A 115,343-nucleotide genomic window follows, 5' to 3' on the forward strand; every position below is an offset into this window, starting at 1 on the left:
ATCCATAGAGCAAAAACAGCCCGAATTCCGGTAATTGTGGCCACACAAATGATGGAAACGATGATTACCAGCTTAACGCCAACGCGTGCTGAAGTAAACGACGTAGCGAACTCAGTAATGGACGGAGCAGATGCCGTAATGTTATCTGCCGAAACTTCTGTAGGTAATTATCCTGTTGAAGTAATTGAAACGATGACAAGAATTATTGAAAGTGTAGAAGATTCGCCACTTATCAAAATGCCTTTGACACAACCTATGATTAAAAACAAACGTTATATTACTAAAACTATTTGTTATCACGCGGCCTTAATGGCTGATACAATTAATGCAAAAGCGATTACAACTTTAACGAATTCTGGTTATACAGCTTTTCAAATTTCGGCATGGCGCCCAAAATCTCATATTTTAGTATTTACTTCTAATAAAAGAATTTTAACCCAATTAAACCTTTTATGGGGAGTTAGAGCTTATTTTTACGACAAATTAGTAAGTACAGATGACACTATTGAAGACATAAACCTTATTTGTAAGAATAAAAATTATGTAACTAAAGGTGATATGGTGGTTAATTTAGCTGCAATGCCCGTAATTGAAAAAGGAATGGTAAACACATTGCGAGTTTCTGAAATTGAATAATTTTAACAACTATATAAATTGCAAAGCTGCCCGAAAAGGCGGCTTTTTTTTTAAAATTCAAATTTTAATTGTACCGAAATACTCTTTTGTAGCAATTTTAGATTAGAATTCTCTTCATTATTCAAATTATGAACAGATATCCCCAACAATCGAACAGAATTTCTCAATCTTTCTTGGTATAATAAATCTCTTGCAGCATCAGCAATAATAGCCTTGTCACATATAAAATAAGGCAACGTTTTACTTCGTGTTTGTAGTGTAAAATCTGAATATTTAAGTTTTAAAGTAATGGTTTTTCCAGAAATTTTACTTTTTTTGAGTCGTTTTTCTAATTCATTTGCGATATTTAAAATGCGTTCTTCTAAGTAAATTTCGGAAGATAAGTTTTCATTAAACGTTCGTTCAGCTCCTACAGATTTAACTTTTCGATTGGGTTTTACTTCACTATTATGAATTCCTCTAGAAATTTGGTAATAATGCAAACCACTATTCCCAAAATGCTTTTCTAAATATTCTTGTGATCTTTGCTTCAAGTCGAAACCAGAAAATATTCCCAATTGGTACATTTTTTCGGCCGTAACTTTTCCTACACCATAAAACTTTTTGACATCTAATTTCTCTAAAAAAGATTCGATTTCATCTGGATTTACTGTTTTTTGACCATTTGGTTTATTAAAATCTGATGCTATTTTGGCTACGAATTTATTAGCGGAAATTCCGGCTGATGCAGTTAATCCCACTTCTTCAAAAATGCGTTTTCTAATTTCTTGAGCAATTAATGTAGCACTTGGATTACCTTTTTTATTTTCGGTTACATCTAAATAAGCTTCATCTAACGAAAGTGGTTCCACTAAATCGGTATAATCAAAAAATATCTTACGAATTTGTTTTGAAATTTCTTTGTAACGATCAAAACGTGGCGGAACAAAAATTAAATCGGGACATAAATTTTTGGCCAACATTCCACTAATGGCACTTCTAACACCAAATTTTCGTGCTTCATAACTTGCTGCAGCCACAACACCTCGTAATTCACTGCCACCAACAGCAAGCGGTTTTCCTATTAATTCAGGATTGTCCAATTGTTCTACCGATGCATAAAACGCATCCATATCGATATGAATTATTTTACGGTAGTTTTCGTTCATAAATTATTCGGTAGGAAAAAAGAAACTCATAGGTTTTTTAAAAAACCGTTGCTTAATTGAAGTTATAATTGGTCGTAATTCGCTTAGTGGAATATTCCTAGAACGGAAAGCTAACCCTAATGACAAACTAAAACTTACTAAGAAGTTGACTAAACCAATCATTCCAACACCAAAAATTCCCCAAAACAACAAACTGTTTTCAACTTGAAACTTCGCACCATAAAGTGCTAAAGCTAAATTTCCACTAGCAAAAGTGATGTGACGAATGTCTAAATTTAAGCCTAAGAATATACCCACAGAAGCGGTACTTCCAAGGAATACTCCAAACCAAAAATTAGAAATTAATCCGGCCCATTTCTTGTTGTACCAATTGGCAAATCGTTTTGTTTTAACTTTTCCAAAGGTCATTTTTAACCACGGATGTTCTTCTATTCTATATTTTACATCAAAGTGTTTGTCTCTGTTTGAGATACTTCCTGAGATAATTCCAGATAAAAACAGGAAAAATCCAGCTATAGCTGCGTGAAAAAGCAATAAAGATCCAATCGGATTTAAATCGACAAGAAACTTATTCCAATTTGAAGTTGCTATATTGTTTCCGAAAATAGTATCAATTGCCCATATTCCGACTAAAGCAACGGGAAAGGCCATTACGACATTTCCTACGAAAGCGATAAACTGTGAACGAAACAATCTCGCAAATAAAATAGCAAACGTTTTGTGCTTTTCGTTGTCATTTCCTTGTTTTTTTAGACCATCTTCAAGCGCCGTAATCAAAGCCGCAGCCGTCATTGCGGGTTGTTTGGTCGCTAAAGTAAAACCTAGTAAATAAATTATGATAAAGCCAAAAGAATAATTTAAACTGTAGAAAAAAGCGTGACCGAAATCACTTGTTTCCATCTTGGAGAGCAATAATTTGAAAATACATAAAAAACCAACTACTAAACCTCCACCTAGCGCAGCATAAAGCATTTTAAAGTACTCCGTTTTAGATTCCGTGATATAATTTTCGCCTGTTTTTGCCGAATGCTGAGTAATTTCATACGACAACAATTGCGTACTTTCACTCACCAATTTCCTCACATTTGTTTTTTGACAATTGTATTTAATTAATTTTATGGCTAATTCAATTGTTTTGGCTCTTTTATCTTCTGGTTTGTCCACTATTAAAATAGGTAACAAGACACCAATTCGATGTAATTGCTGTTTTATTCGCAGTAAATTTTGATTCACACGCAGTGAAATTCCATATTTAGAAGAGTTTTGAAAAGCTTTCTCAATAAAATCATTGCATTGCTTAAACAACACCAGTAATTGGCGGTAATTGATGTCTTCTGAAGTGATGTAACTATCTGTCTTTTTTGATGTGATGGTCGTTTGAATGGCATCTAATTCCTTTTCAAAAGCTTCAAATGGACTTTCAAATTTATCATATTCCGGCACCATTTTTAATACTTCACTTTCTAATGCTTTTCCACTACTTCGCTGTGAAAGTAAATTCATCGCCTGCAACACTTCATACATAGGAGAATTTACTTCGGTATCTTTATAGATTGTACCTAGTTCTAGTATATCGAATAAAGTTTCTAATTCACTTATTGGAATTTTATTAATCCAAATAGGATCAGATACCAAGTAGAAAATTTGATTTAAAACATATTGTAAAGACTCTTTTGGTGCTTGATAAGGTAAAAATTTAGCGAAAATTCGTTTTTTTACTTCATAAAAGAAATCGGTATCTTGAAGAATTCCGGCATCCGTAAGAATAGTATCAAAACTCTTTTTGTCTAAAAGCAAATGTAAATAATTGATGAAATGTGCTTTTTCACTCGGATTTTCAATAAAAAAATATAAGACCTTCTTTAGAGAAACTGATTTAACTTCTTTAGGTTTCTTTGGTCGAATAGTGTTAACTAATGCGACTAAAATATCGATAGCATCCTCATTTTCCCTCCAAAGCTGTAAATCGTTAAAGTTTCTTTTACAAATTTCATCAAACGACTCTAAACTTGTCTTTTTAAATATATTCATTTTTATTATTTTCAAAACGTTGTAAATATACGAAGAGAAACATTTTTTCCTTACTTTCGTTACCTAAATAAATATTAAATTTTGGAAGAAATAGAACGCAAATTTTTGGTTACATCAATTGATTTTATTGCACAAAGCAACAACCAAAATCGTATTGTTCAAGGTTATTTAAATTCAAATCCTTCTAGAACTGTTAGAGTTAGAATAAAAGGTGAAAAAGGTTTTTTGACCATTAAAGGAAAAGGAAATGCTTCTGGAACTACTCGCTTTGAATGGGAAACAGAAATTGCTGTTGCGGAAGCCGAATTATTGCTTCAATTGTGCGAAAAAGGAATTATTGATAAAATTCGTTATGAGATTCTGGTCGGAAAACATACGTTTGAAGTAGATGTTTTTTCCGGAGAAAATCAAGGCTTAATTATGGCTGAAGTAGAACTTTCTGAAGAAAATGAATTTTTTGAAAAACCCAAATGGCTCGGAATTGAAGTTACTGGTGACAAACGTTTTTTCAACTCATATTTGAGTGAAAATCCATTTACAACTTGGGAATAATTATTGAATTACTTCAATATTTACGCGGAGCAACCCTCTGCCCCTGTTGTGAGAAATGTCTAAAAATGGTTTTTTAGCGATATCTATTTCTCTGTTTTTAGTAAAAGGTCCTCTGTCTGTAATGGTGACAACAACACTTTTATTATTAACAATATTTGTTATTTTTACCTTTGTTCCAAATTTCAATGTTTTGTGTGCTGCCGTATAATTGTTGTTGTTAAACACTTTTCCACTAGCCGTTCTTCTGCCGTTTAGTTTGTCGGAATAATGCGAAGCTTCGACATTCTTTTTGAACAAACGCGTTTCTAAATTCGCAATAGAATCGGCAAATTTTATAGAATCAATTGCTTTTATAGAATCTAATGTGATGGAATCTTTTTTCTTTATGGTGTCTAAAAAAGAAGCTTTTCTCTCAAAATTCAGATGATTTTTGTGAGAAAAGCTTAGTAACATTGTAATAAGCAACGCAAACGATAATGTTAAGATATTCTTGTTCATATATTGTTTTTTGTGGTTCTTATTACCAAATTTTGTGCCGAAAATTAATTTAACCAGCTACTCCAAGGTAAACGTAATAAAATTAATAGCAAGCCTAATGTATAGAAAATGGCAATTTTCTTGAATTTACCATTATTACTTTCTTCTTTTTTATGTTTTGACCACCCGATTGTAATTAATGCTAATGCAATAATATTAATTAGTGGATGCTCTAACATTGTTAATCTTAATTCCGGATTTTTCATCGCTCCTTCAATTGCAAAAGCTTGAAATCCTTTTTCAGAAACAAAATAAACAATTAAACCTACCAATAATTGGGTGTGACAAACGATTAATGTAAACAATGACAATCTCAAATCTTTGTCTTTAAAGAACTTTTTAGAGGTTAAGCCTACAATTGCATTAATTGAAGCTAAAACTAACAGTATTAATGCTGCATAAGCCAAATACGAGTGAACATTAAGTAGAGCCTGATTCATAGTTTTTAGTTATTAGTTAATTACAAATATAAGAAATAAAAAACCTCTTAATCAAAAAAAATGACTGAGAGGTTTTTTAAGATATTTTAACTCGATTTAGAAATTATAACGAATTGTGAAATTCCAAGTTCTTCCGAAACCGAAGTAACCTTGATTTTTAACGTCAATTCCTTTATAAGTTGTTGACGTGTTAGTTGTTGGGAAAACACCGTCAACATTTCCAGAAGCGAATGATTGTCCAATTTCAGATAAATAAACTTCGCCAAAAACGTTATTCATATTAAATCTGAAATTCACAGAATTTAGTTTGTCTTTTCCTACTAACATTTTATATGAAATACCAGCATCTACTAAATCATAACTTGGCAATTCTAAGTTCTCTTTAGTAGCCACATTTGCATAAAGTTTATCGTAAGTTCTCCAATCAGCATCAATTGAGAAACGAGGTAAAAATTCATATTTAGCACCTAATCCCCAAGTAATTTGAGCAGCATCTCCAACTTTACCACCGTCAAGATCTTTAACAGTTACAAGTAATGGATTTAAACTTTCATTTCTTACCGTACTGACTGCGTCACCTTCATACTCCCAATTCCCGACAGAAGCAAAACCTCTAAAATCTAGATTAGTCGCTGGTTTTACTACAAAATCTAGTTCCAAACCTCTATGCACTTGTTTTACACCTTGGTTTTCTGTAAAAATCACATCTCCTGCAGAAACAGGTGTGGTTCCGATTACGCCGTTTGCCGCTACAACTCCTGAATTAGTAACTACTCGATCTTCCCAAGTTGTTCTATATGCATTTACACTTGCCGAGAATAATTTAGATTTAAAGTTATAACCTGCTTCCAAACCTAAAACTTTTTCGTTTTCCGTTAATGGATTTACTTGGTTAGTATAGTTTAAATAAATATTATCGTGGTATGGTTGACGTGAATAATAACCTGAATTTACATAAACCGAATGTTGATCTGCAATAATATAACTTCCTCCTGCTTTCACGTTATAGCCAATATTATCAACTTTTTCTGAATTTTCAAAAGCAGACTGATAGTCATAATGATCAAATCTTTGGTGTGATTGATTTGAAACAGCTCCCTGGAAAAATGCAGACAAATTATCTTTTGAATATTCTAACTGACCAAACAAACCACCATAAGAAATAGTTTCGCTGTAGTCATAATCTATTTTCTGACCATTGCTTGCAGTATTAAAGAAAGCGTCCCACGGATTTATACTGTAAGATTGATTGACCGTATTTGTACCTATAGGTAAAGTATTAGGATTTGGAATTACGTGGTTATTATCTCTCAATGGTCTCGTTTCTGTCCAGCCATTTAATCCTAAAAAGTTACTTACTTGACGGTAATGATCGCCGTTATATGTTCTTAAATCTAAACCAAAATTTAAATTCAAATTGTCATTCAATTCTTTTTTGAAATTCGATACTAAACCATACCAAGCATGGTTATTCATTGAAGCTCTAATAACATAATTATTATTTCTGTTTGGATCAGTACTTTCTGCTGAACCTATTCCATCAGCATCTGCCGTATTATTAGCGTAAATCGCATCAAAATCTATATATCCTTCTGCAGTAGTTCTTTTCCCTCTTCCATAATTACCTGTTCCTCCACCACGTCCCCAAGATGCGTATAAAACCGTTGACAATGAAGTTGTATTATTGATTTCGTAATCCCAGTTTAAATTCGCCACTGGTTTGTGATAAAAATTAGTTCGTTCTGAAATATAATTTCCATTTAAGTAACCAAAGTTATTGTTGTATTTTCGACCATACTGTAAATATGAACTAATAGCTTTTGAAAAATTTTGATCATGAGATTGTGGTGCACCTGTCAACAAGAAGTTGAAATTATGTTTTTCATTAGGTTTGTATCCGAAAGAAATGAAATAATTTTGTCCTTCTCCTTTTGTTCCTTGGTTGTAACCATCACCTTGCCAATGCGACAACATAATACTCATACCAAATCCTTTAGCATTCATACCTGTATTATAACCCGCTACAGTTTTGAAATAATCGCTATTTGCAACACCCATAGAAGCGAAACCACCTTCTTTTTTATCCGTAGCCTTAGTCACAAAGTTAACCGTTCCACCAACAGAAGAAATAGCTAATTTAGAAGAACCTAAACCTCTTTGAACTTGAATAAAATTAGCAATATCGGACATTCCAGACCAGTTTGACCAATAGATTTTACCATCTTCCATTCCATTAATTGGTTGTCCATTTAATAAAAATGCCGTGTTATCTTGTTGAAAACCACGAACTGTAATTCTTGAATCTCCATAACCTCCAGCTTGACCAGCTACATAAACCGATGGTGTGTTTACCATAGCTTGCGTAACATCCGAAGTACCTACTTTAGCTTGAATATCAGCTGCTCTAATTGTTGAAACTGCAATAGGAGTTTTACGCTCTTTAGCAACATCAATAATTCCTTTACCTACTAAAACAACTTCTTCAAGCTGATTAGCATCTGGTGATATGGCAATGTTTCCTAAATTTACTGCATTACCGCTGATTGTAAATTTAACTGTTTTTGATTCAAAGCCTAAATAAGTAATAACAACTTCACCAGACTTAGAAGATGAAGTAATTTCAAATTTTCCATCAAAGTCTGTTGCTGTTCCTGTAGTTGTACCTTTTACAATAACACTTGCTCCAGCTAATGGTTGATTCAGCTCTTGATCAATTACAATTCCTGTAATTTTTGATTGTGAAAATACCGTTAGGGTTGATAAAAATAAAAACCCATAAAGCAATGCATTTTTAAAAATCTTCATTTGTTGTGTTTTAAAATGTTTTTGCAAATTTCTTACAAGATTTCAATTCAAATGTTAAGCCAATGTTAACAAAATTGTTTAATACATTAAAAAACAATCATTTGATGTTTTACCGCCATTATATTGTAATTCATCGATGAATATGAAATAAAAAAAGAAAATCCTCAATTATTTAGTTAAGGATTTTGATTTTTGTAAAGATGATGTAACTTAAACAAAGTATTTTTTTAATAAAAAAGAAGTTGAGCTATTATGAATGCCCACTTTTTTGGTTTCTATTTCTTCTAAAATGGTGCTTGCAGATTGCTTTCCAAGCTCAACGCCCCATTGGTCAAAACTAAAAATATTCCAAATTATGCCTTGTACAAAAATTTTATGTTCGTATAGCGCTATTAGTGAACCCAAGGATTCAGGAGTAAGTTTCTCAATCAAAAGCGTATTTGTTGGTTTGTTTCCTGCAAAAATTTTGAAAGGTGCTAAAAATTCAATTTTTTCAGGTGAAATACCTAATTTATTTAAATCAGCTACAACTTGTGTAACCGTTTTCCCTATTAATAATGACTCCGTTTGTGCGAAAAAGTTAGACATCAGTTTATCGTGATGTTCTTTATTTCCGTACAATGCTTCCTTAAAACCTATGAAATCGGTAGGAATTAATTTTGTTCCTTGATGAATTAACTGAAAAAAAGCGTGTTGTGAGTTGGAACCAGGTTCACCCCAAATTATAGTTCCCGTTTGATAAGCTATAGACTTACCGTCTCTTCCAATACTTTTCCCATTACTTTCCATAATTCCTTGTTGCAAATAAGGCACCAATTTATTCAAATATTGCGTGTAAGGAATAATTGCTTCGCTTTCGGCACCAAAAAAATTATTGTACCAAATACTTAAAAATGCTAAAACAACAGGTATATTTTTATCGAATGATTCATTTTTAAAATGCTCATCCATTCGATTTGCTCCTTTTAATAAAGAATCAAAATGATCAAATCCAACGGCTAAACTAATAGACAATCCTACAGCACTCCAAAGTGAAAAACGACCCCCGACCCAGTCCCACATTGGAAATAGAACCTCAGCATCGATTCCAAAGTCGGCCACTTTTTGACTATTGGAAGAAACGGCTACAAAATGCTTGGCTACATCTGACTGTGTTCCTGTTTTTAAAAACCAATTTTTAATAGTAGTGGCGTTTGAAATGGTTTCTTGCGTTGTAAAAGTTTTTGATACTATTACAAAAAGTGTCGTTTCAGGATTTAATTGTTTTAAAACTTCACTAATGTGATCGCCATCAATATTTGAAACAAAATGAATTTTCAAATGATTTTTATAAAACTGCAAAGCTTCGACAGCCATAGCCGGCCCTAAATCTGAACCGCCAATTCCAATATTTACAATATCCGTAAAGTGTTTTCCTGAAAATCCTTTTCTTTTACCTAAAATAACTTCCTCTGAAAACTTTTTAATTTTATTTTTTACTGAATAAATTTCTGGAATTATATTTTCACCAGCTACTAGAATGGAAGTATTTTCAGATGCTCGCAATGCGGTATGTAGCACACTTCTGTTCTCGGTTTGATTGATTAAATCGCCATCAAAATATTTTGAAATAGCTTCCTTCAACTGTACTTCGTTTGCTAAATCAAGAAAAAGTTTTATAGTTTCATCGGTAACAATATTTTTAGAATAATCGACCAGAAAATCACACCATTCAATGTGCATTTTTTCTGCCCTCAACTTATCATTCGCAAACAAATCTTGCATTTGAACATTTTTCATTGTTTCAAAATGCGATTGAAGTTTTTTCCAAGCAACAGTTTGTGTTGGATTTACTGTTTGAAGTGCCATTACTCTTTAAATTTTACTTCAGTTATACTGTCCAATTCTCTTTTAAGTGGCTCAATATGTTTTAAATATTTTACTTTGTCATTGCTTCCCATTGGTTCTGTATTAGGAAGTTTCAATCGTAGCGGATCTACTTGAACGCCGTTTTTCCAAAAACGATAACAAACGTGTGGACCTGTAGCTAATCCAGTACTTCCCACTTTTCCAATGACTTGGCCTTGCGAAACACTTTGTCCATTTCGAACTAGAATTTTTGACATATGTAAATATTGTGTTGAATACGTAGCGCTATGTCTGACCTTAACAAAATTTCCATTTCCTGCGGTATAACCTGTTCGTTCTACAACACCTGAAGCAGTCGTTTTAATTGGTGTTCCATGTGGCGCAGCATAATCAGTTCCATTATGTGCTTTGAAGCGCATTTGAACCGGATGAAATCTTTTCCCTGAGAAGCGCGACGATATTCTAAAATAGTCTAAAGGTGCTTTTAGGAACATACTTTTTAAACCCTTTCCATTTTCATCGTAAAAATCTCCGGTTTTTTGGTCTTCACGTAATTTATAAGGAAAAGCAAATATTTTTTTTCCTCGATGTTCAAAATAAGATGCTTCAATACTTTCGACACCAACATAAACCGAATCATCTATATATTTTTCATTTAAGATAACTGCAAATTTATCTCCTTTTTGAATTTTAAAAAAGTCAATAGTGTAAGCGTAAACGCTTGCTAATTTTGGCGCTAACGACGCGCTTACGCCTGCATTACTTAAAGTTTCTGACAAAGAACCATTGATCTCTGTTGCAACAATTCTCCTTTTAACAGACGTAGGTTTTTGAATGTTACTAATTGTAAGCGAATCCCTAAAATCGACAACCGTGTAATTAATTCGATCTTCAATATAAACCAAAGCTTGCAAGGTGTGTGGCTTTTTTTTGTCTAAGAAAAAAAGATACGGCTTTCCTGCTTTAATCCTTCTGACATTGAAAGTTTCTCTTATCTTTTCTATCACATTATGAACTTTTAAACTATCTTTTAATGGATATTTAGATAAAATGGCACTAAAAGTATCACCCGATTTAATGGTGTCTTTCACGACATCATAATCATTAAAAGTAAAACCATACTCTTTGATAATTGGTTCAACTTTTTCTATTGGTTTCTTATCTTGATTATCTTTTTTATCTCCCTTTGAATTACAAGATGTAAAAAAGGTGATACAAATGATTGTTATAATTAAATATCTCAATGTAATTTTGTTTATTTCAAATGCTATTATTCTCCCCAGTGCTCTAATTCTTCTTCACTCCACAACTCTGGAAAAAAGATTCTTTTTTGATATTTTGGCAACATGTATTTTTTCCAATCACTACCACCTGTAGCTTCATGATTTCCTGGAACACTTTCAATGTACTTTTTAGCTGCGTTAAAATGACCCATTACCCAAGTGATATTTACAGTTCTATCGTAGTGACGCATTGCCGCAACCAATTCTGGATTTTTTTGATCAGCTTCAGGTAATTGTTTAAACTTTCTGAGAAGATTTATGGTATTATACTCTTCCATATATTCGAGAAATTGTTTTTTATACCTTTTCTCAAACTCTAACAAAAGATATGATTTCTTCCCTGTGTGATAATCTTTCCCTGCTGCTTGCCAATACAAATGTTCAAAAGCATGCTCGTATGGCGTATTTCTATCTATAGTTGCCCTAAAGCGAAGATCAATTAGATTAATTAAGTCTGTGGATGAAAATTCAATCAAGCGATACTGTGCCGACTGAAAACCACTTGCAGGTGTTAATGTATTTCTAAATTTCAGATACTGTTCAGGCTCCATTCCGTCTTTCATAATGTCGAACGAGGTGGTTAGCATGTCAAAGTATCGACTAATTCTTCCTAATTTTTCAGTAAAAAAGACTGTTGATGGTTTTTCGGTATGACAAAGTTGTCCCATTTCCCAAAGAATCATTTTAAACAACAATTCATTCACTTGATGATACATAATGAAAACCATTTCATCAGGAAGTGTTGTTCGTTGTGTTTGTATATTTAACAGCGCATCCGTTTGGATATAATCCCAGTAGGTAATTGGTTTCGCCCAAAGCAATCCTTCTAAATGCGTTGAAGTATTTTGATTAATCCCTTCGAACTTATCATTCAACTGATTTAATTGTTCTTGAATTTGTGGCGTAATTTCCATTATTTTTTTGCTTTAATTTTAAACGAATTCTTCAAACCTCTAAAAGCATCAATATCTGCTTTTATTGATCCGACAGCTAAATTAGCTTTTAATCGAATAGGGATTTTGTTGTCATCGTCTGATATCCAAACTGTTAAACTTTCCTCTTCTTTAAAAACCCTTCCTGCTTGAACGTAAGGACGGAATATCAAACAGGAAACTTTACCAAATTTAGTATTTATATCTTCTCTACCTAAAAATTTTAACTTAAATTTCGTCGTTTCCTCATCAAAAAACATATCGATAGAAATAGACTCGCCTATATTTAGTTTGTCAATTTTTGGATGATTTCTTAAATAATAAAAGGATGACATAATGTCTTGCACTTCTCCGGGAACATTGAACGTTTTTTCCGTATTGTGTTTATAGTCTTTTACCAAAACGCTATTTTTTGTTTGATCAAAAAATCCTTCTTGATTTTTAAAGTGTCCACCTTCATCAATTTTTCTCACAAATTGATAGGGTCTTCCGGTTTCTTTATCAAAATAGCTTTCGTAATTATCTTCTACTTTGAAAAAGAACTTCGTCATGCCTACGGTCCAACCTTTTCCTACAACGTGATGTACTTTCTTATTGTTTTTTACGGCATCTTTAATTTCTAAAGTTGCATAGCCTGCATTTACAAGTCCGTAGTGAATTCTTAGTTTCACATATTCCCCTGTTATGAATGCATCTTCTCTTTGAACAAATGAATTTGTCAAGACAAATAAACTTAGAAGTAATATAAACTTTTTCATAATATATCTTTTTTAGAAATTAAAATGCAATTTCCGTTCCAAAAATACAAAACAAAAAAACCCAGTCAAAGATGTGACTGAGTTTTTATGCTATTAACCAACCAAAAAACTATAAATTATGAAATTTATACAAAACAAAGCAAACTACCTCTCTGTTTTGCGAGTGCAAAGGTATGTTGAATTTTGAATTATTCGTAATGAAAAACAAACTTTAACATATTTTTATCAAAATACACATTCCTACAACCTCAAAGCTTAATGAATTGTTAAATATTTATAATTTTTATAGCGTTCCTCTCAAAGCCTGTTCTCTTTCAATGGATTCGAAAAGCGCTTTAAAATTTCCTGCTCCAAATCCTCTAGCACCCATTCTTTGAATAATTTCGAAAAAAAGCGTTGGTCTGTCTTCAATTGGTTTGGTGAAAATTTGCAATAAATAACCTTCTTCGTCCGCATCAATCATAATTCCTAATTTTTGAAGTTCGGTGATATCTTCCTTAAAATTAGACATGTGATCTTTTAAACGCTCTGGAATAGCGTCATAATATGTTTTTGGAGGCGTACTTAAGAATTCAATTCCTCTAGCGCGCATTTCTGCAACTGTTTTAAGAATGTCATCTGTTGCAACGGCAATATGTTGCACACCAGCACCTTCATAAAAATCTAAATATTCTTCAATTTGAGATTTTTTCTTTCCTTCTGCTGGTTCGTTGATTGGGAATTTAATTCTTCCGTTTCCGTTACTCATTACTTTTGACATCAAAGCCGAATATTCTGTAGTAATTTGCTTGTCATCAAACGATAGGAAATTCACAAATCCCATAACATCTTCATACCATTTTACCCAAACATTCATTTCGTTCCATCCCACATTTCCAACCATGTGGTCAATGTATTTTAATCCAACCGATGTAGGCTTATAATCTGATTTCCATTCTTTATACCCTGGCAAGAAAATTCCTTTGTAGTTTTTACGCTCTACAAACATGTGAACAGTTTCTCCATAAGTATAAATTCCGGCTCTTACTACTTCACCGTGCTCGTCAGTTTCTACCGTTGGTTCCATGTATGATTTCGCACCACGCTTGATGGTTTCTTCGTAAGCCGAACGTGCATCTTCTACCCATAAAGCAACGATTTTAACACCATCACCATGTTTTTTTACGTGTTCTCCAATTGGCGAATCACTATTTAAAGCGGTAGTTAAAACCAAACGGATTTTATCTTGTTTTAAAACATAAGAAGCTCGGTCTCTAACGCCCGTTTCTAAACCTGAATAAGCTAATGATTCAAATCCAAATGCAGTTTTGTAAAAATGTGCCGCTTGTTTTGCATTTCCAACATAGAACTCTACATAATCAGTTCCTAATAAGGGAAGAAAGTCTTGTGCTCCTTCGAAAATTTTCTCTAATCCGTATTCTACGTTTTTAATTTCTTGTGACATAATTTATTGTATTATTTAAAAGTGTTGTTATGTATTTTTTAAAAGCTGAAACAATTCAACTTGCTAATTTATTTATTTTTTATTTTTCTAACCAAGATTGATAGTAGGTATCATCGGCAATTTTCATCGCTTCTTCCGTAACCATTAAAGGTTTGAATGTATCAACCATTACTGCTAATTCTAACGTTTCTTTTTTACCAATGCTTCTTTCCGCAGCACCCGGATGTGGTCCGTGAGGAATTCCCGCTGGATGCAGTGAAATGTTTCCTGGCTTCACATCATTTCTACTCATGAAATCGCCATCGACATAATATAAAACCTCATCGGCATCAATATTACTATGGTTATACGGAGCAGGAATCGATAAAGGATGATAATCATATAGTCGAGGGACAAACGAACAAATTACGAATGCGCTAGATTCAAATGTTTGATGAATTGGTGGCGGTAAATGAATTCTACCTGTGATCGGTTCAAAGTCGTGAATAGAAAAAGCATACGGATAATTGTAACCATCATATCCAACTACATCAAAAGGATGAGACGCGTAAACGATTTCAAAAATTTCATCTTTCTTTTTTACTTTTACTACAAATTCGCCACTTTCATTATACGTTTCTAATTCTTCCGGACGGCGAATATCTCTTTCGCAAAAAGGCGAATGTTCTAACAATTGTCCAAACCAGTTTCTGTATTGTTTTGGGGTATAAACAGGAGAATGCGATTCTACAATAAACAAGCGATTATCTTCATCATCAAAATCCATTTTATAAATCATTCCGCGAGGTACAACTAAATAATCGCCATACTGAAAATCTAAATTTCCAAGCATAGTTCTTAGTTTTCCAGTTCCTTTGTGAATGAAAATAACTTCATCAGAATCGGTATTTTTGTAGAAATAATCCGTCATCGATTTTCTAGGCGACGCTAAAACGATATGACAATCTGAATTGGTCAAAACAATTTTTCGACTTTCTAAATAATCATCTTGCGGCGCCACTTCAAAACCTCTAAGCTTATAAGACTTAATGTTGTTTTGAATTGCGATTTTTGGCGCAACACTATATTGACTTCTTATTTCTTTGACTTGAGTTGGTCTTTGCTCGTGATATGCATTGGTTGACATTCCGTCGAAACCGACAGTTCCAATCAATTGCTCATAATACAAATCGCCGTTTGGTTTGCGGAATTGTGTATGACGTTTGCGAGGAATTTCTCCTAATTTATGATATATTGGCATATTCTTTTGTTTTTTAAAGTTTAAAAGCTTCTCCTTGTTGCAAGAAACTCTAAGTATTAATCAAAAACAAATTAAACTCACTCAGGATTTCTCTTGATGAGGAATTTTAAATGGGCTAATAATTCGTTCCAATTTTTCATTACTACAAATATCGTAATTTTTTTTTAAAATAACATTAAAACCAAAAACCAACTGAAAACCAAGTATAATGATCTTTTGTTTCAGGCGACCAAGAATGTTTTACTTCAATAGGGCCAACAATTGTTTCCATTCCATAACCAAAAGAATAACCCGTATAAGAAGGTTTACTTAACCAGCGTTCCGTTTTTTCAAATATTCGATCACCAGCATTAGCAAAATTAGCCGTAAAGTTCAAATGGTGCTTTTTATAAAATTCGTAATCGGCAGTTAGTCCAGCTTTTACATAACTATCGCCTGAAATACTTAAAAAATCATAGCCTAAAAAAGGTCTTAAGTTATTGACGGTTTGAAAACCATAACCACCTAAAATGAAATCAAAGAATGAAACACCACGTTCGCCAAAAGCAAATCCGCCTTCGGTTTGAAATTTTAAAGTAACCGTTTTATAAAATGTTTGTGCAATTCCAAAATCTGCTTTTGCGACCGAAAAACGTTCAAATGTATTAGTATGGTTAGTGGAATATAGGAATGATTTCAATTCGCCGGTAAAATACAATCCTTTTCTTGGGAAATATTTCTGATCAAATGAATCAAATTTCAAATAACCATAAGTTGAAAAATAGCCGCTATTATCAAAAACAGGCTCTGTATTTTCAATTGTTTGCGATTGAATTTTTAAATGTTTGTATTCTATACCAACACCTAATGACATTTTTTGAGCAAAAACAGTCTGAAAATAAGCTTGATTATTTAGATCTAAAAAATCTACATTTACTGAATTAATTCCTAAAACGCCGAACAAATCACCACTTCCAAAATCAGTTGAAACATTTTTATTAAAAGAAACTAATCGGGAACTAAAACCAAAACTCCAATAAAAACCATTGTCGATATAATAATCGAAGTTATAGCGTGTATTGTCTCCTAAAATAAGATCTAGAGAAAGCACATCGTTTTTTGTAAGTACTTTTTTCTTGGTATAATTTAATAAAATACCACTCTTATATAAATCATTATAGTGCAAACCAAATTTTAAATAAGTGGTGTTTTTATTTTCGCGTAATTCTAAGACTAATTTTTCACCATCTTCCAGTTTTTCGAACGAATAATTTAAGAAACTAAAATTTTGAGTCGCATTAAGATTCAATATTCCTTTTTGAAATTGTTGAAAAGAAACCTTAGTATTTCTTTTAAATTTTAATTTTCCAATAATATAAGATCTTGTATAATTGTCTAATTTATTGAATCCAATTTCCTTTATATAAATTGAATCTTGTTCTTTTATGTAAGGTCGGTTTATTTTTTCTTTTTGAGCTAATGGAAGTAACTCGTTTATAAATGTTATCGCTTTTTCTTCGCCCTTTTTAATTATACCCGTTCCTTTTTGAAAATCTACAACCGTAAATCCTTTTATTTCAGGTTTAATATATATGGTTGTTAGAGAACGTTTACCTTCCATCTTCTCAATCATCGAAAAATTATTGATTTGTGCCAAAACGGAAGTAACGTTTCTTAATTCATCCCTTGACTTTAAGTCGTCTTGTACATCCACACCGATAATAAAATCAATATTTCTACTTTTCAACTCTTCAATTGGATAATTGTCTACAACACCGCCATCAATCAACATTTTTCCATCAATTACAACTGGACTATATAACGTAGGAAGTGCACCACTTGCAAGCATAGCCTGCGCTAAAACACCTTTACTTAAAACCACTTTTTCACCTGTTTCTACATTTGTTGCAATGCATAAAAAAGGAATGGGAAGTTTTGAAAAATCTCTTTCATTACTTACGTGATGGGTTAATTTGGACAACAAATTAAAATTATATAATCCTTTTGATAAACCTGAAGGCAAACCTAATTTAAAATTGTTAAAAGGTAGCGCTAGTGCGTAAATTTCGTCATTTCGTTTCTCGTAAAATGTTTTTGATTCACGAGGCGTGTAATCTTGTAGCAAAGCGTCAACATCGATTTGAGAAAAAATAGAATCCAATTGATTGGCATTATAACCCGAAGCATATAAACCCCCAATAATAGCGCCCATACTAGTTCCGGTAACATAATCGATTTTAATTCCTAAAGAATCTATTACTTTTAATACCCCAATATGTGCTAATCCTTTAGCACCTCCACCACTCAAAACAAGTCCTATTTTAGGGCGCGGCTTTTCTTGCCCAAAACTAATTTGAACTAGAAATAACACAGACAAAAGCAAGAGAGTTTTTTTCATTATTTATTTTCAGATGTGTTTGCTTTGTAAAAGTCGGTAATTTTTTTGGCTTTTGAAACTCCTACTACTTCTATAATTTCTTTTTCATCTGCGCTTTGCATTCTTTTAACGCTTTTGAAATGTTTCATTAACGTGATCATCGTTTTTTCACCAATTCCAGGTATACTTTCTAAGCTATTTGCTAATGCAGCTTTACTTCTTTTATCGCGATGGTGCGTAATTCCAAAGCGATGTGCTTCATTTCGTAAAAACTGAATAATCTTCAATGTTTCCGATTTTTTATCCAAATATAATGGTGCCGAATCGCCTGGATAAAATAATTCTTCTAATCGTTTTGCGATACCCACAATAGCAATTTTTCCCCGCAAACCTAAATCGTCTAAACTCTTTAATGCCGAAGACAATTGTCCTTTTCCTCCATCAATAATAATTAATTGTGGCAAAGGCTGATTTTCATCTAACATCCGTTTGTATCTCCTATAAACCACTTCTTCCATAGAAGCAAAATCATTTGGACCTTCAACAGTTTTAATGTTAAAATGGCGATAGTCTTTCTTGCTTGGCTTTCCGTCTTTAAAAACCACACAGGCCGCAACCGGGTTGGTTCCTTGAATATTTGAGTTATCAAAACATTCAATATGTCTTGGCTCCACTGAAAGACGTAAATCCTTCTTCATTTGCGCCATAATACGATTCGTATGACGTTCTGGATCCACAATTTGAATTTGCTTCAAGTGATCCATTCTATAAAACTTAGCATTTCTTTCAGAAAGTTCTAAAATTTGCTTTTTATCGCCTAACTGTGGCACCGTAATTTTAATGTTTTCGCCTAATTCTATTGGAAATGGCACAATAACTTCTCTTGCATTCAAATGAAAACGCTCGCGCAATTCTACAACGGCTAATTCTAGCAATTCTTCGTCAGTTTCGTCTAATTTTTTCTTTAATTCTAACGTATGCGAACGCACAATAGCTCCGTGCGAAATTTGCAAGAAATTCACATAAGCCATCGCTTCATCTGAAACAATTGAAAACACATCGATATTGGTAATTTTCGGATTTAAAATCGTAGAACGCGACTGATAATTTTCTAAAACTTGAATTTTATCTTTGATTTTTTGTGCTTCTTCAAACTTCATTTCGGAGGCTAAATCGTTCATTAATTTTTTGAAATCTTTCAAACTTTCTTTGAAATTTCCTTTCAAAATCTGACGAATTTTCTCAATCTGGTTTTGGTAATTTTCTAACGACTCAAATCCTTCACAAGGTCCTTTACAATTGCCAATATGATATTCCAAACAGACCTTAAATTTTCCTGAATCTATATTTGTTTTAGACAAATCATAATTACAAGTTCGCAATGGATACAACTCTTTGATTAAATCTAAAATAGTATAAACAGTTTTAAAACTGGTATAAGGTCCGAAATATTCAGAACCATCTTTTATCATTTTTCGCGTCGAAAAAACTCTTGAAAAACGTTCGTTTTTAATACAAATCCAAGGATATGTTTTATCGTCACGCAACAAAACATTATAGCGAGGTTGTAATGTTTTAATCAGATTGTTTTCTAATAATAAAGCATCTGTTTCCGTAGGAACCACAATATGTTTTATGGAAACAATTTTCTTGACTAAGACCGAAGTTTTGTAATTGTCGTGATTTTTGGTAAAATAAGATTGAACGCGTTTTTTTAAATTTTTTGCTTTTCCTACATATAGAATTTTTCCTTCTTTATCATAATATTGATAAACGCCCGGATTATCGGGTAACGTTTGAATTTGAAGCTCTAATGGTGTTTGCATTGGTGTTAAAAAAAGTGGAAAGAACAAAGATAAGAGATTTGTTTTTGAAATCTTGAAGTTTTAACCATAAAGGCAAGAAGAAGACGAAGGGTTAGTAAAGATATTTTCCAATTTCTGAAATTTTTCTAATGTGAATTGCTCCAATGTTATATGTTTTTGTAATTTTAACACATTAAGATCTAAGAAATGAAATTTCCAAAACCACTTGTAATTTTAAAAGAAACCATTTTAGCCGGCGAAAGCAAAACCCTTAATATGGAAATTGCGAAGCTTCACACTATGACAAAATTAAAAATTCCTGTAATAATTGAACGTTCAAAAATTGATGGGCCGACGATTTTACTAACAGCGTGTTTGCACGGAGACGAAATCAATGGCACCGAAATTATACGACAATTGATTGTACAAAAAATTAACAAACCCAAACGAGGTACCATTATTTGCATTCCAATTGTAAATATTTTTGGATTTATAAATAAAAGTCGTGAATTCCCTGATGGTCGTGATTTAAACAGAGTATTTCCGGGAAGCAAAACAGGTTCTTTAGCGAGTCGGTTTGCGAGTAATCTAGTTACAGAAATTCTACCTCACGTTGATTATGCAATTGATTATCACGCAGGAGGTGCCAGCAGATTTAACGCACCACAAATAAGAATTGTTCCTGATAATCTAGAGTTAAAAAAATTATCCGCAGTTTTTAATGCTCCTTTTACTTTATTGTCTGCCAATATTCACGGGACATTTCGGAATTCTTGCGATAAATTAGGCGTAAAAATGTTACTTTTTGAAGGTGGTAAATCTTTGGACTTAAACAATGTAATCACAAACGAAGGCGTTGAAGGAACCAAGCGATTTTTAAATCACTTCGGAATGTTAAATAGGACAGAAAGGGCAACTTCGGCAGCACAAGAAACCTTTTGTATTGAAAGTTCTAATTGGTTGCGAGCGAAGTATTCAGGTATGTTTCACGGAATAGCAGCTGTGGGTTGCTTCGTGGTTAAAGGCGATATTTTAGCTACAATTTCTGATCCGTACGGAAAAGTAGAGCATACTATAAAAGCACCTCACGATGGCTATTTAATAAATGTCAACGACGCTCCTTTTGTGTATGCAGGCGATGCAATTTATCATATTTCTACAAATGGAAAATAGAAAACCTAACAATTATCATATTTTGTTTCGATTAGTTACCCTAATTTAGCCAAAATTAATTGGTATGCAATTCTGGAAGAAATTAACACAAGAAGAAAGAAAACAACGAATACAAGCGGCATTGAGCGAAAATGTAAACTTTGCCAAAGACGCTTCATTAGGTTATCCTGCTTCAAAATTAGATGGTCGAGTATTTTATGATGATGCCCCTTTTTTGAAAGACGCGCCAACTTTACAAACTTATGTAGCCAATCCAAACAATATTGGATGTCACACTTTCGGCACTTCTGAAAAAGCATTTTCGGGCACACAAGAAATTGAGCGCGAAGTATTAAATGCCATTGCAATTGACATGTTCAAAGCCAAAGAAAATGAATTTGACGGCTACATCGCACCAGGAGGAACTGAAGCGAATATTCAGGCGATTTGGGTTTTTAGAAACGAGTTTTTACACAATTACAATGCTAGATTAGAGGAAATTGTAATTTTAACTTCAGAAGACACGCATTATTCTATTCCTAAAGCTTCTAATTTATTGCAAATTGATTGGTTGAAAATTCCGGTTGGATTCGAAAATCGTGAAATCGATATAGTTGCATTGGACCAAATTATTAAAAAAGCACTTTCAAACGGAAAGAAATACTTCATCGCTATTTCAAATATGGGAACAACAATGTTTGGTTCTGTTGACAATCCGGATGACTACACCTCTACTTTAGAACAAAATAATGCAATATATCGATTACATATTGATGCGGCTTATGGTGGATTTGTCTATCCTTTTAGCAATCAAAACTCTACCATAAATTTCAGTAATCCAAAAATAAGCTCCATTACTATTGATGCACATAAAATGCTTCAAGCGCCTTATGGAACGGGTATTTTCGTTTGCAGAAAAGGACTCATTGAGAATGTACTTACCAAAGAAGCCGAATATGTTGAAGGAATGGACTTAACCCTTTGTGGAAGCCGATCGGGAGCAAATGCGGTTGCTGTTTGGATGATTTTATTTACTTATGGTGCGAACGGTTGGTTTGAAAAGGTCAGTATATTACAAATGCGTACACAATATTTATGCAATGAATTAGATAAATTAAATATTAAATACTTCCGTGAACCACATATGAATATAGTAACTATTCAAGCTGCATCTATTCCACACGAAATAGCTGAAAAGTATGATTTAGTACCACAGCAACACAATGAAAAGAACAGATGGTATAAAATTGTTTTAATGGACCACGTAGAAGTAGAACATTTGACTAAGTTTTTAGCTGAATTAAAGGTTTTTAGCTCTTTGTAAGTAAATTAGCACTTAAAATTCTGAATGTAAAATTCTGAATGTTAACAACTTAAATGTTGGAAAAATTTATATGATTTTGTAATTTTGCAACCTAAATATATTTTATATGAAAAAGATTTTAATGGTGTTATTTATTCTTTTATTTAACCTCTCTCATTCGCAAGAAGATAAAGATTTTGATGGAATTAAGATAAAAACTTCAATTAAGGTTGAAGACGGAGATTCTAAAACTAAATTGGTTTTAAACGGAGCTGGTATTCGTGAAAAAATGTGGGTTAACCTATATGTTCAAGCATTATACTTACCAGAACAATCAAATGACGCTGAAAAAATCCTAGAATCAGATGCAACTATCGCCACTAGACTTCACATCACCTCATCATTAGTGACCAAAAAGAAACTAATTCAAGCTATGGAAGATGGAATTTCAAAATCATACAAAGGAGACATCAATTTAATTAAAGAACGTCTTGATACTTTTATGTCATTTTTCGAAACTCAATTAGATAAAGAAGGCTATGCAGATATGGTTTATTCTGCTAATAAAGAAAAAACTGCTGTGTATCTAAACAGAAAATTCATAGGAGATGTCCCTGGTAAAGATTTCAGAAAAGCTTTGTTTGGAATTTGGCTGGAAGATAATTGTGTTGACAAAACACTAAGAAAAAGATTATTAGGAATGTAGTATAAATAAAAACCAGAATTAAATTCTGGTTTTTTTATGTCTTTTATTTCTACTATGATATAAGAACGTTTTTTTTAGTAAATTTATTAACTAATAAACAACTGCTATAAATGGATAAGAAAGAACTACGCAAAAAATACAAAACCTTAAGACAAACCCTTTCTGAAAAGGAAATTGAAGATAAAAGTTTAGCGATTGCCAACCAATTGATTCAAATAAAGATTTGGGATAAATTGTATTATCATTTGTTTTTAACCATTGCCGAACAAAAAGAAATAGACACCGAATTTATTCTTCAAGTTTTAGCAGGAAAAGACAAAGAGATTGTGATTTCGAAGTGTGAGTTTTCTACTTTGGGAATGATTCATTATTTATTGACCGATAATACCAAAATTAAGAAAAACAGTTATAATGTTCCGGAACCGATTGATGGAATAGAAGTTCCTGATGCTAAAATTGACGTTGTCTTTGTACCACTTTTAGCATATGATAAAGAAGGTAATCGCGTTGGATATGGAAAAGGCTTTTATGATAATTTTCTAAGCAAATGCAAACCAGATACTATAAAAATCGGCTTATCATTCTTTCCGCCTGAAGAAATTATCAATGGAATTTCGGAAAACGATGTGAAATTGGATTATTGTGTTACACCTGAAATGGTACTTCAATTTTAGTTACTCGCTACAGTTTCGTCTTTTTCTTCCACTAGAAAGGCTCTTTTATTGAATACTATCAATATTCCAACTCCAGTTGAAATAGCTACATCAGCAACGTTGAAAATAGCATTAAAGAATGTGAAGTGTTTTCCACCCCAAAACGGTAACCAAGACGGTAGAAATCCTTCCCACATAGGAAAATAGAACATATCAACTACTTCACCGTGAAACCAAGTTCCGTATGGATTTTCAGAAAATGCAGTAGCTACTTGATGATAACTGTCGTTGAAAATTACACCATAAAAAACAGAATCTATAATATTCCCTAAAGCTCCTGTAAAAATTAAAGCAATAGCTACAATTAAGTAATTTGAACTATTTTTTCTTACAGAATCCCACAACCACCAAGCAATTCCGCCAACAGCTATGATTCTAAAGATTGTTAAAATTAATTTACCATATTCACCAGGAATTTCTGCTCCCCAAGCCATTCCTTCGTTTTCAATAAAATGTATGCGAAACCAGTCAAAAACTTTTACTTCTTCGTTAATGAAAAAATTCGTTTTGATATATATTTTTGATATTTGATCAATTAGCAAGATGCTAATTATTAACAAATAGGCTTTCTTTAAAGACATTGACAATTAATTTTTGCAAAAATAGCAATTTATCCAACAATTTACGCTCTAAAGTAAGCGTTTATGAAATTTTGTAAAAACATTAACTTTATAAATGAATTTTAGTTAAAATCTGACGCAAACTTATGGCTATATAATTAACTACAAACACGCTTCAAACTAAAATAAATTCTTAAACTGATTTAATAAAATGTTTCAGAAATAATTAACGTAGCGTAGAAAAAACTTGTTTTATATTTTTGTAATTAAAGACGGAAAAATAAAACATACTGATTAAAATAACTATCCAACAATAGAGAATTTTAACCCGTGTAATATCATAAATCAAATAATATAATAAAACAGTGACAAGAGTACCTAAGAAAATTGTTAAGCCAAAAGTTACTATTAAAATATTAAGCTGACTTCTAAAAAGCGAAATATTAAACTTTCTTAAATAGCCCGTCAGTACCAACAGGAAAACCTGAGTGTACATAGCAATAGCAAATAAAACAAGTAACATTTTGTCTTGCATTGTATTGATTTGTTCTTCGTATCCAAAGAAAAGATTAAAATTGAATTCCATTATAAGCTTTTTGATTTTCTGAAATAGGAAATAATGATTTACTAGAATAACCTAATGTTTTTGCAACTATCAAATTTGGAAATTCTTGAATTCCAATGTTATATAAATTAACGCTATCATTGAAAAACTCTCTTCGATCTGCAATTTTATCTTCCAAGACAGAAACTCTTTTCTGCAATTCTACAAAATTATTATTTGAAGACAAAACAGGATAACTTTCTGAAACAGCGAACAAAGACTTAATAGCTTTAGAAAATTCAATGGAATTATTGATTTTTTCATCGATAGAACTCGCATTTAAAAAATCGGTTCTCAATTTAGTTAAATCCGTTAATAGTGAAGTTTCGTGTTCTAAAAAACGTTGAGCAACTTTGACAATATTAGGAATTTCTTCTGCACGTTGCATCAAAATTACATCGATATTACCAAAAGCTTTTTCATAATTATTCTTAAGGTTTACTAATTTGTTAAAAATCCCTATTAGATAATTACCGAAAATCAGCACTAATAAAACGCCTACGATTAAAACTATATTTGAAGTTGACATAATAAATTAATTTAGTAAAATGAATAGTAATAGTAAAGTTGTTATAAATAACGTTATTAAAAACGAATTCAGCAAAGGCATCCCTTTATTATAATTTTCGATATTGACTGGATTGGCAATTATAAAAATATTTTTTCCTTCTTTTTGAATAATTGTTTTTCCCTCATCAGAACTAGCATATCCCATTAACATCATATAATCATCCTGCAGTAAATAACCTTCGGAATGACGTGTTTTACCACCTTCTACACGGTCAGCACTTTTGCTATAAAATTCTAAATCGGCTCCTAAAACTTTCACAAAACCAGTTTCATCCAGCAAATTAAAATCACCAATATTTTGTTCATAATGAACAGTATGATATGTTGTATGGCCGTCTTTATCTGGCTTACTTTTCTCTTCAATCCGATAAAAATAGCCTATACAAGATTTACTAAAGTAAGGAGAAATCAATGGTTCTATTTCTTCTAAATCTCCAACTATTTCGACCATTCCCATTGCTACTGAATTCGCTTTGGAAGAAGGCAAAATCGCTTGCATTTTTAGAAACTTCGACTTTTCACTTGGGAAAAATATTCTTTTAACAATTATTCCAATTGGTATTATTAAAAACAACAATTTCCAGACACCATATTCCATAATATAATAGAAGGATGAAAAGAACAGAATTACAAACACAACGCCCAATATTTTTAAATACAAAGGCGTTTCTTTAATAACAGTGGAATTTTTCCGGCCCATAATTAAAAGTTTATCGAAATTTTTGAAAATTCTTTCCTTAATCTAACTTTATTGGCTACACTTATCGGATTATTTTTCAAATATAAATTTTGTAATTTAGTTAAACGCTTAATTTCAAGCGGAATATCAGTAATGCTATTCTGACTAAGTTCCAAATGCTGAATATTCGGCATTGTTAAAACTTCAATCGGAAACTCAGTTAAATTGCTGGCTTTTAAATCTAATCTAGTAACAATTTCAGGCTTTTTGAGTGCTTTTTTTAAATCATAAAAAGTACTCGCATCTTTCCCTTGTTTTTCCATCAGAGGAAGTGATAACAAAATAAAGGTCAAAACAGCTGTAAAGAAAACACAAAGAAATCCAGCCCACAATACAAAATCTGGTTCTTGATTAGTAAAGATGATCTTGTACACATAATAAAGCATTCCAAAATACAAAATACAAAAAAGAACAAGGAAAATTGCAAACAAAGCATATTTTAGAATCGTTAAAATAACACTCCAAAAACTTTTTGTTTTATTACTAATTTTAGCGACAAAGTAAAATCCTATGAGTAAAACCCATGCAGAAGCAATTCCTATTTTAACTGGTTGTGAACCACTTTCATAAAAACTTATAGAAAACAGAACCGGAAACATCAGTATAAAAAAGACAATAACGGAAGTAAACCCAATAGACAAGCAACCCGGTTTTTTGTCTGTATCCCTTTTGAGCCATTTATAGGCAATATAAAAAGAGAGCAGTAATAAACCGAAAACAGCATATCCTGCTGGTGTAATTGATAGAAGAATTATCATTTTTAATTACAAAAAAACACCTAATAAATTAGGTGTTTTTTGTTTTAACGTTGCATATTCTTTGCTTCGATACTCATCGTCGCGTGAGGCACGATTTTTAATCTTTCTTTGTTTATTAGTTTACCGGTAACTTTACAAATCCCGTAAGTTTTGTTTTCGATACGCACTAAAGCATTTCTTAGATCTCTCATAAACTTTTCTTGACGAATTGCTAATTGCGAATTCGCTTCTTTGCTCATTGTTTCGCTACCTTCTTCAAATGCCTTAAACGTTGGAGACGTATCGTCTGTTCCGTTATTTAAATCATTCATATATGCGCTCTTGATAAGCTCTAAATCGTTTTTTGCTTTTTCTAATTTAGCATTAATTAATGTTTTGAATTCAGCTAAATCAGCGTCTGAATACCTTAATTGTTCTTCTACCATAATTCCTTTATTTTGAAATTAATATACTTGTTTTTATCTCATCAAACTCAATTTCCGTACCATTTTCTATACTTTCTTCAAAAAGTAACGTTTCAGTTAATGTTTCGGACTTAATATACGACAAATTCGCGGCAACTGCAACTTCTAATTGCTCGTTTTTCATCATCTTAACAACAATCTTATCGGTAACTTCAAAACCAGAATCTTTTCTAATGTTTTGGATACGGTTTACCAATTCTCTTGCAATTCCTTCTCTTTTCAATTCTTCCGAGATGGTAATGTCTAAAGCGACAGTGATTCCGTTTGAATTTGCTACTAACCACCCTTCGATATCTTGAGAAGAAATCTCAACATCTTCTAGTGTTAAAGATATACTTTTTCCAGACAAATCAATATTTAACGTTCCATTCTGCTCTAAAGCAGCAATTTGTTCTTGCGAAAAACCTTGTATCTCTTTGGCAATCAACCCCATATCCTTTCCGAAACGAGGTCCGAGCGCTTTGAAATTAGGCTTAATTTGCTTCACTAAAATGCCTGATGCATCGTCTAAAAGTTCAATTTCTTTTACGTTTACTTCTGCCATAATTAGGTCAGAAACTGCTTCAATTTCAGCACGTTGATTCGCGTCAAGCACAGGAATCATTACCTTTTGTAACGGCTGACGCACTTTTATCATCTCCTTTTTACGAAGCGATAAAACTAACGAAGAAACCGTTTGTGCTTTCATCATTCTGCTTTCTAGCGATTTATCAACAAAGTTTTCAACCATTACTGGGAACTCCGCCAAATGTACACTTTCAAACGACTCAGCACCTGTTGTTTGTGTTAAATCTCTGTAAAGTTTATCCATAAAGAATGGAGCAATAGGCGCAGAAAGCTTCGCAACCGTCACTAAACACGTATAAAGCGTTTGATAAGCTGCAATTTTATCTTGAGCATATTCGCCTTTCCAGAATCTTCTTCTGCACAAACGAACATACCAGTTACTTAAATTTTCCTGTACGAATTCTGAAATGGCACGACTCGCTTTTGTAGGTTCGTAATCAGCATAAGCTTCATCAACAAATTTAATTAACGAATGTAATTCTGATAAAATCCAACGGTCAATTTCAGGTCTTTCGTTTAACGGAATTTCCGCTTCCGCATAAGTAAATCCGTCAATATTTGCATACAGAGAGAAGAACGAATACGTGTTATATAAAGTGCCAAAGAATTTTCTTCTTACCTCAGCAACTCCTTCAATGTCAAATTTTAAGTTATCCCAAGGATTCGCATTGGAAATCATATACCAACGCGTTGCATCTGGACCATATTCTGCTAAAGTAGTAAAGGGATCCACTGCATTTCCTAAACGTTTAGACATTTTTTGTCCGTCTTTATCTAAAACTAATCCGTTTGAAACTACATTTTTGTAGGCTACTTTATCAAAAACTAATGTTGCGATGGCGTGTAATGTATAAAACCAGCCACGCGTCTGATCAACTCCTTCTGCAATAAAATCAGCTGGAAAGTCTTCGTTGCTGTCAATTTTTTCTTTGTTTTCGAAAGGATAATGCCATTGTGCATAAGGCATCGAACCCGAATCAAACCAAACGTCGATTAAATCTGATTCACGCTTCATTGGTTTTCCAGTTGGTGAAACTAAGACTATTGCATCGACAACATTTTTATGTAAATCAACCAAATCATAATTTGATTCTGCCATATTTCCTATTTCGAACCCTTTAAAAGGATTTTCTGATTGGAAACCAGCTGCGATTGATTTTTCGATTTCATTGTAAAGTTCTTCCACAGAACCCACTAATATTTCTTCTGTTCCTTCCTCATTTCTCCAAATTGGCAATGGAATTCCCCAATATCTTGAACGCGAAAGATTCCAGTCGTTAGCATTTTTTAACCAATTTCCGAAACGTCCTTCACCGGTTGATTTTGGCTTCCAGTTGATGGTTTCGTTCAAGTCGAACATTCTATCTTTTACTTCAGTTACTTTGATGAACCAAGAATCTAATGGATAATATAAAATCGGCTTGTCTGTTCTCCAACAATGTGGATAACTGTGCACATATTTTTCGACCTTAAAGGCTTTATTTTCTTCTTTTAACTGAATAGCAATTTCCACATCGGCAGAACGTTCTGGTGCTTCTCCGTCGTTGTAATATTCGTTTTTAACGTATTTTCCAGAATAATCGCCTAAACCTTGAATGAATTTTCCTTGTAAATCTACTAAAGGAACTAAATTATCATTTGCGTCTAAAACCAACATTGGTGGCACTTCTGGCGAAGCTTCTTTGGCTACTTTAGCATCATCTGCTCCAAATGTTGGTGCGGTATGAACAATTCCAGTTCCATCTTCTGTAGTTACGAAATCACCTGAAATTACTCTAAAAGCATTTTCTGCATTTTCATTTGGCAACGCTAATTTCATTAGTTGTTCGTAGCGAATTCCAACTAAATCAGCTCCTTTAAATTCTTTTAAAACTTGAAAAGGAATTTTCTTATCGCCTTCTTTGAAGTTTTCGAAATCTGATGGTTCAGAACTTTCAAAAAACCCTTTAGTAAATTGTTTTCCAACTAAATTTTTGGCTAAAATTACTTTTGTTGGACGAAATGTATATTGATTAAACGTGTCAACCAAAACATAATCGATTTTTGGTCCAACCGTTAACGCTGTGTTCGAAGGCAAAGTCCAAGGAGTTGTTGTCCAAGCTAAAATATGAATGTCTCCAAAACCAGTTAAGAATTCTGGTAAAGATTCATTTATGGCTTTAAATTGAGCTACAACAGTTGTGTCTGTAACATCGCGATAACTTCCTGGTTGATTTACTTCGTGCGAAGACAAACCTGTTCCTGCTTTTGGAGAATAGGGCTGAATGGTGTAGCCTTTGTACAGCAAATCTTTGTTGTAAATTTGCTTTAACAACCACCAAACGGTTTCCATATATTTCGACTTATACGTCACATACGGATCTTCCATATCTACCCAATAGCCCATTTTTTCAGTTAAATCATTCCACACATCGGTGTAACGCATTACTGTTTTTTTACAAGCTTCGTTATATTCGGTCACGGAAATCGTTTTTCCGATATCTTCTTTAGTAATTCCTAATTCTTTCTCCGTTCCTAATTCTACTGGCAAACCGTGTGTATCCCAACCCGCTTTACGCTTTACTTGGAATCCTTTTTGAGTTTTGTAACGACAAAAAATATCTTTAATCGCACGTGCCATTACGTGGTGAATTCCCGGCAAACCATTCGCTGATGGCGGTCCTTCGAAAAACACGTAAGGTTGGTTCCCTTCACGAGAAGTTACCGATTGTTCAAATATGTTGTTTTTTTTCCAGAAATCAAGTACTTCTGACGCAACTGTGGGCAAGTCAAGTCCTTTGTATTCAGTAAATTTTGTGTTCATTTTGTCGCTTTCTTAAATCAATGTGCGAAAGTACTAAATACTTTTCAGTTTTTAGATTTCAGTTTTCAGTTTTTGCAGTTGTTTTGAAAAGAAAACGGATTTATTTATATTTAAGAAAAAACCTCCTTCAAAACTTCCAAAGATTTTGGTTTTTTGAAGCCATCGAGATGAATCGTATAATAGTCTAATAAGATTTTTAGTAGAATTTGGCGTTCAATTCCTGCAAAAACCTTCTGATTGGCATCAAACTTCAGTTCAATTAGCTTTTTTAATAAATGTGTTTCGTGTTCGGTTAAAGAATTCACACTTTGGAACGCCGTAAAAAAACCTTCTTTGGCATCAAAAAACGAAAACTCAATTTCAGTGGTATCGGGATAAAAGCCTAAATACTTGGTAACTTCAAGCATTAGGATTAAGTGAAAGTTAGAAGTTTCCTGATGTGCGTCTAACCATAAAAGCGCCGTTTCTAAAAAAGAAAATAACTGCTCGTTTTTCTCTTCTTCTTTAATAGCGTGATACAAAATTTCGGACAGAAAAATTACAATCGTACTTTTAAAAATATCGGTATTTATGGAATGATAACTGTGTGCTAATCGAATTTCTTTAAAATGTTCTAAAGTGCCTTTGTTTTTATGATTTGCTTCAATTTCTATCATTGTCAAAGGTTGAAAATACGCAATTTTCTGATTCGCTTTTTTGTTGGAATATGCGTTTTGTACGAAATAACTCTTCAGTCCATCGGATTCGGTGAAGCATTTCACAATCAAGCTTTTCTCTTGAAATTTTAAAGTAGAAAGCACGATGGCCTTGGTTTTTACCAACATTTTAAATTGAAATTTTTAGTCGGAATTACCTGATTATCATTACTTTTTTAACCGTAGTATCTGTTCCATCTTGTGATGCTACAAAAATCATATAAACGCCCGAAGCTACTTTATATTTGCCAAAAGCTTTAGTATCCCACTCAATAGTTCCACCCGAAGTTGTAGTTTCATGTACTAAATTCCCTTCAATATCGGTGATCTTTACATTGGCTTTATCGGTTAAGCCGCTAATCTTTACGGTTCCGAAAAATTCTGGTCGCACAGGGTTAGGATAAACATAAACATTTGCTAAATCATCACTTGGTTTTGTAGAAGTTCCTAAAAAAGAAACCATACCTTTATCGGTAGCAAAGAAAACTTCACCTGAAACACCATCAATTTCAATATCATTAATGTTATCACTTGGTAAAGGAGAATTCTTTTTAGTGAATTGATAAATCGTTTGTTGGCCATTAGGCGAAACTAAAAACACGCCTCCATCTGCAATAGAAACCCATTTTCTATTCGCGCCATCGACAGCGATATCTAAAATAGTTTGTTGATAAAATAATTCTTGAGCCAAATCGCCTTCCTGAATAATTATTGCATTTGAAGTTAATTCAGTTTCCGAAATAAAGCGATCAACACTTGGAAGAACTCTCAAACCTGCATAAGTTCCTATCCATAGCTGATTTCTGTTGTCAATGGCAACACATCGCACGTCATTGTCTGGTAAATTTCCAGTGGTTGAATTTATTACTATAAATTTATTACTATAATTTTCATTAAAGGCTAACAAGCCTTCATTCAGTGTAGGAATCCACTTGGTGCTGTTTTTATCAATTGCCATTGGTCCATAACGACCAAAAGTATCGCTTAGTACATCTTGCACACTATAAGATTGCCATTGGCCGTCTGCCCGTAATTTCTTTATCGCCTTAAACCCGCCAGATGTGGAAACATTTGTCATCCATAAATTACCTTCTTTGTCAAAAGCTGGGCTATTTATTCGGATATCTTTATTGGTTGTTATAGAAAGTGATTCTAACCCATTTGGACCTGTATTTAAATCATTAAAAAGGGTTATATCTAAACCTTCTATCTTTAGCAGACCTGAAAAATAGGAGGTTGCAAATATTTGATTTTGTTTTTTTGGATTGAATACGATATCACTTATTGACTTCGCACCGAGTAAATCTTCATAAGGAATTGCTTCCCACCCCGCATCGGTTGAAAATTTACTAATTCCATATTCATCTAGTGGAAATGGATTATAAGTACGAGTATAATCACCATAAACAGCCCATAAAAAATTAGTTGCTTTTTTTATTCTAAAAATATAATTGCGAAGAGGTCCATTTGGAGATATATTTTCAAAAATAATGGGATTTGCCAGAGGTGTAGCAAACAATCCATTTTCTTCAGTTCCTATATAAATATAATCATCGACAACTGTAGCAGCGGTAAAATTAGCCGTGTAATCTGGAATTGTTGTAATATTTGCTAATTGGGAAAAAGTTTCGCTTAGCACGTAAACGTGATTTCTAGTAGTTACTATAAGTGTTGCTTCACTTGATTTAAGTTTTAGACCTGGTTGAAAATGATTTAAAACTTCTTGAAAAATTGCGCCAGTATAGCGATATGTCTTGGCGTTTGTGTTAGTCGCAACGATTTGATTATTGAATGTTACGATTCCAGCCCAAAAACCTGCATCGAATGTTTGCCACTGACTAAAATCATACAAATTAGGATTAATTAAACTCCCCTTTCTAATCCCAAAGTTTCTTGTTACAGCATATATATCGTCGCCTAGAACTGTTGTTTGTAAAACGGCAGTTTCCTCGCCAGAAGTTCCAATAAAATAGGTGCTTATAAATTCTGAAGTTGCTAAATCTAAAACTGAAATTCCATAATCTGTTGCAATATATAATCGCCCATTATGCTCATAAAAATCATTAATTTTCTTTTTATTGGGAGGAACAGGAACGTCTTCAATAATATCCACTTTTGTGCTAATTGAACCATCAGCATTTACAATTAAAATTAGTCCATTTATATTTCCTGCAATTGTTTTATTAAATGTATCTGAATGATGTATTGTAGTAATGGATTCAGGCTTAAAACCATTTATAGAATTATAAATATTTAAATCTGAAGCATTTAAAGCTTTTGAAAAAATACCATTTTGAGTTGCTGCAAAAACTTCCTCCGCCCCATTTTCTACATCCACAATTTCATTATACGAAAAGTATCCTTTCCACAATTGGTTGTTTTGTTGCGATAAAAGCAAGTGACTACTAAAAAGAACAAGGATGTAAATTAACTTTTTCATTGCTGTTATTTGATACAAATATAGTATAAACGTATTAAATCTAGTTTTGATATATTTAGAAACAAAAAAAAGCTCTTTCACACAAATGAAAGAGCTTTTTAAAATTTTATATTTTATTAAACTACTCCTTGCGCAATCATCGCATCAGCAACTTTTACGAAACCGGCAATATTTGCACCTTTAACATAGTTAATGTATCCATCTTCATCCGAACCATATTTTTTACATTGGTTGTGAATTCCTACCATAATTTCTTTCAAACGCATATCTACTTCATCACTAGTCCAATTTAAACGGATTGAGTTTTGTGTCATTTCTAATCCAGATGCCGCAACACCACCGGCATTAGCAGCTTTTCCCGGGGCAAATAAAATTTTCGCATCTAAAAATAATTTTATAGCTTCTAAAGTACAAGGCATATTTGCAGCTTCTGTTACACAGAAAACTCCATTCGCAATCAATTTCTTGGCATCTTCTTCGTCAAGTTCGTTTTGTGTGGCAGCAGGAATAGCGATATCTACCTTAGTTTCCCACGGTCTTTTTCCTTTATGAAAAACGGCGCTAGGAAATTTTTCAGCAAAAGCTTCGACTCTGTTGTCTCCACTCATTCTCATATCAACCATAAAGTCAATTTTTTCGCCTGAAATTCCATCTGCGTCATAAACATAACCATCAGGACCTGAAATTGCAACCAATTTTCCGCCTAATTCATTTACTTTTAATGCAACTCCCCAAGCTACGTTTCCAAAACCTGAAATAGCGACTGTTTTACCAGCAATTTTTTCTCCTTTTGTTTTTAACATTTGCTCTGTGAAGTAAACTACTCCATATCCTGTTGCTTCTGGACGAATTAAAGAACCTCCATAAGCTAAACCTTTTCCAGTTAAAACTCCGGTAAATTCGTTTCTAATTCTTTTATATTGACCAAACATATAACCAATTTCACGTGGACCAACACCGATATCGCCTGCTGGAACGTCTAAATCTGGACCAATATGACGGCATAATTCTGTCATAAAAGATTGACAAAAACGCATAATTTCACCATCAGTTTTACCTTGTGGGTCAAAGTCTGCTCCACCTTTACCACCACCCATAGGAAGCGTCGTTAAACTATTTTTAAAAACCTGTTCGAAAGCCAAGAATTTTAAAACAGATAAATTAACTGTTGGATGGAAACGAATTCCACCTTTGTAAGGCCCAATTGCTGAATTCATCTGAATACGAAATCCTCTGTTAACTTGAATCTCTCCTTTATCGTCTACCCACGGCACTCTAAAAATTATTGAGCGCTCTGGTTCTGAAACTCTTAATAATAAATTTTTACCGTCATATTTTTTTTGCTCAGCTATAAAAGGAATAACTGTTTCTGCAAATTCTTTTACAGCTTGTAAAAATTCTGGCTCATTTGGATTTTTGGCTGCAACTAGCGCCATAAAATCATTAATTTTTTGTTCCATCATGTATTAAATCAATTATAAAAAAATTAACTTTATTTTTAAATTTATTTTATTTGAGTATGAATTTATCAATTCAGCAAAGATACATTTTTAATGTTACTAGCTATATCTTTAATTAAACTTTATATCATTTAAATGCCATCATTAATTGTATAAAAAGCCTCGAAACTTCTTTTAAGAAAGAAAATTTACGTTTTTTATATATGCGTCTACTTTGTTTTTATATATTTGTCAGATAATGGAAATTTTTATCCAATGACAATAAGAATAAAATACCTGCTAATTATGCTCTTAGGAGCAAATTTTTCTATGTTAGCCCAGTTTGGGTTTTCTCATGAAGTTGGTGCATTTGTAGGTGGCGTAGCAATGCAATCTGATTTTGGTGTGAGAAGCGATTTTCAAACAAATAGCGGAAATACAGGGTTTGCTGTTGGATTAGTACATTATATGAATTTTGCATACAGAGCAGAATGTAACTGCTATACGCCTGAAACTTATTTTAATGATCACTTTAAAGTACGGTCTGAGTTGTCCTACAACAGCACGCAGTTGCAACATTTTGGGAAATATGCAGATAAAAACTCTTTAACAGGTAATCAATTAAAAGCCATGCGAGGTGAGACTAAAGTAACTGATATTGGAATGCAATTAGAATACTTTCCTTTTAGTATTCGTCAATTTACTGCTACCGATGGTGCTTTTGCTCCATTTATTGGTTTAGGCGCACATTATACTTTTTATCAAAATGGAACTTATTCACAATTAGGCGCTATGGATACACCAATTTCAACACCGCTTAAGTACTACGGTGCTTGGTCTGATGAAGGCGGAAGTACTTGGTCTGTAGTTTCTAGTGTAGGAACGAGATACAAATTAACAGAATTATCCGATTTATTTGTAGAATTAAGATGGCAATATTATTTCTCTGACTGGGTGGATGGTTTAAGACCAGATCCTGAAATATATACTGAAAACAAAGCAAATGACTGGAATTTATGGTTAAATTTCGGATACATCTACTACTTAAATTAATATCAAAGTACAATATATAAAAAAATCCCGATTCTTGGTGAATCGGGATTTTCTGTTTTATTAATCATTTTGTTATTTTAAAGCTTGTTCAATATCCAACAGCAAATCTTCAATATCTTCAATTCCTACACTTAAACGCACTAAATCATCAGTAATACCAACTTCTTTTCGTTTATCTTCCGGAATAGAAGCATGCGTCATTAAAGCCGGATGATTTGCCAATGATTCAACACCTCCTAAAGATTCTGCTAAAGTGAAGACTTTTAAATTTTCTAAGAATTTTATTGCATCTTCTTTTTTACCCGATTTAAACGTAAAAGTTACCATTCCGCCAAAACCGCTCATTTGCTTTTTAGCAATTTCGTGATACGGATGCGAAGCTAAACCCGGATAATAAACGCGCTCCACCAAAGGGTGATTGTCTAAAAATTCCGCAACTTTTCCACCATTTTCACAATGACGTTGCACGCGTAAATGCAATGTTTTAATTCCTCTTAAAACCAAAAATGAATCTAGTGGGCCTAAAGTTGCTCCAGTTGCGAATTGTTTGAAATGCAATTCTTCACCCAAAGCTTTATCTTTAATAATTAAAGCGCCAGCAATAACATCTGAATGACCGCCTAAATATTTAGTAGCGGAATGCATTACGATATCTGCTCCTAAGTCTAAAGGTTTTTGCAAATAAGGCGTTGCAAATGTATTATCTACCGCAAAAAGGATATTATGTTTCTTTGTGATTTTTGCAATTTCAGCAATATCTGCTAATTTCATCAATGGATTTGTTGGCGTTTCCACCCAAACTAATTTTGTATTTCCGTTGATTAACGATTGGAATTTCTCCATATCATTCATATCTACGAAATGAAATATGATACCACTATCTTTATATAATCTTGTGAATAAACGATATGTTCCTCCATATAAATCGTCCATTGCAATGATTTCATCACCGGCTTTAAACATACGCAACAAACAATCTGTTGCTGCTAAACCTGAAGAAAAAGCTAAACCTCTTGCACCATTTTCAATGCTCGCTAAAGATTCTTCTAAAGCCGTTCTTGTTGGATTTGCCGCTCTACTATATTCATAATCGCCAATTGGTTGTCCTGGACTACTTTGAACATAAGTTGATGTTAAAAAAACCGGAGGCATTACTGCTCCTGTTACTTCTTCGTGATGTTGTCCTCCGTGTATTGTTTTCGTGTTGAATTTCATTGTTCTAGGTTTTAAAACGCAAAGATAAATAAAAGTTATTTGATGCTCGTTTTTGAATCGTTAACAATTATTTAAATATCCCTGATTTTGACCTATAATCCCCAAAAAAATCATCTACAAATTATTTTTTATAAAAATTACTGAATTTTAGAATCCAAAAGGCTGTATTTTTGCCCTTGAAAATTTTAATCCTTACAAAATGAACAAAATATACTATATGGCGTCGTGTGATACTTGTAGAAAGATCATCAAAACCCTACCAAATTCGGACAAATTAACGTTTATAGATATTCGTCAAAATCCATTATCTGAAAGCGATTTGGATGAAATGTATCAACTTGCTGGAAGTTATGAAGCACTTTTCAGTAAGAAAGCGCAACTATATAAATCGTTAGGTTTGAAGGACAAAAATTTAACTGAAGCCGATTTTAAAAAATATCTCTTAGAACATTATACCTTCTTAAGTAGACCTGTATTTATCATCGACGGAAAAATTTACATTGGGAACGGACAAAAAAACATCATTGAAGTAATAAATGCTTTGAAATAATGTCAAAAAGAACTTGGGCTCTACTAGCCGCTACTCTAGTTTCCATAATTTATGGTGTCACATTCACTATTGCAAAAGATGTGATGCCCAAATATATTGATGCTTATGGATTTATTGTCCTTCGCGTTGGTGGATCGGTAATTTTATTCTGGCTAATTTCATTCTTCGGTCCGAAAGAAACAATTGCTAAAGCAGATTTCCCTCGAATAATTGCCGCCGCTTTTTTTGGCGTAGCTTTTAATATGTTAACTTTTTTTAAAGGATTAAGTTATACTTCTCCAATTATGGGAGCCGTTTTGATGGTAACTACGCCTATGATTGTGCTTGTTTTATCAGCAATTATGATGAAAGAGCGTATGGAAAATCGCAAGATTTTAGGCATATTCTTAGGTCTAGCCGGAACGGTTGCTTTAATTTTATACGGGAAATCTTTAGTAAATGCTACCAACGCCACTTTGGGGAATATTTTGGTTTTTGTGAATGCAATTTCCTATGGATTTTATCTGATTATTGTGAAGAAATTAATGGATAAGTATAATGCGTTTACCTTTGTAAAATGGATTTACACTTTTGGTTTTATAATGGTTTTACCTTTTGGATGGAACGAATTTCAAGCAGTTAGTTTCGCAACTTTACCAATTGATATTGTCTATAAAGTAGTATTTGTAGTCTTGTTCTCAACTTTCTTAACTTATTTGTTGAATTTGATTTCAATGCGCGAATTAAAACCAACAACAGTAGCTGTTTTTATCTACCTTCAGCCTTTATTTGCAACAATTTTTGCTATTAGTTTAGGAAAGGACGATTTGAGTTTGGTGAAAATACTTTCTGCCGTCTTGATATTTATTGGGGTTTACTTAGTCACACATAAGAAGAGCATTCAACGACAGTAATCCGTATTTCAGTAACTCCGCACTTTTTATTATCTTTGAAGACATTTATATAATTATATGATACAATCGATGACAGGTTTTGGTAAAGCTTCTTTGCAATTACCAACCAAAAAAATTACCGTAGAAATAAAATCGCTAAACAGTAAAGGTTTAGATTTAAATACGCGTATGCCTTCTGTTTTTCGTGAAATGGAATTGGGTTTACGCAATCAAATTTCGCAACGACTAGAACGTGGAAAAGTTGATTTTTCACTTTATATCGAAGTGACTGGCGAAGAAACCACTTCTAAAATAAATGTGCCGATTGTAAAAGGGTACATCAACCAAATGAAAGCGGTGATTCCAAATGCAGATGAAACGGAATTGATGAAAATGGCGGTTCGTATGCCCGATGCTTTAAAAACAGAACGCGATGAAATTGATCCGAACGAATGGAAGCAAATTCAAACCGTAATTGATGAAGCTTTAAACAATATTGCTACTTTTAGAAAAGACGAGGGTGCTTCTTTAGACAAGGAATTTCAATTGCGAATTGCGAATATCGAACGATTGATGAATGAAGCCGTTTCTTATGATGCAGAACGTGTTGAAACTGTGAAAACAAAACTTCGCACCGCTTTAGACGAATTAAAAGTGAATGTAGATGAAAATCGTTTTGAACAAGAATTGATTTTTTATCTAGAAAAATATGATATTACCGAAGAGAAAGTACGTTTAGGAAATCACTTGAACTATTTCATTGAAACCGTTAGCGGAAACGAAGCAAATGGTAGAAAATTAGGTTTTATTACCCAAGAAATGGGGAGAGAAATTAATACGATGGGTTCTAAATCAAATCATACCGAGATGCAAAAATTGGTGGTGATGATGAAAGATGAATTGGAAAAGATTAAGGAACAAGTACTGAACGTATTGTAAATTGTTGACTAACAATTTATAATTTTAGAATTTATAAAATGCAAAAAGGAAAATTACTAGTGTTCTCAGCGCCTTCAGGTTCAGGAAAAACTACAATAGTTAAACATTTATTAGCCCAACCCGATTTAAATTTAGAATTCTCCATTTCGTGCACAACACGCGAAGCTAGAGGCGAAGAAGAACACGGAAAAGATTATTATTTCATTTCTTGGGAAGAATTTAAAAAGCACATTAAAGCGGAAGAATTTGTGGAATGGGAGGAGGTTTATACCGATAATTTTTACGGAACATTAAACGCAGAAGTGGAACGCATTTGGGCTTTAGGAAAACACGTTATTTTCGATATCGATGTTGCTGGAGGATTGCGAATTAAAAGTAAATTCCCTAACGAAACCTTAGCTGTTTTTGTAAAACCGCCCAGTGTGGACGAATTAAAACGCCGCTTAAAACAACGTTCTACCGAAAGTGAAGACAAAATCAATATGCGCATTGCAAAAGCTTCCGTTGAATTAGCCACAGCACCACAATTTGACACCATCATCAAAAACTATGATTTGGATGTTGCCAAAGAAGACGCCTATCAATTGGTGAAAGATTTTATAAATAAATAATTATAGCGATGCGATTCATCGCGCCTTTATTATAAATTAATAATATGAAAATCGGATTGTATTTTGGAACCTTTAATCCCATTCACATTGGCCATTTAATTATCGCCAATCATTTGGCCGAACATTCCGATTTGGATCAAATATGGATGGTCGTAACGCCGCACAATCCGCACAAGAAAAAAAGCACGTTGCTAGATGATTACCATCGCCTTGAAATGGTTCATTTGGCAACAGAGAATTATCCTAAAATTCAGCCTTCCGACATTGAATTTAAATTACCTCAACCCAATTATACCGTGAATACGTTGGCGCATTTACAAGAGAAATTTCAGAGTCACGAATTTTCATTAATTATGGGTGAAGACAATTTAAATTCACTCCACAAATGGAAAAACTATGATGTAATTCTTCAAAATCATAATATTATTATTTATCCAAGATTACATTCGGGCGAAATTGATGCCCAATTTGTAAATCTTCCGGAATTTCGAGATAAAATTCAAAAAATTGAGGCACCTATTATTGAATTATCGTCAACTTTTATTCGCGAAAGCATAAAAAATGGCAAAAATGTAATTCCGATGTTGCCCAATAACGTATGGCAATATGTGGAGCACAATTTGTTTTATAAGAAATAAAAATGCCGATTTCTCAATCGACATTTTTTATATAAAACAGTTACTTAAAAAATTTTTGATCGCCGAACAGTAATCAAACAATATTTTATTTTTTATTAGCTCTAATTTCATTGATTACCTCAGAGGCTTGGTTTCCCAACTCATAACCGTTAAAAAAAACAGCTGCTAAAATATTTTCAACGTTTTTATCTTTATCCAAACTTGTTCCAGAAAGTATGCTTTGAAAAACAATAGGCACCACTTTTGTTTTCATTAACAATAATTCTTCTCTTAAATAAAATTTTGTTTCTGGATTTATTCCACCAAAAGTGTAATATTCTCCAATTAATATGTTTTTAACATCTAGCACTTTATATGAAAAATTATCTTTTCCTAAAGCATCTTTTTCAACCGATCTCGCTATTGAACCAACTCTCACATTGTTGCAAAAAATATTTCCAGCTTTATCCACAGCGGTTTTCTTGCTAACATATAACTCACGCGCTTGTCTAATTTTTTCAACAATATCCAATTCTTTTTGCTCCATTTTTACAGAAATTCTCTCACTTTTATCGGAAAGAAATGTATTAAGAACGGTTTCATTAACTCCATCAAGACTTAACAATGGTAAATTCTCTTTTAAAAGATTTCCAATTATATTCTTTTCGAAAGCTAATCCAGAAAAAATTAAATCAAATGGAATTTCATTCGTGTTTTGATTATTTATGTCCGAAATTAGTACCCAAGTTGAAGTTGAACCATCAGAGAATCTTTTTGACTTCACTTCAGCAGTAAATTTTGGTTCGTCATTTAGAGTGGAAACTGTATAAATTCTTTTCTTATCGTCGATCTTAGCAATTGCTTTTTCATCTACAAGGATTTGGTTTTTCTTTACTTTAATTTTCTGTGCCTGACTAAAAACACTCATTAAGACAAGTGCAACCGTAAACAATTGATTTTTCATTTTATATATAAATTTGTCCATTAAATTATTTTGTAATTTTCTACTTACAAATAATAATTAGACGCAAATGTAAACTAATTCTATATTTAATTTTGTAACTAAATTAAAAAAGAGAGGTTTTAACGCAATATTAAACTCCTCAATTCATTCTTCACATCTTCTAAAATCGAATTTAAAGTATCGTTTTTTCGAGCTAACAAATAAATTTCAGTTTCAGGCATTTTTGAACTGTTCCACACCAATTGAATTTTATTTTCTTGTAATAATTGCTTGGCATTAATATCCCAAACTACGGAAACTCCGGAATTATCAGCTAAAGCGTTAAGCATTTCTGATTCAGACGGAATAATATAATTCGACACAATAGAGGGTCTTTTTTTGTCGAAGACATACAACCAAAATAACTTCACGTGCGGAATTCCCGCATCATAATTATACCATTTTTGGTGGTTTAACCAAAGTTCTACATTGGTATAATTCTTATTTTTAATATCTTTTTTAACGCTTTTTAAATCCAGATTGTTACTTCCAACAATTATTTGTTTAATGATGCCCAACTCTTTTTGGATCGTATCAAAAGTGTCGTATTTTTTAGAAACAATTGCAAAATCAATCTTCTTACTATCTACCAAATTAAACAATTCGTCATTTTCTGCGTAATTAAAATCAATAAAATCAAATTTCGAAAGTAGTTTTGCACCAATACTTCGAAATAAATGTTTCGATATTCCTACAGAAACTAATTTATTGGCATTAAATGCTTTTTCTCTAAAACCACTTTCCACACTTTCTAATCGGTCTAATGCTTCTATGATTAAATTATTTAGTAACTTAGCATATTCTGTTGGCTCTACACCTTTTGATTTTCGTGTGAACAATTTGTAACCTACGTGCGCTTCCAACATTGAAATTTGCTGACTTACTGCAGGTTGACTAATAAATAATTCTTTTGCTGCGAGTGAAAAATTTCCGTTTTTGTAAACCGATTTAAACGTTCGATACCATTCTAAATTAACCATTGCTATAAATATATTTATCACAAACATAATTTAAATTATTTTTACTAATATCATTAATGTAGTAAATTTGTAAAAAATAAATTATGAAAAACATCGCAATAGCTTTAATGGTTGTATTAAACTTTAGTTGTAAAGAAAATACGCCAGAAACAGTTCAAGAAACACAGCTAATAAAAAAAGAAACTATGAAAAAAGTATTATTTGTTTTAACTAGTCACGACGACCTAGGAAACACAGGAGAAAAAACAGGATTTTGGATTGAAGAATTTGCAGCTCCTTATTATGAATTGATTGATCAAGGAATTGAAGTTACAATCGCTTCTCCTTTAGGTGGACAGCCACCAATTGATCCAAAAAGTGCTGATCCAAGTGCTGCAACTGAAGACACCAAAAGATTTGACGGCGATGCAGGTTTACAAGAAAAATTAGCTAATACATTAAAATTAGCAGCCATTAATCAAGCTGACTATGACGCAGTTTTTTATCCCGGCGGACATGGGCCATTATGGGATTTAGTATCCGATAAAAATTCTATCGCTTTAATAGAATCTTTTTACACAAACAACAAACCAGTTGCCTTTGTTTGTCACGCTCCAGCGGCTTTGAAAAATGTTAAAGTAAATGGAGAATATTTAGTTAAAGGTAAAAAAGTTACAGGTTTTACAAACGAAGAGGAAGAAGCTGTTGGTTTGACTAAAGTTGTCCCGTTTTTATTAGAAGACGCATTAAAAGCAAATGGTGCTATTTATAGTAAAATTGAAAACTGGGCACCTTATGCAGTTGAAGATGGTTTATTGATTACAGGTCAAAATCCTGCTTCTTCTAAACTAGTAGCTCAAAAATTATTACAACAATTAAAAAAATAAAAAATGAATAATTTCGATTTATACAATCCGGTAAATTATGTTTTTGGAAAAGGGCAAATTGCAAAACTATCAGAATTAACTCCAAAAAATACTAAAATTCTTATCGCTTATGGTGGTGGAAGTATTTTCAAAAATGGTGTTTACGACCAAGTAAAAGCAGCTTTAGACGGATATGAAATTGTAGAATTTGGAGGAATTGAACCCAACCCAAAGTATGAAACTTTGATGAAAGCGGTTGAAATCATCCGAACAGAAAAAATCGAATTTATTTTAGCTGTTGGTGGTGGAAGTGTAATTGATGGTGTGAAATTTATTTCAGCTGCTGTTAATTATGAAGGAGACGCCGCAGATATATTAAGAAAAAAAATACTTTTCAAAGAAGGTTCAAATGTGATTCCTTTCGGAACAGTTTTAACTTTACCAGCAACAGGTTCTGAAATGAATTCGGGCGCCGTGGTTACTATTAATGCAACACAAGAAAAATTAACTTTAGGCGGAAGTGCTTTGTTTCCAAAATTCTCAATTGTAGACCCAACGGTAATTACATCTTTACCAAAAAGACAATTGCAAAATGGAGTTGTAGATGCTTTTACACACGTTATGGAGCAATATTTAACTTATCCGCACGATGCTTATTTACAAGATCGTTTTTCGGAAAGTATTTTACAAACGCTGATTGAAATTGGTCCGGAAGTAGTTGAAAATCCATCAGACTATAAATTGGCTTCAAACTTTGTTTGGAGTGCGACTATGGCTTTGAACGGATTAATTCAAAAAGGCGTTCCTTCGGATTGGGCAACACATATGATTGGTCACGAATTAACGGCTTTATATGAAATTGATCACGCAAGAACACTGGCAATCATTGCACCAAGTTTATACCGCGTAATGTTTGAAACTAAGAAAGACAAATTAGCTCAATATGGTAAACGCGTTTGGAATCTAACAGGTTCAACGGATGAAATAGCAGAAAAAGCAATCGAGAAAACAGTAGCATTTTTCCATACAATGGGAATGAAAACTAAACTTTCAGAAAACGCTGAAAATTATGAAAAAACAGCTGATTTTATCGTAAATCGTTTTGAAGAAAGAGGTTGGAAAGCTTTGGGAGAAAAACAAAACATTACTTTAGAAAAGGTTAGAGAAATAGTTGAAATGAGCTATTAAATTAGATATTCGGATATTCCGATGATGGATTTTCGGATAAAATAATTATAGTTTTGTTAATCACTAAAAAAGCGCTCAGGTTAATAACTTGGACGCTTTTTTAATGCAATAAAAATATGTAATCCAATTATAATCAACGTATTACATTTTAAAAATTCATGATTTTGAATTTAAACTGCACTTTTAATACTAAAATTTAAAACAACAGTTTTCACAATTTCATTTGATAATGCATTTTAAATCGTTAATTTTGATTTTCTAATTAGATTTATAAATGGAAATAAAGCCAAAATTTGCAGTAATAGGAGGAGGAAGCTGGGCAACTGCAATTGCAAAAATGCTTTGTGAGAACCAAGATGAAATTGCTTGGTATATGCGAAGTACAACCGCCATTGAGCATTTAAAACACCAAAAACACAACCCAAATTACTTGAGTTCGGTTGCGTTTGATACCAATAAATTAAAACTTACAAACGATATCAACGAAGCAGTTGCTTATGCTGATTATGTTATTTTTGTGGTTCCTTCTGCTTTTTTGAGCAAAGAATTGGAAAGTTTGACAGAAAGTTTAGAAGGTAAAGTGATTTTCTCTGCGATTAAAGGAATTGTTCCAGAATCGAGCTTAATTGTGGGTGAACATTTTCATACCAAATACGATATTCCGTTTGAAAATATTGGCGTAATTACGGGTCCATGTCATGCGGAAGAAGTAGCTATGGAACGTTTATCGTACTTAACCATTGCTTGTAGCGATAGAAAAAAAGCCAAATATGTGGCTAAAAATCTAAGCTCACACTACATCAAAGCAAAAACTACGGATGATATCATTGGAACAGAATATGCAGCTGTTTTAAAAAATATTTATGCTATTGCAGCAGGAATTGCACATGGGTTAGGCTATGGCGATAACTTCCAAGCAGTATTAATGAGCAATGGAATTCGCGAAATGAAGAAATTCATTAGTAAAGTCCACAAAATGAAGCGTAACATAAATAATTCGGCTTATTTAGGTGATTTATTGGTTACGGGATATTCTATCTTTTCTAGAAATAGAATGTTTGGAAATATGATTGGAAAAGGCTACACCGTAAAATCTGCACAAATGGAAATGAGTATGGTGGCAGAAGGATATTACGCAGTAAAAAGTGCTTACAAATTAAACAAAGAATACGGAGCAGACACACCAATTATTGATGCTGTTTACGAAATCTTATACGAAAACAAAGACGCGAAGGCAGTTTTCAAAGAATTAACAGATAAATTGAATTAATTTTCAAATATTCTCGTTATGGCATAAAAAAGACGTAAATATTTGATTATCATTTATTTGTATCTTTTTTGATAAAAATTAAAATTTTACAAGACATTGAATTTCAGATTGTTAACTCCATTTCTCTTGGTAAAAAAATGATGTATTAAATTTGCAAAAAAAATAATTTATGATTGCACTTCAAACGAAAGTAGACCATTTGATTAACCATCCTGTAATTTTAAGCATATTTGCTGTTGTAATTATAGCAATGCTTATGCTAGATTTAGGAGTACTGAATAAAAAAAGCCACGTTGTCTCAAATAGAGAAGCGGCAATTTGGTCCGTAATTTGGATTTCCTTTGCGATGGGATTTAGTGGTATAATTTATCATTATTTAGGAGCAGAGCAATTCATGCAATTTCAAGGCGCGTATTGGATTGAAAAAGCGCTTTCTGTAGATAACCTTTTTGTATTTATTTTGGTATTTGGCTATTTTAATGTCGCCAAAGAAGCCCAACACAAAGTATTATTCTGGGGGGTCCTCGGCGCACTATTTTTTAGAGCTATTTTCATTTTTACAGGCGTTTGGATTTTAAATTACACCTATTTACCAGAAATGGAGCTTTTTGGACAAACTGTAAAAATCAATTACTTGCTAACCATCTTTGGAGTTATTTTAATTGTTGCTGGAGTAAAATCTTGGTTCAGCCACGGTGAAGATGATGGTGATAAAGATTTTTCTAAAAGTCCGGGTTCAAAATTAGTGCATCGTTTTTTTAAAGTAAGTGATAATTTTGATGGTGATAAATTTTTTACCATCGAAAATGGTATAAAAATGGCAACACCTTTGTTTGTAGTGGTTGTAATTATTGAGTTAACCGATTTGCTTTTCGCCGTAGATAGTATTCCCGCTATTTTTGCAATTGCACCAGATGATCCGTTTATTTTATATACTTCAAACATATTTGCCATTTTAGGACTTCGGTCGCTTTATTTTTTATTAGCAAACTTTATGTATATGTTTAGCCGTTTGCATTATGGATTAGCTATTATTCTAAGTTTTATTGGTGTAAAAATGTTAGTAGCTCCGTTTTTCCATATTCCTACTCCAGTGTCATTAGGAGTTGTTGGGGGAGTCTTAATAATTTCTGTCGTTTGGTCGTTATTATTTCCAATTAAAACATAAAATAAACGTAGGATTTATAAAAAATTATTCAAAGAAAACATCTGGATTATCGGTTATTTTAAGTTTTAAAATGTATTCTTTAAACTTATTTTTTTTAGAAGTATCCCATTTTTTTACATTGGGATCACTTAGTTCTTTCAATACAATTTTTTCTAAACTCGCAATTTCTGTTCCGGCTTTATGACCGGTTTCAAAATCTTTTAACTTATCTAAATTGTTAATCCAATATTGAAAAAAACCATTTTCGGTAGAATTAACAACTTGTTTCAGTATGATATAACTTTTATTCGTTGGTAATTCCTCTTTTTTAAAGGATTCGAAAAGTTGTTGTGCTACTTTGTTGAGCGTTGTTTCGTTTTGATTCACCTTTAACATATCGCAATATGCATATAGTGTACGAACCGAACGATCTCCCGCCTCGTATTTTGCCTTTAGGCCAGAAGTGTTATAATCCGGAAGAACCGCTTTTTTAGCTTCGTTAATCACGTGTTCTGAAGTAACTGTTACGCCACTATGATGCAAGAACTTTTGATTCTTGTCGAAATATAAAAGTACGGGAACGCTTTCAAAATGAAGATTTGCTTTGGTAATGAAATTATTATCTTCTTCCGAAAGTGATTCGTTTGAATTCATCGCGTAACTGATGAATCGCCTGTTATAAAAGGTCGAAACTTCTTGATCTGATCGAAGTAAATCGCCCAAACGCTTACACACCGAACAATCTGAATTGTAATATTCAATAAAAACAGGCTTGTTTTGTTCTTTTGCTTTTTTAAATGCTTCCGAAAGCGAAGATTCAAAGACAACTTGTGCATTTAGCAAAACACTCGTTAACAACATAAAACTAAAATAGACTTTTTTCATGGCTTTCCTTTTTTAAAAGTAATTATTCGCGACAACAAAACGTTCCCGTGTTACTTAATTAAATTGTAGCATTAGTTCATCAAAAAGAACACCAACTTTCTAATTTTTCAATCTTTAAAAAATAAAGTGTTGCTTTAAAAAAGTGTGTGGATAAATTTAAACAATCAATATACCAGAAAATAAATTATTTTCCTATTATCCCTTTTTTGTTGATAATCGGTAAATCTAAAGTGGCTTCTTCTAAAAAATCGCTGACTTCAAAAACAAACGATTTATCAAACATTGTATTGCCAATAAAGTAAGCCAACATAAATTCGTTATTCAATTGCAAAACATTATTTTCCAACAATTCTACTTTAGTTGCGGTTCTTGGTTCCACTTTTGCAAACGCGTGACGAAAAGAACCCGTTTTACGCTCTTCTCCATTAATTAAACCATAAGCACGAGAAACCACCGTAGCCATTTCTAGTAAATTATCAGTATCGTTCACTAAATAAGCGTACCAAGAATTTTCTAAAAAATCATCATTCCATTCTTTAAATGCCACAATATGAACACCTTCAACTATTGGGATTATAATATCTTTTTTCATTTTTGTAAATAAAAAGACCTAACAGCTTTTGGAAACCTGCTAGGTCTAGTAATTATATATTTGATTTAAATTGCTCTAAGAAACGGACATCGTTTTCATAAAACATTCGAATATCGCCAATTTGATACAACAACATTGCAATACGTTCTACTCCCATTCCGAAGGCAAAACCAGTATGTTCGTCTGGATTAATTCCGCAGTTTTTCAAAACATTTGGATCGACCATTCCGCAACCACCAATTTCTAACCAACCGGTTCCTTTGGTAATTCGGTAATCAGTTTCGGTTTTTAAACCCCAATAAATATCGATTTCTGCACTTGGTTCTGTGAAAGGAAAATAAGAAGGTCTTAAACGAATTTTTGACTTTCCGAACATTTCTTTCGTGAAATATAATAAGGTTTGTTTTAAATCGGCAAACGAAACATCTTTATCAATGTATAAACCTTCTACTTGATGGAAAATACAATGAGAACGCGATGAAACGGCTTCATTACGGAAAACTCTTCCTGGAGAAATTGTACGAATCGGCGGTTGATTATTTTCCATATAACGCACCTGAACGGATGAAGTGTGTGTTCGCAACAAAACATCAGGATTCGTTTGGATGAAAAATGTATCCTGCATATCTCTTGCCGGATGATATTCTGGTAAATTTAAAGCAGTGAAATTATGCCAATCGTCTTCGATTTCTGGACCTTCGGATACGTTAAATCCGATGGTTGAAAAAATATCAATCATTTGGTTCTTCACAATCGAAATTGGATGACGAGAACCCATATTCATCGTTTCTCCAGGACGCGTTGTATCGCCATAAATTCCTTTTGCTTCTTCTTTATTTTCTAAAGCGTCTTGAATGGTTTTCACCTTTTCTTCAGCCGTAGTTTTAAGCTCATTTATAATTTGACCAAATTCTTTCTTTTGTTCGTTTGGAACATTCTTGAATTCGGCAAAAAAGTCTTTCAACAAGCCTTTGCTTCCCAAATATTTAATTCGGAAAACTTCTAATTGTTCTTTATTATCAGTTTGAAAAGCTTTTGCTTCTTCAATATGGGCTTTAATCGTTTCTATCATCAGACTTATTATAAAGGTGCAAAATTAAACAATTTGTTTCAAGTTTCAAGTTTCAGGTTGTCTAAAACTTCAGAAATGAAAAATGGTTACTTTATTGGATACTAATCTATCAATTCTTTTTCTAAAAAATAACTCACAATCGCTTCTTTCATCAATACCGATTGTTCTCCTGCTTTTAACGGCGGTAATTCTTCTTTTACGATATAATGAGGCCAGCCGTCGTTATCAAAATATTCGAATTGGTAATAACCGTAAGGTTCTAACAAACGGCAAATAGCAATATGCATCAGGTTTAATTTTTCGTCTTTTTTGAATGCTACATTAATTTTTCCTAATTCTTGCACACCAATTAAGTAAATGATTCCTTCTAAATCAAGGTCTTCTCCGCTAGAAAAACGATCGGATAATTTAGCAACAACGCTTTCCCAACGTTCTTTTAATTGTATATCTCTGGACATTATTTTAAAGTTTGAAGTCGGAATATAGAATTTAGAAGTTTTCTAGTATTCCAATAATATTTATGCAAAGATAACACAGAAAACAAGTTTCAACAATTCTTTTATCTTTGCGGATGAATCTATTTTGTAAAATATGAGTTTTATTGATATTATTTTTGCCGTTTTATTGAGTTTTGCCGTTTACAAAGGTTTGAAAAACGGACTTTTCGTGGAAGTTGCCTCGTTTTTTGCTTTGATTGCTGGAATTTATTTAGCGATTAAGTTTTCGCACTTGATGGGAGCAATTCTTGGCGACACTTTTGCTTCTTGGAATCCAAAATATATTGAAATTACCGCTTTTGTGATTACATTTTTAATTGTAGTAGTCGGAATTCACTTATTAGCAAAAATCATCACTAAAATAGCCGATTTTGCTTATTTAGGATGGATTAATAAATTAGCTGGAGTCGTTTTTAGTTTATTAAAAACAATTTTAGCATTAAGCGTTGTGTTATTCATTTTTGAAAAAATCAACGTAAACAATATGTTGCTATCTGAAGAAAAACAAGAAGCTTCTATTTTTTACAATCCGATAAAAGAGATTTCAAGCGCCATTTATCCAAGTATTGAAGAATGGTATTCGAATATTAAGTCGGAAGTAATTGGTGAGGAGGAAGTAGAATAATATTATTCTGTAACCCCAATTATCACTCCAAAATCTCCATCAAGTTGTTCCCAATTTTTTTCAGGCAAATAGGTTCTAGAAACAAACCCATCTAAATATAATGCGTTTTTACAACCGAGCTTTTTGAAAAAATCAGCAAATTCATAAAAATTGATTTCTTTTTTCGAGATTACAAATACAACTTCATTGTTTGGTAGAATTCCTACACCATTTCGGATGTTCAAATTAGTCGATTTCTCTTTAAAAGCTGAATGAACAGTACCATCTATTACTAGCATTGGCCCAGATTGTGTAGCGTATTTTATATTTATATTATTTCTAAAATCTTCGGTTTTAGAAATAACTGCATTGTTATCTGTCGTTATGTAAAAAATACCATTTGGTTTTAAATAAAAATTGCCATTTCCACTCGAAGTATCAATTTTTGTTTTGATTATCTTGTCTTCTATATATAAGCCTTGCGGAGAACGATCTTTTTTATACATTCCTCCATTTGTTGAAAACAGTAATTTTTTATTATTAGTTTTAAGCCAAATATTAAGGTTTTCGGCGTTTTTGAGGTTTTCGCCTTTTTCATTCTTCCAAAAAAATATTATTTTTTGTGTTTGTGGATTTGCAACGTAAACAATAAAACGGTCATCAGCAATTTGTGAAGATTTCGACTGGGAAAAGAAACCAACAGAAAATATTGCTATGATTACAAATACGATGTAAGTTACTTTTCTTCTCATTTTAAAAATATTATATACTATGCACTTAGAAGAAAATTAAATTCCAAACTAAAAGACTGATCACTGAAAACTGACCACTGAAAACTATTTTTTCACTTCCTTAATAGCGTCTTTCGCAATCCACGCTTTCGTTTTGTCTGATAATTCTACTTGTTTCCAATTTCCTAAAGTTTCCAATACCAGAACTTTTGTTCCTTCGTGTAATGTTACAACATCTTCCGAACTGTTTTTAGGTTCTGATTTCAAGGTGGTAGCTTCCGCAAAAACAATTGCTGGATTGTAATTGGCATCGTATTTCTTCTGTAAAAAAGCTGAAAAAACGGTCACGCCAATTCCAATTAAAGACAAAAGAAATAGGGTGAAAAATAAGCGTTTCATCAAAACTGTATTGCCAAAATAATAGCCTAAAAATGCTAGTAAACTTAAAAAAGCGATGACAACAGCCGTCCAAGCCCAAGCATCATAATTAGATTTGGAAGTAAAGTCTTTCACAAGTTTCTTAAACCCAACTTCTTGAACGATTTTAATATCGTCTATTCGCATTTTTTGAGCAAAAGACAGATTGGTCTGAATCGCTTCGTCATCAGGGTTTAAAAGCAATGCTTTTTCGTAATTATAAATGGAAGGAGCAATTTTTCCCAACTTATAATAACAATTTCCAATGTTGAAATACAAATCCGCTGAAACGTTCCCGTCTTTAGCGATTTTTTCAAAGCCGATTAATGCTTCTTCATAGTTTTCTTTGTTGTATGCATCATTTGCTTTTTTAAAAATAGCATCAACTGGTTCGTTTGCTAAGACGAATTGAAAGGCTAGTAAAAAAAGTAAAATATATTTTTTCATTGTTATTTAAGTTTTAACCACAAAGAGCACAACGGAGGCACAAAGTTTTATATTGTTTTTTTAATAATATTACTTTGTATTTATTCACTATTTACAAGACGAATACACAAAGTTATAGGTTTTATAATTGTCCGTTTATTACTCTACGGACTCCATCTTTTAATAATTTTACGTTGAAATTTATTAATAAACCTAATTTACAATTTGTCAATTTCAAATAAGTTAATAATTGTGCTAAATGAACCTCATTTAAAGATTCTACAGCTTTAATTTCAACAATAAACTTATCTTCAATAATTATATCAATTCGATAACCGATATCTAATTTTACTTCTTCATAAATTAAAGGCAATGCCTTCTGTTTTTCAACTTTAAGATTTGACTTTTTTAACTCATAAAATAAACATTCTTCATAAGCACTTTCTAACAATCCAGGACCTAGCATTTTATGAACCTTCAAAGCACTATCAAATACTAATTTAGAAATTTCTTGCTCTGTCATATTTGTTTTTTTTGTGCCTTCTTAGTGCCCTTAGTGGTTATTTCAACTGTTTCTCAAGTTCCGTAATTATTTCAATCGCTCGGTCAAAATCATTGGTCATTGCCGTGTCGGTTGCTGGTGCATATCGTGCATATTCGCAATCGTTCATTAATGCGATAAAATGCGAAATACTAGCTTCCGAAGCGTTTCTTTGTTGCAACAATTCGATGATATTTTCTTTACTCATTTCAACTGTTTCAATGTGCAATTTGGCTTTCAAGAAATTGTGTAATGCTTTTTCCATCGCCATATAAAACGGCACTTTATCGCCCATTTGTTTTTTGGCTTCCGACAAGTATTTCTTCACCAATTTGTTGTTCCTTCTTACTTTGTTTCCAAAAACATCGGCATCTTTCGCTTCTTTTTGTTTTCGTGCCAACATCACAACCGGAATCAACAATAAAGGTGCAAACAACAACGAATAAAACATTCCAGAACCTAAGAAATCGTCTTTTGAAGCCGAAATAAAACTTGTTTTCAACTTATTATATTGGAATACTTCTTTCTTCTGAATCGTGTTTTTATTAGTGTTTTCAGTGTTTGAAACTACAACGTTATCCCCTTCTGCCACATCAATTGTAATTTCATCTGATGTGATAGTTTTGTAGGATTTACTCGCCAAATCATAATACGAAAACTCGATTGGTTTGATCGTATATTTTCCTTTAAATTGAGGAATAATCGTGTATTTATCCGAGATATTTCCAACCATTCCAGTTAATGGTGTTTGCACGTTTTCGGAATGAATAGGATCAAACATTTCCAATGAGTTTGGTACAACTGGTTTTGGAAGTGTAAATAATTTCAAATTCCCTTTTCCAGCAACGCTTACTTCTAAATCTAATGATTCACCCGCTTTTAAACTGGTTTTTGACGGTTTTACTTTAAAATCAAATTGTCCGACAGCTCCAGAAAAACTAGCTGGTTTACCGTTTTCAGGAAGTGGTTTTACATTTATGGTTTGCTTTCCAGTGTTCAGTGATTTTTCAACGGCAGTCATCTCTAATTGTCCAAAAAAGTCACTTCTCCCTGTTGGCACCTCAGCATCGACATCAATTTTAAACGGTTCGATGATTTTCGCTCCAGCTTCTAACGGATAAAGCGTCACTTTTCGCAACACCACCATACTATAATCTTTACCGTTGTATTTTCCTTTTTCGGCACGAAGTTGTTTGATGTCAACATATTGACTCCAGAAATTCTCATATTTTGGAGCTTGAAAATTTCTAAAATTGGAAACCGAACTGTTATACGGGAAATATAATTTATAAACCACTGTAACAGGTTCGTTTACAAAAGGATTTCTTGATGAAACTTCACCCACCAAATGAATTCCTTCGCCAAAATCGTAATTCTGTTGCTGTTGTTGTTGTTGTTGTTGTTGCGGATGCGGATATTGTCCCGGATAAGTGGGCAATTGAACCGGATCTGTAATCGTAATTTTGATCGGTTGGGATTTATAGACGGTTCCATTAAATTCAATTGAAGCCGAACCAATTGTGAAAGTTCCCTTTTTTGTTGGCGTTAAATAGTAAATAACTTGGGTAGAAATCTCTCTTTTCTGCGTCATTCTTCCATTCACAATCGTGATTGACGTTTGATTTCCTTTGTTAATATAAGGTCCTTCTGCCTTAAATCCAGTAATTTTTGGTGCTTGAAAATTATCCCCTTCATTATTAATAGAAAAAGCTAATGGAAATCGTTCATTTAATCCATAAGTATCTCTTTCAACTTGTGCTTCAAATTTTACTTGAGCAGAAATTGAGGCAGAGAAAAATGAAATAAGTATAACTAAAAATATTTTTTTCATAAATTACCAATCTTTTTCATTTGTAGTCGCTCGTGGCTTTACTTTCTTCTCGTTAATCTTATCTTGTAATTTCTTTTCGGCGTTGTTCACCGCATCTAAGATGTTGTCAATTCGTTGTTTGTCGGCTCCGGAAGGTTTTGGCGCTTCGTTTTTATCTTCTTTTTTGTCACCGTCACCTTTGTCTTCTTTTTTGTCTTTATCACCCTTTTCATTCTCTGGATCTTTTTTCTCGTCTCCTTTGTCGTTCTTGTTGTTTTCCGGTTGTGGTTGTTTGTCTTTTCCGCCGTCTTTTTTCTTATCGTCGTTTCCTTTTGGTGGCGGATTTTCCTTTTTCTTTTTCTTCGCTAAAGCGTAATTATAGCGAGTTTCTTCATCTAATGGATTGTTTCGCAGCGCATCTTCATAAGCCTTAGTTGCCAAATCATAATTTTTTTCCAACATAAAGGTATTTCCTAAATTGTGAAAAATACGGTGTTTTTCTTCTTTCGTCTTTGCCGATTCTAACGCTTGAATGTATTTGATTTGGGCTTCACCCGGCTGATTTTGACGGTAAATGCTATTCCCTAAATTATATCCTGCAACCGCTTTTTTGGGTGATTTCTTAGATTCGGTAATGCGATAATCTGCTTCGGCTTTGGTATAACTTTTTTGTTCGAAAGATTGATTTCCTTCAAACAGATTTTTGTCTTTTTCTTGACTAAAAAGCACTCCGCTTATTAACAAAACGATGGTATAAACTATTTTATTCATTTTTCTTCTCGTTAAATAAGTTCAACTTTTGCACCCAAGCCGTTTTTTTCTCTAGCAGGAAAATATCTACTAAAAGCAATAGAAATCCCAATCCTAAAAACCACTGATATTGGGATTCAAAATCGGCAATTTGTTGAGATTCAAATTCTGTTTTTTCAATTTTATCCAATTGTGACTTTACCGCTTCAACTACTTCTTTCGTATTCGAACCATTAATATACTTAGCCTTGGTTTTATCGGAAATGCTTTTTAAAGTTTCCGGATACATTTTCGTGATGACATTATCACCATTTTGATCTTTTTTGTATGAAATGATATTCCCTCGATTATCTTTTATCGGAATCATTGCTCCTTTTTCAGTTCCCATTCCGATGCTGAAAATTCGGACATTTTTATCTTTCGCCATTGCAATCGCTTCGTCGGCACCAACACCGTGATCTTCTCCGTCTGAAACCAAAATAATCAACTTGCTGGTTTCTTTGATGTCGAAATAATCAACTGATAATTTCAACGCATCATTAATTGCAGTTCCTTGAGACGAAACCATATCGGTATTCATGCTTTGCAAATACATTTTTGCAATTCCGTAATCGGTTGTCATGGGCAAAACAGGATAAGCACTTCCGGCATAACCCACAATTCCTACTCTATCATTTCCCAATTCATTGATGATTTGCGAAACCAATTGCTTCGTTTTTTCCAAACGATTGGGTGCAATATCTTCGGCCAACATACTTTTTGAAATATCCACCGCAAACACAATATCAATTCCTTGACGTTTCACGGTTTCCATCTTGGTTCCCATTTTTGGGTTTACTAAAGCAATCACCAAACAAGCGAATGCCAACGACAAAACAACAATTTTTAAAACCGGTTTAAAAGTTGATTTTTCGGGACTTAACTTTTTGAACAATTCCAAATCTGAAAACTGGGCTTGCTTTTTTCTTTTCCAAACTAAATTGAATAGAAAAAGAACCACTAGAATTGGAATCAGTGCTAATAAATAAAAATATTTCGGGTTTTCTAATTCAAACATTTTCTTTCTTTCTAAACAATTCCTCTAAAAACTGAATTTCGTAATAAAACTTCAACTCCTAATAATAGGAAGGCAATCAATAAAAACGACTTGTATTTTTCATCGTAATTATAGAATTTCTTCTCATCGACTACTGTTGTTTCTAACTTATTGATATCGTCGTAAATTTCTTTTAATTTTTCTGTTGATGTTGCTCTGTAATATTTCCCATCGGTTGTTTTTGCGATTTCCTGCATTAATTTTTCATCAATTTCAACGGGCATCATTTTAAAAACTAATTTTCCATTGGCATCTTTTGCTACTGGGAACATTGCTTTTCCATTCGTACCAATTCCAATTGTGTACACTTTTAAACCATATTGTTTCGCAATATCTGAAGCCATTCTTGGATCAATTGTTCCAGAATTATTTACACCATCGGTTAACAAAATAATAATTCTGCTTTTCGCTTTGCTGTCTTTAATTCGGTTGATGGCTGTTGCTAATCCGACACCGATTGCAGTTCCATCAGCAATAATAGAATCGTCATAACCAATGTTTTTTAAGGATTGTAAAATAATTGCCTTGTCGGAAGTGATAGGAGTTAATGTATAACTTTCCGATGCATAAACCACTAATCCAATTCGATCGTTGACTCTATCTTGCACAAATGTTGAAGCTACTCTTTTCAAGGCTTCTAGTCGGTTAGGTTTGAAATCTGTTGCCAACATACTACTGGAAACGTCAATTGCCATTACGATATCAATTCCTTTAGTAGTTTTCGATTTCGATGTAACATCTACACTTCTTGGTCGAGCTAAAGCAATAATGATGAAACTCAAAGCCAACAATCGTAATACATATAAAAATGGTTTCGCTTTGGCTAAAAAAGTCTGATTTTGTTTAAATACCGAAACCGAAGGCATTTTTACGGAAGCCGAAAGTTGATTTCGCTTATAAAACAACCAAGCAATTGCGATTGGAATTAGTAAAAACAACCAAAAAAATTCCGGATTTAAAAAGGTTACTTTTCCCATCATTTCTTAGCTTTTCTTAGTTCAATTGAATTCTGGATTTTCTCCATAATCTGGTGTGCATATTCGTCCTCTTCCTTACAAATTAGGAAAAATTCTTGTGCGCCACCCGCTTGTGCAAAAACCACAATTTCATAACTCATTTTTTGGTCTTCCTTTTTGATTTCGTTGAAAGTTGTAAACGTTCCAAATGCTTTTTTACCCGAAAGTCCTTTTACATTTTCAAAATCTACTGTTTTCACGATGATATTTTTCGCGCCTAAGCGTTCTAATTCTTTTAAATCGGCTTCAAGAGCAACTTCGATATCAATTTGAGTGGTATCCTTAAAAGCAGTTGTGATTAAAACCGTTGAAAAATCGTCAATAATACTTCCATAAGCAAATCGGTTGATTGCTTTTACGTTTTCTGGCAGGTTATTTTGAATTTTTTCGTCATTATTTCGGACTAATACTTTTGGAGTTTCAATTACAATTGCGGGTTCGCCATATTCCGAAGTAATCCATTCTTTTTGCAACAATTCTTTAGTGGAATAGCCGATATAATTTTCTTTCAAATAATCCAATCCGAAAGTAAAAGCAAAAATTGCAAGAGATATCACAAAAAACACAACGGCAATTCCGACTGAAAGAGCAGTTCTGATGTTTTTCTGTTTTTTCAATTCCTTTCTTCGTACTTCTTCAGCAAATAATGCTTCCGATTCTTCTTCTGTTCTTGGTAAAGCTTTGTCGATTATCAACAAAAACTTATCAATTATACCTTTATCTTTTTCAATTTCGAATTGTAATGGTTGTGATTTCGCAAATTTCACTAAATCCGAATTTTCTAAAACGGTTTTAAATTTGGCCAAATCTTCCTTACTTACAAACATTTTCTTTTGGGAAATTGCTTTTTTCAAGGCCGTTAACAATTCGCTTGAGGTGCTTTCCATTGCTGGAATATCTACCGATTCTTCGATGTAAGTTCGAGCAATATCGGTCATTTCGGAATAGTATTCTTTAACTTCTCCTCTTTGAACCAATTGTTTTTTATCTAAATTTTGAAGGTAATTAATCGCTTTTTCGATTGGCGACGCAAATATTTCTTCTTTAGAAGCTTTTGCTTTTTGCAATCGTTTAATTATAAAATACGAAGCAAAACCCGAAGCCAGAATTAATGCCAACAAAACCAACCATTTCCACCATTCGCTACTCGGTTCTTCTTCCGTGGCGATGATGTTTTTGATGTCATACATTTGTTGTTTGGTGGTGTCCACTTTTACAGGATTCACCAAAATGGAAAGTGAATCGGTAGTAAATTCCTTTTGATTGATTTTTACAACTAATTTCGGAATCGAATAACGACCCGAATCGAATTGGGTTAACCCGTATTTCTTGATTAATTCGTATTGGGAATTATTTTTTATGGTATCAATTGGATACGATTCCAACACTTCCAAATAACCAAAATTCTTCGAATTAGGGAAAACTACTTTGTCTTTTTCGTTAACCGAAGCTTTAATAATCAGATTAAACTGCGATCCTATTTTAATTTCGGTGGAATCAATAGCCGTGGTGATTTTTTGGGCGGAACCCAAAAAACTAAAAAACAATAAAATATATAAGTAAAAATTCTTTTTCATTTATTTTTCCTTAATTACGTGCTTTAAAATAGCCCAATAATTTGGTTACATAACTTTCATCAACTCGTGCACTGATGGTTCCGGCACCACATTTTGAGAAAATATCTCTGAAATACGTTACGTTTTCGCGATAGTCTTTTTCATAAGCCGTTCGCACTTTTTTTGATGTGGTATCGACCACTAGGTTTTCGCCAGTTTCGGCATCTACCATAGTTACGATTCCTATGTTTGGAAGACTTTCTTCTCTTTGGTCAAATACTCGAATTCCGGTTACATCGTGTCTTTTTGAAGCAATTTTCAAAGTATGTTCATATTCCGAAGTCATAAAATCAGAAATCAAAAACACAATGGCTTTCTTTTTCAAAACACTTGACAAATACTTCAAGGCTTGAGCTAAATCTGTTTTTTGACTTTTTGGTTGGAATTCAATTAACTCACGGATAATTCTCAAAACGTGTGATTTTCCTTTTTTAGGCGGAATAAACAATTCGATTTGGTCCGAAAACAACAATAATCCAATTTTATCATTATTTTGAGTGGCTGAGAAAGCCAATGTCGCGGCGATTTCGGTAACCATATCACGTTTTTGCTGATTTTTTGTACCAAAACTTTCCGAACCCGAAATATCGACTAATAACATCATCGTTAATTCGCGTTCTTCTTCAAAAACCTTTACATAAGGTTCGTTGTAGCGTGCGGTTACATTCCAATCAATTGCTCTAACATCGTCTCCATATTGGTATTGACGCACTTCTGAAAATGTCATTCCGCGTCCTTTAAAAGACGTATGATATTCTCCCGAAAAGATATGATCGCTCAATCTTCGGGTTTTAATTTCAATTTTACGAACTTTTTTTAGAATTTCTTTGGTATCCATTTTTGTTGAGTGATCAGTGTTCAGTTTCCAGTGTTCAGTATTCAGTGTTCAGTGCTACGCTTTTTCTAAAACTGCCTACTGCGACTGAGAACTGCCAACTTCTTTAAGGAACTTCAATTTCGTTTACAATTTTGCTGATGATGTCTTCTGATGTTACATTTTCGGCTTCCGCTTCATAAGTGATTCCGATTCTGTGACGTAATACATCATAAACGACTGCACGAACATCTTCCGGAATTACGTAACCTCTACGTTTGATAAATGCATAACATTTCGCGGCTGTAGCTAAATTGATACTTCCACGAGGCGAAGCTCCAAAACTGATTAATGGTTTTAAACTTTCTAATTTATATTTTTCAGGAAAACGCGTTGCGAAAACAATATCTAAAATGTATTTTTCGATTTTCTCGTCCATATACACTTCGCGAACCGCTTCTTGAGCTCTTAAAATTTGCTCTACCGAAACTACTTGATTTACTTTTTCATAAGTTCCTTTCAAATTTTGACGAATGATTGCGCGCTCGTCTTCCATTTTTGGATAATCGATAATGGTTTTCAACATAAAACGGTCGACCTGAGCTTCCGGTAACGGATAAGTTCCTTCTTGATCAACTGGGTTTTGTGTTGCCATTACTAAGAATGGTTTATCTAATTTAAAGGTTTCATCACCAATTGTTACTTGTTTTTCTTGCATCGCTTCCAACAAAGCCGATTGCACTTTTGCTGGTGCACGGTTAATCTCATCCGCCAAAACGAAATTAGCGAAAATTGGACCTTTACGAATGGTGAAGTCGTTGTCCTTCATATTGTAAATCATAGTTCCTACAACATCCGCAGGCAATAAATCGGGTGTGAACTGAATTCTGCTAAACGATCCGTGAACGGCTTGTGCTAAAGTATTAATCGCTAAAGTTTTTGCTAAACCAGGAACACCTTCTAGTAAAATGTGTCCTTGGCCTAATAATCCAATAAGCAAACGCTCCACCATATGCTTTTGACCGACAATTACTTTGTTCATTTCCATAGTAAGCAAGTCGATAAACGCACTTTCTCTTTCAATCTTTTCGTTGATGGCTCTAATGTCTAAAGTCGAAGTATTTTCTTCCATTTTAAAGTATAATTTGGTGCTGTGAAATTAGCACGTTTTTTTAACACTGCAAATTGTAATTTTTTTTAGATTTTAGTTGTTAACATAGCGTTAAAAATCATTAAAATTTCCCGCTTTTATGAGTGTTTTATGATTCTATTTGCTAATTTTAAGAAATATTTAAAAATCAACAAAATATGTCTATACAACTGTCGCCTATTATTGCTGGAGTTATGAATTGGGGTCTTTGGGATAAAAACCTCAACACAAGAGAAATGAATCACTTAATTCACCTCTTTTATGAAAACGGAATCACCTCTTTTGACCACGCAGATATTTATGGAGGTTATACCACGGAGACTTCTTTTGGAAAAGCTTGGTCCAATTCAAAAATAGCTCGTGAAAAAGTGCAATTTATTTCAAAATGTGGCATTCAGTATATTGCTGAAAGTCGTCCTGAAAATAAAATAAAACATTACGAATATTCAAAAGATTATATTATTTCTTCGGTTGAAAATTCGTTGAAAAATCTACAAACTGACTATTTAGACGTGTTTTTATTACACCGACCAAGTCCGTTGATGCGTGCTAATGAAATTGCAGAAGCTGTTGAAAAATTAAAAGCAGATGGAAAAATATTATCATTTGGAGTTTCGAATTTTACGGCTTCGCAAACGGCTTTAATTCAGAGTAAAACTGAAGTTTCGTTTAATCAAATTCAGTTTTCTGCCACGCATCACGACGCGATGTTAGATGGAAGTTTAGACTTTATGGAATTGCATAAAATTCAGCCTATGGCTTGGAATCCATTAGGCGTTGCTTTTAGAGAAAATACCGATCAAACTTTTCGATTGCGTCAACTTTTGGCGAAATTAGTAGAGAAATATGGTGTTGGTGCTGATATTATTTTATTGGCTTGGGTGAAACAACATCCAGCAAATATTTTACCGGTAGCCGGGACGATAAATGTGAGTAGAATTCAACAATTAATGAAAGCACAAACGTTAGTTTTAGATACGCAAGATTGGTTTGCAATTTGGGCTGAACCAATGGGACATAGGGTTCCTTAAGGAATTACAAGGTTTTAAATAAGAAGTACGAGGTAACATTTATTTCGTACTTCGTACTTTATAAATTAAAATCAAAATGATAAACAAGCGCTTACTTATCAAAAATTTACTAGCTCACAACGATGAGAATAGTTTTTATGATAAGAAGCGTTTGTTAAATTTGCACACTTTAGAAGGAAAAGCGAAGTTCTTAAAACACATTTGTGCACTTTCTAATTCCAATCCAGGCAATAATTCATATATTGTTGTAGGCGTTGAAGATGAATCTAATGAAATCGTAGGAGATGACTTTTTTGATGACAGTCGCATTCAGAACCTAGTGAATGCTTATTTAGAAAATCCGCCTAAAATCCAATATGAAAATGTGCCTTTTCCAAACTTGCCTAGAGATAAAGTTGTGGGTTTAGTGACTATTAAACCAAAATCGAAAACATCGTATTTTAAGAAAGGGATCCATACTATTGAGGCGAATAGTGCATTTGTTCGAAAAGGAAGTAACACATCGCCTACAAATGACAAAATTCCGTATTCCAAACAAAATATTGAAACTGTCATTAGTTTAGAAAATAATTCTAGAAACAGTATTTCGCATACGTTAGAGAGTGTTTTAGATTTTATCAATATTCGACACAAAGATTTACCATCCAACTATAAAGTTTTTAAAGAGTTATTTGTGGTTTGCTGGGCTGGAAATAAGAAAAAAGTTAGAGATCAAGTGTTTTACTCTAGAGTTGATATTGAACTCATTAACGAACAAGTTAAGTTGTTTTATTCCGCTTTAGATGAAGTTACTATTACTTATGACGATGCTACTTTTTCGATTACCGAATATGTTTGTTTGGGATTGAATGATAAAACTAGTTTTTATCCGCTGGAAAAGGTAACTATTGAATTTTTTGACAATGGTTATTACAAAATGGATTCCAAGTTATTGTTTGAACCGCCACAATACAATAAAAATGTGTTACATCATATTTACAATTCCAACAATACTATTTTATCAAAACTTCAAAAAGGTCTTGCCTTAAGTGAGTCTGAAAAAAGAGATTTAACTAATTTACCTCACACTTTGATGATCTGCTATTTGAATGGTTTTGAGCAAGCCATTGAAAAACTTGTTGCCGCAAAACCTAATTTGAAAGCTTTTGAAAATCCTTTGGTTTATCTCTCTTTTAAAGAAGTGATGCGCATTTTGAGAAAAATGAAATACAACTAAAAAAAACTGTCTTTTCTTTTAGAAAAAATTAGTCGTAAATAGGATACTAAAAGTATGGTTCCAAGAATATAAACAACTTTATATTGAATGGAATAATCTAATGAATTAAATAAGGAAACGCGCTCTTGAAATAATGTATTATAGGTTAAATCAACCACGGCATAAATCCAGATTAAACTTAAGATTAGTAGGACGATTAAGGATTGGGTATATAACTTCATTTTCTTTATCATTTATATCATAAATATACGAAATCAAAAAAGATATACTGTTACAGATTTTCTGTACATTTTCACTTTTTTTTTCCAATGTTTGCTCAGTTTTTACATTAAAATTAGATCAGTCCGTGATTTTTAGCCGCGCGAACGATGTCTTCGTCACTACCTTTTTCAATTTTAAAGTAATGGCGAATTTGCGCTTTTCTTTTATCAATTGCGCTTATTGATAAATTCATATGCTGTGGTAGGTTTTTAGTTTTAATGCCTTCACCTAAAAGCGTAATTAACAGTCTATTATTATCATCTAAAAAAGCCCTTTTTTCGTAAAGTTCTGCAATATTATCTACAACGGTTTTACTAGTGTAAACCTGATTAGTATAAATCTGTTCAAAAGCCATTAAAAATTCCTCGGCAGTAAAATCACTTTTTACTAATAAACCGTTTGGTTCAATGGTTTTTTGAATGTTGTCTAAAATAAAAGCTTCGGCATGTGACGTTAAAATTACGACTTTACATTTTTTAAATTTTTTTCTAATTAACAATGCCAAGTCTTCACCACTCTTTATGTTTTTCTCTACATACGGCGGTAAGCTCAAATCTACAAAAGCCATATCATAAGCTTCTAAATTTTCCTCAGACATAATAATATTGTAAGCCGTTTCGCAATTATATGCAGGCGTCGTATTAATATGGAGGCCTAATTCATTAAAGGATAAGATACTTTTATATCCTTCTATCATAGAAGGATGGTCATCGATCATTAAAATATTTAAACTTTTCATCTTTATTTCTATTATTTCACAATTACAAATTGGTTATTTACAATTTTACTTTTAATGTAATACGAGTACCCTTATTTTTTTCTGATTCTATATGCAACTCTCCTTTAATGGTTTCTGTTCTGCTCTTCATATTTTTAAGACCTATTCCTTCTTTTACTTTTTTTGTATTAAAACCACTACCATTGTCATAAATTTCTAAACACAAAAAACCTGCTGCATCAAAATCAAGGTAAAGCATAACTTTTGTAGCATTTGCATACTTGTTGATATTATTAAAAGCTTCCTGAATAATCCGATAAACATTCATCTTAATTTCCGGAACAATTTCGTTAATAGTATCGTCATAAATAAGCTTGCAATCTAAAGAATACGTTTCTTGCTGACTTTTCACAAGTTCTTCTAATATATTCTTAAAATTACTTTTGCTTAAAATAGAATCATTATAAAGCTCGTGTGAAAAAGCACGTATTTCTTGTTCAATGACGCGAATAGCTTCCACTTGATCAATAGCTTTTTTAATTGTAACTTCATCTTGTACCCTGGAGATTGCAAATAAATTTAAACGTGTACTTGCTAGTCGGTTTAAAATATTATCGTGGAGATCTAAAGCAATACTTCTTTTAACGGTATTTCTAACCTCATTAATTTCTTCCTGATTATTAAGCATCAACCTATAAATTTCTTCGTTTGATTCTTGTTGCTGTTGCTTAAAAGCAAAATCTTTGTGTTTACCTCTCTGATAAAGAATGATATAAAATAAAAATCCAAAAGAAATAATTAATAAGGAAGATATTAAAATAAATTGTTGCTGATTAGAAATTTTTTCCTTTTCTGATATTATTTCATCGGTTTCAAATTCAATTCGGGCTAATTTATTTCGAGTGGCACGTTCTTTTCTTTGAAGGTCATCATTTAGCTTGATGTATTCTTTAGCATAAGCTAATCCTTCTTTTGGTAGTAGTTTTGTGAAAAAATCTAAGGAAATTAAAACTTCCCTATTAAAGTTGGATTCTTTAGCTAATTTATAAGCTTCTTTGTTGTAATCAAGTGCTGTTACAGTATCTTTTTGAGCTAAATAATATTCTGTTAAATGATTCAAGCTATTCACTTTACCTTGAATATCGCTAATTTCATTACGAAAATTCAATACTTTTTTAAAATCTTCTAAACCTTCTTCTGGGTTAATTTTAAATCTTGAATAGCTATAATTATCAAGCAAAGAAGCATATAGCACGGGTTGTAAATCTTCTAAATCTTTGATTTTTAACCCTTCCGAAAAAATCTGACTGGCTTCATTTAATTTATTTACGTTAAGGTATACGAATCCAATGTTATTTAAAGTTTGCGCTTGATAAATAGCTTTATAAACCTCGTTCTTAATCTTTTTTACTTCTAAAAGTGCTTTTTGATGGTACTCCAATGCTTTTTCATAATCTCCTAGACCGGATAAAGAGGCACCAAGGTGTGAATAACATTCATAAATTAACAACTCGTCAATTACGTCATTAGCAAAGTTTAAAACTCTAATCGTCTCCGATTCACTCCCTAAAAAGTCTTTTTCATAATATAAAACGTAAGCTTTGTGCAGTATTGTATTAGCTAAATTAGGAAGGTCTTTAATTTTTTCATATTTTTTTTCTGCCGACAAATAATAGTAATAAGCACTATCGTTTTTAGAAATATTTAAATAGTAGTCTCCTAAATAATATTCTGCCTTAGCAATGTTAATCGAATCTTTATTCGATTGTGAAATTTTTAGTATTTTATCAGTTGTCAATTTATAATTATCGTAATCGCGCAAAGTGAAATATCTATTAGCCAGCTTAAAATAATTTTTCATTGCTAAGGAATCAAAACTTTTAAATTCCTCTATCAAAACTTTTGCAGAATCTGTAAATTTTAATTTTATTTCATTATTTAAATTTATATCTGAACTCTTTTCAAAGTATAAATCTAATTTATCTTTGACAACTGATTTATCCTCGATAGGATTACACCCTACAAGAAAAAACAAACTAAATAAAATTATTATATGTTTCAATTAATGGATTTGCTTTTGAACAAATTTAGTATTTAAAGATAATAATTAATCTCTTTTTACAATTATTATTGGTATTCTTGCGTTCAAACCATTATCGTCATTGATAAGATTGGTTTTTTCGATTTTAAGCTTCATTATTTTTTGAATTGGATCATTTTCTTTGTCATTTGACACGTTTGAAAAAAACAAAGAACTCATTAGTAAGATTATAAGTGTTTTCATGTTTATAAATTTAAAATTATTAGTCTTTTTTAGATACGGTAACTGGATTACTGTCTTCTTTATGAGTTACTACAGTAGTAGAGTCAGCAATATTTGTTGAATCAACTCCTTCTCTTTGATAACTACTTTCCGACAAATTAAGGGCTCTCTCTAAATCCGCATCTTGCTCATCAGTAGAACATGAAAACACGGAAAGACTAAAAACTAATACTCCAAATAATTTTAATGAATTTTTCATAATGTTTGGGTTTTTAAATATTTATAATTTGTTATAGGTTGAATTCTATTTATTTTGTTCATTTTTGCTTTATAAAAATAAGAAACGTATATTTAAATCTGTTACAGATTTTCTGTACATTTTCACTTTTTTTTTCCAATGTTTACTGAGATTTTATGAAAAAATTTGTCATCGGAGACATCCACGGAGGTCTAAAAGCACTTGTTCAAGTATTAAAAAAAACAAATTTTAATGCAGAAGATACGCTCATATTTTTAGGTGATTACGTAGACGGTTGGAGCGAATCTCCAGCTGTTATAGATTACTTAATTGCCCTTCAACAACATCAAAAATGTATTTTTATACGAGGTAATCACGACCAATTATTGTTAGAATGGTTAACTAATGTCAATCAAAATAGCGACAAATCACTTTGGTATTTACACGGAGGAGATGCTACGGTATTATCCTACCAAGATATTAATGATACAACAAAGAGCAAACACATCACTTTTTTGAAATCACTCCAAGATTATTATTTAGACGAAAATAATCGATTGTATTTGCATGCTGGATTTTCTAATCAAAGAGGAGTCGAAAATGAATTCTTTAAACCCTCTTTTTATTGGGACAGAACGCTTTGGGAAATGGTAATGGCTCTAGATAAAAATCTTGCAACCGACAGTATTTTCTATCCAAAACGTTTGAAATTATACAACGAAATTTTCATTGGTCACACGCCGGTTACTTATATAGGTAAAGAAGTTCCTGTGAATTTTGCCAATGTTTGGAATGTTGACACCGGAGCTGCCTTTAAAGGAAAGTTAACTATTATGGACGTAGCATCCAAAGAATTTCACCAAAGTGAGCCACTACCAGATTTATATCCAAACGAAAAGGGAAGAAACTAAAATATTCTTATATTTGCACTTTATTAAAAAATAAAATCACGATGAAAAAAATTTTACTACTTATTACGTTATTTGCAGCGGTTCAAATTTCGAATGCACAAGCTTTTCAAGGAAAAGGAGATACTAAGTTTCAAGTAGGATTAAACCTTCAAGATGGCGGAACTGGAATTACTTCTACCGTAGATTTTGGATTGGGAGAAAATATGTCTTTTGGTTTTGTAGCCACTTACTTGTTAGACGCCAACGATATTGATGCTAGCAAAGCTAAATTTGAAGACAGAGCTGATGTTAAAGCCCGTTTTAATGCAAACATTGGAAATGTATTAGGATTAGATCCAAAAATGGATATTTATCCTGGTTTGCATTTAGGAACGCGTAATTTTGGTGCTCACTTAGGATTCCGTTATTTCTTTACTGATGGTTTTGGCGTTTATGCAGAAGGCTCTGCTCCATTAGCAAGATACGATTCTGAAGTAAGAGGTTTTGAACATTATAACAACCAATTTGTATTCCATTTTGGTGCTTCATTTAACTTGTAATATTAATTTTTAGGATATCAAAAAAGCAACTCGTCAAAAAAGTTGCTTTTTTTTATGCTAACAAATAACAATTTTTACCTTTGCGTAGAATATCATAAATTAAAATCCATTCAAAATGAGTGTAATAGAAAAAAAACTAAAAGACCGCAGTGGTTCAGTTTGTGAAATCAGCGGCGCCGAACATGATTTAGTAGTGTATACTTTACCACCACATACTGCGGAAAGTTTAGAACATTCGGTATTGATCGCTAAAAGCTTGAAAGACCAAGTGGAAAATCCAGAAACTACTGATGAAAAAGACTGGAGAGGCTTGTCTGATAGTATGTGGAATGAAAACTTACCCGTTCAAATTTTATCATGGAGAATGTTAGCACGTTTGAAAAATAACGATTTGCTAGAAATGATGTATTTAGACGAAGACGCTTTAGTATGGGCAAAAGCAACCGGTGAAGACGAAGAAGAAGACGAAAACAAAATAGTTCATAAAGACAGTAATGGAGTTACGTTATTAGACGGCGATTCTGTTGTATTAATAAAAGATTTAGATGTAAAAGGAGCAACATTCACTGCAAAACGTGGTGCTGCGGTGCATAATATTAAATTAGTCTGGGACGATGCTACGCTTATTGAAGGTAGAGTTGAAAATCAAACTATTTTTATTTTGACACAATACGTGAAGAAAACGAAGTAAAATTTTGGGAAACATATAAGTCATATTAGTTTAAAAAGTAAAGGCGTTCAAAATTTTGAACGCCTTTTTTGATATAAGTTTTAAGTTTATAACTTATTCTATTAAATTTTACAAATCAAATTTAATTCCTTGTGCTAAAGGCAATTCGTCTGAATAATTTACTGTGTTAGTTTGTCTTCTCATATATACTTTCCAAGCATCAGAACCTGATTCACGACCACCACCTGTTTCTTTTTCACCACCAAAAGCACCACCAATTTCAGCACCCGATGTTCCGATGTTTACGTTTGCAATTCCACAATCTGAACCTGAGAATGATAAGAATTTTTCAGCTTCTTTTAAATCATTCGTCATAATTGCAGAAGATAATCCTTGTGCTACTCCGTTTTGAAGATCAATAGCATTTTCAACATCTCCAGAATATTTCATTAAATATAAAACCGGAGCAAAAGTTTCGTGTTGAACGATTTCAAAATGATTCTCTGCTTCAATAATTGCTGGTTTCACGTAGCAACCTGATTCGTATCCTTCACCAGAAAGAACACCACCATCAACTAATACTTTTCCACCTTCAGCTTTTGCTTTTTCAATAGCAGCTAAATAGGTGTTCACCGCATCTTTATCGATAAGTGGGCCAATATGATTTTTTTGATCTAATGGATTTCCAATGGTTAATTGTTTGTATGCGCCAACAATTGCATCTCTTACTTTATCATAAACCGATTCGTGAATGATTAGTCTTCTGGTAGAAGTACATCTTTGTCCGGCAGTTCCGACAGCACCAAAAACAGCACCAGGAACCACAACTTTTAAATCAGCCGTTGGTGTGATGATAATTGCGTTGTTTCCGCCTAATTCTAATAATGATTTTCCGAAACGTTGAGCAACTGTTGTTCCAACGATTCTTCCCATTCTTGTAGAACCTGTAGCAGAAATTAAAGGAATTCTAACATCTGTAGTCATCATTTCACCTACTTTGTAATCTCCGTTGATGATACAAGAAATACCCTCTGGTAAATTATTTTCTTTTAAGATTCCAGCGATAATATTTTGACAAGCGATTGAACATAAAGGTGCTTTTTCTGAAGCTTTCCAAACGCAAACATCGCCACAAATCCAAGCTAAAGCCGTGTTCCAAGACCAAACCGCAACTGGGAAGTTGAATGCAGAAATAATTCCGACAACTCCTATGGAATGCCATTGTTCTCTCATTACGTGCATTGGACGCTCTGAAGGAATCGTTTGTCCGTTTAATTGACGCGATAAACCTACTGCAAAATCACAGATATCAATCATTTCTTGAACTTCTCCGTAACCTTCTTGCAATGATTTCCCCATTTCATAAGAAACTAGTTTCCCTAATGGTTCTTTTAATTCTCTTAATTTATTTCCAAACTGACGCACGATTTCTCCTCTTTGAGGCGCTGGCATAGTTCTAAAAGTTTTGAAAGCTTTTGTAGCACTTTCCATTACTCTTTCGTAATCGGCAGCAGTTGTTGTTCTTACTTTTCCTATTAATTGACCATCAACTGGGGAATAACTTTCGATTAATTCTCCGTTAGAGAACCATTCGTTTCCTGTTGAAGTTCCGTCATTTATAGCTTTAACGCCTAATTGTGCTAAAGCTTCTTCCATTCCAAATTGTTGAGCTATTGTTGACATTGTAACTTTTTTTGATGTTTTTGTTATATTTAAGCAAAAATAGTGCTTTTTTTTGACTTTTTTAGTGCTTGTTGTTACACAAGAATTATGATTAAGAAGAAAATGCCCTAGCCCAGATGGGAACGGCATCCTATTTGTTTTTTTATTTAAAAAAATAAAAAGATATAGTGGACAGCTGGAATAAGCTCCTTAAAATTATTTTACAAATCTTGGATCTGCTTCCATAACGGTGCCACAATTTTCGCAAGTTCGTAGTTCTTCCGAACCATAAAAGTGTTTGAAATGGGCTAAAAAGTCAACTTCAATGTCTTCTAATTCAAAATAAACTTCGTGTAATTTGTGGTTGCAATTGTCGCAAAACCAAAGTAATCCATCAGGAATATCATTTGCTTCGCGTTTTTTTTCTACCACTAATCCAATTGAGTTTTCTTCACGAACGGGAGAATGTGGTGTTTTTGCAGGCAATAAAAACATATCACCAGGACCTAATTTCATAGCTTTTTTCTCGCCATTATCCTGAACATAAACGGTAATATTTCCTTCTAATTGGTAAAACAATTCTTCGCTTCCACTGTAGTGGTAGTCTTTTCTAGCATTTGGTCCGGCTACAACCATAATGATATAATCGCCAGAACTGACGTATAAATTTTTGTTACCAACTGGTGGTTTTAGTAAAGCTCGGTTTTCTTCAACCCATTTCGTAAGATTGAATGGTTTTTGAATTGCCATAGTTTATAGTTTTGTGACTACGAAGTTACTAAAAAGAAAAAAGGTTAGCCATAATTTTCATTACAAACTAACCTTTTTATAAAATTTTTAAGAATTACTTAACCTCTTTCACTAAGTAAATATATACTGGAAAGTGATCTGAGAATCCTGGAACATTGTTTTGATTTCTCAAAGGATAGCCTTTATATTGTCCTGTTTTTTGAATTAGGAACGGTTTGTTATAAATTCCCGCTTTCCAATATTTGAAAGATCCGTAATCGTTTTTGTCTTTTGAAATGAATTGTTGCGATACCATAATTTGGTCAAAAATATCACCTGAATCTCTATAAAACAAAGAAGCATTTCCGTCTTTAGCCATTTGCTCAAAAGGATTATAAATATCCGCTGGTTTTTTAAGTTCGTCTTTTTTAAGTTTTGCACCAATTCCTTCTTTCACACTTTTGTTATAAGTTCCATCATTAAGGTCACCCATTGTAATCATTTTAGCATTTGGGTTAACTTTAATTAGCGAATCCATTATTTTTCTGTTTAATCTTCCCGCTGCTTCTCTGTAAGGACTACTTCTTTTTTCTCCTCCTGAACGTGATGGCCAGTGGTTTACAATTACGCTAACTTCTTCACCATCTAACATTCCTGTAACTAAAAGTTGGTCACGTGTGTAAATTCTTTTAGTTTTAGTATCGTAATTTTTATTTTTTTCTATCTCATCGTCATCACCTTCACTTTTCTTAGACTTCTTGGCCGTAGTCTCTTCGTTTTGATACACATAAAGCGGCACATTGATGTAACTTGTCGGTTGGAAATATTTTTCTTGGTATATAAAACCAACATCAATTCCACGTTTATCTGGCGAGTCAAAATGAACAACTTTGTATCCTTTGTCAATTAATCTTGGATGTTTGACTAAGTCTTCTAAAACTTTTCTGTTTTCTACTTCACAAACACCGATGATTACAGGAGCATTTTTCTGCATATCACTTGTTCCTAATTCAATTAGCACTCTACTTAAATTGTCTAATTTTTTTTCATAATTTTTTTTAGTCCAGCCGTTAACTGGCGTATACTCTTCATCATAAGTATCTGGATCATTGATGGTATCAAATAAATTTTCGACATTATAGAATGCGACCGTGTGCACTTTAAACTTTTTGTCTTGAGCTAAACCATTGTTTATTGTGAATAACACAACAAAAGCAGCAATAAAATTTTTAATTTTCATAAAACGAATGTTATATAATTATCAAGTTGTATACAAATTGGGTGCCAAAGGTAAATAATATTATTAAAAGTTATACCTTTGTAGGCTGTTAAGTTTTTAAAAGCTTAACATTAAATTAGTATTAATTTTAATATTCTTTATGAAAAAACTTGTTTTAAGTACTTTACTAGTACTACAAGCTGTTTTTGTTTTCGCACAACAAAACCCAGCCTTAAAAGGTAAGGTTATCGATGCTAAAAGCCAAAAACCATTACAAAACGTTGTTGCTTTGATTCAAAGTACCAACCAGTCTGTTTTAACTGATTTTGATGGAAATTTCGTTTTTCAAACGGTTCCGCCTGGTAATCAAGTTTTATTGGTGAAAACTAATGGTTATAGTCAACAAACTTATTTGTTAGAACCATCTACGGAAGAAACTGTTGATTTAGGTATTATTGTTTTAGAGGAAGACATTACTTCTGAACAACAATTGAGCTTAGTAACTATTACTGAAAATGATTTAGGTGATGATAATAGTGGTTCTGAAAGTACCGCAGGTTTATTACAAGCTTCTCGTGATACTTATCAACAAGCTGCTGCCTTCAATTGGGGACAAGCTCGTTTTAGAATCAGAGGTTTAGACAACGAATATGGTACCACGATGATTAATGGTATTGTAATGAACAAGATTTATGATGGAAGACCACAATGGAGCAACTGGGGGGGTTTAAACGACGCAACTAGAAATCAAGAATTTTCAATGGGTTCTGCTCCGTCTGACTACACATTTGGTAGTGCTTTAGGTACGCAACAAATCAATACTAGAGCTTCATTCTATCGTCCTGGAACAAGAATTTCTATGTCTGGAACGAATACTAATTATAACTTCAGAACTATGGGAACTCATGCGTCTGGTATGAACAAAGACGGTTGGGCTTTTGTGGTTTCTGCCTCAAGAAGATGGGCTGAAGAAGGTTATTTTGAAGGAACAGATTATGCTGCAAATTCATTATTTGCAAGTGTTGAGAAAAAAATTAACGAAAAACACAGTTTAAACTTAACTGCAATTTACGCTCAAAATAGTAGAGGAAAATCATCTCCAAACACAGATGAAGTTACTAATTTAATGGGAATTGAATATAATTCTTATTGGGGATATCAAAACGGCAAAAAACGTAATTCAAGAGATAAAGACATTGAAGAACCAATCGTAATGTTATCTCATTATTGGAAATTATCCGAGCGTACTAATTTAAATACGAATGTTGCTTTTCAAACAGGATCTATTGGTAATACAAGATTAGACTATCAATTAGGAAACAATCCTGACAAAACATATTATAGAAATTTACCAAGTTATTACAATAATTTAGGTGGCTATTCGCCAGAACAATTAACTGCAATTGGTCAAGGTTTTCAATCTGATGCTCAACTAGATTGGGATGCTATGTATTATGCAAATACTACAAGTGCTTTTGCAGGAAGAAGTGTATACGTATTGTATGAAGACAGAACAGATGATAACCTGTTAAACGCAAATTCAATTTTACAATCAAGTTTATCTGACAATATAAGTTTAAATGCTGGTGTTAATTTTAGAAAATTAAGATCTCATAACTTTCAAAATCTTTTGGACTTAATGGGTGGTCAGTACTTTTCAGATATAGATACGTTCTTTGCTGGAGATGCTTCACAATCAGATTTAAATAATCCAAACAGACAAGTTGGTGAAAATGAAACGTATGGTTATAACTATTTGTTACGCGCTTTAACTTTTGATGGTTTTACGCAATTTAAATTCACTTATGACAAAGCAGATTTTTATTTAGCTCAATCTTTTTCTAGAACAGAATACCAAAGAGAAGGTTTATATAGAAACGGAATTTATGCTAATAATTCATTCGGAAAAGGACAAAGTATTACTTTTGAAAACTTTGGATTTAAAGGAGGTTTAACTTATAAATTATCAGGAAGACATTACTTTGACTTCAACGGTTTATACCAAACTAAAGCACCGAGTCTAAAAAATGCATTCTCAAATGCTCGAGTTAACAACAAACTAACAACAGATATCAAAAGCGAAACAATTGTGAGTGCAGATGGTAGTTATATTGTAAGAATGCCTAAATTTAAAGCAAGATTAACTGGTTTTTATGCTAAAATTAAAGACGCAACAGAAGTAAGTTTCTACTACGGAGAATTTTCTGATGAAGCTGGCGATAGCGATACCTTCGTAAGTGAAATTACTAGAGGAATTGATAAGCAAAATATGGGAGCGGAACTTGGTTTAGAATACCAAATTACTTCTACAATCAAAGCTACAGCAGCGGCTTCTTATGGTCAATATATCTATTCAGGAAATGCTAAATTAAAAATTAATGATGACGCACTAGCTACAACAGGTTCGAATACATTAATTGATTTAGGAACAACGTATCTTAAAGATTATTTCCAACCAGGAATGCCTCAAAAAGCTGCTTCTTTTGGATTAGAATATAGAGCTCCTCAGTTTTGGTGGATTGGTGCTAACGTAAATTATTTAGCAGATAGCTACATCGATGTTTCTAACGTTTTAAGAACAAATAACTTTACGATTAACCCAAGTGGTGATACTTATCCTGGAGCAACTCAAGAAGCGGTTAGAGAAATTTTGAAACAAGAAAAATTCGACGATTTTACTTTGATAAATTTAACAGGAGGAAAATCTTGGAGAATTAGTAAAGCAAATAGAAACACGGTTGGATTCTTTGCTTCGATAAACAACGTTTTTGACGTGAGATACAAAACAGGCGGTTTTGAACAATCTAGAAAAGCTAATTTTCCAGACTTACAAGCAGACAACGCTAACGGAACACCTTCTTTTGGCTCAAAATATTTCTATGGTTATGGAAGAACAGCATTTGTTAACTTCTATATTAACTTCTAACAAAAAAGACGATGAAAATTAAATTTTTAAAAATATTTTTAGTTTTAGCGCTTGCAACAAGTGCTTTAACTAGCTGCGTAAGTGAAGATGATTATTCAATTCCTAAAATCATAGAATATACCTTCACCGAGAGTTTCAATGATATTCCAACTGGAAGCGGATCAAGTGAAATTCCAATAAATTTGACAGACTGGGTAAATTATAACGAAAGTGGTACACGTTTGTGGATTGGAAAAACATTTTCTAATAACAATTTCGCTGAGTTTTCTTCGTTTTACTCAGCATCAGGAGTTTCAGATAAAACATGGTTAATTACACCTGCCACTGACTTAACAACTACTACTGCACCAACACTCTCATTTTCTACTCTGACTAGATTTGCTAATGGATATCCTTTACAAGCACTAGTTTCTACAAACTATGATGGAACAACTGCGGGAATTGCAACAGCAACGTGGACGGAACTTTCATTTGCTAAACCAACAGCAAACGATGTAACTGTAAGAAGTGGCGCGATTGATTTAAGCAACTATATGTCAAGTGATAATGTAAGAATCGCTTTCAAATATACAGGTAGCAAAACTACTGGCGGTGTTACAACAACATTACAGTTAGATAACATTAAGATTACAAAAAACTAAATGCTATGAAGAAATTAAAATTGATTGCAACAATCGCTTTTATGGCGAGTTTAACAAGTTGTGTTAATGGTGATGATTATGGAACTCCAGAAGCAGCATGCATAACTATAGACAAAACAAAAGAAGTTATAGACGTTACAAATATGGCAACATTTAGTGCGGCGCCGTACACTGCAGACGCAACTGTAACAGATTATATTGAAGCTTACGTTACATCAAGTGATGAGGGTGGAAATTTCTACAAGTCTATTTCTATGATGTCGCTAGACGGATTGAAAGGATTTAGCATACCTGTAGATTCTTACAACTTATACACTGAATTTGAACCAGGTAGAAAAGTAACAATAAGATTAAATAATACTATCTATCTTGTTAAGCAAAATGGTTCAACGGTTATTGGTACATCTTTTAATAGTGGTGTAGGAAGAATATCAGGGGTTGAATACAAAAATGTAATTTTAAGCTCTTGTGATAAGGTGGACGAAAATGCTATCGTAAAGAATCTAACAATAGCGCAAGCCAAAAATGATCAAAACTTAAATATGTTGATTGAACTTAATGCAGTTCAATTTACAAACCCTTCTTTAGGTAAAACATATTATGATCAATCATTAAATAGTTTTGGTGGTGCAACGAATCACGAAATTATTGATGAATTTGGCACCAAAATTATTGTTAGAGTTAGTGAGTTTGCAGGTTTTGCAGCCGCTAAAACTCCAAGTGGAAATGGTAAAATTAGAGGTGTTTTAACTAAATTTGGTAGTACTTACCAATTTATGATTAGAACATTAAACGATGTTAAACTAACTAACCCTAGGATTTAAAAACGCTATTTTGATAATGAGAATGCGCAATTTTGAGGTGTAAATTTCAAAAACTTGAGCTCTTTCAATAGCTTCACTAATAGTTTTAGTTAAAACATTACGGCGCCTTTGATTAAGACTAAGGTTTTTTAAGATGAAAATCTCATAGTTTGAACCTGACACCAACAGCAAACAATTATGTCAACGATCTTAACATAGTTTCGATTAAAAGTTCAAACACAGGTGATATATTTGCGTTGAAAGTTGGAAGCAACTCACTATACAATTTACAGATTGATAAGATAGAAATTCAATAAAACGATATTTCTTCACTTCTAAAAGGCTATTCTTAATTGAGTAGCCTTTTTTTGATTTGTACGAAATTGTAAAACCATTAATAAATTCGCCTAACAATCTAAATAGGGGCAAAATTCGGTCGCTTTTTTTATGCTCGAAAATCCGTATCTTTGTACTCTTAAAGAAAGTATATGTTAGAGAAAGAAGTAATTGACTTTGAAAAATCAATAGTAGTAGGAATTGTAACCCAAAATCAGAGTGAAGAGAAACTAAGAGAATATCTTGACGAACTGGAGTTCCTAATCTTTACTGCAGGCGGAAAAGTGATCAAACGCTTTTCACAAAAAATGGAAAAACCAAATCCAAAAACCTTTGTTGGAACCGGAAAATTGGAAGAAATTAAATATTACATCAAAGACAACGACATAAAAACCGTTATTTTTGATGACGAACTTACGCCATCACAGTCTAAAAATATCACAAAAGAATTAGATTGTAAAGTATTAGATCGAACCAATCTTATCTTAGATATTTTTGCACAACGTGCCGAAACATCCTACGCAAGAACCCAAGTAGAACTAGCGCAATGTATTTACTTATTACCGAGACTAACCGGAATGTGGACGCATTTGGAGCGTCAAAAAGGAGGAATTGGAATGCGGGGACCTGGTGAAACAGAAATTGAAACCGATAGACGTATTGTTCGTGATCGTATTGCTTTATTAAAAGAAAAAATCAAAGCAATCGACAAACAAATGGGCACGCAACGAGGAAATCGCGGCACTATGGTTAGAGTTGCAATTGTTGGTTATACTAATGTTGGAAAGTCAACTTTGATGAACGCTGTTGGAAAAAGTGATGTGTTTGTAGAAAACAAATTATTCGCAACACTTGATACTACGGTTCGAAAAACCGTAATTAAGAATTTACCATTCCTTTTAAGCGACACGGTTGGATTTATTAGAAAACTACCAACACAACTTGTAGATTCGTTTAAAAGTACTTTAGACGAGGTTAGAGAGGCTGATTTATTGCTTCACGTTGTAGATATTACACATCCTGAATTTGAAGAACATATTGCTTCGGTAAATAAAATTTTACAAGATATAAAATGCAATGAAAAACCAGTCATTATGGTTTTCAATAAAATTGATGCTTATCATCCCGTACAGTTTGATGAAAACGATTTAAGTATCGAAAAAACCTCCAAACATTTTACTTTAGCCGAATGGAAAGCAACTTGGATGAGCAAAATGGGTGAAAATAATACGTTGTTTATTTCCGCTACCGAAAAAGATAATTTTGAAGAATTTAGAGAGAAGGTTTATGAAGCCGTAAGAGAAATTCATATTACCAGATTTCCATACAACAAGTTTTTATACCCCGATTATAAAGACGCTGTAGAAAACGAAAAAGACCTCGATTGAGGTCTTTTTTCATTTATATCAACTAGATCAAATTAGAAACCATAATTCACACCAACACCAATAACTTGTTTGGTTTGAAAGCCTCTAAAAGCATTATCATCATAAATAGTTTGGAAAGCAAAATTCGTAGATAAATACTTATTAACTTTCAACACAATATTCAATTGATAATCGATATCCACATTTTGAACATCTTCTAAATAGTTAGAATATAAGTTCAGCGTATTTTCAACAGAAACGTTTTCCATAATGTTGAATTTATAATAACCATTGATTGCCGCTCCTAATTCGTATCTAGAAGTATCGCCTTGTTCTACACCAAAAGAAGAACCAAATTCCGTGAAATGGTCGTGAACCATAATTAATTTTGAAGTTGCCGGAGCAAAATTCACTTTTAAATTATCACTTTTTTTCCACAACATACCCGGTCCAAACTGGAAATAAGCTGGAGAAAAGAAATGTGATATTTTAAAACTTTGAGTCGCTGGATCTAAACCCGTATCCATTTGTGTTTTGAAATTGAAAAAGGCAGAATAAAACCATTCGCCTGATGCTCTTTTTCCTAATAAAGAATTTAATTCTAATCTATCATCCGTTTTTTGAGTATCAGCTCCTTTGATTTTTGTCAAACCGTAAGAAACAATCCATTTATTATCCCAATTCCAATCACCATTTTTGTAGTTGAAATCATAGTTCATTCCTACATTACCAGCGAAATTATTTTGTCCACCAGCTTGCCAATTGCTAAAAGAAGATTGATTGGCTAATACGGTAAAAACTCCTTTTCTTGTCCAATGCTTCACAGTGTCATTCGAAGTTTCTTGAGCGAAACCAACTGAACTGAAAGCAACTAAAAGTAATAAAACTTTTTTCATTTTTATTTTTGTTTAAAATTTTGAAGCTGCAAAAGTACCAATATTTCACAAAAAAATAAAAATTCTAGGTCAAAACGTCAATTTATACGATAAGAACTACTTTTTGAAAAGCGGAACAGCCGAACAAGCTTCACCAAACATAACACTTCGAGCTACTTTAATTAATTTTTGAATTGCTAATGTATAAATTTGATTAGGAACTGCTTTTTTGGAACAGCCTTTCAGAATTACTGGTTTCTGAAAATAATCGGTATAATCTAATTTATTTAATACATCTTGATACCAATCAATAATAGCCAATTCTTTATTTCCGTGGATTATTTTTAAAGCATACGGAGCTAAATGAACCGCTACCAAAGCATAAGTCCAAGCCGGAAGTATTGCATCAGTAGCGCAATTAATCGCCACATATTTGTCTTGATAAGCCGACCAATCCATAGCTTTTAAATGGGCTCTAAAATCGGATTCTTTCAAAAGAAATCCTTCCAACAGCCATTGGGAAATATCTAAATCCACCACGTGTTCATCCGGATAATAATCTTCTAAATCGAAAACCATCAACGAACTCTCAGCTACCTTATTTATAATTTCTTTTTCCATAGTATTTTATTGATAACCTTCCGCTTGAAGCGTAAATAATTGTGCATATAATTTATCATTTGCCATCAATTCTTGGTGAGTTCCCGATTCTAAAATGCGGCCTTCTTCCAAAACAATAATGCGATCGGCTTGACGAACCGTACTAAATCGGTGCGAAATAATTACACTCGTTTTATTTTTAATCAAATGAATGAAACGTTCAAAAACTTCACTTTCTGCTTTTGCATCTAAGGCCGATGTTGGTTCGTCTAAAATCATCACCTCAGCACTTTTCATATAAGCTCGAGCTAATGCAATTTTTTGCCATTGTCCACCCGATAATTCCTGCCCTTTTACAAATCTTTTTCCTAGTTGTTGTTCGTAACCCAAAGATAATTCGGCAACAACTTCATCGGCCAAACTTAATTGTGCCGCTTTTTCTATGCGTTCTTGGTTGTCAATTTCATCTATTTTTCCAATAGCGATATTTTCTTTAACCGTGAATTCATATCTAAAGAAATCTTGAAACAAAACTCCAAAATAAGCTTGATAATCCTTTTTATTATACCGATTTATATTAATTCCGTCCAACAGAATTTCTCCTGATGTTGGTTCGTAAAATCGAAGTAGTAATTTTGTTAAGGTCGTTTTTCCAGCTCCATTTTGTCCAACGAAAGCAATTTTTTCACCTGCTTTAATTGTAAAACTGACTCCTTTTAGAATTTGATTGTCTGATTCGGGATAAGCAAAATACACCTCTTTAAATTCGAAGCCTTTCAGAATTACTTTTGGCAACGGAACATCTTCTTTTGTTTTCGGCTCGACCGAAATATCGATAAAGTCGAAATAATCTTTTAAATACAAAGAGCTTTCGGAAATTCGTGTAAACCTTGAGAAAAAGTCTTGCAAATTCTTCATCAATCGATTAAAACTTCCTGAAAGGAACGTCAATTCTCCTAATGTAATTACGCCCGATAAAACGCGATAAATGATAAAAACATAAGCCGCGTAATAACTTAAAGAACCCAATAAATTAAACAGAAAACCATAGCTCGAACGTTTAATGACTAAGGATTTATTCAGTTTGAAGTATTTTGTTGCTAAACTTTGAAAACGATCGACTATAAAATCGGTCAAGCCGAAAAGCTTAATTTCTTTTGCGGTTTTATCATTCGCTCCGATGTATCTTAAATAATCTAATTCTCTTCTTTCGGCTGTCCAACTTCTCGCTAAAGAATATTGTTGTTGGCTGAAGCGAACTTCGTTGATAAATGAAGGAATAATACTTAAAACCAAAAGAATAATCAGATAAGGTTCGAAGTAAATTAATCCGGCAACTAGTGTTAAGATCGATATGGTATTTTGGGCTTGACCCAGCACATTTGACATCAAATCCACACGACCGGCAGTTTGGGTTCTCGCCCGATCTAGCTTATCGTAAAACTCTGAATTTTCGAGCAGACTAATATCAATCTCATTGATTTTTTCAATGATTTTAACAGAAGTTTTAATGTTGTATTGATCGCCTAAAATTCCATCCGTAAGCGAAATAGCTCTACTCACTAAATCAGAAAGCACGACTAAGATAAATTCAATTAAAACATACTTCCAAAGTTCCGAAAAGTCTTTCCCTCCTTCTGTAGTAATTTTAATAATGTCGTCAATAATAATCTTTCCAATCCATAAGATTACTATGGGTAAAAAAGCTGCAATTAATCTGCAAAGCGATGCAATTAAAAACAGCTTTTTATTGGTTTGCCAAATTTCCTTAAAGAAACGAGGGATGTAACTCAGGGAATTAAAAGAATCTTTTAACCCTATTTTTTCTTTATCATTTAATGATTTCGGTTGAAAACGTGCCATATTTATAGTGTTCAGTGTTCAGGTTTTAGTGTTCAGTAGTAAAACTGCTTACTAATTACTGAACACTGCCAACTGGTTTTATAGCATTCCCAATTCTAATTTTGCTTCTTCGCTCATTAAATCTTTGCTCCAAGGCGGATCAAAAGTGATTTCTACTTCGCAAGATTTTACTACATCGATAGATTTTACTTTCTCTTCCACTTCCATAGGCAATGTTTCTGCAACTGGACAGTTTGGTGAAGTCAACGTCATTAAGATTTTAACATCGTTGTCTTCGTTAATCATTACATCGTAAATTAAACCTAATTCGTAGATATCTACAGGGATTTCTGGGTCAAAAATTCCTTTTAAAACCTTCACTACGTTTTCTCCTAAATTTACTGTATCGTTATATTCTTCCATTTTTTGTTTTAATTTTTCTTATTTATTGTTGTCTAGTTTGAAATGCCAAAGCATACATTTTAATCTGTTTAATCATCGAAACTAATCCGTTAGCTCTCGTTGGTGATAAATGTTCTTTTAATCCGATTTCGTCAATAAAATCAGTGTTTGCGTCTAAAATATCCTTTGCCGATTGATTTGAAAAAGAACGAATTAAAATAGCAATAATACCTTTGGTTAAAATTGCATCACTATCTGCTGTAAACACGATCTTCCCATCTTTTTCTTCTCCGTGAACCCATACTTTTGATTGGCATCCGCGGATAATGTTTTCATCAACTTTATACTGTTCATCAATAATTGGAAGTGTTTTCCCAAGTTCGATGATGTATTCATAACGCTGCATCCAGTCCTCAAACATTGAAAATTCATCGACTATTTCGTCTTGTATTTCTTTAATTGTCATTCTTTATTTAATTTTTCTGCAACTTCGGTAATTGTGTTTACTAATTTTTCTATGTGTTTTGGCGGACTTCCTCCATCAAAATCACTAGAAGTAAACACTTCACTGTCCTTAGTAATTGATAAATGTGTAATTGGAGCGCCATCATAAAAACGTTTGTCTGTTGGTGCTTTTAAATCTTTAATTATTGTTACATCAATTTCATTATAGGCTAATAAAACAGCATTTAAATCCTCTTTATTTAATTCCCAAAAAACCGGTTTTGCGTGTTGATCTGTTTGTACGTAAATTCGACTATTAATAATTGAGATTTTTCTGAAATAACCTCTAGTAAGCGATTTAACAACAATAGAACTTGGTAATTGAACATCATCTTTATTCAAAATTTGCACTTTTACATCTTTAGATTTAATGATCTTTTCATTTGTTGAATCGATAACTTTTTTCTGACAATTACAACTAGCAATCAACATAATAATAACTGAAAAATAATTAATTGATTTCATAACTTTGATTTTTAAGATAACATCATATGGGCTTTTTTAACCGCTTCTACAAAGATATCAATTTCTTCCTTGGTATTATAAAAAGCAAAACTTGCTCTAATTGTTCCAGGAATATTGAAAAAATTCATAATAGGTTGGGCACAATGATGACCGGTTCGCACCGCTATTCCTAACTTATCTATAATTGTGCCAATGTCATACGGATGAATGCCTTCGATATTAAAAGAAATCACAGAAGCTTTGTTTTCACTAGTTCCATAAATGGTTAATCCTTCAATTTCCAGCAAACGTTTTGTTCCGTATTCTAATAATTCTTGTTCGTAGGAAGCGATATTTTCAAAACCAATCGAGTTCATATAATCAATCGCGGTTCCTAAAACAATTCCGCCTGAAATATTCGGCGTTCCTGCTTCAAATTTATGAGGTAAATCGGCATAAGTTGTTTTTTCGAAGGTCACTTCTGCAATCATTTCGCCTCCGCCTTGATAAGGTGGCAATTTTCTTAACCATTCTTCTTTTCCGTATAAAATTCCAACACCGGTTGGTGCACAGATTTTATGACCAGAAAAAACGTAGAAATCGCAATCCAAAGCTTGAACGTCTGGTTTTAAATGAGGCGTTGCTTGTGCTCCATCAATCAAAACGGCAGCACCAACTTGATGTGCTTTTTTAATGATATATTCTATCGGGTTTACCGTTCCTAAAGCATTAGAAATATGATTTACCGCAACAATTTTAGTTTTATCGGAAAGTAATTCATCAAATTCTGACATAATTAATTCTCCTTTTAGATTCATTGGAATAACCACTAATTTTGCACCGGTTCTTTCACAAAGAAATTGCCAAGGCACAATATTACTGTGGTGTTCCAAAGCAGAAACCATTACCTCATCGCCTGCTTTTAATAAACTTCCAAAACCATTCGCCACCAAATTTATTCCGAAAGTTGTTCCCGAAGTAAAGATGACTTCGTGATTGTGTTTGGCATTTAAATGCTTTTGAACCGTATTTCTAGAAATTTCGTATGCATCAGTAGCCAATTGACTCAACGTATGCACACCACGATGGATGTTAGCGTTAATTTCGGAATAATATTTAGAAATGGCATCAATTACCACTTGAGGTTTTTGCGAAGTAGCTCCATTATCAAAATACACCAAAGGTTTTCCGTTCACTTTTTGTGAAAGAATAGGGAAATCGGCTCTTATTTTTTGAACATCAAACATATCTAATCAATTTGATTACAAATTTACGACATCCTTGTTTATAATTGGAATAAATAAAGGTTAAAATCCTATTAAAACGTATCTCCTGCTCCACCGCCACTAAATCCACCGCCACCAAAATCCATTGGACTTGAATTTGCAGGCGGAGGAGTCGTTGCATTTGCGACTGTCATTAAAACTTGAGCATTTAAAAGAAACGAATTATTGGTATCTCTATCAGGTTGAAATGTTACGCCTTCCGTTTTGTTTTTTAATTTTTGAATGCTGAAATAGGCCAACCCGAAAAGTAAAATTCCACCTATTACCATTACATATTCTAAAGGTAAAATGGAATAATAATAACGAATCGATGAAAAACCAAGCACTAAAGTGATTAATCCAGCATATAAGATGATTTTGTCCTTTCTTTTTATACCGAAGAAGAAATAAACCAATGGAATTAAAAAGGTTAAGCCATAAAAAACAACTGCAAACGGAATGTCAGAGGCAAGACTAACCTCTAAATCCATTAATTCTGATGCAATTTCTCTTACTACTAAATAATTTACCGCTAAATAACCTAACAATAAAGTTACCATTCGGATGGTGTCTAAAGTTTTAAAATAGGGATACAAATATTCTTTTTTTCGAAAATAAACGGCTGTAAAATAAACTACAACTGCAATAATGAAACAAACGAATGATAGATAGAACTTTGGTAATAAATTATGTTCAATGATTGCCGATGAAAATAATCCTAACAAACCAATATAGGCTAAAACAGCGGAAATGGTATGCATAAATCGGATGGCAAAAAACAAACCCGCAATTATCATAAAGGCAAAAACCGCAATAACAGATTCAGAAGCAATCCCGACTCCAATTAAAAAGGCAATTTGTGTAATTATTATAAAAGAATCGTCTAAACCGTGTCTGAAAAACTTCAATTTCACTAAAATTTCTAAACCCACGTAAGCAACTATAGCATAGAAAAAAGCCATAACTTCAAAATTTTCGGTTCCGATTGAAAATAGTACAACAGAAAAAGCACCAATCACAGTTGAAAACAGGAAATTTCCCAATAAGAAGAATAAAAAACGAAACAAACTATTACTGTTGGATTTCAGTTGGTTCAACACCTTCTTCAATTCTTCTAAACGCTCTTTGGATAAAAATTTCTTGTCATACAATTTTTCGCCTTCTTCTGCTAAAAAATAGTTTTCTAATTCGGTTTTATTATATGCTTGCATCTTTCTCTTTATTAAATTTTCTAACTAATTTGATGAACATAAAAATACTAGCAATCACATAGAATGGTGCCAAGACAAAAATCAACTCATAAAAACTATCAAAAGGCAATAGTTCTAACAATTGTCCGCCAATAATGTTGAAACCAAAATAACTGTAAAGCAACATAAAGGCAAAAATTGAAGTAGCATAAATGCGATGACTTAATTTGTAAAAATAGTAAGTAAATCCAGCAACAATTGGTATAAAAACAAACCAATAATCCGACAATAAACCAGAAAGCAGGCACAATCCCGTCAAATGCACAGCAAAAGACGCAAATACAAAATGAAAGTGTGCTTTGATTTTTTCCTTGAGCGAATATTCCATCCAAACCAACAGCAAAATTCCTAAAATTAAGCCCGAATAAGTGAGATTTAAACTCGAATAGATTTCGTTATCCAACATACTTTGTGGCGTAATACTAATTCCTATAAACGCAGTTAAACTGGTAATCGCCATAGAAAGTACGATGCGATTATCAAAATAATAAGCTACGCCAAAACATACTACAGCAGAAAGTAAGGAAACATAAGCGTAAGACTCATCAAACAAACTAAATTGATAATTCGCATAACCTAGAAATATACAAGCTAATAAACTTCCGGTCAAAACTACATAATCATATAATGGATTTTCGAAAAAAACTTCTGAATTATGATAGCCTTTTGCGTTTTTCAAGGCGAAGTAAAAGCAAATCAACATCAAAATTAAATTCAACGAAATAATTGCTATATGTCCGATGGAATCAATATTATTGTACACCATTATTCCAATTCCGGAAGTAAAAGAAATTACTGCAAAATATACCAGCAGCAACAATTCACTTCGTAATGAAAAAATATTTTTCTGCTCATAATTTGCCACCTCATCCAATTTTTCTTGGCTTAAAAGTTCTTTTTGGTGCAATTTTTTCAACAATAAGTTGGAGAAATGATGTGTTTCCATAAGCTGTAATTTGAATAAAGATAGTAAAACAAGTTAATTTACCTTCTAAAAACAAAAAAACCGCTCAAAAAAGCGGTTTTTTAATATTATTCTAATATGATTTTTATAAATCAAATCCCATATTTACGCCTAATTTATCGGCAATAATACGTGCAATTTTCGATTTTAATTCGGGAATTTTAATGCTCGATGTTACTTCGTTTGTAAAAGCATACATCAATAATGCTTTGGCTTCTTTCTGTGGAATTCCACGTTGTTGCATGTAGAACATAGCATCTTCATCTAATTGTCCGATGGTACAACCGTGTGAACATTTTACATCATCTGCAAAAATTTCCAATTGTGGTTTTGCGTTGATAGTCGCTTTATCGCCTAATAAAATGTTGTTATTTTGTTGGAAAGCATCCGTTTTTTGAGCTTCTCTTTCAACGAAAATCTTTCCGTTGAAAACACCTGTTGATTGGCCGTCTAAAATTGTTTTATAATTCTGATGACTTTCACAATTTGGTGTTGCGTGTTGCACTAAAGTATGATGATCTACGTGTTGTTTATCGCCAATAATCGTGATTCCTTTCATCGTAGAATCAATTCTTTCACCTTGATGATAGAAGTTTAGGTTGTTTCTTGTGATGTTTCCACCAAATGAAAACGTATGAACCGTAACTCTACTTTCTTGCTTTTGAGCGATATAAGTATTGTCGATCAAATTCGCAGTCTGCACATCGTTTTGGATTTTATAATAATCCACGATAGCACGTTTTTGAGCGAAAATTTCAGTTACTGAATTCGTCAATACCGGATTTGAGTTCAAACTTTGATGACGTTCTATAATTTGAACGTGTGCATTTTCGCCCACAATAATTAAGTTACGAGGTTGCACCATCAAAGCCGCTTCGTTTCCTGTAGAAAAATAGATAATTTCAATTGGTTTATCAGCTACTTTGCTTTTTGGAATGTTGATGTAAGCACCTTCCAATGAAAATGCAGTGTTTAATGACGTTAAACTATCATCTTTATCCGCAATTTGATTGAAATAGGTATCAATTACCATTTTATATTTTGGTTTGGTCAAAGCCGAAGCCATCAAACAAACATCCAATCCATCGTGCGTAGTTGAAGACAAAAACGAACTAAAAATTCCGTCAATGAAAACAACTTTAAACGTGTCGACTTCGTGCAAAAAGTATTTTTTTACTTCTTTAAATTCAATAGCATTTTCTTTTTTTGGAAATACTGAAAAATCATTTTTTAAAATAGCATTTAACGAAGTATATTTCCAAGATTCCTCTTTTTTAGTAGGGAAACCTTTATTTTCAAAGTTTTTTATGGCGTCGCTCCTAAGGTCGTGAAGTTCAGAATGTGCAGCAATCTTTTCTTCAAAAGCCATAAACGAGGCAATCATTTTATCTTTTAATTCCATAATTTTTGTTATCGGTTATTAGTTATTAGTTGTCCGTGGTTTACGGAAAACAGAGAACTGACAACAGTTTAAACCAATTCGTTTTTAATCCAGTCGTATCCTTTTTCTTCTAACTCTAAAGCCAATTCAGCTCCACCAGTTTTTACGATTTTTCCGTCCATTAAAACGTGAACGAAATCTGGAACAATATATTCTAACAAACGTTGGTAGTGTGTAATTACTAAAACCGCGTTGTTTTCATTTTTCAATTTATTTACACCATTGGCAACAATTCGAAGGGCGTCGATGTCTAAACCTGAATCCGTTTCGTCCAAAATAGCGATTTTTGGTTCTAACATTGCCATTTGGAAAATCTCATTACGTTTCTTTTCACCACCCGAAAAACCTTCGTTTAACGAACGCGATAAGAATTTTCGATCCATTTCTAACATTTCCGATTTTTCACGGATCAATTTCAACATTTCGTTAGCCGGCATATCGTCTTGCTTGTTCGCCTTACGTTTTTCGTTGATTGCTGTTTTGATGAAGTTGGTAACCGAAACCCCAGGAATTTCAATTGGGTATTGAAAAGATAAGAACACGCCTCTATGAGCTCTTTCCTCTGGTTTTAATTCAGAAATTTCTTCGCCTTCTAAAAAGATTTCACCTTGACTTACGTCGTAATTTTCATTTCCAGCTACGATTGAAGCTAAAGTACTTTTACCAGCACCGTTTGGTCCCATTATAGCGTGTACTTCGCCAGCATTGATTGTAAGGTTTAAGCCTTTTAATATTTCTTTATCGGCAACACTTGCGTGTAAGTTTTTTATTTGTAACATATTAATTGTAATGTCCTTTTAGTGACAATATATTTAAGATTTGTAATGTGTTTTCGTCTGTTATTTCATAAATCAATCGGTGTTCTTTGTCAATTCTTCTTGACCAAACTCCAGAAAGATCGTATTTTAATGCTTCCGGTTTTCCAATTCCTTCAAAAGGATGTAGTTGAATGTCTTCTATCAAAGCGTATATTTTTTTTACTATACCCTTATTTCCAGATTTTATCCAAAAAACTAAATCTGCTTTCGCTTTGTTGGAAAAATCTATTTGCATAATTCTTTCAACTCTTCCATTGTCATTCTAACCCCTTTTCCATCCTTGATGCTTTGTTGAGCGTCTAAAATTTCTTTTACAAATTCGGGATTGTATGGTTTTTCTGGTTTTTCAACAATTTCAAAACCAAGTGACTTTGCCAATGATTGTAACACTGGATAATCTTTTTTCTTTACGTTTTTTAAAATTATATCCATAATAATTGTAATTTATTTCTAATTCAAATTTACAAAAAATTATCCCACTGAACCTTCCAACGAAATTTCTAGTAATTTTTGTGCTTCTACAGCAAACTCCATTGGTAATTTATTCAATACTTCTTTGCTAAATCCGTTTACGATTAAGGCAATTGCTTTCTCCGTAGGAATTCCACGTTGGTTGCAATAAAACACTTGATCTTCGCCAATTTTAGAAGTTGTTGCTTCGTGTTCAATTTTTGCCGAGGCATTTTTACTTTCGATATACGGAAACGTATGTGCTCCACAATTGTTTCCCATTAATAAAGAGTCGCATTGTGAAAAGTTACGTGCGTTTTCGGCTCTAGCTCCAATTTGAACTAAACCTCTATAACTATTTTGTGATTTACCTGCTGAAATACCTTTTGAAATAATGGTTGACCTAGTGTTTTTTCCTAAGTGAATCATTTTTGTTCCAGTATCGGCTTGTTGGTAATTGTTGGTAACTGCAATCGAATAAAATTCTCCAATTGAATTATCTCCTTTTAAAATACAAGAAGGATATTTCCAAGTTACGGCAGATCCTGTTTCTACTTGTGTCCAAGAAATTTTTGCGTTTTTCTCGCACAAACCTCTTTTCGTTACGAAGTTATAAACACCACCTTTTCCAGCTGCGTTTCCTGGATACCAGTTTTGAACCGTAGAATATTTAATTTCTGCTCCGTCCATTGCAATTAGTTCTACAACTGCTGCGTGCAATTGATTTTCATCACGACTTGGTGCTGTACAACCTTCTAAATACGAAACATAACTGTCTTCATCTGCAATTAAAAGCGTGCGTTCAAACTGACCCGTTCCACCTTGATTGATTCTGAAATAAGTTGATAATTCCATCGGACAACGAACGCCTTTTGGAATGTAACAGAAACTTCCGTCTGAAAATACTGCCGAATTCAAAGCCGCGTAATAATTGTCTTTTTGTGGAACGATTGTTCCTAAATATTTTCGAACTAATTCTGGATGTTCTTTAATAGCTTCAGAAATTGGACAGAAAATAATACCTCTTTCGTTTAATGTTTTCTTGAAAGTTGTTGCTACTGAAACCGAGTCAACTACAATATCAATCGCCACATTATTCATTTTCTTTTGTTCGTCCACAGAAATCCCTAACTTTCTATACATTTCTAAAAGTTCCGGGTCTACGTCTGATAATTTCTTATTTGGATCCGCTTGTTTTGGTGCCGAATAATAAGAAATCGCTTGAAAATCTGGTTTTTCATAATGAACATTTGCCCATTCTGGTTCTTCCATTTGTTCCCAAGCTCTGAAGGCTTCTAATCGCCATTCCGTCATCCATTCGGGTTCTTCTTTCTTTTGAGAAATTGCACGAACCACGTCTTCGTTTAAGCCAATTGGAAAAGTTTCAGCCTCTAATTCGGTATAAAATCCGTATTCGTATTCCTTATTTTCTAATTCGACTTTTAAATCGTCTTCTGTATATTTTGCCATAGTATTATTATCAAATTAACCCGAATTCTTAACGCTTCAGGTTATTAAACATTTACATTGAGAAACTCTCTCCGCAACCACACGTTCGGGAAGCATTTGGATTGTTAAATACAAATCCCTTTCCGTTTAAACCGCCCGAAAATTCTAAAATTGTTCCCGCTAAATACAAGAACGATTTTTTTTCAACGGCTATTTTTACATTATTATCCTCGAAAACCTTATCGTTTTCTCCAATTCCTTTATCGAATTTCAAGTCGTAAGACAATCCCGAACAACCTCCGCTTTTTACACCGACCCTTACGAAGTCCACGGAAGCATCAAAACCATCTTCTTGCATCATAGCAACTATTTTTTTGCTTGCTGTGTCAGAAACTTTTATCATCGTTATTTTGATTTTGTCTAAATTAAAGACAAAGATAAGTTATAAATTACTTTTTACAAGAGTTGCTAACAATTTTATAACTTATATAAGGATAGTTTCTGTTTATGGGATTTTTTGTAATTTAGCTGAAAAATAGAATCAAATGAAATTACATCCTATAGAAGCTGGGAATTTTAAGCTAGATGGTGGCGCAATGTTTGGCGTGGTGCCAAAAACACTTTGGAGCAGAACCAATCCGGCAGACGAAAATAACCTAATTGATATTGCAGCCAGATGTTTGTTAATTGAAGATGGAAATCGCCTTACCTTGATTGATACCGGAATGGGCAACAAACAGTCGGATAAGTTTTTTGGTCATTATTCGCTTTGGGGAGAACATTCATTAGATAAATCTTTGAAAAATGCGGGTTTTCATCGCGATGATATTACCGATGTTTTTATGACGCATTTGCATTTTGATCATTGTGGTGGAAGTGTCAATTGGAACGCCGGAAAAACAGGTTACGAAGTAGCATTCAAAAATGCTAAATTCTGGACCAACGAAAATCATTGGAAATGGGCAACCGAACCCAATTCCAGAGAAAAAGCATCTTTTTTACACGAAAATTTAATCCCGATGCAAGAAAGTGGTCAGTTAAATTTCATTACAAGACCCGATGGCGATTTTGGTTTTTCAAACGAAATGGGATTTGATATTTTTTATGCTGATGGTCATACTGAAAAACAGATGATTCCACATTTAAATTATAACGGAAAAACAATAGTTTTTTGTGCCGATTTATTAGCAACAGCTGGTCATATTCCGATTCCTTATGTTATGGGCTATGACACACGACCGCTTTTAACGATGAATGAAAGAACAAAGTTTATGAACGCAGCTGCTGAAAACAATTATTACTTGTTTTTAGAACACGATGCGCATAATGAAATTATCACTGTTGAAAAAACAGAAAAAGGTGTTAGGTTAAAAGAAGTTTTCACCTGTGCCGATATTTTAAAATAACGTTAAAAACAAACCTATTTGTAACAAATACAAAGTTCAATAGACTAACATCATAGAATTAATTAATCGTAATTATGAAAAAAAATTTCAGACCACTTTATTTAAGTTTAGCTTTTGCAATTGCCTTAGCTAGTTGTGGAACACAAAAAATGGTTTCAACTCAGGTTGAAAATATTGATAACTTACCTCTAAAAGTTACGCCTTTAGCTGAAAAAGACTTGCAACGTTGGAGTCATTTAGATTTAGTAAAAGACACTGTTCCAGGAATGAGCGTTGATAAAGCTTATAAAGAATTGATTAAAGGGAAAAAAGGAGTTAAAGTAATCGTTGGAATTGTAGATTCTGGTGTTGACGTAAATCACGAGGATTTAAAAGCGGTTATTTGGACTAACAAAAAAGAAATTCCAGGAAACGGAATAGACGATGACAAAAACGGCTATATTGATGATGTTCACGGTTGGAATTTTCTAGGAGAAAGTAATAACGAACAGTTAGAAATGACTCGTATTGTTAAAAAAGGCCCTGGAACGCCAGATTATGAAAGAGCGAAAGAAAAGTTAGAGGAAGAAATCAAAGGAATTCAACCGCAGAAACAGCAATTAGATTTTATTTTAAATGCGGAGAAAACATTAGCGACTCATTTAAAGAAAAGCGACTTTACTTTAGAAGAAGTAAAAGCAATTCAGACGGAAGATACTGGTTTAAATCAAGCAAAAACGATGTTTTCTCAAATTTTGAGTACTTCAACAAAAGCTGAATTCGACAAACAAATTGAAGGATTTAAAGATTATGTTTTCGGTCAGTTAAACTATAATTTAAATGTTGAATTTGACGGTCGTTCAATCGTTGGTGATAATCCAAATGATATTAACGACACAAAATATGGAAACAATAACGTAATTGGTCCAGATCCTAAAGAAGCGAAACACGGAACACACGTTGCTGGAATTGTTGCTCAAGTTAGAGGAAACGGTAAAGGTGGTGATGGTGTAACGAACAATGCTGAAATTATGGCTGTCAGAGCAGTTCCAAACGGTGATGAATATGATAAAGATATCGCATTAGGAATTCGTTATGCAGTAGATAATGGTGCAAAAGTTATTAACGGTTCTTTTGGGAAATATTTTTCTCAAAACAAAGAATGGGTTATAGATGCTATCAAATACGCAGCTTCTAAAGACGTTTTAATTGTTATTGCAGCAGGAAATGATTCCCAAGATTTAGATGTTACTAATAAATATCCAAACGATACGTATGATGGAAGTCCGGAATACGCAAATAATATGTTGATGATTGGGGCGCTTACGCCTAACTACGGAACCAAAATGGTAGCTGGCTTTTCTAATTACGGAAAAAACAATGTAGACATTTATGCACCAGGTGAGAAAATCTATGCAACAACTCCTTTAAACACTTATGAGTATTTACAAGGAACATCAATGGCTTCACCAAATGCGGCTGGAGTTGCAACTTTAATTCGTTCTTACTATCCAAAATTAACAGCGGTTCAAGTAAAACAAATTATGATGGAAAGCGGAACGCCGTTGAAAAACACTGTTACTGTTGGAGAAGATAAGCACAAAGCTAACTTTGCTGATGTATCTAAATCAGGAAGAATTGTAAATGCTTACAACGCTTTAATTTTAGCTGAAATAATGTCGAAAAAATAATATTTTCGAAGATTTTTAAAAGACCACAAATTCACTATGAATTTGTGGTCTTTTTTTTGGTCAAAACACTGACAAACAGAACGTAATTTTAATTAGAAAATTTTGTAACTTTGTTTAAAATAAACGATTATGACCACTATAACTTTAAAAATAAACGAGAAATCTAAAGCGGGAAAAATCCTCACAGGAATGATTGAATTGTTAAGCAAGAACAAAAGTGATGTTGAAATTGTTACAACTCCCAATTTTGAAACTTTAAAAGCTATGGAAGATTCGAAAAACGGCAAAGTGATTAGGGCTAAAAATGCCAAAGAATTACTTTCAATTTTAAAATCATAATGTACACAATTGTTGCTACGAATAAATTTAAGAAAGATTTTAAACTATGTATTAAAAGAGGCTTAAATACTGATTTGATTGAAGAAGTTATTTTTGAATTAGAAAAAAATGGTTCTCTGCCTTCTAATTATAAACCTCATCTTTTAAAAGGTAATTTTAAAGGGTTTTGGGAATGTCATATTCAACCTGATTGGTTGCTAATTTGGCAACAAGATGATGAAATAAAACTTATTTCACTGACTAGAACCGGAACCCATTCCGATTTGTTTTAAAAAACGTATCTAGGGCGAATCAACATTCGTCTTTCTATATTCTTTTTACTATTTTTACGCTTTAAACTTTTTAAGATGAAGAAAATAGTGCTTTTTTGCTTGTTTACATTTTTTGGCTTCGCCCAAAACAATCCAAATCCAGGTTATTGGCAACAACACGTTGACTATAAAATGGATGTAAATATGGATGTGAAAAAATTCCAATATACCGGAAAACAAGAAATTGTTTACACCAATAATTCAAACGATACGTTACACAAAGTATATTACCATTTATTCAATAATGCTTTTCAACCCGGAAGTGAAATGGATGCACGTCTGCAATCGATTACGGATCCAGACAAAAGAATGGTGCGAACCTTCAAAAAGGAAGGGAAAGATATTAAAGAAAGTAGAATCAGTACTTTAAAACCAAATGAAATTGGCTATTTAAATATCGCTAACTTCAAACAAGATGGTGTTACAGCTACAACTAAAGTAGTAGGAACTATTTTAGAAGTTACTTTAGCCAAAGCCATTTTACCAAAACAAAAAACTACATTATCGTTAGATTTTGAAGGACAAGTTCCTTTGCAAATTCGTCGTTCAGGGCGTATTTCTGAAGAAGGCGTGGCTTTATCAATGACGCAATGGTATCCAAAATTATGTGAATATGATTTTGAAGGTTGGCAAGCAGATCCTTACATTGGAAGAGAATTTCACGGTGTTTGGGGCGATTTCGACGTGAAAATTACTTTAGATAAAGACTACACTATCGGTGGAACCGGTTATTTACAAAACAAAAACGAAATTGGTCACGGTTATGAAGATGCAGGCGTAAAAGTCGTTTATCCAAAGAAAACAAAAACCTTAACTTGGCATTTTGTAGCTCCAAATGTGCACGATTTTGCTTGGGGAGCAGACAACGAATACATTCACGATATCTTAATTGGTGAAAATGGAGTAGAACTGCATTTCTTCTACAAGAATCAGAAAGACAATTTAGAGAATTGGAAAAAAATGCAACCAAAAACGGCTGAACTTTTATCGTTTTTCAATGAAAAAATCGGACCTTATCCGTACAAACAATATTCGGTAATTCAAGGTGGCGATGGTGGAATGGAATATGGAATGAGCACGTTAATTACTGGAAACAGAACTTATGGAAGTTTAGTTGGAGTTACCGCTCACGAAATGGCACATTCTTGGTTCCAATTCGTATTAGCAACGAACGAAACCAAACACGAATGGATGGATGAAGGATTTACTTCTTACATTTCTGACTTAGCTATGGACAAAGTTTTGCCTCCAAAAACACCAAAAAACACCTTTGAAGATGCTTATAAAAACTACGTTTATTTAGCAAAATCGGGTAAAGAACAACCTTTATCAACTCATTCTGATCGTTATGATTTGAATATGGCTTATGGAATTTCTGCTTATAGTAAAGGAGAAGTGTTTTTAGCACAACTGGGCTATATCATTGGACAGGAAAATTTGGATAAAACTATCAAACGTTATTATCACGATTTTAAATTTACACATCCAACACCAAATGACTTCAAAAGAACAGCCGAACGTGTTTCCGGAGCGAATTTAGATTGGTATTTATTGGATTGGACCTTGACGACAAACACAATTGATTACGCGATTAAAAGTGTGGAAGAAAACAAAAATAATACTTCTGTAATCTTGGAACGTAAAGGAAGAACGCCAATGCCTTTAGATATTATGGTAGAATATGTTGATGGTTCGAAAGAATTCTTCTATGTGCCACAAACAATGATGCGATGGGAAAAACCAAATCCATACAAAGAAGTAAAAAGCACGACTTTAAAAGATTGGGGTTGGGCTCATCCTACATTTACTTTTGAAATTGGAAAACCAAAATCAGACATCAAATCGATCGTTATTGATCCGAGTGGTTTGATGGCCGATGTGAATAGAGAAGACAATTCCTATCCGAAAAAATAAATAGTTTAAAAAGCCGATTCTCAGAGTCGGCTTTTTTTATACCTTTGCCTTATGAATTTTACTTATCCCAATCATCAAAAACTAAAAAGCAAAACCACTATTGATTCGCTTTTTTCTGAAGGCAAATCGGTTTCAAAATATCCGTTGCGATTGGTCTATGTAGAAAACACGGAACCCAATGCCGAAGTCATAAAAATGGGCGTTTCGGTGTCTAAAAAATATTTCAAGAAAGCGGTAGATCGCAATTATTTCAAACGCCTTCTTCGGGAAACTTATCGTTTAAATAAAGCAATTTTATTGGAAAACAACGAGAAGAAATATGCATTTATGTTTTTCTATCAAACCAAAGACCGTCTTTCGTATGAAGAAATTGAGTTAAAAACCAAACAACTTTTTCAGAAATTCATCGATTTACCAAAGTAAATTGACACAATGGTTTCCTTTTTGTTTAATATTATTTACTTTCGTAGGATAGTATTAATCAACTCGTCAATTTATGAACCGTTTCGTCAGCAAAAAAATAATTATTCCCGTTGTAGCTCTTTCATTTCTATTTATTGGCGTAAGTTTCAAGAACGATTTTTTTGAAATTGCGAAGCAAATTGAGATTTTTACAGGCGTTTTCAAAACCGTAAATCAGAATTACGTGGATGAAACTAATCCGGGTGAAATGATGGACAATGCTATAAAAAGTATGTTGAAAGAACTAGATCCTTACACTACCTTTTTCAACGAACAAGATGTTTTGAAATTCAAAATTAACAATACAGGCGAATACACCGGAATTGGTGCAATGGTGCAACGCAAAGATGGAAAAGTGTTTTTAAAAGAAATTTACAAAGGATTTCCTGCTGATAAAGCCGGGTTTAAAGCGGGTGATGAAATTACGCAAATTGGTGATGTAAATTTAAAAGAATATACCGAAGATGCTTCTCAATTATTTCGCGGTGCAAAAAACACGAATATTGTTATAAAATTTATCCGACAAGGAAAAGCACAAACAGCGACTATTATTTTAGATGAAGTAGAAATCAAGGCAGTTCCTTATTATTCCCTTTTGAAAGACAATGTAGGTTATATTGTTTTGACAAAATTCACCGAAAAAGCGAGTGCGGAAACTAAATCGGCTTTATTGGATTTGAAAAAACAAGGTGCTACAAAAATAGTCTTGGATTTACGAGGCAATCCAGGCGGATTATTGCACGAAGCGGTAAATATTTGTAATTTATTTGTGCCAAAAGATGAATTAATCGTAACCACCAAATCTAAAAACCCAAAACACAATCAGATTTATAAAACTAAAAACGAACCGATTGATTTAGAAATTCCGTTGGTAGTTTTGGTTGATGGAAAAAGTGCTTCAGCTTCTGAAATTGTATCGGGTGCTATTCAAGATTTGGATCGTGGCGTGGTGATGGGAAGTAGAAGTTTTGGAAAAGGATTAGTCCAACGTCCGCTAAATTTATCTTATGGAACCCAAGTAAAAGTAACAATTTCTCGCTATTATACGCCTTCTGGACGTTGCATTCAGGCATTGGATTATGCACACAAAGACGAAAATGGAAAAGCCATCAAAAAAGCACAAAACGAATTCACGGCATTTAAGACGAAAATAGGAAGAACGGTTTATGATGGTGGTGGCGTTTTGCCAGATGTGGAAATCTCAGAAACAAAAACGGCAAATATTACCGATGCTGTGGTTAAAAAAGACGGTATTTTTAACTTCGCGACACAATTATATTATAAAAATCCGAATGTAACTGGAATTCCTGTGGTTTCTGATGCTGATTTTGCGAATTTCAAAACATACTTAAAACAAGAGAAAATCAGTTTGGACACCGAAACCAACAAAGCACTTAAAAACGTCTTAGAAAGTGCTAAAAAGGAGAACATCGACACACAAATTGCTGCTGAATACAAACAATTAGAAAATGCTTTGGCACGCAACCAAGAAATTGAACTAGAAGCTAATAAAAATCAAATCAAAAGATTACTTCAAGAAGAATTAATTATTCGTTATCAATACCGCGAAGGGTTGTATGATTTTTACACCAAAAATAATGTGGAAATTGAAAAAGCAATCGCACTTTTAAATAATGCTACGCAATATAAAAACCTTTTAAAAAAATAAGATGAAACGCTTGCTTTCCCTTTTATGTATCGTTTTAACCAGCTTTACTTTTGCACAAGAAGAGGAAGAAGTGCATTCTATTTTTTTTGAATTTGATAAGTATAATTTAAAAGAATTACAAGCCGATGCTGTTGTGGGATTTGTTAGTAAAATCGATACTTCGCGCATTGCTTCGGTACAAATTTATGGTTATTGTGATGATCGTGGAAAAGACGAATATAACTTTGTACTTTCAACAAATAGAGCAAATGCCGTAAAAAATAAATTGGTTGAAAAGGGAATTAAGAGTAAAATCATAATTACCCTTGAAGGAAAAGGCCGCATTATGCTTGATGAAGATATGCAAACCAATGTCCCGGAAGCCCGTTCTAAAAATCGCCGTGTTGATGTAGTCGTTAACTTTAAACCTATTGAAATTGAGGATTTAAAAATTCCTGGTGTTTATAATTCCGTGCATAAAGACGCAATAATCGGGGATCGAATTTACTTAGATAAAGTGCTTTTTGAACGCGGAAGCAGCAAGCTAACCTATCAGGCAAAAAAGGAATTAGATCGCCTTGCCGTTCAATTGCAAAAGAACAAAAGCATTCATTTTGAAATTCAAGGACACGTTTGTTGTACACCTACATTTCAAAAGGAAGCGGTGGACCGAGATACTAAAAAGCGAGAACTTTCAACCAACAGAGCCCAACGTGTTTACAACTATTTCTTGCTGAAACAAATTAGTAAAACCCGAATGACATTCAAAGGGTATGGCAGTACTCAATCGTTGAAAAAAGGAAGCTCTTTAGACCGAAGAGTAGAGCTTTTGATTACTAAAAACGAAACTCCGATTAAGAAGAAATAGTTTTTAATTTTAGTATCCTTTATAATTTTATAGTAAATTAGCGTTTTAAATAATAGTCATTCTGTTTCCTATTTATGCGAAAAATCATACCCATTATTGCGATACTTACTTTAAGTTTTAGTTCGATTTCAACACCAAAAACGAACCAAACCACCTTAGTTCTAAAAAAAATGAAAATTTTACTAATAACGCTTTTTTTGTCAACTCATTTGTTCTCCCAAAATAAAGCCTCATATACAGTAAAGCTCCTTCAAAATAATGGAATTGAAAAAGGTGAAGTCGGTTATCTCTATACAAATAGTAAACAAAAAGCAAACTCGTTTTCTTACACTTTATTATTTTCGAATGAAAGAGCAAACTTCTTCATTGAAGAAAATCTTAATTTAGATAATACAGATTTTATTTCCATCAAAATGTTTTCTAGATATAAAGGTTATGTAATTTCCGACTCCGTATTTAATTATATAGAAAAAAATATAGGAACAAAGAAAAATACATTAAAAACCCCCAGAAATAAAGATTGGGAACTTTCGAACGAATCTAAAATTATCCAAAACTTCACCTGCTATAAAGCTACATCCAAAGAAATTGTAAAAAATAGCAAAGGCGATTTTGAATATGTGATTACTGCTTGGTACTGCCCACAGATTCCCTATCAATTTGGACCAAATGGTTTTGGTGGTTTGCCTGGACTAATTTTTGAATTACAATTTGATACGGCTCTTTATGGCTTAACAAATTTAACTTTAAACGATTCAAAAATAAAAATTGATGAGGTTGATCCAAATAAAATTATTACAGAAGAAGAATTTAATAAAAAAATGCAAGAGATAAGAAAAAATTATTAGAAAACATATATGAGAAAAATTCTGTTTTTACTATTCTTTAATTGTCTGACTTACGCTCAGTCTGGCACTGTCGTATACGATGCTATTCCTAAAAAAATTGATACTTCAAATTTAAAAGCTTCTGATGATTTAACGACAGATTCTGATATAAAAAATATGTTTCACGAAATGGAGAAAAGTCATTTTAGTACAACGCTTATTTTTAATCAGGAAAAAAGTTTTTTTACTATTCCAAATGACATAAATGAAAGTGAAATTGAAATAGGCGAAAAGCTAAATAGAATTTTGTTGAAATATCAACCAACTTATACAATTATAAAAGACAGTGCAACTTATTCTTTGAAAGAGAATTTTATGGTGAAGGAAAAAATCATCAACGATTGGGTAATATCTACTGAAACTAAACAAATCGATAATTTTAATTGCTATAAAGCAACACGCGTAGAAAAATTAAAAAATCGAAAAAATGAAGAAAGTGAACTAACAACTACTGCTTGGTTTTCCCCAGAAATGCCTTATTCTTATGGTCCCACAAATTATAGTGGTTTGCCTGGGCTAATCTTAGAATTAGAATTTAGAGGTTATAAATATGTTGCCACAAAAATTACATTATCTAAAGAAACAATCGCTATTGAATTACCAAATAAAAAAGTAATCTCAAAAGAAGAATATTCAAAAAAACTAAAGGCAAACTCACAATTCTAAATGCGAAATTCAACTATTACTTTTTTCACTCCTCTCAAAACATAAAAAAAAACTTGAAAAACTCGCTGAAAAAATCAAATACTTTCTATTTCAGAACTAGTAAGTTCGGCGTTTTTATTTTACTAAAACTCATTTTTAAAACCAAAAACCTAGCAAAGACGGGGAAAAAAAGTTGAAAATGTACAGAAAATCTGTAACAGAAATAAAAATAGATGTTTTAGATTTGTCTTTGTATGTACAAAAGCATTTAGTAATTTTAAAAATTACAAATTATGAAATCGAAGATTCACGAACTCCAAAAAAAGAATAAAAATTCGTGAGTAAAAAATTTATTTTTAGTGCAGTAGCACTTATGGCATTTTCTTTTGCTGGTATGGCTCAAGAGAAAGAACAAGATAATAAAACAACAGAAAGCGGAACGGATTGTAAAGTTGAAAAACTCAGCGCTTACACCCAAATGCGAAATGATGGACTTAGTCATGAACAGGCATCAGGCGCTTCTTATGGTATATATTTTGCCTGTCTACGTCTTAAAACTATTATTGAATTTTAATTACAAATAATTTTAACAAGTTATAATGTCCAAATTTTTTATAACTTGTTAATTTTCTTATCATCATAAGAACTATTCCATGAAAAAAGCCCTATTCCTTCTATTCTTTTTTATTAATTATAGTTTTTGCCAAGAAAACATTAGTGTTTTGTATAAAGTTAAAATTGAGGATGAAAAAGATTTATTTTCCAAAAACGCAACAGTAAGAGGCTATTTTGAAAAAGCTATTCAAAATGCATCCTTTTTAGAATTTAAATTAATCTGTCAAAAAGAAAACTCGAAATTTTCTGTAATTTCAAATTTGACAGAATTAGACATTTCACTAAACCAGACTTTACTATCATTTTCAAATTATACTGGTTTAATTTATGAAGAAAAAAATAACATTCTACAACAATCAATAATATTAGGCAATAATACATTCATAAAAAAAGCAATAAAACAGGACTGGATTTTAGAGAATAAATCGAAGAATATTGATGGCTTTGTTTGTTACAAAGCAACAACTACGAACAAAATTACTTATGGTGAGAAAATATTTAATCATTCGGTAATTGCTTGGTATTGCCCTTCAATACCTTGCAATTTTGGTCCAAATGGTTATAGTGGTTTGCCTGGTTTAATTTTAGAATTACAAGTCAGAAATGTTGTTTATGGAGCAACACAAATTGACCTAAACACGGCTGAAACTTTTGAAATCGATACAAAAAAAATGAAAATATTAAACGAGCAAGAATATAAGGAAGCTTTAGATAAAATGAATGATTTTTAGTGCAGTAGCACTTATGGCGTTTTCTTTCGCGGGTATGGCGAATGACATCGAGGAGACAAAAGTTGGAGTAGAAAAAATTAAAATAGAAGCTGTTAATGAAGTAAAGAAAGTTGATGACCCCTGTGTTCAATTTAGTTTTGATGCATTGGATAATTTCAACGCTTTAACGGGAACAGAATTACATGGTTTAGCTGCGGGGAAATTCATTATCGCTGCTTATGAACTTTGTGATAAAAATCGCTAATTAAATCATTTTAGTAAGGTTGTCCTTCAATTTTAAATTGTCCCATTCTAATTGATTTCAAAATCTAATATATCTTTACTCGTTATATAGTGAGAATCTAATACAAAGTTTGAACTTTTAAAAGGTCAATATCTTTAAACTAAAATTTAAGATCGATGGATAACCTTACTTTAAAAAATGGAAAATGAAAAATTTAATACTATTTTTAAAAATATTTATATTTACAAATATTGCTTTCTCTCAAAATAATCAATCAATTGAGGTAAAGTATTTAGCAATATTGGAACCATTTGATAAAGAAATGATAGAAAAGACAAATAATTCTTTATTTGAAAAAATAAACAATTCTCTATTAGACAAAAAATATCGCTTAATCGTCATGAAAAATGGGTTTTCGTTTCGTCAAGAAGACCAGAATATGCTTTTGGATGAAAATCAAAAACTGATAGCTAATCTGGTAGATGCTGCTTTTTCTATTCAGGAATTTTATTATGATAAAGAAAACAATCTGTTATTTTCACCCTTTAATAATATAAATGTTATAATTGAACATAATTATGATTGGATATTATCAAACGATAGTAAATTGATTAATAATTTTCTTTGTTACAAATCAACCTGTGAAGTTAATTATTTAAACAAATATGGAAAAATTAGTGTTAAAAAAATAACTGCTTGGTATGCTCCTGAAATAAACTATAACTATGGTCCTAATGGGTATATGGGTTTACCAGGAATGATTTTGGAAGTAGAAGTTGATAAAACAAAATTAGTTGCTATTGAAATTTTATTTCTAAAGGACGCTAAAAAAATAGAATTTCCTAAATTCAAAACCATTTCGGAAAAAGAATTAATCAAAAAAACAGAACAAGATTTTAAACAGTAATGCCAAAATACCTAATTCTACTTCTCTTTTTCCCATTATTCTCTTACTCTCAAACCATAAAAAAAACGTAAAAAATTCGCTGACAAAATCAAATACTATCAATTTCAAAATTAGTAAATGCGGCGTAAAAATTTTTACTAAAACTCATTTTTAAAACCAAAAACCCAGCAAAGACTGGGAAAAAAAGTTGAAAATGTACAGAAAATCTGTAACAGAAATAAAAATAGATGTTTTAGATTTGTCTTTGTATATACAAAAGCATTTAGTATTTTTAAAAATTACAAATTATGAAATCGCAGATTCACGAACTCCAAAAAAAGAATAAAAATTCGTGAGTAAAAAATTTATTTTTAGTGCAGTAGCACTTATGGCGTTTTCTTTCGCTGGTATGGCGAATAGTGGGGTAAAGAAAAAGAAAGAAACTCAGAAAGTAAAAAAAGTAGAATCCGTTGAAAAGGCCGCAGATTGTAATCTTGCAAGGTTTCAAGCTTATGTTTCCGCAACATCTGCTGGATTTAATCACGAGGATGCAAGTGGAATGTCATATTCCATCTATTTTTTATGCCTTAGATTAAATTCTGAAATCGGCGAATTCTAAATATAAAATAATAATTGGGCTGATCTATTTTTTCAGCCCTTACAATATAAAAATGAAGAAATACTTATTCCTATTGTTATTGCTAAATATTGGTTATGCTCAAAAAAATATCCGTATAACCTACAACGTTACTATCCAAAATGAAGATATTTTCAAAGACAATGCCGATTTAAGGAAATTAATGGATAGGGCAATTAAAGACGCCAAGCATTTAAACTTTGTGTTGTTGTGTAATACAGATGAAAGTTATTTTTATTCTAAAAACCATTTAAATACCGATGATAAACTACTTTTAAATTCGAATCTTAATTTCGCACAATATAGAGGAGAAATATATCAAAGAAAAGATTCTCTTTTTTGTTATTCTAATTTACTTGGAAACAACATTTATCAAAAGAAAAATGCAGCAGTTGAATGGGTTTTGACCAATGAAACTAAAATAATTGATGGTTTTACCTGTATGAAAGCAACCTCAAACTTTAAAGTTGTTAACAAAGAAAAAATATTTAATCATCCGGTAATTGCTTGGTATTGCCCTTCAATACCAAGCAATTTTGGTCCAAATGGTTATAGCGGTTTGCCTGGTTTAATTTTAGAATTACAAGTTAGAAATGTTGTTTATGGAGCAACACAAATTGACCTAAACACGACTGAAACTTTTGAAATCGATACAAAAAAAATGAAAATATTAAACGAGCAAGAATATAAAGAAGCTTTGGATAAAATGAATGATTTTTAGTGCAGTAGCACTTATGGCGTTTTCTTTCGCTGGTATGGCGAATGAAGTAAAAGATGAAATAAAAGAAGACTCTGTTTGTCTCAAAGTATGGCTATCTCAAGTTAAATTTTATTTATCTTGTGGTGCTTCGGAGGCTGATGCTTTTGAACTTGCCGACCAAGGATTTGCGCAATGCCAAGTAAATACGGGAACACAAGTAAACCCATAAATATCAATATGTTTTTTTTAAAAAATATTTTAATAATATGAAATACTCACTACTAATTTTTTGTTCTTCCATTCTTTTTGCACAAAATAGCACAATTAAATATGTTGCAATGCAAGTTGAAGAAGAAGCATTTCAAAAAAACCTTACTATTGACGCTAGAAAATCATTTGAGGTGGCTGATGACCTAGTTAGTACTGTTAAAATAGAATTAATATTTAATGACTCTATTTCTGTTTTTAAGTTAGAAGATAATTTCACACCTAATACTTATGAAGAACGACTAGCTGTTACTAAAGCTGGTTTGACCGTGCCTAGATATATGAATCTCACTGAAAACAAATCCTTCTACAATAATAATGGCAATCCAATTATGGGTGAAAAAGAATTTTTGGTATATTCAGATTTAGATTTTAAATGGAATATTTTAACTGAAGAAAAAAAAATAAATAATTTCACGGCAATTAAAGCGATTGGAACCGCTAATAAAAACGATAAAATTGTAAAAGTAATTGCTTGGTTCGCTCCAGAATTGCCCTATAGTCACGGACCCAATGGTATTGGTAATTTACCCGGAATTATTTTAGAAATGCAAATTGGCAATATTCATTATATGGCTAAAGAAATTTTAATAAAAAATTCAGTCAAAACAATTGAAATTCCCAAGAAAGGTAAATTAATTTTATCCGAAGACTATTACAAACTTCAAAAAGAAAGATTTGAAGATTTTGAGAAGGGATTTTAATTACTTAAGTCATAATAACAATTATGTAATAGTTTCACGATACTTTTTGTTAAATGTAAAACCGAAAACAGTGAGAATTAAAATTAAATTGTAAAATTTGTCTTTCTATATACAAAAGCATTTAATATTTTTAAAAATTACAAATTATGAAATCGAAGATTCACGAACTCCAAAAAAAGAATAAAAATTCGTGAGTAAAAAAATGATTTTAATGCAGTAGCACTTATGGCGGTTTCTTTCGCTAGTGCAGAGAATTCTAACTGCGAAAATTATTGTTAAATCTTAAAAAAACGGAGTAGCATTACGCCGCTAATCATTTTTTATGAAAAAAATTATCTTTTTATTATTTTTTACAGTATCCGTTTATAGTCAAAACTATAAAGTAGTATATGGTAAATCTAGTTTTAGTACTGAAAAAGATTTGAGTGAAATTAAAGATATTAATGTTAAAAACAATATCATCAACATTAATAAATCTTTCAATCAACTGGAATACGAATTATTGATTAATGACGAATTTGCTGTTTTTCAGTATGTAAAAAAATTGAAACTTCCTGAATTTAATCCTAGAGCAATCACAGCGGGTGGCGGTGGTGGAATTCATTTTTATAATAGAGCGAATCAAAAGGAAGTTTTTGCGACAGAAATGTCTGGAAACAAGTACTTTATTGAAAGTCCTATCAATAAATATGAATGGAATATTACTAATGAAAGTAAAATCATCAATGAATTTTTGTGCTATCGTGCTGAAGCAAATGTGAATTATGAAGATTTTAGAGGTAAAGAAACTTATAAAATTGAAGCTTGGTTTTGTCCAGCCTTACCGTTTTCATTTGGCCCAGACGTTTATTATGGTTTACCAGGTTTAGTCTTTGAAGCCTATAAAACCAATTCAAAAGTGAAGTTTTATTTAAAAAGTATTGAAAAGATCAGCCCAGAAATTCCAATTTCGTTTCCTAAAGAAAGCAAAGTAACCGAACAAGAGTTTACAGCAATTTTTAATGCTGAAATGAAAAAATTAACAGAAGAAAATTAAACTAGTTATTACTAATTCTAAATGCCAAAATCAATATTCCTATTACTAGTTTTTTCAATGTTATCTTTCTTGCAATCCTTAATCGCAACCGTGAAAGACTCGCTAACAAAATCCAATACTTTCTATTTCAAAATTAGTAAATGCGGCGTAAAAAATTTTACTAAAACTCATTTTTAAAACCAAAAACCTAGCAAAGACTGGAAAAAAAAGTTGAAAATGTACAGAAAATCTGTAACAGTAATAAAAATAGATGTTTTAGATTTGTCTTTGTATATACAAAAGCATTTAGTATTTTTAAAAAATCAAACAAAATGAAATCGAAGATTCACGAACTCCAAAAAAAGAATAAAAATTCGTGAGTAAAAAATTTATTTTTAGTGCAGTAGCACTTATGGCGTTTTCTTTCGCTGGTATGGCGAATGAGATTGAGGAGACAAAAGTTGAGGTAGAAACAGCTGAGAAAGCATTAATCTTAAAAGAGAAAGACTGTCTTCAAATCACTGTTGACCAAATGACTTTGATAGATCCAAACCTTACTTTGAGCGATAGTTTTGCAGCAGCTCTTTCATATGCCTTATTCGTTGCTTGTAATGGTGGAGTAGCTTCTGGGCCAGCAGATACAGTAATCGAGTTGCCATAATTTTGAATTTCATAAGGTTGTTAAATAGGATAAAATAATTTCAATTCGTTTTTAAAAAACAGTTATACACCAAGATATTAATAACCTTATGAATTCTCTAATCCTATTAATAAATGAAAAAGACAATAATACTATTACTAATTAGTTTAACTTGCTATTCCCAATCAGGTCTGGTGAAATATGAAACAATTTCAAAAAAATATTTAGAAAATAATAAAAATGCAGAAAACGCGAGTAAAGATGTCACAGATTTGTTGAAACTTATTGAAAATACTTCTCTTGAAGTAACGCTAAATTTCAATAGTCAAACGAGCCATTTCTTCATTGATGATAAAAGAAATAACTCTGAAATTAAAACTACAGAAACAATCTCAAGATTATTAATGGAATTTAATATAACTTATACCTTTTTAAAAGACAGTTCTGTTTATCAATTGATTGATAATGTTTTAGTGCATAATAAAATAAAGTTGAATTGGAAAATTGAAAATGAATCTAAAAAAATCGATGACTATATTTGTTATAAAGCAACGCTTGTAGAAAAATATAAAAATAGAATGAACGAAGAGAAACAAAAAACCGTTGTTGCTTGGTTTTGTCCTGAAATCCCCTACTCTTTCGGTCCCAATGAATATTATGGCCTTCCGGGTTTGATATTGGAATTAGAAAAAGATGAAAATAAATATGTTGCCACAAAAATCACATTATCTAAGGAAACAATCGCTATTGAATTACCAAAGAAAAAAGTAATCTCAAAAGAAGAATATTCAAAAAAACTAAAGGCAAACTCACAATTCTAAATGCCAAAATACCTAATTCTACTTCTCTTTTTCCCACTGTTCTCTTTCTCGCAATCCTTACTAGGAACCGTGAAAGATTCGCTTGGAAAACCTTTGCAAAATGCCAATGTAATTGCCAAACCGCTAGTTGAAAAACAAGGGCTCAAATTCGCTATTGCAGATCATATGGGAAGGTATAAATTAGATTTAGAAAAAGAAGTGCCTTATGAAGTTCGCGTTTCTTATTTGGGCTACAAAGAAGAGGTTTTAAATCTTCCGGCTAATTTTTCACAGAAAGAACATCATTTCAAACTCAAAGAAACCGGACAAGAACTCAAAGAAATTATTATTACACACGAATACAAACCTGTAATCGTTAAAAAAGATACGCTAATCTATGATGTAAAAGCTTTTACCACAGGAAACGAACGCAAACTTAAAGAGCAATTAGAAAAACTACCCGGTGTAGAAGTAGATAAAGACGGTGGCGTAACCGTTCAAGGTAAAAAAGTTACTAAATTTTTAGTCGAGAATAAATCGTTTTTTGGTGGTGGTACAAAATTAGGCGTAGAAAACATTCCGGCTGATGCGGTTGATAAAGTCGAAGTAATTGACAATTTCAACGAAGTAGGTTTTCTAAAACAAGTTTCGGATTCGGATGATTTGGCAATGAACATCAAGCTCAAAGAAGATAAAAAGAAATTCGTTTTTGGCGATGTAGAAGCGGGTGCCGAAGTAGCAGACGATAATGGTTTTTATTTGGGTCACGCGGCTTTGTTTTATTATGCTCCAAAAACCAATGTCAGTTTCATTAGTGACCTCAACAACATTGGGAAACGCACTTTTTCGTTTCAGGATATGATGCGTTTTCAAGGCGGTGCGAGTAGTTTTATTTCGGGCCGAAAACAATTGACGGATTTATATGCTTTTGCAATGGACAATACGGATGTTCTAGAAAATAAATCGCGATTTAGTGCCATCAACTTCCGCCAAGAAATCAATACGAAATTAGATATCGAAGGTTATGGAATTTTCTCGAGTCTTTTTTCAAAAACGGCTTCAGAAAGTAGTATCGAATACCTTCAAAATAGTGCCGTTACCTTTGAAAAACGTTCTTCATCAGGCAGAAACAACTCGGTTTTAGGCATTGGCAACATCAAACTAAATTATACACCAAATACGAAAGAAAAGTGGTATTACAATGGCCAGTTTCAATCGAGCACAAACGATATTAATTCTGTGTTGAATTCGGCTCGCGATGGGCAATTGTCTTCGTTTGAAACGTTAAATAAAGCCGATAATATTCAAATTAAACAATTTGTAGAATGGCACAAGCAAATCAATAAAAAACAAACTACGACATTGGTGGTCAATCAAAGTTATGACAACCAAAAACCCAGCAATACATGGTTAACCGACACGGAATTCTTAACCGGATTAATTCCGTTAGCAAACGATACGTTTTACAACATTCAGCAAGTTAAAAAAGTAAAAAACAACAGTATTGACGCCTTGTTCAAGCACTATTGGATTATTAATAATTTCAACCATTTGTATACCAATTTGGGAAACAATCTAGGAACGACACAGCTTGAAATCACCGAAAAACAATATCTAACCGATGGTACAATCAATGATTTTGCGTCGAATGGTTTTGGAAACGATTTGGATTATTTGCTAAACGATTTGTATTTGGGCTTAGAATATAAATTCAAATTAGGCAAATGGGTGAACAAACCCGCCATTTATGCCCATTATTTTCATTTGAAAACACAGCAAATTTCGAGTGATTATGCGTTGAACAACACTTTTTTACAACCGAGTTGGTTAAGTGAATATGAATTCAATCAGTCGGAAGATTTAAAGTTCAATTATAAATTGGTTAATGAATTTCCAGAGGCCACTCGCTTGCTAGAGCGTTATACGTTGCAAAGCTACAATTCGGTGTTTAGAGGAAATGCCTTGCTCAAGAACGAGCGTTTTCACAACGCCACTTTAAACTATAAAAAAAACAGTATGTATCGTGGTTTGATGCTTTTTGCTAATGCGAGTTATACCAAAAAGATCAAAACCATTCGAAATGAAATTGGTTTAGACGGCATCAACCAATTCACCACGCCAACAATTACGGATAATCCGGAAACATCGTATCGCGTTTCGGGAAGTATTGATAAGAAAATTTATCGCTTTAGAATCAATTTTAATGCGAATTTATCTTGGTTCAATTACCTGCAAACCATCAACAATCAGACAGTTTCAAATGATAGAAACAACCAGACTTTAGGTATAAAACTTCGCACAGCTACTAAAAAATGGCCAAGTGCAAGCGTTAGTTATAACAAATCATTTAGTCAGTTTTCTGGTTTGACTAAATCTTCGTTAACTTCTGATCGATTGGGCTTTGATTTGGACATTGACTTTTTGAAACATTTCAATTTCAAAACGGATTATCAAGTAACATTCAACGAAAACAGCAATAATTTAGCTACCGATTTTAGAATTGCTAATGCGTATTTGAGTTTTCAGAAAAAAAACAATCCCTTTCGTTTTGAACTTTCGGCACAAAATTACTTGAATAATGGTACGAAAATCAACAATTCTTTTTCTGATTTTATGATTTCGAGTTCCACTACTTACATTTTGCCAAGAGTGGTTCTGTTGACAGTGAGTTATAAATTATAAGAATAGAATTACAAAACTCAATTATTTTCAAAATCCACACTTGTAGCGTTTTTATTTTCAGCAAATCACTTTTTTTAAACAAAAATCCCAGCAAACATTGGAAAAAACAATTGAAAATGTACAGAAAATCTGTAACAGGAATGAGAAAAGATTTTATAAATTGCCAAAGATAAAATTCAATATTTAAAATATGTTTTTGTAAACTATTAAATTATTTGAGTTTCTGTATATATGAGTTAGCAGAAAATTTTGAAAAAGTTGTTAAAAGGACGAATCACTTGAAGATACACTAGAATTCATTCAAGGAAATGTGAAGTGTTAACAAAAAATAAAAAAGAAATATGTTGACGGGGCGGTATATTAACCAGTTGAAAAACTAAAAAATAGTACCTAAGATTGTCGTCCTTGCGGTAGTCCGTAGAATAAAAAATGGAAAAAAATTATAAAGATGAAAAATACAGTAAAACATATTATTAAAAATACATTTAATTTTAGCGGGATAACTACTAGAAAAGAGTATTGGTCCTATTTTTTTATTATAATTATTCTAATAAATTTTATAGTACTTTCTTTAGTTTTTGGGATATTTGAAGCTAATTATTTGAAAGTAAATAACATTAAACCCAACGGCTTAATGTTTAGAAATGAAAGAGCGATTATCAATATAATTTTAGTACTACCTTTAGTCTCTGGAACTGTGAGAAGATTAAGAGATGCTGGCTTTTCAGTTTGGTTGTTATTTATACCTGTACTAAACTTAATACTTTGTATGTATCCAACAAAAAAACTAACGTAAATTTATTTAAATAAAGAGGGTTTTCAATAACGGTTTTTGGCTAAACCTAAAGGCCGTTATTAATGTCTTAAATTAGTATAAGAATTCGTTACCTTAAAGCAACAAATTATATAAAAATCATTACATAATTTTTTTAAATCAACGCTCTTTTTAAATTTTACTTCATAAAACTATTTTCAAAAAACAATCCCTTTCGTTTTGAACTTTCGGCACAAAACTACTTGAATAATGGTACGAAAATTAACAATTCCTTTTCTGATTTTATGATTTCGAGTTCCACTACTTACATTTTACCACGAGTGGTTCTGTTGACAGTGAGTTATAAATTATAAGAATAGAATTACAGAACGAAATTATTTTCAAAATTGATCCCTCTAGCGTTTTTATTTTCATCAAATCCCTTTTTTTGAACAAAAATCTCAGCAAACATTGGAAAAAATAATTGAAAATGTACAGAAAATCTGTAACAGGAATGAGAAAAGATTTTATAATTTGCCAAAGATAAAATTCAATATTTAAAATATGTTTTTGTAAACTATTAAATTATTTGAGTTTCGTGTATATATGAGTTGCAAGAAACCTTATGACCAACGTTCGTGCATAATTTCAACGTTCAGCCTACGAAATGGCTTAGTAAAGAAACGAAATAGCACCTAACTGAAGAAAGTAAATTTATTGTATCAGGCAGAAATCCATATTGGAAAAAATAGCAGAAAATCTTTGACTGCCTTAAAGAGTCAAAAACTCTTGCAAAGATTGAAGCAAAAAAAATATAATTATGAATAAAATTAAAACAATTCTGTTGATGTTAGTAATATTTATTTTTACATCTTCATTTACTAGTAAAGACGTATTCCTTGCGCATAAATGTTCATATAAAGTATACAGCGCAGATGGTACATTTCTTGGAAATTGGGATACATGGGTTCCAGATGATGTATCATGTGGTAGCAGTAAAGCTAAAGCATTAGCAGTTGCCGAATACAATGTTTGGAATTAAATAAAAAAAAACAACTCATTTAAAGCAAATTAATAAATATTTAAAATGAAAAAAATTATAACAAATTTTATGTTGATTGCGGTTTTTGTATTAGCAGCATCATTTACTACAGAAGAATTAATTTTGGCTAAAAATTGTTCTTACAATGTGTATAACGCAAATGGCACTTTTTTAGGCACTTGGGATATAAATGTGCCTGATGATATGTCATGTGGTAGTAAAGCTGCAAAAGCGTTAGCAGTAGCAGATTACAATGTTTGGAATTAATCATTAATTATTAAAGAAGCGAAGTTAATTGCTTCGCTTCTATTATTTAAACCCCAATTTTATGAGATATATTTTATTTTTTTTTGTGTTAAATAATTTATTTGCACAGCAGACAAAAAAAGCGGCAATCCAATTGCAATATTCTGAAACTATTACACATAGACCATCAATTGTTAACAATTATGATGGAATTTTATTAATCCAAAATGAGTTTAGTTATTATACTTCAACATTTAATAATACAACAAAAGAAACTGATAATTTTAATGATGATGAAATTATATTAGATAGTAAGGAGGATAAATTTACAAATGAGGTTTTTATTAATACTAAATCCAATGAACTAACAGAAAACCTTTTTGAAAAGGTTATTTTAAAAAAATCATATTCAGTTTATGAAAATTTACCAAAAATGAAATGGATTTTTCTTAAAGGTGAAAAAAAATTTAACAAAATGAATTGTAAAAAAGCACAAACTACTTTTAGAGGACGTACATATATCGCATGGTATACTTTAGAAATACCAGTAGCAATAGGCCCTTGGAAGTTTAATGGATTACCAGGTTTAATATTATCTATAGAAGACAGCGAAAAAGTTTACAAGTGGGAAATAAAGACAATAAAATATCCTTATACAGAAAAGAAATTAAACTTAGCTGAAAATTTTAAAAAACGTTTCAAATACAAAAAAGTAACATTTAAAGAATATGACGATATATATATAACTGCGATAAAAGATAAAATTTCAATGATTGCAGCAAGAAATAAAAATCGAGAATATAAATCTTCATTTAGCTTTTCAACATTTCAAAATAAAGAACCTAGTAATGAAATGAGAACGCAAACTGAATTTAAATAATAATGAGAAAGTATTTCTCAATTACATTATTATTGTTTAGTTTTTTACTATTTTCTCAAACAGTTATCGAGGGTAATGTTAAACAAATTAAAACAAATGTATCTTTAAATTCAGTGACTATCATATTAAAAAATCATAATGATGAAATAATATCTTATACATATTCAAACGATGAAGGAAATTTTAAAATATCAACTAATGAAAAAGGGCACTTCATAATTATTGCAACTTCAATTGAGTTTGAAGAAAATAAGAAAGAAGTAGTAATTGATGAAAATCATAAATCAATAAAAGTTTCTTTTATTCTTACAGATAAAATATATGAACTAAATGAAGTTTTTTTAGAGGCAAAAAAATCGATCTATGTCAAAAATGACACAATTGTATTTAACGCAAAGTCTTTTCTACAAGGCAACGAACAAACAGTAGAAGATTTACTTAAAAAAATTCCAGGTATAAATGTTGATGAAAACGGAACTATCAAAATAGGTAATCAAGAAATAGAAAAAGTAATGATTGATGGCGATGATATGTTTGAAAAAGGATACAAAATTCTAACTAAAAACATGCCAGTAAATCCGATTGATAAAGTTGAAGTATACCAAAATTACTCTAACAATAAACACTTAAAAGGTATAGAAAACAGCAATAAAGTAGCCTTAAATTTAACTTTAAAAGAAGATGCCAAACGAGTTTGGTTTGGTAATATCCAAACTGGTTATGGTGTAGTTTCAGAAAATCGTTACGAATTAAAAAGTAATTTGATGAACTTTGGTAAAAAAAATAAATATTATTTCTTAACCAATCTCAACAATACTGGCGAAGATGCTACTGGAGATATTAATCATTTAATTCGTCCCAATAGCTTTGATGAAGCTGGTAGTATTGGTGATGACCAAAAT

117 protein-coding genes (2 of these 117 only partly in view) are annotated in these 115,343 nt (G+C 32.5%); 54 read left to right on the forward strand and 63 right to left on the reverse strand.

Going from position 1 to position 115,343, the window contains the following annotated elements; genetic code table 11:
* Positions 1-636, forward strand: the 3' end of a protein-coding gene (pyk, locus tag T1L09_RS10990) for a pyruvate kinase (protein WP_322551007.1). The gene continues 795 nt to the left of window position 1, outside the view; the window shows 636 of its 1,431 coding nt (coding positions 796-1,431); its start codon lies off the left edge, out of view; its stop codon occupies positions 634-636.
* A 50-nt stretch (positions 637-686) separates the two neighbouring features.
* Here pyk and dinB read toward each other — a convergent pair whose 3' ends face one another.
* The gene (dinB, locus tag T1L09_RS10995; RefSeq protein WP_322551008.1) at positions 687-1,784 is read right to left on the reverse strand and encodes a DNA polymerase IV; all 1,098 of its coding nucleotides are present in this window, start codon (positions 1,782-1,784) and stop codon (positions 687-689) included.
* 3 nt (positions 1,785-1,787) lie between these two features.
* The gene (locus T1L09_RS11000) at positions 1,788-3,815 is read right to left on the reverse strand and encodes a site-specific recombinase (RefSeq protein ID WP_322551009.1); all 2,028 of its coding nucleotides are present in this window, start codon (positions 3,813-3,815) and stop codon (positions 1,788-1,790) included.
* Positions 3,816-3,896: 81 nt separating this feature from the next.
* Here T1L09_RS11000 and T1L09_RS11005 point away from each other — a divergent pair, with 81 nt between their 5' ends.
* A complete protein-coding gene (locus T1L09_RS11005; protein WP_322551010.1) occupies positions 3,897-4,367 on the forward strand; it encodes a CYTH domain-containing protein in 471 nt (156 codons plus the stop codon).
* Here T1L09_RS11005 and T1L09_RS11010 read toward each other — a convergent pair whose 3' ends face one another.
* From T1L09_RS11010 to uvrC, 11 genes are all read right to left on the reverse strand, one after another.
* Positions 4,368-4,865, reverse strand: a complete 498-nt coding sequence (locus T1L09_RS11010; protein ID WP_322551011.1) for a septal ring lytic transglycosylase RlpA family protein — start codon at positions 4,863-4,865, stop codon at positions 4,368-4,370.
* Between the two features lie 44 nt (positions 4,866-4,909).
* Complete coding sequence (locus T1L09_RS11015) at positions 4,910-5,344, reverse strand: hypothetical protein (RefSeq protein ID WP_322551012.1); 435 nt, start codon at positions 5,342-5,344, stop codon at positions 4,910-4,912.
* Between the two features lie 96 nt (positions 5,345-5,440).
* The gene (locus T1L09_RS11020) at positions 5,441-8,149 is read right to left on the reverse strand and encodes a TonB-dependent receptor (protein ID WP_322551013.1); all 2,709 of its coding nucleotides are present in this window, start codon (positions 8,147-8,149) and stop codon (positions 5,441-5,443) included.
* Between the two features lie 210 nt (positions 8,150-8,359).
* Positions 8,360-9,997, reverse strand: coding sequence for a glucose-6-phosphate isomerase (gene pgi / locus T1L09_RS11025; RefSeq protein ID WP_322551014.1), 1,638 nt, complete (start codon positions 9,995-9,997; stop codon positions 8,360-8,362).
* Positions 9,997-11,241 carry a peptidoglycan DD-metalloendopeptidase family protein gene (locus T1L09_RS11030; RefSeq protein ID WP_322551015.1) on the reverse strand — a complete coding sequence of 415 codons (1,245 nt, stop codon included), beginning with the start codon at positions 11,239-11,241 and terminating at the stop codon, positions 9,997-9,999. The genes pgi and T1L09_RS11030 overlap by 1 nt, the downstream gene beginning before the upstream one ends.
* A 26-nt stretch (positions 11,242-11,267) precedes the next feature.
* Positions 11,268-12,194 carry a tryptophan 2,3-dioxygenase family protein gene (locus tag T1L09_RS11035; protein ID WP_322551016.1) on the reverse strand — a complete coding sequence of 309 codons (927 nt, stop codon included), beginning with the start codon at positions 12,192-12,194 and terminating at the stop codon, positions 11,268-11,270.
* Positions 12,194-12,970 (reverse strand): DUF3108 domain-containing protein, encoded by a 777-nt coding sequence (locus tag T1L09_RS11040; RefSeq protein WP_322551017.1) that lies wholly within the window; start codon positions 12,968-12,970, stop codon positions 12,194-12,196. Before T1L09_RS11040 ends, T1L09_RS11035 begins: the two co-directional genes overlap by 1 nt.
* Positions 12,971-13,253: 283 nt before the next feature.
* The gene (hppD, locus tag T1L09_RS11045; RefSeq protein ID WP_322551018.1) at positions 13,254-14,414 is read right to left on the reverse strand and encodes a 4-hydroxyphenylpyruvate dioxygenase; all 1,161 of its coding nucleotides are present in this window, start codon (positions 14,412-14,414) and stop codon (positions 13,254-13,256) included.
* Positions 14,415-14,493: 79 nt separating this feature from the next.
* A complete protein-coding gene (locus T1L09_RS11050) occupies positions 14,494-15,654 on the reverse strand; it encodes a homogentisate 1,2-dioxygenase (RefSeq protein WP_322551019.1) in 1,161 nt (386 codons plus the stop codon).
* A gap of 175 nt (positions 15,655-15,829) precedes the next feature.
* On the reverse strand, positions 15,830-18,031 hold the full coding sequence (locus T1L09_RS11055) for a patatin-like phospholipase family protein (protein WP_322551020.1): 2,202 nt from the start codon (positions 18,029-18,031) through the stop codon (positions 15,830-15,832).
* Positions 18,031-19,836: an excinuclease ABC subunit UvrC gene (gene uvrC / locus T1L09_RS11060; protein WP_322551021.1), complete on the reverse strand. Its 1,806-nt coding sequence runs from the start codon at positions 19,834-19,836 to the stop codon at positions 18,031-18,033. Before uvrC ends, T1L09_RS11055 begins: the two co-directional genes overlap by 1 nt.
* A gap of 186 nt (positions 19,837-20,022) precedes the next feature.
* Between uvrC and T1L09_RS11065 the strand changes: the two genes are divergently transcribed.
* The 4 genes from T1L09_RS11065 to T1L09_RS11080 all read left to right on the forward strand — a co-directional run bounded on the left by T1L09_RS11065 (position 20,023) and on the right by T1L09_RS11080 (position 23,650).
* Positions 20,023-20,988 carry a succinylglutamate desuccinylase/aspartoacylase family protein gene (locus tag T1L09_RS11065; RefSeq protein ID WP_322551022.1) on the forward strand — a complete coding sequence of 322 codons (966 nt, stop codon included), beginning with the start codon at positions 20,023-20,025 and terminating at the stop codon, positions 20,986-20,988.
* Between the two features lie 64 nt (positions 20,989-21,052).
* On the forward strand, positions 21,053-22,291 hold the full coding sequence (locus T1L09_RS11070; RefSeq protein ID WP_322551023.1) for an aminotransferase class I/II-fold pyridoxal phosphate-dependent enzyme: 1,239 nt from the start codon (positions 21,053-21,055) through the stop codon (positions 22,289-22,291).
* Between the two features lie 106 nt (positions 22,292-22,397).
* On the forward strand, positions 22,398-22,976 hold the full coding sequence (locus tag T1L09_RS11075; protein ID WP_322551024.1) for a chalcone isomerase family protein: 579 nt from the start codon (positions 22,398-22,400) through the stop codon (positions 22,974-22,976).
* A 110-nt stretch (positions 22,977-23,086) separates the two neighbouring features.
* The gene (locus T1L09_RS11080) at positions 23,087-23,650 is read left to right on the forward strand and encodes a 5-formyltetrahydrofolate cyclo-ligase (RefSeq protein WP_322551025.1); all 564 of its coding nucleotides are present in this window, start codon (positions 23,087-23,089) and stop codon (positions 23,648-23,650) included.
* Here the strand turns inward: T1L09_RS11080 and T1L09_RS11085 are convergent.
* From T1L09_RS11085 to gdhA, 10 genes are all read right to left on the reverse strand, one after another.
* Complete coding sequence (locus T1L09_RS11085) at positions 23,647-24,270, reverse strand: lipoprotein signal peptidase (RefSeq protein WP_322551026.1); 624 nt, start codon at positions 24,268-24,270, stop codon at positions 23,647-23,649. The two genes, T1L09_RS11080 and T1L09_RS11085, sit on opposite strands and share 4 nt — an antisense overlap.
* 205 nt (positions 24,271-24,475) lie before the next feature.
* Entirely contained in the window at positions 24,476-24,835 is a 360-nt protein-coding gene (locus T1L09_RS11090) for a hypothetical protein (RefSeq protein ID WP_322551027.1), read from the reverse strand.
* Positions 24,819-25,382 (reverse strand): LemA family protein, encoded by a 564-nt coding sequence (locus tag T1L09_RS11095; RefSeq protein ID WP_322551028.1) that lies wholly within the window; start codon positions 25,380-25,382, stop codon positions 24,819-24,821. Before T1L09_RS11095 ends, T1L09_RS11090 begins: the two co-directional genes overlap by 17 nt.
* 6 nt (positions 25,383-25,388) lie before the next feature.
* On the reverse strand, positions 25,389-26,123 hold the full coding sequence (locus T1L09_RS11100) for a hypothetical protein (RefSeq protein ID WP_322551029.1): 735 nt from the start codon (positions 26,121-26,123) through the stop codon (positions 25,389-25,391).
* A gap of 2 nt (positions 26,124-26,125) precedes the next feature.
* Complete coding sequence (locus tag T1L09_RS11105) at positions 26,126-26,920, reverse strand: leucine-rich repeat domain-containing protein (RefSeq protein WP_322551030.1); 795 nt, start codon at positions 26,918-26,920, stop codon at positions 26,126-26,128.
* 44 nt (positions 26,921-26,964) lie between these two features.
* Entirely contained in the window at positions 26,965-27,345 is a 381-nt protein-coding gene (locus T1L09_RS11110; RefSeq protein WP_322551031.1) for a TraR/DksA family transcriptional regulator, read from the reverse strand.
* Positions 27,346-27,352: 7 nt separating this feature from the next.
* On the reverse strand, positions 27,353-30,754 hold the full coding sequence (ileS, locus tag T1L09_RS11115; RefSeq protein ID WP_322551032.1) for an isoleucine--tRNA ligase: 3,402 nt from the start codon (positions 30,752-30,754) through the stop codon (positions 27,353-27,355).
* Between the two features lie 110 nt (positions 30,755-30,864).
* Positions 30,865-31,578: a DNA repair protein RecO gene (gene recO, locus T1L09_RS11120; protein ID WP_322551033.1), complete on the reverse strand. Its 714-nt coding sequence runs from the start codon at positions 31,576-31,578 to the stop codon at positions 30,865-30,867.
* Positions 31,579-31,603: 25 nt separating this feature from the next.
* Positions 31,604-33,889, reverse strand: a complete 2,286-nt coding sequence (gene porZ / locus T1L09_RS11125; RefSeq protein ID WP_322551034.1) for a type IX secretion system anionic LPS delivery protein PorZ — start codon at positions 33,887-33,889, stop codon at positions 31,604-31,606.
* A 116-nt stretch (positions 33,890-34,005) separates the two neighbouring features.
* The gene (gene gdhA / locus T1L09_RS11130; RefSeq protein WP_422718578.1) at positions 34,006-35,349 is read right to left on the reverse strand and encodes an NADP-specific glutamate dehydrogenase; all 1,344 of its coding nucleotides are present in this window, start codon (positions 35,347-35,349) and stop codon (positions 34,006-34,008) included.
* A gap of 255 nt (positions 35,350-35,604) precedes the next feature.
* Here gdhA and T1L09_RS11135 point away from each other — a divergent pair, with 255 nt between their 5' ends.
* Complete coding sequence (locus T1L09_RS11135) at positions 35,605-36,381, forward strand: THC0290_0291 family protein (protein WP_322551036.1); 777 nt, start codon at positions 35,605-35,607, stop codon at positions 36,379-36,381.
* Positions 36,382-36,453: 72 nt separating this feature from the next.
* Here T1L09_RS11135 and T1L09_RS11140 read toward each other — a convergent pair whose 3' ends face one another.
* Positions 36,454-37,596 carry a cystathionine gamma-synthase gene (locus tag T1L09_RS11140; protein WP_322551037.1) on the reverse strand — a complete coding sequence of 381 codons (1,143 nt, stop codon included), beginning with the start codon at positions 37,594-37,596 and terminating at the stop codon, positions 36,454-36,456.
* A 199-nt stretch (positions 37,597-37,795) separates the two neighbouring features.
* Here T1L09_RS11140 and T1L09_RS11145 point away from each other — a divergent pair, with 199 nt between their 5' ends.
* From T1L09_RS11145 to nadD, 5 genes are read left to right on the forward strand one after another with little or no spacing between them, the layout of a single operon-like run.
* Positions 37,796-38,146, forward strand: coding sequence for an arsenate reductase family protein (locus T1L09_RS11145; RefSeq protein WP_322551038.1), 351 nt, complete (start codon positions 37,796-37,798; stop codon positions 38,144-38,146).
* Entirely contained in the window at positions 38,146-39,039 is an 894-nt protein-coding gene (locus T1L09_RS11150; RefSeq protein WP_322551039.1) for a DMT family transporter, read from the forward strand. Before T1L09_RS11145 ends, T1L09_RS11150 begins: the two co-directional genes overlap by 1 nt.
* Before the next feature lie 57 nt (positions 39,040-39,096).
* On the forward strand, positions 39,097-39,957 hold the full coding sequence (locus tag T1L09_RS11155; protein WP_322551040.1) for a YicC/YloC family endoribonuclease: 861 nt from the start codon (positions 39,097-39,099) through the stop codon (positions 39,955-39,957).
* A gap of 38 nt (positions 39,958-39,995) precedes the next feature.
* Entirely contained in the window at positions 39,996-40,568 is a 573-nt protein-coding gene (gmk, locus tag T1L09_RS11160) for a guanylate kinase (protein WP_322551041.1), read from the forward strand.
* Between the two features lie 44 nt (positions 40,569-40,612).
* Positions 40,613-41,206, forward strand: a complete 594-nt coding sequence (nadD, locus tag T1L09_RS11165; RefSeq protein WP_322551042.1) for a nicotinate (nicotinamide) nucleotide adenylyltransferase — start codon at positions 40,613-40,615, stop codon at positions 41,204-41,206.
* Positions 41,207-41,291: 85 nt separating this feature from the next.
* Here the strand turns inward: nadD and T1L09_RS11170 are convergent, their stop codons facing one another.
* Both T1L09_RS11170 and T1L09_RS11175 read right to left on the reverse strand, forming a co-directional pair.
* Positions 41,292-42,170, reverse strand: coding sequence for a hypothetical protein (locus T1L09_RS11170; RefSeq protein ID WP_322551043.1), 879 nt, complete (start codon positions 42,168-42,170; stop codon positions 41,292-41,294).
* Between the two features lie 98 nt (positions 42,171-42,268).
* The gene (locus T1L09_RS11175; RefSeq protein ID WP_322551044.1) at positions 42,269-43,189 is read right to left on the reverse strand and encodes a LysR family transcriptional regulator; all 921 of its coding nucleotides are present in this window, start codon (positions 43,187-43,189) and stop codon (positions 42,269-42,271) included.
* 62 nt (positions 43,190-43,251) lie between these two features.
* On the opposite strand from T1L09_RS11175, the gene T1L09_RS11180 reads away from it, so the two are divergent.
* The 4 genes from T1L09_RS11180 to T1L09_RS11195 all read left to right on the forward strand — a co-directional run bounded on the left by T1L09_RS11180 (position 43,252) and on the right by T1L09_RS11195 (position 47,639).
* Positions 43,252-44,034 carry a type 1 glutamine amidotransferase domain-containing protein gene (locus T1L09_RS11180; protein WP_322551045.1) on the forward strand — a complete coding sequence of 261 codons (783 nt, stop codon included), beginning with the start codon at positions 43,252-43,254 and terminating at the stop codon, positions 44,032-44,034.
* A 3-nt stretch (positions 44,035-44,037) separates the two neighbouring features.
* Positions 44,038-45,201 carry an iron-containing alcohol dehydrogenase gene (locus tag T1L09_RS11185; RefSeq protein WP_322551046.1) on the forward strand — a complete coding sequence of 388 codons (1,164 nt, stop codon included), beginning with the start codon at positions 44,038-44,040 and terminating at the stop codon, positions 45,199-45,201.
* 274 nt (positions 45,202-45,475) lie between these two features.
* On the forward strand, positions 45,476-46,471 hold the full coding sequence (locus T1L09_RS11190; protein WP_322551047.1) for an NAD(P)H-dependent glycerol-3-phosphate dehydrogenase: 996 nt from the start codon (positions 45,476-45,478) through the stop codon (positions 46,469-46,471).
* A gap of 169 nt (positions 46,472-46,640) precedes the next feature.
* The gene (locus T1L09_RS11195) at positions 46,641-47,639 is read left to right on the forward strand and encodes a TerC family protein (protein WP_322551048.1); all 999 of its coding nucleotides are present in this window, start codon (positions 46,641-46,643) and stop codon (positions 47,637-47,639) included.
* A 24-nt stretch (positions 47,640-47,663) separates the two neighbouring features.
* Here the strand turns inward: T1L09_RS11195 and T1L09_RS11200 are convergent, their stop codons facing one another.
* The 4 genes from T1L09_RS11200 to T1L09_RS11215 form a co-directional block, all read right to left on the reverse strand.
* The gene (locus T1L09_RS11200) at positions 47,664-48,503 is read right to left on the reverse strand and encodes a thioredoxin family protein (RefSeq protein ID WP_322551049.1); all 840 of its coding nucleotides are present in this window, start codon (positions 48,501-48,503) and stop codon (positions 47,664-47,666) included.
* A 184-nt stretch (positions 48,504-48,687) separates the two neighbouring features.
* Positions 48,688-49,095 (reverse strand): hypothetical protein, encoded by a 408-nt coding sequence (locus tag T1L09_RS11205; RefSeq protein ID WP_322551050.1) that lies wholly within the window; start codon positions 49,093-49,095, stop codon positions 48,688-48,690.
* Positions 49,096-49,147: 52 nt separating this feature from the next.
* Positions 49,148-50,167 (reverse strand): phenylalanine--tRNA ligase subunit alpha, encoded by a 1,020-nt coding sequence (gene pheS, locus T1L09_RS11210; RefSeq protein ID WP_322551051.1) that lies wholly within the window; start codon positions 50,165-50,167, stop codon positions 49,148-49,150.
* A 101-nt stretch (positions 50,168-50,268) separates the two neighbouring features.
* Positions 50,269-50,625 carry a hypothetical protein gene (locus tag T1L09_RS11215; RefSeq protein WP_322551052.1) on the reverse strand — a complete coding sequence of 119 codons (357 nt, stop codon included), beginning with the start codon at positions 50,623-50,625 and terminating at the stop codon, positions 50,269-50,271.
* Between the two features lie 133 nt (positions 50,626-50,758).
* Between T1L09_RS11215 and T1L09_RS11220 the strand changes: the two genes are divergently transcribed.
* The gene (locus T1L09_RS11220) at positions 50,759-51,289 is read left to right on the forward strand and encodes a CvpA family protein (RefSeq protein WP_322551053.1); all 531 of its coding nucleotides are present in this window, start codon (positions 50,759-50,761) and stop codon (positions 51,287-51,289) included.
* Positions 51,290-51,291: 2 nt separating this feature from the next.
* Here the strand turns inward: T1L09_RS11220 and T1L09_RS11225 are convergent, their stop codons facing one another.
* The 10 genes from T1L09_RS11225 to T1L09_RS11270 form a co-directional block, all read right to left on the reverse strand.
* Complete coding sequence (locus tag T1L09_RS11225; protein WP_322551054.1) at positions 51,292-52,020, reverse strand: phosphodiester glycosidase family protein; 729 nt, start codon at positions 52,018-52,020, stop codon at positions 51,292-51,294.
* Between the two features lie 84 nt (positions 52,021-52,104).
* Positions 52,105-52,863, reverse strand: a complete 759-nt coding sequence (locus T1L09_RS11230) for a tetratricopeptide repeat protein (protein WP_322551055.1) — start codon at positions 52,861-52,863, stop codon at positions 52,105-52,107.
* Positions 52,864-52,984: 121 nt separating this feature from the next.
* Complete coding sequence (locus tag T1L09_RS11235; protein ID WP_322551056.1) at positions 52,985-53,365, reverse strand: GxxExxY protein; 381 nt, start codon at positions 53,363-53,365, stop codon at positions 52,985-52,987.
* 37 nt (positions 53,366-53,402) lie between these two features.
* Positions 53,403-55,214, reverse strand: a complete 1,812-nt coding sequence (locus T1L09_RS11240) for a BatD family protein (protein ID WP_322551057.1) — start codon at positions 55,212-55,214, stop codon at positions 53,403-53,405.
* Between the two features lie 3 nt (positions 55,215-55,217).
* Positions 55,218-55,964, reverse strand: a complete 747-nt coding sequence (locus tag T1L09_RS11245; protein WP_322551058.1) for a tetratricopeptide repeat protein — start codon at positions 55,962-55,964, stop codon at positions 55,218-55,220.
* Positions 55,957-57,000 carry a vWA domain-containing protein gene (locus T1L09_RS11250; RefSeq protein WP_322551059.1) on the reverse strand — a complete coding sequence of 348 codons (1,044 nt, stop codon included), beginning with the start codon at positions 56,998-57,000 and terminating at the stop codon, positions 55,957-55,959. The genes T1L09_RS11245 and T1L09_RS11250 overlap by 8 nt, the downstream gene beginning before the upstream one ends.
* An 11-nt stretch (positions 57,001-57,011) precedes the next feature.
* Complete coding sequence (locus T1L09_RS11255; RefSeq protein WP_322551562.1) at positions 57,012-58,016, reverse strand: vWA domain-containing protein; 1,005 nt, start codon at positions 58,014-58,016, stop codon at positions 57,012-57,014.
* Positions 58,016-59,632 carry a hypothetical protein gene (locus tag T1L09_RS11260; protein WP_322551060.1) on the reverse strand — a complete coding sequence of 539 codons (1,617 nt, stop codon included), beginning with the start codon at positions 59,630-59,632 and terminating at the stop codon, positions 58,016-58,018. Before T1L09_RS11260 ends, T1L09_RS11255 begins: the two co-directional genes overlap by 1 nt.
* A gap of 10 nt (positions 59,633-59,642) precedes the next feature.
* Positions 59,643-60,509, reverse strand: coding sequence for a DUF58 domain-containing protein (locus tag T1L09_RS11265; protein WP_322551061.1), 867 nt, complete (start codon positions 60,507-60,509; stop codon positions 59,643-59,645).
* 103 nt (positions 60,510-60,612) lie between these two features.
* A complete protein-coding gene (locus T1L09_RS11270) occupies positions 60,613-61,617 on the reverse strand; it encodes an AAA family ATPase (protein WP_322551062.1) in 1,005 nt (334 codons plus the stop codon).
* 176 nt (positions 61,618-61,793) lie between these two features.
* Between T1L09_RS11270 and T1L09_RS11275 the strand changes: the two genes are divergently transcribed.
* Positions 61,794-62,666, forward strand: a complete 873-nt coding sequence (locus T1L09_RS11275; protein WP_322551063.1) for an aldo/keto reductase — start codon at positions 61,794-61,796, stop codon at positions 62,664-62,666.
* A gap of 76 nt (positions 62,667-62,742) precedes the next feature.
* Positions 62,743-63,882, forward strand: coding sequence for an ATP-binding protein (locus T1L09_RS11280; protein WP_322551064.1), 1,140 nt, complete (start codon positions 62,743-62,745; stop codon positions 63,880-63,882).
* On the opposite strand, the gene T1L09_RS11285 is transcribed toward T1L09_RS11280, so the two are convergent.
* From T1L09_RS11285 to T1L09_RS11305, 5 genes are all read right to left on the reverse strand, one after another.
* The gene (locus T1L09_RS11285; RefSeq protein ID WP_322551065.1) at positions 63,879-64,103 is read right to left on the reverse strand and encodes a hypothetical protein; all 225 of its coding nucleotides are present in this window, start codon (positions 64,101-64,103) and stop codon (positions 63,879-63,881) included. The two genes, T1L09_RS11280 and T1L09_RS11285, sit on opposite strands and share 4 nt — an antisense overlap.
* A 113-nt stretch (positions 64,104-64,216) precedes the next feature.
* A complete protein-coding gene (locus T1L09_RS11290; RefSeq protein WP_322551066.1) occupies positions 64,217-64,882 on the reverse strand; it encodes a response regulator in 666 nt (221 codons plus the stop codon).
* A 37-nt stretch (positions 64,883-64,919) separates the two neighbouring features.
* Positions 64,920-66,923: an ATP-binding protein gene (locus tag T1L09_RS11295; RefSeq protein WP_322551067.1), complete on the reverse strand. Its 2,004-nt coding sequence runs from the start codon at positions 66,921-66,923 to the stop codon at positions 64,920-64,922.
* Positions 66,924-66,968: 45 nt separating this feature from the next.
* Positions 66,969-67,145 carry a hypothetical protein gene (locus T1L09_RS11300; protein ID WP_322551068.1) on the reverse strand — a complete coding sequence of 59 codons (177 nt, stop codon included), beginning with the start codon at positions 67,143-67,145 and terminating at the stop codon, positions 66,969-66,971.
* Between the two features lie 19 nt (positions 67,146-67,164).
* Positions 67,165-67,383, reverse strand: a complete 219-nt coding sequence (locus T1L09_RS11305) for a hypothetical protein (RefSeq protein WP_322551069.1) — start codon at positions 67,381-67,383, stop codon at positions 67,165-67,167.
* 155 nt (positions 67,384-67,538) lie between these two features.
* On the opposite strand from T1L09_RS11305, the gene T1L09_RS11310 reads away from it, so the two are divergent.
* The 3 genes from T1L09_RS11310 to T1L09_RS11320 all read left to right on the forward strand — a co-directional run bounded on the left by T1L09_RS11310 (position 67,539) and on the right by T1L09_RS11320 (position 69,503).
* The gene (locus T1L09_RS11310) at positions 67,539-68,273 is read left to right on the forward strand and encodes a metallophosphoesterase family protein (RefSeq protein ID WP_322551070.1); all 735 of its coding nucleotides are present in this window, start codon (positions 67,539-67,541) and stop codon (positions 68,271-68,273) included.
* Positions 68,274-68,314: 41 nt separating this feature from the next.
* Complete coding sequence (locus tag T1L09_RS11315) at positions 68,315-68,812, forward strand: DUF6646 family protein (RefSeq protein WP_322551071.1); 498 nt, start codon at positions 68,315-68,317, stop codon at positions 68,810-68,812.
* A gap of 115 nt (positions 68,813-68,927) precedes the next feature.
* Entirely contained in the window at positions 68,928-69,503 is a 576-nt protein-coding gene (locus tag T1L09_RS11320) for a PhnA domain-containing protein (protein WP_322551072.1), read from the forward strand.
* Between the two features lie 108 nt (positions 69,504-69,611).
* On the opposite strand, the gene amaB is transcribed toward T1L09_RS11320, so the two are convergent.
* The 3 genes from amaB to T1L09_RS11335 form a co-directional block, all read right to left on the reverse strand.
* Positions 69,612-71,165, reverse strand: coding sequence for an L-piperidine-6-carboxylate dehydrogenase (gene amaB, locus T1L09_RS11325; protein WP_322551073.1), 1,554 nt, complete (start codon positions 71,163-71,165; stop codon positions 69,612-69,614).
* Positions 71,166-71,360: 195 nt separating this feature from the next.
* Positions 71,361-71,894, reverse strand: a complete 534-nt coding sequence (locus tag T1L09_RS11330) for a 3-hydroxyanthranilate 3,4-dioxygenase (protein WP_322551074.1) — start codon at positions 71,892-71,894, stop codon at positions 71,361-71,363.
* A gap of 94 nt (positions 71,895-71,988) precedes the next feature.
* The gene (locus T1L09_RS11335; protein WP_322551075.1) at positions 71,989-73,113 is read right to left on the reverse strand and encodes an endonuclease/exonuclease/phosphatase family protein; all 1,125 of its coding nucleotides are present in this window, start codon (positions 73,111-73,113) and stop codon (positions 71,989-71,991) included.
* A 139-nt stretch (positions 73,114-73,252) separates the two neighbouring features.
* Between T1L09_RS11335 and T1L09_RS11340 the strand changes: the two genes are divergently transcribed.
* The 4 genes from T1L09_RS11340 (at position 73,253) to hflX (ending at position 79,186) form a co-directional block, all read left to right on the forward strand.
* Positions 73,253-76,018 carry a TonB-dependent receptor gene (locus tag T1L09_RS11340; protein WP_322551076.1) on the forward strand — a complete coding sequence of 922 codons (2,766 nt, stop codon included), beginning with the start codon at positions 73,253-73,255 and terminating at the stop codon, positions 76,016-76,018.
* An 11-nt stretch (positions 76,019-76,029) separates the two neighbouring features.
* Positions 76,030-76,659: a choice-of-anchor J domain-containing protein gene (locus T1L09_RS11345; RefSeq protein WP_322551077.1), complete on the forward strand. Its 630-nt coding sequence runs from the start codon at positions 76,030-76,032 to the stop codon at positions 76,657-76,659.
* Positions 76,660-76,664: 5 nt separating this feature from the next.
* A complete protein-coding gene (locus T1L09_RS11350; RefSeq protein ID WP_322551078.1) occupies positions 76,665-77,483 on the forward strand; it encodes a DUF5689 domain-containing protein in 819 nt (272 codons plus the stop codon).
* A gap of 467 nt (positions 77,484-77,950) precedes the next feature.
* On the forward strand, positions 77,951-79,186 hold the full coding sequence (hflX, locus tag T1L09_RS11355; protein WP_322551079.1) for a GTPase HflX: 1,236 nt from the start codon (positions 77,951-77,953) through the stop codon (positions 79,184-79,186).
* Positions 79,187-79,218: 32 nt separating this feature from the next.
* Here hflX and T1L09_RS11360 read toward each other — a convergent pair whose 3' ends face one another.
* The 15 genes from T1L09_RS11360 to T1L09_RS11430 form a co-directional block, all read right to left on the reverse strand.
* Positions 79,219-80,061, reverse strand: coding sequence for a DUF3078 domain-containing protein (locus T1L09_RS11360; protein ID WP_322551080.1), 843 nt, complete (start codon positions 80,059-80,061; stop codon positions 79,219-79,221).
* Positions 80,062-80,157: 96 nt separating this feature from the next.
* A complete protein-coding gene (locus tag T1L09_RS11365) occupies positions 80,158-80,661 on the reverse strand; it encodes a DUF2480 family protein (RefSeq protein WP_322551081.1) in 504 nt (167 codons plus the stop codon).
* 6 nt (positions 80,662-80,667) lie between these two features.
* The gene (locus T1L09_RS11370; RefSeq protein WP_322551082.1) at positions 80,668-82,503 is read right to left on the reverse strand and encodes an ABC transporter ATP-binding protein; all 1,836 of its coding nucleotides are present in this window, start codon (positions 82,501-82,503) and stop codon (positions 80,668-80,670) included.
* Between the two features lie 78 nt (positions 82,504-82,581).
* Positions 82,582-82,905, reverse strand: coding sequence for an SUF system Fe-S cluster assembly protein (locus tag T1L09_RS11375; protein WP_322551083.1), 324 nt, complete (start codon positions 82,903-82,905; stop codon positions 82,582-82,584).
* A 22-nt stretch (positions 82,906-82,927) separates the two neighbouring features.
* Positions 82,928-83,350: a SufE family protein gene (locus T1L09_RS11380; RefSeq protein WP_322551084.1), complete on the reverse strand. Its 423-nt coding sequence runs from the start codon at positions 83,348-83,350 to the stop codon at positions 82,928-82,930.
* Positions 83,347-83,853, reverse strand: coding sequence for a hypothetical protein (locus T1L09_RS11385; RefSeq protein WP_322551085.1), 507 nt, complete (start codon positions 83,851-83,853; stop codon positions 83,347-83,349). The genes T1L09_RS11380 and T1L09_RS11385 overlap by 4 nt, the downstream gene beginning before the upstream one ends.
* An 11-nt stretch (positions 83,854-83,864) precedes the next feature.
* Positions 83,865-85,079, reverse strand: a complete 1,215-nt coding sequence (locus tag T1L09_RS11390) for an aminotransferase class V-fold PLP-dependent enzyme (RefSeq protein ID WP_322551086.1) — start codon at positions 85,077-85,079, stop codon at positions 83,865-83,867.
* A 71-nt stretch (positions 85,080-85,150) separates the two neighbouring features.
* Positions 85,151-86,308, reverse strand: a complete 1,158-nt coding sequence (locus tag T1L09_RS11395) for a hypothetical protein (RefSeq protein WP_322551087.1) — start codon at positions 86,306-86,308, stop codon at positions 85,151-85,153.
* Positions 86,295-87,293, reverse strand: coding sequence for a DUF2157 domain-containing protein (locus T1L09_RS11400; RefSeq protein WP_322551088.1), 999 nt, complete (start codon positions 87,291-87,293; stop codon positions 86,295-86,297). The genes T1L09_RS11395 and T1L09_RS11400 overlap by 14 nt, the downstream gene beginning before the upstream one ends.
* 103 nt (positions 87,294-87,396) lie before the next feature.
* On the reverse strand, positions 87,397-88,713 hold the full coding sequence (sufD, locus tag T1L09_RS11405) for a Fe-S cluster assembly protein SufD (protein WP_322551089.1): 1,317 nt from the start codon (positions 88,711-88,713) through the stop codon (positions 87,397-87,399).
* A 68-nt stretch (positions 88,714-88,781) separates the two neighbouring features.
* The gene (gene sufC / locus T1L09_RS11410; protein ID WP_322551090.1) at positions 88,782-89,531 is read right to left on the reverse strand and encodes a Fe-S cluster assembly ATPase SufC; all 750 of its coding nucleotides are present in this window, start codon (positions 89,529-89,531) and stop codon (positions 88,782-88,784) included.
* A 1-nt stretch (position 89,532) separates the two neighbouring features.
* Positions 89,533-89,805 (reverse strand): Txe/YoeB family addiction module toxin, encoded by a 273-nt coding sequence (locus T1L09_RS11415; RefSeq protein WP_322551091.1) that lies wholly within the window; start codon positions 89,803-89,805, stop codon positions 89,533-89,535.
* Positions 89,796-90,002: a DUF2683 family protein gene (locus T1L09_RS11420; RefSeq protein WP_322551092.1), complete on the reverse strand. Its 207-nt coding sequence runs from the start codon at positions 90,000-90,002 to the stop codon at positions 89,796-89,798. The genes T1L09_RS11415 and T1L09_RS11420 overlap by 10 nt, the downstream gene beginning before the upstream one ends.
* 39 nt (positions 90,003-90,041) lie before the next feature.
* A complete protein-coding gene (gene sufB / locus T1L09_RS11425) occupies positions 90,042-91,490 on the reverse strand; it encodes a Fe-S cluster assembly protein SufB (RefSeq protein ID WP_322551093.1) in 1,449 nt (482 codons plus the stop codon).
* Between the two features lie 52 nt (positions 91,491-91,542).
* A complete protein-coding gene (locus tag T1L09_RS11430; RefSeq protein WP_322551094.1) occupies positions 91,543-91,872 on the reverse strand; it encodes a HesB/IscA family protein in 330 nt (109 codons plus the stop codon).
* A gap of 142 nt (positions 91,873-92,014) precedes the next feature.
* On the opposite strand from T1L09_RS11430, the gene T1L09_RS11435 reads away from it, so the two are divergent.
* The 28 genes from T1L09_RS11435 to T1L09_RS11570 all read left to right on the forward strand — a co-directional run.
* On the forward strand, positions 92,015-92,875 hold the full coding sequence (locus T1L09_RS11435) for an MBL fold metallo-hydrolase (RefSeq protein ID WP_322551095.1): 861 nt from the start codon (positions 92,015-92,017) through the stop codon (positions 92,873-92,875).
* 74 nt (positions 92,876-92,949) lie between these two features.
* A complete protein-coding gene (locus T1L09_RS11440; protein WP_322551096.1) occupies positions 92,950-94,545 on the forward strand; it encodes a S8 family serine peptidase in 1,596 nt (531 codons plus the stop codon).
* A gap of 129 nt (positions 94,546-94,674) precedes the next feature.
* Positions 94,675-94,884 carry a hypothetical protein gene (locus T1L09_RS11445; protein ID WP_322551097.1) on the forward strand — a complete coding sequence of 70 codons (210 nt, stop codon included), beginning with the start codon at positions 94,675-94,677 and terminating at the stop codon, positions 94,882-94,884.
* Entirely contained in the window at positions 94,884-95,156 is a 273-nt protein-coding gene (locus T1L09_RS11450; RefSeq protein WP_322551098.1) for a type II toxin-antitoxin system YafQ family toxin, read from the forward strand. The genes T1L09_RS11445 and T1L09_RS11450 overlap by 1 nt, the downstream gene beginning before the upstream one ends.
* Positions 95,157-95,231: 75 nt before the next feature.
* Complete coding sequence (locus T1L09_RS11455; RefSeq protein ID WP_322551099.1) at positions 95,232-97,109, forward strand: M1 family metallopeptidase; 1,878 nt, start codon at positions 95,232-95,234, stop codon at positions 97,107-97,109.
* Positions 97,110-97,160: 51 nt separating this feature from the next.
* Positions 97,161-97,532, forward strand: a complete 372-nt coding sequence (rnpA, locus tag T1L09_RS11460) for a ribonuclease P protein component (RefSeq protein WP_322551100.1) — start codon at positions 97,161-97,163, stop codon at positions 97,530-97,532.
* A gap of 73 nt (positions 97,533-97,605) precedes the next feature.
* Complete coding sequence (locus T1L09_RS11465) at positions 97,606-99,240, forward strand: S41 family peptidase (protein ID WP_322551101.1); 1,635 nt, start codon at positions 97,606-97,608, stop codon at positions 99,238-99,240.
* A gap of 1 nt (position 99,241) precedes the next feature.
* Positions 99,242-100,087, forward strand: coding sequence for an OmpA family protein (locus T1L09_RS11470; RefSeq protein ID WP_322551102.1), 846 nt, complete (start codon positions 99,242-99,244; stop codon positions 100,085-100,087).
* Positions 100,088-100,257: 170 nt separating this feature from the next.
* Positions 100,258-100,935 carry a GLPGLI family protein gene (locus T1L09_RS11475; protein ID WP_322551103.1) on the forward strand — a complete coding sequence of 226 codons (678 nt, stop codon included), beginning with the start codon at positions 100,258-100,260 and terminating at the stop codon, positions 100,933-100,935.
* A gap of 9 nt (positions 100,936-100,944) precedes the next feature.
* Entirely contained in the window at positions 100,945-101,640 is a 696-nt protein-coding gene (locus T1L09_RS11480; protein ID WP_322551104.1) for a GLPGLI family protein, read from the forward strand.
* Between the two features lie 178 nt (positions 101,641-101,818).
* Positions 101,819-101,950: a hypothetical protein gene (locus T1L09_RS11485; RefSeq protein WP_322551105.1), complete on the forward strand. Its 132-nt coding sequence runs from the start codon at positions 101,819-101,821 to the stop codon at positions 101,948-101,950.
* A gap of 6 nt (positions 101,951-101,956) precedes the next feature.
* Positions 101,957-102,193 carry a hypothetical protein gene (locus T1L09_RS11490; protein ID WP_322551106.1) on the forward strand — a complete coding sequence of 79 codons (237 nt, stop codon included), beginning with the start codon at positions 101,957-101,959 and terminating at the stop codon, positions 102,191-102,193.
* 79 nt (positions 102,194-102,272) lie between these two features.
* A complete protein-coding gene (locus T1L09_RS11495) occupies positions 102,273-102,965 on the forward strand; it encodes a GLPGLI family protein (protein WP_322551107.1) in 693 nt (230 codons plus the stop codon).
* Positions 102,955-103,209: a hypothetical protein gene (locus T1L09_RS11500; protein ID WP_322551108.1), complete on the forward strand. Its 255-nt coding sequence runs from the start codon at positions 102,955-102,957 to the stop codon at positions 103,207-103,209. The genes T1L09_RS11495 and T1L09_RS11500 overlap by 11 nt, the downstream gene beginning before the upstream one ends.
* 184 nt (positions 103,210-103,393) lie before the next feature.
* On the forward strand, positions 103,394-104,095 hold the full coding sequence (locus T1L09_RS11505; protein WP_322551109.1) for a GLPGLI family protein: 702 nt from the start codon (positions 103,394-103,396) through the stop codon (positions 104,093-104,095).
* Between the two features lie 367 nt (positions 104,096-104,462).
* Positions 104,463-104,693: a hypothetical protein gene (locus tag T1L09_RS11510; protein ID WP_322551110.1), complete on the forward strand. Its 231-nt coding sequence runs from the start codon at positions 104,463-104,465 to the stop codon at positions 104,691-104,693.
* Positions 104,694-104,745: 52 nt separating this feature from the next.
* On the forward strand, positions 104,746-105,432 hold the full coding sequence (locus T1L09_RS11515; RefSeq protein WP_322551111.1) for a GLPGLI family protein: 687 nt from the start codon (positions 104,746-104,748) through the stop codon (positions 105,430-105,432).
* Positions 105,433-105,445: 13 nt separating this feature from the next.
* Positions 105,446-105,640 carry a hypothetical protein gene (locus tag T1L09_RS11520; protein ID WP_322551112.1) on the forward strand — a complete coding sequence of 65 codons (195 nt, stop codon included), beginning with the start codon at positions 105,446-105,448 and terminating at the stop codon, positions 105,638-105,640.
* Positions 105,641-105,677: 37 nt separating this feature from the next.
* Positions 105,678-106,382 (forward strand): GLPGLI family protein, encoded by a 705-nt coding sequence (locus T1L09_RS11525; RefSeq protein ID WP_322551113.1) that lies wholly within the window; start codon positions 105,678-105,680, stop codon positions 106,380-106,382.
* Positions 106,383-106,704: 322 nt separating this feature from the next.
* Positions 106,705-107,418, forward strand: a complete 714-nt coding sequence (locus tag T1L09_RS11530; protein WP_322551114.1) for a GLPGLI family protein — start codon at positions 106,705-106,707, stop codon at positions 107,416-107,418.
* 391 nt (positions 107,419-107,809) lie between these two features.
* Positions 107,810-108,058 carry a hypothetical protein gene (locus T1L09_RS11535; protein WP_322551115.1) on the forward strand — a complete coding sequence of 83 codons (249 nt, stop codon included), beginning with the start codon at positions 107,810-107,812 and terminating at the stop codon, positions 108,056-108,058.
* 113 nt (positions 108,059-108,171) lie between these two features.
* Positions 108,172-108,858 carry a GLPGLI family protein gene (locus T1L09_RS11540; RefSeq protein WP_322551116.1) on the forward strand — a complete coding sequence of 229 codons (687 nt, stop codon included), beginning with the start codon at positions 108,172-108,174 and terminating at the stop codon, positions 108,856-108,858.
* Complete coding sequence (locus tag T1L09_RS11545; protein ID WP_322551117.1) at positions 108,859-111,519, forward strand: carboxypeptidase-like regulatory domain-containing protein; 2,661 nt, start codon at positions 108,859-108,861, stop codon at positions 111,517-111,519.
* 448 nt (positions 111,520-111,967) lie between these two features.
* Positions 111,968-112,315: a DUF805 domain-containing protein gene (locus T1L09_RS11550; protein WP_322551118.1), complete on the forward strand. Its 348-nt coding sequence runs from the start codon at positions 111,968-111,970 to the stop codon at positions 112,313-112,315.
* Between the two features lie 778 nt (positions 112,316-113,093).
* Entirely contained in the window at positions 113,094-113,315 is a 222-nt protein-coding gene (locus T1L09_RS11555) for a hypothetical protein (RefSeq protein WP_322551119.1), read from the forward strand.
* A gap of 45 nt (positions 113,316-113,360) precedes the next feature.
* A complete protein-coding gene (locus T1L09_RS11560; RefSeq protein WP_322551120.1) occupies positions 113,361-113,582 on the forward strand; it encodes a hypothetical protein in 222 nt (73 codons plus the stop codon).
* Positions 113,583-113,643: 61 nt separating this feature from the next.
* Positions 113,644-114,441, forward strand: coding sequence for a GLPGLI family protein (locus T1L09_RS11565; protein ID WP_322551121.1), 798 nt, complete (start codon positions 113,644-113,646; stop codon positions 114,439-114,441).
* 2 nt (positions 114,442-114,443) lie between these two features.
* Positions 114,444-115,343: the beginning of a carboxypeptidase-like regulatory domain-containing protein gene (locus T1L09_RS11570; protein ID WP_322551122.1), read on the forward strand. It continues 1,761 nt past the right edge of the window; 900 of the gene's 2,661 nt are visible here — the first part of the coding sequence; it begins with the start codon at positions 114,444-114,446; its stop codon lies beyond the right edge, outside the window.

It is taken from the genome of Flavobacterium psychraquaticum, assembly GCF_034497725.1.
Classification (GTDB): Bacteria; Bacteroidota; Bacteroidia; order Flavobacteriales; family Flavobacteriaceae; genus Flavobacterium; species Flavobacterium psychraquaticum.

Excerpts from the sequence above, each read along its gene's own strand:
- dinB (WP_322551008.1), bottom strand. The coding sequence starts at position 1,784 with ATGAACGAAAACTACCGTAAAATAATTCATATCGATATGGATGCGTTT.
- T1L09_RS11000 (WP_322551009.1), bottom strand. The coding sequence starts at position 3,815 with ATGAATATATTTAAAAAGACAAGTTTAGAGTCGTTTGATGAAATTTGT.
- T1L09_RS11010 (WP_322551011.1), bottom strand. The coding sequence starts at position 4,865 with ATGAACAAGAATATCTTAACATTATCGTTTGCGTTGCTTATTACAATG.
- T1L09_RS11015 (WP_322551012.1), bottom strand. The coding sequence starts at position 5,344 with ATGAATCAGGCTCTACTTAATGTTCACTCGTATTTGGCTTATGCAGCA.
- T1L09_RS11020 (WP_322551013.1), bottom strand. The coding sequence starts at position 8,149 with ATGAAGATTTTTAAAAATGCATTGCTTTATGGGTTTTTATTTTTATCA.
- pgi (WP_322551014.1), bottom strand. The coding sequence starts at position 9,997 with ATGGCACTTCAAACAGTAAATCCAACACAAACTGTTGCTTGGAAAAAA.
- T1L09_RS11035 (WP_322551016.1), bottom strand. The coding sequence starts at position 12,194 with ATGGAAATTACGCCACAAATTCAAGAACAATTAAATCAGTTGAATGAT.
- T1L09_RS11040 (WP_322551017.1), bottom strand. The coding sequence starts at position 12,970 with ATGAAAAAGTTTATATTACTTCTAAGTTTATTTGTCTTGACAAATTCA.
- hppD (WP_322551018.1), bottom strand. The coding sequence starts at position 14,414 with ATGTCACAAGAAATTAAAAACGTAGAATACGGATTAGAGAAAATTTTC.
- T1L09_RS11050 (WP_322551019.1), bottom strand. The coding sequence starts at position 15,654 with ATGCCAATATATCATAAATTAGGAGAAATTCCTCGCAAACGTCATACA.
- T1L09_RS11055 (WP_322551020.1), bottom strand. The coding sequence starts at position 18,031 with ATGAAAAAAACTCTCTTGCTTTTGTCTGTGTTATTTCTAGTTCAAATT.
- uvrC (WP_322551021.1), bottom strand. The coding sequence starts at position 19,836 with ATGCAAACACCATTAGAGCTTCAAATTCAAACGTTACCCGATAATCCG.
- T1L09_RS11065 (WP_322551022.1), top strand. The coding sequence starts at position 20,023 with ATGAAATTTCCAAAACCACTTGTAATTTTAAAAGAAACCATTTTAGCC.
- T1L09_RS11070 (WP_322551023.1), top strand. The coding sequence starts at position 21,053 with ATGCAATTCTGGAAGAAATTAACACAAGAAGAAAGAAAACAACGAATA.
- T1L09_RS11075 (WP_322551024.1), top strand. The coding sequence starts at position 22,398 with ATGAAAAAGATTTTAATGGTGTTATTTATTCTTTTATTTAACCTCTCT.
- T1L09_RS11080 (WP_322551025.1), top strand. The coding sequence starts at position 23,087 with ATGGATAAGAAAGAACTACGCAAAAAATACAAAACCTTAAGACAAACC.
- T1L09_RS11085 (WP_322551026.1), bottom strand. The coding sequence starts at position 24,270 with ATGTCTTTAAAGAAAGCCTATTTGTTAATAATTAGCATCTTGCTAATT.
- T1L09_RS11090 (WP_322551027.1), bottom strand. The coding sequence starts at position 24,835 with ATGGAATTCAATTTTAATCTTTTCTTTGGATACGAAGAACAAATCAAT.
- T1L09_RS11095 (WP_322551028.1), bottom strand. The coding sequence starts at position 25,382 with ATGTCAACTTCAAATATAGTTTTAATCGTAGGCGTTTTATTAGTGCTG.
- T1L09_RS11100 (WP_322551029.1), bottom strand. The coding sequence starts at position 26,123 with ATGGGCCGGAAAAATTCCACTGTTATTAAAGAAACGCCTTTGTATTTA.
- T1L09_RS11105 (WP_322551030.1), bottom strand. The coding sequence starts at position 26,920 with ATGATAATTCTTCTATCAATTACACCAGCAGGATATGCTGTTTTCGGT.
- T1L09_RS11110 (WP_322551031.1), bottom strand. The coding sequence starts at position 27,345 with ATGGTAGAAGAACAATTAAGGTATTCAGACGCTGATTTAGCTGAATTC.
- ileS (WP_322551032.1), bottom strand. The coding sequence starts at position 30,754 with ATGAACACAAAATTTACTGAATACAAAGGACTTGACTTGCCCACAGTT.
- recO (WP_322551033.1), bottom strand. The coding sequence starts at position 31,578 with ATGTTGGTAAAAACCAAGGCCATCGTGCTTTCTACTTTAAAATTTCAA.
- porZ (WP_322551034.1), bottom strand. The coding sequence starts at position 33,889 with ATGAAAAAGTTAATTTACATCCTTGTTCTTTTTAGTAGTCACTTGCTT.
- gdhA (WP_422718578.1), bottom strand. The coding sequence starts at position 35,349 with ATGGAACAAAAAATTAATGATTTTATGGCGCTAGTTGCAGCCAAAAAT.
- T1L09_RS11135 (WP_322551036.1), top strand. The coding sequence starts at position 35,605 with ATGACAATAAGAATAAAATACCTGCTAATTATGCTCTTAGGAGCAAAT.
- T1L09_RS11140 (WP_322551037.1), bottom strand. The coding sequence starts at position 37,596 with ATGAAATTCAACACGAAAACAATACACGGAGGACAACATCACGAAGAA.
- T1L09_RS11145 (WP_322551038.1), top strand. The coding sequence starts at position 37,796 with ATGAACAAAATATACTATATGGCGTCGTGTGATACTTGTAGAAAGATC.
- T1L09_RS11150 (WP_322551039.1), top strand. The coding sequence starts at position 38,146 with ATGTCAAAAAGAACTTGGGCTCTACTAGCCGCTACTCTAGTTTCCATA.
- T1L09_RS11155 (WP_322551040.1), top strand. The coding sequence starts at position 39,097 with ATGATACAATCGATGACAGGTTTTGGTAAAGCTTCTTTGCAATTACCA.
- gmk (WP_322551041.1), top strand. The coding sequence starts at position 39,996 with ATGCAAAAAGGAAAATTACTAGTGTTCTCAGCGCCTTCAGGTTCAGGA.
- nadD (WP_322551042.1), top strand. The coding sequence starts at position 40,613 with ATGAAAATCGGATTGTATTTTGGAACCTTTAATCCCATTCACATTGGC.
- T1L09_RS11170 (WP_322551043.1), bottom strand. The coding sequence starts at position 42,170 with ATGGACAAATTTATATATAAAATGAAAAATCAATTGTTTACGGTTGCA.
- T1L09_RS11180 (WP_322551045.1), top strand. The coding sequence starts at position 43,252 with ATGAAAAACATCGCAATAGCTTTAATGGTTGTATTAAACTTTAGTTGT.
- T1L09_RS11185 (WP_322551046.1), top strand. The coding sequence starts at position 44,038 with ATGAATAATTTCGATTTATACAATCCGGTAAATTATGTTTTTGGAAAA.
- T1L09_RS11190 (WP_322551047.1), top strand. The coding sequence starts at position 45,476 with ATGGAAATAAAGCCAAAATTTGCAGTAATAGGAGGAGGAAGCTGGGCA.
- T1L09_RS11195 (WP_322551048.1), top strand. The coding sequence starts at position 46,641 with ATGATTGCACTTCAAACGAAAGTAGACCATTTGATTAACCATCCTGTA.
- T1L09_RS11200 (WP_322551049.1), bottom strand. The coding sequence starts at position 48,503 with ATGAAAAAAGTCTATTTTAGTTTTATGTTGTTAACGAGTGTTTTGCTA.
- T1L09_RS11205 (WP_322551050.1), bottom strand. The coding sequence starts at position 49,095 with ATGAAAAAAGATATTATAATCCCAATAGTTGAAGGTGTTCATATTGTG.
- pheS (WP_322551051.1), bottom strand. The coding sequence starts at position 50,167 with ATGATAGAAACGATTAAAGCCCATATTGAAGAAGCAAAAGCTTTTCAA.
- T1L09_RS11215 (WP_322551052.1), bottom strand. The coding sequence starts at position 50,625 with ATGTCCAGAGATATACAATTAAAAGAACGTTGGGAAAGCGTTGTTGCT.
- T1L09_RS11220 (WP_322551053.1), top strand. The coding sequence starts at position 50,759 with ATGAGTTTTATTGATATTATTTTTGCCGTTTTATTGAGTTTTGCCGTT.
- T1L09_RS11225 (WP_322551054.1), bottom strand. The coding sequence starts at position 52,020 with ATGAGAAGAAAAGTAACTTACATCGTATTTGTAATCATAGCAATATTT.
- T1L09_RS11230 (WP_322551055.1), bottom strand. The coding sequence starts at position 52,863 with ATGAAAAAATATATTTTACTTTTTTTACTAGCCTTTCAATTCGTCTTA.
- T1L09_RS11235 (WP_322551056.1), bottom strand. The coding sequence starts at position 53,365 with ATGACAGAGCAAGAAATTTCTAAATTAGTATTTGATAGTGCTTTGAAG.
- T1L09_RS11240 (WP_322551057.1), bottom strand. The coding sequence starts at position 55,214 with ATGAAAAAAATATTTTTAGTTATACTTATTTCATTTTTCTCTGCCTCA.
- T1L09_RS11245 (WP_322551058.1), bottom strand. The coding sequence starts at position 55,964 with ATGAATAAAATAGTTTATACCATCGTTTTGTTAATAAGCGGAGTGCTT.
- T1L09_RS11250 (WP_322551059.1), bottom strand. The coding sequence starts at position 57,000 with ATGTTTGAATTAGAAAACCCGAAATATTTTTATTTATTAGCACTGATT.
- T1L09_RS11255 (WP_322551562.1), bottom strand. The coding sequence starts at position 58,016 with ATGGGAAAAGTAACCTTTTTAAATCCGGAATTTTTTTGGTTGTTTTTA.
- T1L09_RS11260 (WP_322551060.1), bottom strand. The coding sequence starts at position 59,632 with ATGAAAAAGAATTTTTACTTATATATTTTATTGTTTTTTAGTTTTTTG.
- T1L09_RS11265 (WP_322551061.1), bottom strand. The coding sequence starts at position 60,509 with ATGGATACCAAAGAAATTCTAAAAAAAGTTCGTAAAATTGAAATTAAA.
- T1L09_RS11270 (WP_322551062.1), bottom strand. The coding sequence starts at position 61,617 with ATGGAAGAAAATACTTCGACTTTAGACATTAGAGCCATCAACGAAAAG.
- T1L09_RS11275 (WP_322551063.1), top strand. The coding sequence starts at position 61,794 with ATGTCTATACAACTGTCGCCTATTATTGCTGGAGTTATGAATTGGGGT.
- T1L09_RS11280 (WP_322551064.1), top strand. The coding sequence starts at position 62,743 with ATGATAAACAAGCGCTTACTTATCAAAAATTTACTAGCTCACAACGAT.
- T1L09_RS11285 (WP_322551065.1), bottom strand. The coding sequence starts at position 64,103 with ATGAAGTTATATACCCAATCCTTAATCGTCCTACTAATCTTAAGTTTA.
- T1L09_RS11290 (WP_322551066.1), bottom strand. The coding sequence starts at position 64,882 with ATGAAAAGTTTAAATATTTTAATGATCGATGACCATCCTTCTATGATA.
- T1L09_RS11300 (WP_322551068.1), bottom strand. The coding sequence starts at position 67,145 with ATGAAAACACTTATAATCTTACTAATGAGTTCTTTGTTTTTTTCAAAC.
- T1L09_RS11305 (WP_322551069.1), bottom strand. The coding sequence starts at position 67,383 with ATGAAAAATTCATTAAAATTATTTGGAGTATTAGTTTTTAGTCTTTCC.
- T1L09_RS11310 (WP_322551070.1), top strand. The coding sequence starts at position 67,539 with ATGAAAAAATTTGTCATCGGAGACATCCACGGAGGTCTAAAAGCACTT.
- T1L09_RS11315 (WP_322551071.1), top strand. The coding sequence starts at position 68,315 with ATGAAAAAAATTTTACTACTTATTACGTTATTTGCAGCGGTTCAAATT.
- T1L09_RS11320 (WP_322551072.1), top strand. The coding sequence starts at position 68,928 with ATGAGTGTAATAGAAAAAAAACTAAAAGACCGCAGTGGTTCAGTTTGT.
- amaB (WP_322551073.1), bottom strand. The coding sequence starts at position 71,165 with ATGTCAACAATAGCTCAACAATTTGGAATGGAAGAAGCTTTAGCACAA.
- T1L09_RS11330 (WP_322551074.1), bottom strand. The coding sequence starts at position 71,894 with ATGGCAATTCAAAAACCATTCAATCTTACGAAATGGGTTGAAGAAAAC.
- T1L09_RS11335 (WP_322551075.1), bottom strand. The coding sequence starts at position 73,113 with ATGAAAATTAAAAATTTTATTGCTGCTTTTGTTGTGTTATTCACAATA.
- T1L09_RS11340 (WP_322551076.1), top strand. The coding sequence starts at position 73,253 with ATGAAAAAACTTGTTTTAAGTACTTTACTAGTACTACAAGCTGTTTTT.
- T1L09_RS11345 (WP_322551077.1), top strand. The coding sequence starts at position 76,030 with ATGAAAATTAAATTTTTAAAAATATTTTTAGTTTTAGCGCTTGCAACA.
- T1L09_RS11350 (WP_322551078.1), top strand. The coding sequence starts at position 76,665 with ATGAAGAAATTAAAATTGATTGCAACAATCGCTTTTATGGCGAGTTTA.
- hflX (WP_322551079.1), top strand. The coding sequence starts at position 77,951 with ATGTTAGAGAAAGAAGTAATTGACTTTGAAAAATCAATAGTAGTAGGA.
- T1L09_RS11360 (WP_322551080.1), bottom strand. The coding sequence starts at position 80,061 with ATGAAAAAAGTTTTATTACTTTTAGTTGCTTTCAGTTCAGTTGGTTTC.
- T1L09_RS11365 (WP_322551081.1), bottom strand. The coding sequence starts at position 80,661 with ATGGAAAAAGAAATTATAAATAAGGTAGCTGAGAGTTCGTTGATGGTT.
- T1L09_RS11370 (WP_322551082.1), bottom strand. The coding sequence starts at position 82,503 with ATGGCACGTTTTCAACCGAAATCATTAAATGATAAAGAAAAAATAGGG.
- T1L09_RS11375 (WP_322551083.1), bottom strand. The coding sequence starts at position 82,905 with ATGGAAGAATATAACGATACAGTAAATTTAGGAGAAAACGTAGTGAAG.
- T1L09_RS11380 (WP_322551084.1), bottom strand. The coding sequence starts at position 83,350 with ATGACAATTAAAGAAATACAAGACGAAATAGTCGATGAATTTTCAATG.
- T1L09_RS11385 (WP_322551085.1), bottom strand. The coding sequence starts at position 83,853 with ATGAAATCAATTAATTATTTTTCAGTTATTATTATGTTGATTGCTAGT.
- T1L09_RS11390 (WP_322551086.1), bottom strand. The coding sequence starts at position 85,079 with ATGTTTGATGTTCAAAAAATAAGAGCCGATTTCCCTATTCTTTCACAA.
- T1L09_RS11395 (WP_322551087.1), bottom strand. The coding sequence starts at position 86,308 with ATGCAAGCATATAATAAAACCGAATTAGAAAACTATTTTTTAGCAGAA.
- T1L09_RS11400 (WP_322551088.1), bottom strand. The coding sequence starts at position 87,293 with ATGGAAACACATCATTTCTCCAACTTATTGTTGAAAAAATTGCACCAA.
- sufD (WP_322551089.1), bottom strand. The coding sequence starts at position 88,713 with ATGGAATTAAAAGATAAAATGATTGCCTCGTTTATGGCTTTTGAAGAA.
- sufC (WP_322551090.1), bottom strand. The coding sequence starts at position 89,531 with ATGTTACAAATAAAAAACTTACACGCAAGTGTTGCCGATAAAGAAATA.
- T1L09_RS11415 (WP_322551091.1), bottom strand. The coding sequence starts at position 89,805 with ATGCAAATAGATTTTTCCAACAAAGCGAAAGCAGATTTAGTTTTTTGG.
- T1L09_RS11420 (WP_322551092.1), bottom strand. The coding sequence starts at position 90,002 with ATGGATATAATTTTAAAAAACGTAAAGAAAAAAGATTATCCAGTGTTA.
- sufB (WP_322551093.1), bottom strand. The coding sequence starts at position 91,490 with ATGGCAAAATATACAGAAGACGATTTAAAAGTCGAATTAGAAAATAAG.
- T1L09_RS11430 (WP_322551094.1), bottom strand. The coding sequence starts at position 91,872 with ATGATAAAAGTTTCTGACACAGCAAGCAAAAAAATAGTTGCTATGATG.
- T1L09_RS11435 (WP_322551095.1), top strand. The coding sequence starts at position 92,015 with ATGAAATTACATCCTATAGAAGCTGGGAATTTTAAGCTAGATGGTGGC.
- T1L09_RS11440 (WP_322551096.1), top strand. The coding sequence starts at position 92,950 with ATGAAAAAAAATTTCAGACCACTTTATTTAAGTTTAGCTTTTGCAATT.
- T1L09_RS11445 (WP_322551097.1), top strand. The coding sequence starts at position 94,675 with ATGACCACTATAACTTTAAAAATAAACGAGAAATCTAAAGCGGGAAAA.
- T1L09_RS11450 (WP_322551098.1), top strand. The coding sequence starts at position 94,884 with ATGTACACAATTGTTGCTACGAATAAATTTAAGAAAGATTTTAAACTA.
- T1L09_RS11455 (WP_322551099.1), top strand. The coding sequence starts at position 95,232 with ATGAAGAAAATAGTGCTTTTTTGCTTGTTTACATTTTTTGGCTTCGCC.
- rnpA (WP_322551100.1), top strand. The coding sequence starts at position 97,161 with ATGAATTTTACTTATCCCAATCATCAAAAACTAAAAAGCAAAACCACT.
- T1L09_RS11465 (WP_322551101.1), top strand. The coding sequence starts at position 97,606 with ATGAACCGTTTCGTCAGCAAAAAAATAATTATTCCCGTTGTAGCTCTT.
- T1L09_RS11470 (WP_322551102.1), top strand. The coding sequence starts at position 99,242 with ATGAAACGCTTGCTTTCCCTTTTATGTATCGTTTTAACCAGCTTTACT.
- T1L09_RS11475 (WP_322551103.1), top strand. The coding sequence starts at position 100,258 with ATGAAAATTTTACTAATAACGCTTTTTTTGTCAACTCATTTGTTCTCC.
- T1L09_RS11480 (WP_322551104.1), top strand. The coding sequence starts at position 100,945 with ATGAGAAAAATTCTGTTTTTACTATTCTTTAATTGTCTGACTTACGCT.
- T1L09_RS11485 (WP_322551105.1), top strand. The coding sequence starts at position 101,819 with ATGTACAGAAAATCTGTAACAGAAATAAAAATAGATGTTTTAGATTTG.
- T1L09_RS11495 (WP_322551107.1), top strand. The coding sequence starts at position 102,273 with ATGAAAAAAGCCCTATTCCTTCTATTCTTTTTTATTAATTATAGTTTT.
- T1L09_RS11500 (WP_322551108.1), top strand. The coding sequence starts at position 102,955 with ATGATTTTTAGTGCAGTAGCACTTATGGCGTTTTCTTTCGCGGGTATG.
- T1L09_RS11505 (WP_322551109.1), top strand. The coding sequence starts at position 103,394 with ATGAAAAATTTAATACTATTTTTAAAAATATTTATATTTACAAATATT.
- T1L09_RS11510 (WP_322551110.1), top strand. The coding sequence starts at position 104,463 with ATGGCGTTTTCTTTCGCTGGTATGGCGAATAGTGGGGTAAAGAAAAAG.
- T1L09_RS11515 (WP_322551111.1), top strand. The coding sequence starts at position 104,746 with ATGAAGAAATACTTATTCCTATTGTTATTGCTAAATATTGGTTATGCT.
- T1L09_RS11520 (WP_322551112.1), top strand. The coding sequence starts at position 105,446 with ATGGCGTTTTCTTTCGCTGGTATGGCGAATGAAGTAAAAGATGAAATA.
- T1L09_RS11525 (WP_322551113.1), top strand. The coding sequence starts at position 105,678 with ATGAAATACTCACTACTAATTTTTTGTTCTTCCATTCTTTTTGCACAA.
- T1L09_RS11530 (WP_322551114.1), top strand. The coding sequence starts at position 106,705 with ATGAAAAAAATTATCTTTTTATTATTTTTTACAGTATCCGTTTATAGT.
- T1L09_RS11535 (WP_322551115.1), top strand. The coding sequence starts at position 107,810 with ATGGCGTTTTCTTTCGCTGGTATGGCGAATGAGATTGAGGAGACAAAA.
- T1L09_RS11540 (WP_322551116.1), top strand. The coding sequence starts at position 108,172 with ATGAAAAAGACAATAATACTATTACTAATTAGTTTAACTTGCTATTCC.
- T1L09_RS11545 (WP_322551117.1), top strand. The coding sequence starts at position 108,859 with ATGCCAAAATACCTAATTCTACTTCTCTTTTTCCCACTGTTCTCTTTC.
- T1L09_RS11550 (WP_322551118.1), top strand. The coding sequence starts at position 111,968 with ATGAAAAATACAGTAAAACATATTATTAAAAATACATTTAATTTTAGC.
- T1L09_RS11555 (WP_322551119.1), top strand. The coding sequence starts at position 113,094 with ATGAATAAAATTAAAACAATTCTGTTGATGTTAGTAATATTTATTTTT.
- T1L09_RS11560 (WP_322551120.1), top strand. The coding sequence starts at position 113,361 with ATGAAAAAAATTATAACAAATTTTATGTTGATTGCGGTTTTTGTATTA.
- T1L09_RS11565 (WP_322551121.1), top strand. The coding sequence starts at position 113,644 with ATGAGATATATTTTATTTTTTTTTGTGTTAAATAATTTATTTGCACAG.